This is a genomic window from Halopseudomonas sp., assembly GCF_047631575.1.
GTDB lineage: Bacteria > Pseudomonadota > Gammaproteobacteria > Pseudomonadales > Pseudomonadaceae > Halopseudomonas.
The window spans coordinates 57,672-173,014 of the sequence record NZ_JBLIAB010000002.1; the positions used below are offsets into that span (position 1 = coordinate 57,672).

At 52.6% G+C, this 115,343-nt stretch carries 96 protein-coding genes, 4 tRNA genes, 3 pseudogenes and 1 riboswitch (2 of these 104 cut by a window edge); of the genes and pseudogenes, 53 read left to right on the forward strand and 50 right to left on the reverse strand.

Features of this window, described 5'->3' with window-relative positions; all coding sequences use genetic code 11:
* The 3 genes from cysG to corA form a co-directional block, all read left to right on the forward strand.
* Window positions 1–620: the 3' end of a siroheme synthase CysG gene (gene cysG, locus ACJAXR_RS04335; protein WP_415057032.1), read on the forward strand. 829 nt of this gene lie to the left of the window's left edge; only the last 620 of its 1,449 coding nucleotides appear in the window; the start codon falls outside the window, past its left edge; it ends in the stop codon at window positions 618–620.
* A gap of 136 nt (window positions 621–756) precedes the next feature.
* A complete protein-coding gene (locus tag ACJAXR_RS04340; protein ID WP_415057033.1) occupies window positions 757–2,601 on the forward strand; it encodes a diguanylate cyclase domain-containing protein in 1,845 nt (614 codons plus the stop codon).
* 48 nt (window positions 2,602–2,649) lie between these two features.
* Complete coding sequence (corA, locus tag ACJAXR_RS04345) at window positions 2,650–3,714, forward strand: magnesium/cobalt transporter CorA (RefSeq protein ID WP_415057034.1); 1,065 nt, start codon at window positions 2,650–2,652, stop codon at window positions 3,712–3,714.
* 15 nt (window positions 3,715–3,729) lie between these two features.
* Here corA and ACJAXR_RS04350 read toward each other — a convergent pair whose 3' ends face one another.
* Window positions 3,730–4,524 carry an SDR family NAD(P)-dependent oxidoreductase gene (locus ACJAXR_RS04350; RefSeq protein WP_415057035.1) on the reverse strand — a complete coding sequence of 265 codons (795 nt, stop codon included), beginning with the start codon at window positions 4,522–4,524 and terminating at the stop codon, window positions 3,730–3,732.
* 445 nt (window positions 4,525–4,969) lie between these two features.
* On the opposite strand from ACJAXR_RS04350, the gene ACJAXR_RS04355 reads away from it, so the two are divergent.
* The 3 genes from ACJAXR_RS04355 to ACJAXR_RS04365 all read left to right on the forward strand — a co-directional run bounded on the left by ACJAXR_RS04355 (window position 4,970) and on the right by ACJAXR_RS04365 (window position 7,434).
* Window positions 4,970–6,622, forward strand: coding sequence for a sodium:solute symporter family protein (locus ACJAXR_RS04355; protein WP_415057036.1), 1,653 nt, complete (start codon window positions 4,970–4,972; stop codon window positions 6,620–6,622).
* 60 nt (window positions 6,623–6,682) lie between these two features.
* On the forward strand, window positions 6,683–6,814 hold the full coding sequence (locus ACJAXR_RS04360; RefSeq protein ID WP_415057037.1) for a putative transporter small subunit: 132 nt from the start codon (window positions 6,683–6,685) through the stop codon (window positions 6,812–6,814).
* A gap of 101 nt (window positions 6,815–6,915) precedes the next feature.
* Entirely contained in the window at window positions 6,916–7,434 is a 519-nt protein-coding gene (locus ACJAXR_RS04365) for a lipocalin family protein (protein WP_415057038.1), read from the forward strand.
* A 9-nt stretch (window positions 7,435–7,443) separates the two neighbouring features.
* On the opposite strand, the gene ACJAXR_RS04370 is transcribed toward ACJAXR_RS04365, so the two are convergent.
* Entirely contained in the window at window positions 7,444–8,109 is a 666-nt protein-coding gene (locus tag ACJAXR_RS04370; RefSeq protein WP_415057039.1) for a TetR/AcrR family transcriptional regulator, read from the reverse strand.
* 166 nt (window positions 8,110–8,275) lie between these two features.
* Between ACJAXR_RS04370 and ACJAXR_RS04375 the strand changes: the two genes are divergently transcribed.
* The 4 genes from ACJAXR_RS04375 (at window position 8,276) to ACJAXR_RS04390 (ending at window position 14,534) form a co-directional block, all read left to right on the forward strand.
* Window positions 8,276–9,337, forward strand: a complete 1,062-nt coding sequence (locus ACJAXR_RS04375) for an efflux RND transporter periplasmic adaptor subunit (protein ID WP_415057040.1) — start codon at window positions 8,276–8,278, stop codon at window positions 9,335–9,337.
* On the forward strand, window positions 9,334–12,390 hold the full coding sequence (locus tag ACJAXR_RS04380; protein ID WP_415057041.1) for an efflux RND transporter permease subunit: 3,057 nt from the start codon (window positions 9,334–9,336) through the stop codon (window positions 12,388–12,390). Before ACJAXR_RS04375 ends, ACJAXR_RS04380 begins: the two co-directional genes overlap by 4 nt.
* A 137-nt stretch (window positions 12,391–12,527) precedes the next feature.
* Window positions 12,528–13,709, forward strand: coding sequence for a GGDEF domain-containing protein (locus tag ACJAXR_RS04385; protein ID WP_415057042.1), 1,182 nt, complete (start codon window positions 12,528–12,530; stop codon window positions 13,707–13,709).
* 285 nt (window positions 13,710–13,994) lie between these two features.
* A complete protein-coding gene (locus ACJAXR_RS04390) occupies window positions 13,995–14,534 on the forward strand; it encodes a DUF3087 domain-containing protein (RefSeq protein ID WP_415057043.1) in 540 nt (179 codons plus the stop codon).
* Window positions 14,535–14,590: 56 nt separating this feature from the next.
* On the opposite strand, the gene ACJAXR_RS04395 is transcribed toward ACJAXR_RS04390, so the two are convergent.
* The 4 genes from ACJAXR_RS04395 to ACJAXR_RS04410 form a co-directional block, all read right to left on the reverse strand.
* On the reverse strand, window positions 14,591–15,310 hold the full coding sequence (locus ACJAXR_RS04395; protein WP_415057044.1) for a ZIP family metal transporter: 720 nt from the start codon (window positions 15,308–15,310) through the stop codon (window positions 14,591–14,593).
* Between the two features lie 147 nt (window positions 15,311–15,457).
* On the reverse strand, window positions 15,458–16,507 hold the full coding sequence (locus tag ACJAXR_RS04400; RefSeq protein ID WP_415057045.1) for a mechanosensitive ion channel family protein: 1,050 nt from the start codon (window positions 16,505–16,507) through the stop codon (window positions 15,458–15,460).
* A 198-nt stretch (window positions 16,508–16,705) separates the two neighbouring features.
* Complete coding sequence (locus tag ACJAXR_RS04405; protein ID WP_415057046.1) at window positions 16,706–18,031, reverse strand: Na+/H+ antiporter NhaC family protein; 1,326 nt, start codon at window positions 18,029–18,031, stop codon at window positions 16,706–16,708.
* Complete coding sequence (locus ACJAXR_RS04410) at window positions 18,024–18,467, reverse strand: hypothetical protein (protein ID WP_415057047.1); 444 nt, start codon at window positions 18,465–18,467, stop codon at window positions 18,024–18,026. Before ACJAXR_RS04410 ends, ACJAXR_RS04405 begins: the two co-directional genes overlap by 8 nt.
* 139 nt (window positions 18,468–18,606) lie before the next feature.
* On the opposite strand from ACJAXR_RS04410, the gene ACJAXR_RS04415 reads away from it, so the two are divergent.
* The 7 genes from ACJAXR_RS04415 to ACJAXR_RS04445 all read left to right on the forward strand — a co-directional run bounded on the left by ACJAXR_RS04415 (window position 18,607) and on the right by ACJAXR_RS04445 (window position 24,950).
* Window positions 18,607–19,278, forward strand: a complete 672-nt coding sequence (locus ACJAXR_RS04415; RefSeq protein ID WP_415057048.1) for a glutathione S-transferase — start codon at window positions 18,607–18,609, stop codon at window positions 19,276–19,278.
* 79 nt (window positions 19,279–19,357) lie between these two features.
* Entirely contained in the window at window positions 19,358–19,906 is a 549-nt protein-coding gene (locus ACJAXR_RS04420) for a hypothetical protein (protein WP_415057049.1), read from the forward strand.
* Window positions 19,906–20,250, forward strand: coding sequence for a winged helix-turn-helix domain-containing protein (locus ACJAXR_RS04425; RefSeq protein ID WP_415057050.1), 345 nt, complete (start codon window positions 19,906–19,908; stop codon window positions 20,248–20,250). Before ACJAXR_RS04420 ends, ACJAXR_RS04425 begins: the two co-directional genes overlap by 1 nt.
* Before the next feature lie 11 nt (window positions 20,251–20,261).
* Entirely contained in the window at window positions 20,262–21,170 is a 909-nt protein-coding gene (locus tag ACJAXR_RS04430; protein ID WP_415057051.1) for a MotA/TolQ/ExbB proton channel family protein, read from the forward strand.
* 2 nt (window positions 21,171–21,172) lie between these two features.
* Window positions 21,173–21,607 (forward strand): TonB system transport protein ExbD, encoded by a 435-nt coding sequence (gene exbD / locus ACJAXR_RS04435; protein WP_415057052.1) that lies wholly within the window; start codon window positions 21,173–21,175, stop codon window positions 21,605–21,607.
* Window positions 21,607–22,323: a TonB C-terminal domain-containing protein gene (locus tag ACJAXR_RS04440; protein ID WP_415057053.1), complete on the forward strand. Its 717-nt coding sequence runs from the start codon at window positions 21,607–21,609 to the stop codon at window positions 22,321–22,323. The genes exbD and ACJAXR_RS04440 overlap by 1 nt, the downstream gene beginning before the upstream one ends.
* A gap of 14 nt (window positions 22,324–22,337) precedes the next feature.
* Window positions 22,338–24,950, forward strand: a complete 2,613-nt coding sequence (locus ACJAXR_RS04445) for an ankyrin repeat domain-containing protein (protein WP_415057054.1) — start codon at window positions 22,338–22,340, stop codon at window positions 24,948–24,950.
* Between the two features lie 38 nt (window positions 24,951–24,988).
* Here ACJAXR_RS04445 and ACJAXR_RS04450 read toward each other — a convergent pair whose 3' ends face one another.
* Window positions 24,989–25,357, reverse strand: a complete 369-nt coding sequence (locus ACJAXR_RS04450; protein ID WP_415057055.1) for a DUF6746 family protein — start codon at window positions 25,355–25,357, stop codon at window positions 24,989–24,991.
* 117 nt (window positions 25,358–25,474) lie between these two features.
* Entirely contained in the window at window positions 25,475–26,917 is a 1,443-nt protein-coding gene (cls, locus tag ACJAXR_RS04455) for a cardiolipin synthase (protein ID WP_415057056.1), read from the reverse strand.
* Between the two features lie 96 nt (window positions 26,918–27,013).
* On the opposite strand from cls, the gene ACJAXR_RS04460 reads away from it, so the two are divergent.
* Window positions 27,014–27,544: a hypothetical protein gene (locus tag ACJAXR_RS04460; protein WP_415057057.1), complete on the forward strand. Its 531-nt coding sequence runs from the start codon at window positions 27,014–27,016 to the stop codon at window positions 27,542–27,544.
* Between the two features lie 111 nt (window positions 27,545–27,655).
* Window positions 27,656–28,990, forward strand: a complete 1,335-nt coding sequence (locus ACJAXR_RS04465; protein ID WP_415057058.1) for a CASTOR/POLLUX-related putative ion channel — start codon at window positions 27,656–27,658, stop codon at window positions 28,988–28,990.
* Here the strand turns inward: ACJAXR_RS04465 and ACJAXR_RS04470 are convergent.
* From ACJAXR_RS04470 to ACJAXR_RS04490, 5 genes are all read right to left on the reverse strand, one after another.
* Window positions 28,987–29,325 (reverse strand): TusE/DsrC/DsvC family sulfur relay protein, encoded by a 339-nt coding sequence (locus ACJAXR_RS04470; RefSeq protein ID WP_415057059.1) that lies wholly within the window; start codon window positions 29,323–29,325, stop codon window positions 28,987–28,989. The genes ACJAXR_RS04465 and ACJAXR_RS04470 overlap by 4 nt on opposite strands.
* A complete protein-coding gene (gene tusB / locus ACJAXR_RS04475; RefSeq protein WP_415057060.1) occupies window positions 29,322–29,633 on the reverse strand; it encodes a sulfurtransferase complex subunit TusB in 312 nt (103 codons plus the stop codon). Before tusB ends, ACJAXR_RS04470 begins: the two co-directional genes overlap by 4 nt.
* A complete protein-coding gene (gene tusC, locus ACJAXR_RS04480) occupies window positions 29,630–29,983 on the reverse strand; it encodes a sulfurtransferase complex subunit TusC (protein WP_415057061.1) in 354 nt (117 codons plus the stop codon). Before tusC ends, tusB begins: the two co-directional genes overlap by 4 nt.
* A gap of 1 nt (window position 29,984) precedes the next feature.
* Window positions 29,985–30,374 carry a sulfurtransferase complex subunit TusD gene (tusD, locus tag ACJAXR_RS04485; RefSeq protein ID WP_415057062.1) on the reverse strand — a complete coding sequence of 130 codons (390 nt, stop codon included), beginning with the start codon at window positions 30,372–30,374 and terminating at the stop codon, window positions 29,985–29,987.
* Window positions 30,375–30,438: 64 nt separating this feature from the next.
* The gene (locus ACJAXR_RS04490) at window positions 30,439–31,104 is read right to left on the reverse strand and encodes a Bax inhibitor-1/YccA family protein (protein ID WP_415057063.1); all 666 of its coding nucleotides are present in this window, start codon (window positions 31,102–31,104) and stop codon (window positions 30,439–30,441) included.
* Window positions 31,105–31,257: 153 nt separating this feature from the next.
* Here ACJAXR_RS04490 and ACJAXR_RS04495 point away from each other — a divergent pair.
* Window positions 31,258–31,348: transfer RNA gene (locus ACJAXR_RS04495), tRNA-Ser, on the forward strand.
* 196 nt (window positions 31,349–31,544) lie between these two features.
* Here the strand turns inward: ACJAXR_RS04495 and ACJAXR_RS04500 are convergent.
* From ACJAXR_RS04500 to ACJAXR_RS04510, 3 genes are all read right to left on the reverse strand, one after another.
* Window positions 31,545–31,898 (reverse strand): hypothetical protein, encoded by a 354-nt coding sequence (locus ACJAXR_RS04500; RefSeq protein ID WP_415057064.1) that lies wholly within the window; start codon window positions 31,896–31,898, stop codon window positions 31,545–31,547.
* 22 nt (window positions 31,899–31,920) lie between these two features.
* The gene (locus ACJAXR_RS04505) at window positions 31,921–32,568 is read right to left on the reverse strand and encodes a cysteine hydrolase family protein (RefSeq protein ID WP_415057065.1); all 648 of its coding nucleotides are present in this window, start codon (window positions 32,566–32,568) and stop codon (window positions 31,921–31,923) included.
* 89 nt (window positions 32,569–32,657) lie between these two features.
* On the reverse strand, window positions 32,658–33,539 hold the full coding sequence (locus tag ACJAXR_RS04510) for an alpha/beta fold hydrolase (RefSeq protein WP_415057066.1): 882 nt from the start codon (window positions 33,537–33,539) through the stop codon (window positions 32,658–32,660).
* A 302-nt stretch (window positions 33,540–33,841) separates the two neighbouring features.
* Here ACJAXR_RS04510 and ACJAXR_RS04515 point away from each other — a divergent pair, with 302 nt between their 5' ends.
* From ACJAXR_RS04515 to ACJAXR_RS04530, 4 genes are all read left to right on the forward strand, one after another.
* Window positions 33,842–35,116, forward strand: a complete 1,275-nt coding sequence (locus ACJAXR_RS04515) for an ATP-binding protein (RefSeq protein ID WP_415057067.1) — start codon at window positions 33,842–33,844, stop codon at window positions 35,114–35,116.
* Entirely contained in the window at window positions 35,106–36,428 is a 1,323-nt protein-coding gene (locus tag ACJAXR_RS04520) for an HD domain-containing phosphohydrolase (RefSeq protein WP_415057068.1), read from the forward strand. The genes ACJAXR_RS04515 and ACJAXR_RS04520 overlap by 11 nt, the downstream gene beginning before the upstream one ends.
* Before the next feature lie 26 nt (window positions 36,429–36,454).
* A complete protein-coding gene (locus tag ACJAXR_RS04525) occupies window positions 36,455–36,970 on the forward strand; it encodes a response regulator (protein ID WP_415057069.1) in 516 nt (171 codons plus the stop codon).
* A gap of 565 nt (window positions 36,971–37,535) precedes the next feature.
* Window positions 37,536–43,607, forward strand: coding sequence for an EAL domain-containing protein (locus tag ACJAXR_RS04530; protein WP_415057070.1), 6,072 nt, complete (start codon window positions 37,536–37,538; stop codon window positions 43,605–43,607).
* A gap of 906 nt (window positions 43,608–44,513) precedes the next feature.
* On the opposite strand, the gene ACJAXR_RS04535 is transcribed toward ACJAXR_RS04530, so the two are convergent.
* The 5 genes from ACJAXR_RS04535 to ACJAXR_RS04555 all read right to left on the reverse strand — a co-directional run bounded on the left by ACJAXR_RS04535 (window position 44,514) and on the right by ACJAXR_RS04555 (window position 51,040).
* Complete coding sequence (locus ACJAXR_RS04535; RefSeq protein ID WP_415057071.1) at window positions 44,514–47,006, reverse strand: hypothetical protein; 2,493 nt, start codon at window positions 47,004–47,006, stop codon at window positions 44,514–44,516.
* Between the two features lie 67 nt (window positions 47,007–47,073).
* Window positions 47,074–47,310: a hypothetical protein gene (locus tag ACJAXR_RS04540; protein WP_415057072.1), complete on the reverse strand. Its 237-nt coding sequence runs from the start codon at window positions 47,308–47,310 to the stop codon at window positions 47,074–47,076.
* Between the two features lie 453 nt (window positions 47,311–47,763).
* Window positions 47,764–48,384 carry a hypothetical protein gene (locus ACJAXR_RS04545; protein WP_415057073.1) on the reverse strand — a complete coding sequence of 207 codons (621 nt, stop codon included), beginning with the start codon at window positions 48,382–48,384 and terminating at the stop codon, window positions 47,764–47,766.
* Window positions 48,384–49,676: a tyrosine-type recombinase/integrase gene (locus ACJAXR_RS04550; protein ID WP_415057074.1), complete on the reverse strand. Its 1,293-nt coding sequence runs from the start codon at window positions 49,674–49,676 to the stop codon at window positions 48,384–48,386. The genes ACJAXR_RS04545 and ACJAXR_RS04550 overlap by 1 nt, the downstream gene beginning before the upstream one ends.
* A gap of 1,067 nt (window positions 49,677–50,743) precedes the next feature.
* Window positions 50,744–51,040 carry a DUF1330 domain-containing protein gene (locus ACJAXR_RS04555; protein WP_415057075.1) on the reverse strand — a complete coding sequence of 99 codons (297 nt, stop codon included), beginning with the start codon at window positions 51,038–51,040 and terminating at the stop codon, window positions 50,744–50,746.
* A gap of 204 nt (window positions 51,041–51,244) precedes the next feature.
* Here ACJAXR_RS04555 and ACJAXR_RS04560 point away from each other — a divergent pair, with 204 nt between their 5' ends.
* The gene (locus tag ACJAXR_RS04560) at window positions 51,245–51,406 is read left to right on the forward strand and encodes a hypothetical protein (RefSeq protein ID WP_415057076.1); all 162 of its coding nucleotides are present in this window, start codon (window positions 51,245–51,247) and stop codon (window positions 51,404–51,406) included.
* 1,022 nt (window positions 51,407–52,428) lie between these two features.
* On the opposite strand, the gene eat is transcribed toward ACJAXR_RS04560, so the two are convergent.
* The 3 genes from eat to ACJAXR_RS04575 are packed head-to-tail and all read right to left on the reverse strand — an operon-like array spanning window position 52,429 to window position 56,147.
* The gene (gene eat, locus ACJAXR_RS04565; protein WP_415057077.1) at window positions 52,429–53,832 is read right to left on the reverse strand and encodes an ethanolamine permease; all 1,404 of its coding nucleotides are present in this window, start codon (window positions 53,830–53,832) and stop codon (window positions 52,429–52,431) included.
* Between the two features lie 25 nt (window positions 53,833–53,857).
* Window positions 53,858–54,742, reverse strand: a complete 885-nt coding sequence (gene eutC, locus ACJAXR_RS04570; RefSeq protein ID WP_415057078.1) for an ethanolamine ammonia-lyase subunit EutC — start codon at window positions 54,740–54,742, stop codon at window positions 53,858–53,860.
* A complete protein-coding gene (locus tag ACJAXR_RS04575; RefSeq protein WP_415057079.1) occupies window positions 54,735–56,147 on the reverse strand; it encodes an ethanolamine ammonia-lyase subunit EutB in 1,413 nt (470 codons plus the stop codon). Before ACJAXR_RS04575 ends, eutC begins: the two co-directional genes overlap by 8 nt.
* A gap of 220 nt (window positions 56,148–56,367) precedes the next feature.
* Between ACJAXR_RS04575 and ACJAXR_RS04580 the strand changes: the two genes are divergently transcribed.
* On the forward strand, window positions 56,368–57,387 hold the full coding sequence (locus ACJAXR_RS04580) for a helix-turn-helix domain-containing protein (RefSeq protein ID WP_415057080.1): 1,020 nt from the start codon (window positions 56,368–56,370) through the stop codon (window positions 57,385–57,387).
* A 508-nt stretch (window positions 57,388–57,895) separates the two neighbouring features.
* Complete coding sequence (locus ACJAXR_RS04585) at window positions 57,896–59,200, forward strand: PQQ-dependent sugar dehydrogenase (RefSeq protein ID WP_415057081.1); 1,305 nt, start codon at window positions 57,896–57,898, stop codon at window positions 59,198–59,200.
* A gap of 273 nt (window positions 59,201–59,473) precedes the next feature.
* Here ACJAXR_RS04585 and ACJAXR_RS04590 read toward each other — a convergent pair whose 3' ends face one another.
* Window positions 59,474–59,830: a c-type cytochrome gene (locus ACJAXR_RS04590; protein WP_415057082.1), complete on the reverse strand. Its 357-nt coding sequence runs from the start codon at window positions 59,828–59,830 to the stop codon at window positions 59,474–59,476.
* A 776-nt stretch (window positions 59,831–60,606) separates the two neighbouring features.
* Between ACJAXR_RS04590 and ACJAXR_RS04595 the strand changes: the two genes are divergently transcribed.
* Both ACJAXR_RS04595 and ACJAXR_RS04600 read left to right on the forward strand, forming a co-directional pair.
* The gene (locus ACJAXR_RS04595) at window positions 60,607–61,896 is read left to right on the forward strand and encodes a dicarboxylate/amino acid:cation symporter (protein ID WP_415057083.1); all 1,290 of its coding nucleotides are present in this window, start codon (window positions 60,607–60,609) and stop codon (window positions 61,894–61,896) included.
* 612 nt (window positions 61,897–62,508) lie between these two features.
* Complete coding sequence (locus ACJAXR_RS04600; RefSeq protein WP_415057084.1) at window positions 62,509–62,757, forward strand: YdcH family protein; 249 nt, start codon at window positions 62,509–62,511, stop codon at window positions 62,755–62,757.
* Window positions 62,758–62,761: 4 nt separating this feature from the next.
* Here ACJAXR_RS04600 and ACJAXR_RS04605 read toward each other — a convergent pair whose 3' ends face one another.
* Window positions 62,762–63,442: a hypothetical protein gene (locus tag ACJAXR_RS04605; RefSeq protein ID WP_415057085.1), complete on the reverse strand. Its 681-nt coding sequence runs from the start codon at window positions 63,440–63,442 to the stop codon at window positions 62,762–62,764.
* Window positions 63,443–63,690: 248 nt separating this feature from the next.
* Here ACJAXR_RS04605 and ACJAXR_RS04610 point away from each other — a divergent pair, with 248 nt between their 5' ends.
* From ACJAXR_RS04610 to ACJAXR_RS04630, 5 genes and pseudogenes are all read left to right on the forward strand, one after another.
* Complete coding sequence (locus ACJAXR_RS04610) at window positions 63,691–64,461, forward strand: Crp/Fnr family transcriptional regulator (protein WP_415057086.1); 771 nt, start codon at window positions 63,691–63,693, stop codon at window positions 64,459–64,461.
* A gap of 360 nt (window positions 64,462–64,821) precedes the next feature.
* Window positions 64,822–65,541, forward strand: coding sequence for a Crp/Fnr family transcriptional regulator (locus tag ACJAXR_RS04615; RefSeq protein ID WP_415057087.1), 720 nt, complete (start codon window positions 64,822–64,824; stop codon window positions 65,539–65,541).
* A 222-nt stretch (window positions 65,542–65,763) separates the two neighbouring features.
* Complete coding sequence (locus ACJAXR_RS04620; protein WP_415057088.1) at window positions 65,764–66,030, forward strand: DUF4212 domain-containing protein; 267 nt, start codon at window positions 65,764–65,766, stop codon at window positions 66,028–66,030.
* A 16-nt stretch (window positions 66,031–66,046) separates the two neighbouring features.
* Window positions 66,047–67,816, forward strand: a complete 1,770-nt coding sequence (locus ACJAXR_RS04625; protein WP_415057089.1) for a sodium:solute symporter family protein — start codon at window positions 66,047–66,049, stop codon at window positions 67,814–67,816.
* 505 nt (window positions 67,817–68,321) lie between these two features.
* A pseudogene (locus tag ACJAXR_RS04630) lies at window positions 68,322–68,582 on the forward strand (YebG family protein); the annotation flags it as partial.
* Between the two features lie 17 nt (window positions 68,583–68,599).
* On the opposite strand, the gene ACJAXR_RS04635 reads toward ACJAXR_RS04630, so the two are convergent.
* Together ACJAXR_RS04635 and ACJAXR_RS04640 are read right to left on the reverse strand one after the other, a co-directional pair.
* Window positions 68,600–69,316 (reverse strand): PolC-type DNA polymerase III, encoded by a 717-nt coding sequence (locus tag ACJAXR_RS04635; RefSeq protein WP_415057090.1) that lies wholly within the window; start codon window positions 69,314–69,316, stop codon window positions 68,600–68,602.
* Window positions 69,313–71,247, reverse strand: a complete 1,935-nt coding sequence (locus ACJAXR_RS04640) for a putative nucleotidyltransferase substrate binding domain-containing protein (RefSeq protein ID WP_415057091.1) — start codon at window positions 71,245–71,247, stop codon at window positions 69,313–69,315. Before ACJAXR_RS04640 ends, ACJAXR_RS04635 begins: the two co-directional genes overlap by 4 nt.
* Before the next feature lie 155 nt (window positions 71,248–71,402).
* Between ACJAXR_RS04640 and ACJAXR_RS04645 the strand changes: the two genes are divergently transcribed.
* The 7 genes from ACJAXR_RS04645 to ACJAXR_RS04675 all read left to right on the forward strand — a co-directional run bounded on the left by ACJAXR_RS04645 (window position 71,403) and on the right by ACJAXR_RS04675 (window position 77,013).
* Window positions 71,403–73,298: a propionyl-CoA synthetase gene (locus tag ACJAXR_RS04645; RefSeq protein WP_415057092.1), complete on the forward strand. Its 1,896-nt coding sequence runs from the start codon at window positions 71,403–71,405 to the stop codon at window positions 73,296–73,298.
* A gap of 138 nt (window positions 73,299–73,436) precedes the next feature.
* Window positions 73,437–74,081: a UvrY/SirA/GacA family response regulator transcription factor gene (uvrY, locus tag ACJAXR_RS04650; RefSeq protein WP_415057093.1), complete on the forward strand. Its 645-nt coding sequence runs from the start codon at window positions 73,437–73,439 to the stop codon at window positions 74,079–74,081.
* A gap of 1 nt (window position 74,082) precedes the next feature.
* Window positions 74,083–75,912: an excinuclease ABC subunit UvrC gene (gene uvrC / locus ACJAXR_RS04655; protein WP_415057094.1), complete on the forward strand. Its 1,830-nt coding sequence runs from the start codon at window positions 74,083–74,085 to the stop codon at window positions 75,910–75,912.
* Between the two features lie 33 nt (window positions 75,913–75,945).
* Window positions 75,946–76,515, forward strand: a complete 570-nt coding sequence (gene pgsA, locus ACJAXR_RS04660) for a CDP-diacylglycerol--glycerol-3-phosphate 3-phosphatidyltransferase (protein WP_415057095.1) — start codon at window positions 75,946–75,948, stop codon at window positions 76,513–76,515.
* A 62-nt stretch (window positions 76,516–76,577) separates the two neighbouring features.
* Window positions 76,578–76,653: transfer RNA gene (locus tag ACJAXR_RS04665), tRNA-Gly, on the forward strand.
* A gap of 48 nt (window positions 76,654–76,701) precedes the next feature.
* Window positions 76,702–76,775 (forward strand) — tRNA-Cys (locus ACJAXR_RS04670).
* 151 nt (window positions 76,776–76,926) lie between these two features.
* A tRNA-Leu gene (locus tag ACJAXR_RS04675) sits at window positions 76,927–77,013 on the forward strand.
* A 120-nt stretch (window positions 77,014–77,133) separates the two neighbouring features.
* Here the strand turns inward: ACJAXR_RS04675 and ACJAXR_RS04680 are convergent.
* The 5 genes and pseudogenes from ACJAXR_RS04680 to ACJAXR_RS04700 form a co-directional block, all read right to left on the reverse strand.
* Window positions 77,134–77,487: a hypothetical protein gene (locus tag ACJAXR_RS04680; protein ID WP_415057064.1), complete on the reverse strand. Its 354-nt coding sequence runs from the start codon at window positions 77,485–77,487 to the stop codon at window positions 77,134–77,136.
* Window positions 77,488–77,509: 22 nt separating this feature from the next.
* Window positions 77,510–78,157 carry a cysteine hydrolase family protein gene (locus ACJAXR_RS04685; protein WP_415057065.1) on the reverse strand — a complete coding sequence of 216 codons (648 nt, stop codon included), beginning with the start codon at window positions 78,155–78,157 and terminating at the stop codon, window positions 77,510–77,512.
* 89 nt (window positions 78,158–78,246) lie between these two features.
* Window positions 78,247–79,128, reverse strand: a complete 882-nt coding sequence (locus ACJAXR_RS04690) for an alpha/beta fold hydrolase (RefSeq protein ID WP_415057096.1) — start codon at window positions 79,126–79,128, stop codon at window positions 78,247–78,249.
* 383 nt (window positions 79,129–79,511) lie between these two features.
* Window positions 79,512–80,011, reverse strand: a pseudogene (locus tag ACJAXR_RS04695) (YqaJ viral recombinase family protein); the annotation flags it as partial.
* Window positions 80,012–80,078: 67 nt separating this feature from the next.
* Window positions 80,079–80,237 (reverse strand): hypothetical protein, encoded by a 159-nt coding sequence (locus ACJAXR_RS04700; protein ID WP_415057097.1) that lies wholly within the window; start codon window positions 80,235–80,237, stop codon window positions 80,079–80,081.
* A 378-nt stretch (window positions 80,238–80,615) separates the two neighbouring features.
* On the opposite strand from ACJAXR_RS04700, the gene ACJAXR_RS04705 reads away from it, so the two are divergent.
* From ACJAXR_RS04705 to ACJAXR_RS04715, 3 genes are all read left to right on the forward strand, one after another.
* Window positions 80,616–81,491, forward strand: coding sequence for a YihY/virulence factor BrkB family protein (locus tag ACJAXR_RS04705; RefSeq protein WP_415057098.1), 876 nt, complete (start codon window positions 80,616–80,618; stop codon window positions 81,489–81,491).
* A gap of 97 nt (window positions 81,492–81,588) precedes the next feature.
* Window positions 81,589–82,953 carry a glutathione-disulfide reductase gene (gorA, locus tag ACJAXR_RS04710; protein WP_415057099.1) on the forward strand — a complete coding sequence of 455 codons (1,365 nt, stop codon included), beginning with the start codon at window positions 81,589–81,591 and terminating at the stop codon, window positions 82,951–82,953.
* A 26-nt stretch (window positions 82,954–82,979) separates the two neighbouring features.
* Complete coding sequence (locus ACJAXR_RS04715; RefSeq protein WP_415057100.1) at window positions 82,980–83,624, forward strand: trimeric intracellular cation channel family protein; 645 nt, start codon at window positions 82,980–82,982, stop codon at window positions 83,622–83,624.
* Here the strand turns inward: ACJAXR_RS04715 and ACJAXR_RS04720 are convergent.
* The gene (locus ACJAXR_RS04720) at window positions 83,618–84,142 is read right to left on the reverse strand and encodes a copper chaperone PCu(A)C (protein ID WP_415057101.1); all 525 of its coding nucleotides are present in this window, start codon (window positions 84,140–84,142) and stop codon (window positions 83,618–83,620) included. The two genes, ACJAXR_RS04715 and ACJAXR_RS04720, sit on opposite strands and share 7 nt — an antisense overlap.
* Before the next feature lie 256 nt (window positions 84,143–84,398).
* Between ACJAXR_RS04720 and ACJAXR_RS04725 the strand changes: the two genes are divergently transcribed.
* Entirely contained in the window at window positions 84,399–84,731 is a 333-nt protein-coding gene (locus tag ACJAXR_RS04725) for a PilZ domain-containing protein (RefSeq protein WP_415057102.1), read from the forward strand.
* A 32-nt stretch (window positions 84,732–84,763) separates the two neighbouring features.
* Here ACJAXR_RS04725 and ACJAXR_RS04730 read toward each other — a convergent pair whose 3' ends face one another.
* The 4 genes from ACJAXR_RS04730 to ACJAXR_RS04745 all read right to left on the reverse strand — a co-directional run bounded on the left by ACJAXR_RS04730 (window position 84,764) and on the right by ACJAXR_RS04745 (window position 89,887).
* Entirely contained in the window at window positions 84,764–85,867 is a 1,104-nt protein-coding gene (locus ACJAXR_RS04730; RefSeq protein WP_415057471.1) for a DUF1513 domain-containing protein, read from the reverse strand.
* Between the two features lie 6 nt (window positions 85,868–85,873).
* On the reverse strand, window positions 85,874–86,944 hold the full coding sequence (locus ACJAXR_RS04735; protein WP_415057103.1) for an imelysin family protein: 1,071 nt from the start codon (window positions 86,942–86,944) through the stop codon (window positions 85,874–85,876).
* Between the two features lie 23 nt (window positions 86,945–86,967).
* Window positions 86,968–88,410, reverse strand: coding sequence for a di-heme oxidoredictase family protein (locus ACJAXR_RS04740; protein ID WP_415057104.1), 1,443 nt, complete (start codon window positions 88,408–88,410; stop codon window positions 86,968–86,970).
* A 112-nt stretch (window positions 88,411–88,522) separates the two neighbouring features.
* On the reverse strand, window positions 88,523–89,887 hold the full coding sequence (locus tag ACJAXR_RS04745; protein WP_415057105.1) for an imelysin family protein: 1,365 nt from the start codon (window positions 89,885–89,887) through the stop codon (window positions 88,523–88,525).
* A gap of 197 nt (window positions 89,888–90,084) precedes the next feature.
* On the opposite strand from ACJAXR_RS04745, the gene ACJAXR_RS04750 reads away from it, so the two are divergent.
* Window positions 90,085–90,300 (forward strand): dodecin, encoded by a 216-nt coding sequence (locus tag ACJAXR_RS04750; protein WP_415057106.1) that lies wholly within the window; start codon window positions 90,085–90,087, stop codon window positions 90,298–90,300.
* A 71-nt stretch (window positions 90,301–90,371) separates the two neighbouring features.
* Here the strand turns inward: ACJAXR_RS04750 and mltF are convergent, their stop codons facing one another.
* Entirely contained in the window at window positions 90,372–91,727 is a 1,356-nt protein-coding gene (mltF, locus tag ACJAXR_RS04755; protein WP_415057107.1) for a membrane-bound lytic murein transglycosylase MltF, read from the reverse strand.
* A gap of 188 nt (window positions 91,728–91,915) precedes the next feature.
* On the opposite strand from mltF, the gene ACJAXR_RS04760 reads away from it, so the two are divergent.
* The gene (locus ACJAXR_RS04760) at window positions 91,916–92,800 is read left to right on the forward strand and encodes a D-hexose-6-phosphate mutarotase (RefSeq protein ID WP_415057108.1); all 885 of its coding nucleotides are present in this window, start codon (window positions 91,916–91,918) and stop codon (window positions 92,798–92,800) included.
* On the opposite strand, the gene ACJAXR_RS04765 is transcribed toward ACJAXR_RS04760, so the two are convergent.
* From ACJAXR_RS04765 to ACJAXR_RS04775, 3 genes are all read right to left on the reverse strand, one after another.
* Window positions 92,797–94,185, reverse strand: a complete 1,389-nt coding sequence (locus ACJAXR_RS04765) for a sodium:solute symporter (RefSeq protein WP_415057109.1) — start codon at window positions 94,183–94,185, stop codon at window positions 92,797–92,799. The genes ACJAXR_RS04760 and ACJAXR_RS04765 overlap by 4 nt on opposite strands.
* Window positions 94,175–94,301: riboswitch (TPP riboswitch) on the reverse strand. It overlaps the preceding gene by 11 nt.
* 59 nt (window positions 94,302–94,360) lie before the next feature.
* Complete coding sequence (locus tag ACJAXR_RS04770; RefSeq protein ID WP_415057110.1) at window positions 94,361–95,335, reverse strand: 3-hydroxyacyl-CoA dehydrogenase; 975 nt, start codon at window positions 95,333–95,335, stop codon at window positions 94,361–94,363.
* Window positions 95,336–95,384: 49 nt separating this feature from the next.
* A complete protein-coding gene (locus ACJAXR_RS04775) occupies window positions 95,385–96,872 on the reverse strand; it encodes a flavin-containing monooxygenase (protein ID WP_415057111.1) in 1,488 nt (495 codons plus the stop codon).
* 205 nt (window positions 96,873–97,077) lie between these two features.
* On the opposite strand from ACJAXR_RS04775, the gene ACJAXR_RS04780 reads away from it, so the two are divergent.
* Window positions 97,078–98,226 carry an ABC transporter substrate-binding protein gene (locus ACJAXR_RS04780; RefSeq protein ID WP_415057112.1) on the forward strand — a complete coding sequence of 383 codons (1,149 nt, stop codon included), beginning with the start codon at window positions 97,078–97,080 and terminating at the stop codon, window positions 98,224–98,226.
* A 315-nt stretch (window positions 98,227–98,541) separates the two neighbouring features.
* Here the strand turns inward: ACJAXR_RS04780 and katG are convergent, their stop codons facing one another.
* Window positions 98,542–100,797 (reverse strand): catalase/peroxidase HPI, encoded by a 2,256-nt coding sequence (gene katG, locus ACJAXR_RS04785; protein ID WP_415057113.1) that lies wholly within the window; start codon window positions 100,795–100,797, stop codon window positions 98,542–98,544.
* 141 nt (window positions 100,798–100,938) lie between these two features.
* Here katG and ACJAXR_RS04790 point away from each other — a divergent pair.
* Window positions 100,939–101,136: pseudogene (locus ACJAXR_RS04790) on the forward strand (transposase); the annotation flags it as partial.
* A 518-nt stretch (window positions 101,137–101,654) separates the two neighbouring features.
* Here ACJAXR_RS04790 and ACJAXR_RS04795 read toward each other — a convergent pair.
* The 4 genes from ACJAXR_RS04795 to ACJAXR_RS04810 all read right to left on the reverse strand — a co-directional run bounded on the left by ACJAXR_RS04795 (window position 101,655) and on the right by ACJAXR_RS04810 (window position 108,412).
* On the reverse strand, window positions 101,655–102,167 hold the full coding sequence (locus tag ACJAXR_RS04795; RefSeq protein ID WP_415057114.1) for a TlpA family protein disulfide reductase: 513 nt from the start codon (window positions 102,165–102,167) through the stop codon (window positions 101,655–101,657).
* Between the two features lie 268 nt (window positions 102,168–102,435).
* Entirely contained in the window at window positions 102,436–102,936 is a 501-nt protein-coding gene (gene tpx / locus ACJAXR_RS04800; RefSeq protein ID WP_415057115.1) for a thiol peroxidase, read from the reverse strand.
* A 62-nt stretch (window positions 102,937–102,998) separates the two neighbouring features.
* Window positions 102,999–106,706: a translocation/assembly module TamB domain-containing protein gene (locus tag ACJAXR_RS04805; protein WP_415057116.1), complete on the reverse strand. Its 3,708-nt coding sequence runs from the start codon at window positions 106,704–106,706 to the stop codon at window positions 102,999–103,001.
* Entirely contained in the window at window positions 106,703–108,412 is a 1,710-nt protein-coding gene (locus ACJAXR_RS04810; RefSeq protein WP_415057117.1) for an autotransporter assembly complex protein TamA, read from the reverse strand. The genes ACJAXR_RS04805 and ACJAXR_RS04810 overlap by 4 nt, the downstream gene beginning before the upstream one ends.
* A 119-nt stretch (window positions 108,413–108,531) precedes the next feature.
* Between ACJAXR_RS04810 and xthA the strand changes: the two genes are divergently transcribed.
* Window positions 108,532–109,347, forward strand: a complete 816-nt coding sequence (gene xthA / locus ACJAXR_RS04815) for an exodeoxyribonuclease III (protein WP_415057118.1) — start codon at window positions 108,532–108,534, stop codon at window positions 109,345–109,347.
* A 63-nt stretch (window positions 109,348–109,410) separates the two neighbouring features.
* Here xthA and clpA read toward each other — a convergent pair whose 3' ends face one another.
* Entirely contained in the window at window positions 109,411–111,678 is a 2,268-nt protein-coding gene (gene clpA, locus ACJAXR_RS04820) for an ATP-dependent Clp protease ATP-binding subunit ClpA (RefSeq protein WP_415057119.1), read from the reverse strand.
* 34 nt (window positions 111,679–111,712) lie between these two features.
* The gene (gene clpS / locus ACJAXR_RS04825; protein WP_415057120.1) at window positions 111,713–112,075 is read right to left on the reverse strand and encodes an ATP-dependent Clp protease adapter ClpS; all 363 of its coding nucleotides are present in this window, start codon (window positions 112,073–112,075) and stop codon (window positions 111,713–111,715) included.
* Window positions 112,076–112,283: 208 nt separating this feature from the next.
* On the opposite strand from clpS, the gene cspD reads away from it, so the two are divergent.
* Window positions 112,284–112,547: a cold shock domain-containing protein CspD gene (gene cspD / locus ACJAXR_RS04830; RefSeq protein ID WP_415057121.1), complete on the forward strand. Its 264-nt coding sequence runs from the start codon at window positions 112,284–112,286 to the stop codon at window positions 112,545–112,547.
* Window positions 112,548–112,621: 74 nt separating this feature from the next.
* On the opposite strand, the gene icd is transcribed toward cspD, so the two are convergent.
* Window positions 112,622–113,881, reverse strand: coding sequence for an NADP-dependent isocitrate dehydrogenase (gene icd, locus ACJAXR_RS04835; protein WP_415057122.1), 1,260 nt, complete (start codon window positions 113,879–113,881; stop codon window positions 112,622–112,624).
* Window positions 113,882–114,230: 349 nt separating this feature from the next.
* Between icd and ACJAXR_RS04840 the strand changes: the two genes are divergently transcribed.
* Both ACJAXR_RS04840 and mnmA read left to right on the forward strand, forming a co-directional pair.
* Complete coding sequence (locus ACJAXR_RS04840) at window positions 114,231–114,665, forward strand: NUDIX hydrolase (RefSeq protein WP_415057123.1); 435 nt, start codon at window positions 114,231–114,233, stop codon at window positions 114,663–114,665.
* Between the two features lies 1 nt (window position 114,666).
* Window positions 114,667–115,343: the 5' portion of a tRNA 2-thiouridine(34) synthase MnmA gene (gene mnmA / locus ACJAXR_RS04845; RefSeq protein ID WP_415057124.1), read on the forward strand. 454 nt of this gene lie beyond the right edge of the window; the window shows 677 of its 1,131 coding nt (coding positions 1–677); its start codon is at window positions 114,667–114,669; its stop codon lies beyond the right edge, outside the window.

Genomic DNA, 115,343 nt, shown 5'->3' on the forward strand with positions numbered 1-115,343 from the left:
CTGTACCTCAGGAACAAATCAATCAGTTACTCGTGCGGCTGGCTGGCGAGGGCAAGCGTGTGCTGCGTCTTAAGGGCGGTGATCCGTTCATTTTCGGCCGTGGTGGAGAAGAAATAGAAGAGCTGGCAGCTCACGGAGTGCCATTTCAGGTGGTGCCGGGCATTACGGCAGCTAATGGTTGTTCAGCCTATGCCGGTATCCCGCTGACCCACCGTGACTACGCGCAATCCGTGCGCTTTGTCACCGGTCACCTCAAGGATGGCACCAGTAATCTGGAGTGGCAGGGGCTGGTCGCTCCAGGGCAGACGCTGGTGTTTTATATGGGGCTGGTTGGTCTGCCGGAGATATGCCAAAAGCTGATTCAGCACGGACGGGGTGCGGATACACCTATGGCACTGGTTCAGCAAGGCACGACTGCAAATCAGAAAGTACTGATCGGGACGCTGAGCACTATGCCCGATCTGGTTGCAAACACAGCCATCACACCGCCCACGCTGCTAATTGTGGGTGAGGTAGTGAATCTGCATGGCAAGCTAAAATGGTTTGCTCCAGAAAGCGTCGAAACAGACACCAAAGGCGTACTGCGTTCCACGCAGAATTCGGGTAACGTCGGAACATAGACTAAATTCTTACCACTATAGCGGTAACGCATTGATAACATTTGCGCCCCGCAGGAATGACCTTCAGCAGTACCGATGAAACGGAGTTCGTGTGCAGACGATAGACGTAATTCGACGACGCAGATCGCGGCATGGAATGACGCTGCTAATAGTATTCTGTTTCTTTACCAGTCTGTTTCTGCTGGCTCAACACGCAGACGCTGCTTCGACTGATCTACAGATTAGTAATGAGCCCAGCTATGCCTTGTCCAGGTATTTTTCTGCTCTGAAATATGACGGTTCAGATCTGACGCTGGAGGAGGTTCGTCGAAAGCGCGAAGCGGGCGAGTTCAGCAGTGTGGACCCCAGGTCGACATCAGCGACCAATTTCGGCCTCACGCGATCCAAGATCTGGTTGCATCAGAACTTCACGACAGATGCCATACTGCCCGAACGTTGGCTTCTCGAAGTCGCGCATTCCTCCCTCGACAGCGTCGATGTTTTTATTGCCGAGGAGGGCGGGGATTATCTCCGGCAACATGCTGGAGACCAGTTACCCTTTGCCGCTAAAGCGTTACCCCATCGACATCATCTTTTCGAGCTCAACCTCAAGCCGAGCACAGGCTATAGCCTGTATGTACGAGCAGAATCGAGCGGAACACTGTCGGTCCCGGTCAATCTTTGGCAACCCGATGCATTGTGGGCGGACGATCAGGTCAGTTATGCCTTGCTCAGCTGCTACTTCGGGTTGTTGGCTGGCTTGATGGTTTATAACCTTTTCCTGTTCCTCTCGCTGCGCGATAAACTGTATTTGTTCTATGTTGCCTTCATCGGCTTTCTGGCACTCGGCCAAGCCGGACTGGCTGGCCTGACGGGTCAATTTATGTGGCCGAATAATGCGCTGCTTACGCACCTGTCGCCGACGGGCGGAGTTTCCTTGGCGGGGATCTTTGGCGTTTACTTTGCGCACAGATTTCTCGGCTCCACGCCGCGCGACCTGAAGATGCAATGGGTTATGCCGTTGCTGGGTATAATGTTTGCGACCAGTTTCACTATCACATTGTTCGTCTCTTACTTTGTGGCTGCGGTGTTGATCAATATCACATCGCTGCTCTTTGCTCTTAGTGCCTTTTTAATGGGCGGTGTGAGCTTGTATCGCGGACAACCCGGGGCACGTTTCTTTGTACTTGCATGGGTCTCGTTGTTGCTAAGTATTCTTGTTATTGCCCTCCATAATTTGGGAATATTGCCCTCCAATGGATTTACTGCCAATGCGCTGATGTTCGGTTCGGCCGCGGAGATGCTGCTGCTGTCACTGGCTCTCGCTGATCGAATCAACAGCCTGCAGCGGTTGCAGGACCAGGCGCAGCAGGATGCCCTGAAGGTCAATCGGGAGATGGTTGATGCATTGCGTGAAAGTGAGCGTCAGTTGGAGAGTAGGGTCACCGCACGCACTGCGGAGCTGGAGCAGACTAACGACGAGCTGACACGCAACAAGGAGTTATTGGAAAAGCAGGCCAACCATGACGCGCTGACCGGGCTAGCCAACCGCAAGCTTCTCAAGGATCGCCTGCTCGGAGCTCAGCTGCGATCGCAGCGTAATCAAAAAAACTTTGCGTTGCTGGTAATCGATCTTGACAGATTCAAACAAGTCAATGATCGCTTTGGTCACATAGCGGGCGACGAAGTGCTGATTCAAGTGGCGAGGCGTCTGCAATCGCACTTGCGTGAAGTTGATACGGTTGCGCGCATCGGTGGCGACGAGTTCGTCGTGATTCTCGAGTCGGTCAGAAGCCGTGACGCAATCTTGATTCTCCAGGGTCATCTACTGGCAGATGTGGCCAGGCCTATCCTGGTGAGAGAACAACAGGAGGTCTCAATAGGCATGAGCATCGGTATGGCGATCTACCCCGAAGATACCACCGACATAGAGAGTCTGTTTCATATCGCCGATCGACAGATGTACGCCGCCAAGCCGAGCGACGCGGTGGAAGCAGACTGACTCCGCCATCTCCGGCGTTGCAGTAGACCATACACAGGGGTAAACGCCATGGCGCGAAGGCTGGTAGTCAAGCGCGGTAAAAAGATCGGTGCAGCGCCTGGAACCCTTGTGCATATTGGGGACCACGGCGCGTTCGAAAGCGTTCTATCGCTGATGGTTTATGACGAAAACCAATTGCAGAGTCATGAGGGTATTACCACAGCTCAATGTCAGGCTTTGATTGGTCAACATGGTGTCAAATGGCTGAACATGTATGGGGTCCACCAAGCCTGCAGTGTTCAGGCGTTGGGCGAGATCTTTGGACTTCATCCGTTGGTGCTCGAGGATATTCTCAACACCGATCAGCGACCGAAAGTGGAGGACTATGAAGGCTATCTGTACATTGTGCTGCGCATGCTACGCTTCGACGAATCGCGCCAGCAGATCCATTCTGAACAGGTCAGTCTGATTCTTGGCCAGGATTACGTCTTATCCATGCAGGAAAAACCAGGAGATGTATTCCAGGGATTGCGCGAGCGAATTCAGAGCGGGCGGCGAATACGATTTATGCAGGCTGATTATCTGGCCTACGCGATTCTCGATTCAGTTGTAGATCATTACTTCGTGCTGCTGGAAAAACTCGGCGACGAAATCGAAGCGCTGGAAGACGAGTTGCTGATTAAGCCCGAACCCGGGACATTGCAACGAATACATCATTTCAAGCGTGAAATGCTCATGCTGCGCAAAGCGGTCTGGCCGTTGAGGGAGGTGCTCAGTCAACTCGCGCGTGACGATCATCCGCTCATCAGCAAGGAAACCCGGCTGTTCATGCGCGATGTCTATGACCACAGTATTCATGTGATTGACACGATTGATACTCTGCGCGATTTGCTGGCGAGCATGCTGGAATTGTATCTGTCGAGCATCAACAACAAGATGAACGAGGTAATGAAGGTGCTCACCATCATTGCCACACTCTTTATGCCTCTCACGTTTATCGCGGGTATCTACGGCATGAATTTCGAGTACATGCCGGAGCTTGTATGGCGCTGGGGTTACCCCTCTGTATGGCTTGTTATGCTTTTGGTCGCCAGCGGATTATTGCTGCTGTTCCGCCGGCGGGGTTGGCTCTGACCGAACCAGATTCAATCAGGTAAGCGTATCGACAATGCCGCCCTCGACGCGAAGCGCTGCGCCAGTGGTAGCGGAGGCTTGTTTCGAGCACACATAAACGACCATGTTGGCCACTTCTTCGGGTGTAGTGGCGCGCTGAATTATAGAAGAAGGACGCTTGGCTTTGACGAACTCGCGGGCAGTATCTTCAACGCTCATGCCGTTTTTCTCAGCAGAAGGCTCGAGCATCGCCATGACACCTTCGGATAGCGTCGGTCCTGGCAATACCGCATTAACGGTCACGCCTGTACCCGCCAGACGTTTAGCGAGGCCGCGAGACACAGACAGATTGGCCGACTTGGTAAAGCCATAATGAATCATCTCAGGCGGTATATTGATACCTGACTCTGACGACAAGAAAACCACTCGGCCCCAGCCTTTCTTCACCATGCCCGGCGCGTAAGCCCGTGAAATTCTGACACCAGACAGCACGTTCACTTCAAAGAAGCGTTGCCAATCTGCATCTGGAATCTCAAAAAAATCGGTTGCCTCGAATATGCCCATATTATTGACCAGTATGTCGGTGTGGGGTTCGGCGTTGACCAGCTTCTCGCAACCCTCGGCAGTGGCCAGGTCTGCCGCTACGCCGCGCACATTGGCATCGGGGCAGGCCAAACGGATGTACTCAATCGCGGCATGTACGCGCTCTTCGGTGCGCCCATTAACGACCACACTGGCACCGGCATGCGCCAACCCATGGGCGATGGCCAGTCCAATACCTGCGGTGGAACCTGTAATAACCGCAGTTTTGCCAGATAAATCGATCAGCATTACTTGTACTCCTTCAATTGAGGGTGGCGAATCCGGCCACCTATCTTGGTGGATAGTGTAGACGCTGCATTCAGTCAGAAAGCGTACAACGATGCACGCTGGCGATTGACACATAAAGTTACGGCGTCGCTGAGCTCCCGTGTTTAGGGCCTATTCGGGGAATCATGGCTGGACGAGTCGTGCCCAAGGGGGTAGGGTGTGAGCTACCGGATCGAACCTTTCAGCGCTTTTTGCGCCTGATTGCGTGTGTTTATCTGGCCGCTTTATCACGGCATTTTCACCGCCGGACTCTTGCACTATCAGGCTGCTAAGTGCGGTCTTTATCTCGCTACAGACATACCTAGAAAGATGTTCTGTTTTTGCTTACGTCCTCTGGCGACCGCTCCTTAAATGGAATTCTGGTTGCTGCGAAGGATGATAGGGCTGCATAGCCTATGGGTATTTAATGAACGAAGAAAGTTTCTATCAGTTCTCGACACTGACCGTCCTTGCTTTGCTTGCCGCTTTTTACGGCGGCACTTACCTGCTGACATTGCTCATCAAGAAAAAAAAGGAAAATACCGACGCCTTCATGGTGTCTAACCATCAGATTGGCTTTGGTCTGGGAGCTGCGAGTATGACCGCGACCTGGATCTGGGCTGCCTCGTTCTATGGCGCCGCCACCTCAGGTTATACCTACGGTATTTCTGGCCCCCTGCATTACGGCTTATGGGGTGCGCTGATGATTCTTTTCATCTACCCCTTTGGTAAGCGCTTCCGTGAACTCGCACCCAACGCTCATACCCTGGGTGAGCTGATACACGCCCGGCATGGTTCTTCCAGCCAGTTGATTCTTGCATCCTCCAATATCCTGGGCAGTATCATCAGCCTGATGGTTAACTTCACGGCTTCAGGCGCTCTAGTCTCAGTGCTGTCGCCGCTGTCGTTTCAGGCCGGTGTGGTGATCGCAGGGGTCGGGGTTCTGTCCTACACGCTGTGGTCAGGCTTTCGCGCCTCGGTCCTTACTGACTTTGCCCAGCTGATGGCGATGATGGCAGTGGCAATCCTGATCATCCCTGCGGTGCTATTTGCCCTTGGCGGCCCAAGTACGTTGTCGGACGGTATGAGTCTGCTGACACCAGAACAAGCAAATCTGTTTTCGATGGACGCTATTCTCAAACAGGGCGCACCCTTCTTTGTGGCTGTTCTGGCTTACGCCATCGGTAACCAGACCATCTCACAACGGCTGTTCGCCGTGCGTGAAGATCACATCAAGCCAACCTTCATTACGGCCACTATCGGCTATGGTGCGATCGTCATCGGGCTGGGTATGATCGGTCTGATGGCGCTGATGACGGGCATGGAGCCGATTGACGGCGACATGAACAACCTGATTCCGCAAATGGTCTCGATGTACCTTTCTCCGGTATTTATCGGGCTGTTCTTCATCCTGGTTATCGGCTCGCTGTCGTCGACTGCTGATTCGGACCTCTCCGCCATGTCAGCGATCGTTATGGCAGATGTATATGGCAAGAACATTGCCAAAAACAAGCCCGACCCCACCAAAATGCTGCTGATCGGTAGGCTGACCATGATTGTTGCGACGCTGATCGGGGTGATTCTTGCCAGCTTCTCCATGGATATCCTGATCATGCTGGTCTTCGTTGGTGCACTTTGGGGAGCGATTGTCTTTCCGGTGATCGCCAGTTGCTTCTGGAACCGGGTCACCAATATGGCTTTCACTTCCGCGGTGGTTGCCGGCTTGCTAATGTTCTGTATCGCTCGTTTTGAAATGCTTCCAATGGTCAGTGCGGTCGCCGTCTTATTCGAATTGCTCGCAGCCGTGGGCGGCGGTGTGGTGCTAGGACTGATGGCCTTTGGTTTCTGCGGACGCCGAGTGGGTTTGATTGTCGCTGCCATCGGCGCTGTAGGACTGGCTTTCCTGTGCGTTGGCTTCCTGCGCGACTATACGGTGCTGCTGGCATCGCTAATGGCTTACGGCGTTAGCACAATCGTTTGTGTCGTTATCAGTCTGCTGAGTTCGAGCGAGTTCGACTTCGCACAGATCGATCAGAACGTTATTAATTATGATCCGGCTAAGCCTGTTGCTGAAGCCTGAATTGTATAAGCTCCATCAACTAGTGCGCAGTAGCGCACCAGCCAGAAACTGGGAATAAACATGCAAACATTTATATTGGCGTTTTATGTATTGATCTGGCCGTTGGTGTCACTCGCCGTACTGGCGGTCATTGGCGTGGCCACGGTGAGAGATATTCGTCTCGCCCGGCGCGAGAAGCGCGAATTGGTGTAACGATCGGCGAACAAATCGATCAGCCTTGCTACACTCTATGACGAAGGGCCTTATGGGCCCTTTTTCTGTGTACTCATGACGACTGACTTTATAGGTGACATATGAATTTCCGACAGATGATGGCTGTGCTTTTTACGCTTGTATTGAGCGGCTGCGTCAAGCTGCCGGACAACGTTCAGCCGGTCACGGGTTTTGAGCCCGATCGCTATCTAGGTACGTGGTATGAAGTTGCGCGGCTGGATCACTCTTTCGAGAAAGGTCTTAGTAAGGTCACTGCTGAGTACAGCCTGCGTGTAGACGGTGGGCTACGCGTAATCAACCGGGGCTTCTCAGCCGATGAAAGCGAGTGGCAGGAGGCCGAAGGCAAAGCCTTTTTTGTCGAGGATCAGAATACGGGATACTTGAAAGTATCATTCTTCGGTCCTTTTTACGGCGCCTATGGGATCTTTGGCCTGGACAAAGAAGACTATAGTTACTCTTGGGTATCAGGCCCGGATACCGGATACCTCTGGTTACTCGCACGCAGCCCGGAGGTGAGTAATGAGCTTAAACAAGCGTTTGTCAGCCGTGCAGACGAGCTAGGTTTTGATACCAAAGAACTCATATGGGTTGAGCATTGAGCAATGTATTTAGCTGCTGCATTTATTGCAAACCTGATCTGAGGCTGCCTCTAACGCAGTCAGTAGCAGGTTGACTGCAGATTCGACCCGATAGCGCAGCTGCTCAGCGTTGGGTGCTGGGCACCCATTCATCAGCAGGCCGTGAACCAGACTGCCTTTCCACATCCCGATCAACTGCTCGGCTCTATGCAGAGGGTCATCTACCTGTAGTTGTCCCCGTTCAGCCGCGCGTTCAAGGCATCCAGCAGCACGCTCAACGAATGCACGCGGGCCGTCGCGGTAAATCAGCTTCCCATGTTCGCAATGACGCGCGCCGTGCGTGATGACTGTGCGCATGATGCGTACGCCCTGGTCACTGGTAAGAAAGGCTAGTAGTTGAGTGCCCAGTGCAATCAGTTGTTCACGCAGATCGTCGATCGAGTTGACCGGGGCAGGGCCCATGCCTGCCATTTCATGGTGCTGTCGTGCAAGTACACCGCGCAGTAGTGCTTCGGCATTATCGAAATGGCGGTAAATGGTGCCTTTGGATACACCCGCGCGCCGGGCAATACCCTCGATGGTGAAATGCATGTCGCCGTCTGCAAAGCTATCCAGAACTGCGTCTAGAATGCGGTCGAGCTTTTCCATGTCAACCGGCCGGCCGGGGCTGGGCGGCTGCAGATCTTTGTCATTCATCGAACCACTACTCCGGTCTCGTACTTTTGGCGGTAAAGGAGGCAGTTGTCGAGCCGTCATCGTTTGCAACTACAGTCACAAGATTAACGCACATCAGTCATTTACGGAACGGGTTCGTTCTGTAACTATACGGCTCACACGAATTTGCCCATAAGGTTGCTAGTGTATGCGCGCGCTATTGTTTTCGATGTTGACGATTACACTGCTAGCTGGCTGTGGTGCAGAGCAAGATAGCGTCGACAAAACTGCACCTAACGTCAAAGTACGCATTGCCCATCTCGAGAACGCCCAGAGTCAGCATTGGACGCTCAGTGGTACGGTCCAGTCGCGCCATGATGCGACACTCAGCTTTCTAATCTCCGGCCAGATCAGCGAACGTCTCGCTCAGGCAGGCCAGCAGGTTGAGGCCGGCGATGTGCTGCTACGTCTGGACCCCAGGGATATTCGCCAGCAGCTTGCTGCTGCGCAAGCCAACGTGGCAGCTGCCCGAGCCCAGGCCGAGAATGCAGAAGCCAATCGGGACCGACTTGAGTCGCTTAGTCAGCAGGGCATGGTTCCTGCCCAGGCATTTGAAGATGCCCGCGCTCAGGCGCGAGCCGCACGCCAGAGCACGAAGGCTGCCGAGGCAGCACTCGCCCAAGCACGTAGCGCTAACGAATACGGAGAGCTCAAAGCGCCGGCAGATGGCGTGCTGCTAGAGGTCTCGGGTGAAGTGGGGCAAGTGGTCACTGCAGGTATCGCGGTGGCAACGCTTGCGTATGATGGCAGGCGTGACATAGAAGTATTTGTGCCTGAGCGTCGGCGTGCGGATTTGCCCGAGCGGGCGCGCGTAGAGCTCTACGGCAGAGATATGGATGCTGACGCAACTCTGCGCGAAGTGGCTGGGTCTGCCGACCCCCTGTCACGCAGCTGGCGAACTCGTTACAGCATTGATGGCGCATCCGAATCATGGCCACTGGGTAGCAGCGCGACTCTGATATTGCCGGTTAGCTCCAATAGTGCGTCTGCCACTATGCAGACCGTTCCGGTCGGCGCCATGGTAGATCGTGGTGAGGGTATGGGGGTCTGGGTTGTTGACGAAGGCAGTGTCCATTGGCGGGCGGTTGAACTGGTAAGGATGGATACCGAGCAGGCTTATATTCGCAGCGATCTCGATCCTGGAACAACCATCGTTGCGCTAGGCGCACACTTGTTGCAGCCGGATCAGAAGGTCGAGGCGCTGCCATGAGTCTGGATCCGTTACGCTTCAATTTGTCTGCGATTGCGGTACGTGAGCGCTCAGTTACCTTGTTTTTTTTGCTGCTCATCGCCCTGGCCGGAGCCTATGCTTTTATGGCGCTAGGCCGGGCCGAGGATCCGGCGTTCTCCGTGCGCGCCATGGTGGTATCAGCCTCGTGGCCCGGCGCGACGGCACAGCAGATGCAAGATCAGGTAGCCGACCCGCTAGAAAAACGCATTCAGGAAGTGGAATGGTTCGAGAAGGTCCAGACCACCTCACGTCCGGGGCGGGTCGATATGCTGGTTACTTTCCAGGATTTCACACCGTCCAAGGTTCTGCCTGAGGTGTTCTATCAAATACGCAAACGAATGCAGGATGAGGCCCCCTTGCTTCCGCCCGGTGTTCAGGGACCTTTCGTTAATGACGATTTCTCGGATGTCTATTTCTCGCTCTACGCCCTGACGGCACCTGGTTTGCCCCCGCGTCATCTGGTGGAAAAAGGCGAAAGCCTCAGAGATACCTTCAACCGAATTGAAGGCGTGCAGAAAGTAAGACTGATTGGGGAGCAACAGCAACGGGTTTATGTTGATCTCGATTCCTACCGCATGGCGCAGTTGGATATCAGTGCGCAGCAGATTGGTAATGCGCTGGACGCCTACAATCGTTTGATGCCGTCGGGTCTGATCGAAACCGAAGGGTCCCGTCTGTATTGGCGGGTGGATGCCGAGTTGGCTGACCTTGACGCGATTGCCGATGTGCCGCTGCGATTAGGCGATCGCCTGATTCGCCTGGGTGATGTTGCCAACGTAGCCCGTGGTTACGAGAACCCACCCAGCTACCTGATACGCGCCTTCGGCGAGGATGCTCTGCTGCTGGGTGTGGTGCTTAACAAGGGAGAGGACGGTCTGGAGGTGGCTGATCGTCTGGCCGCACAATACGAAAAGCTATCGACTCAGATGCCCCTGGGTATGCAACTGCGTCAAGTGACCAATCAGGGTGAAGCGATTAGCCGAGCAGTGGAGCTGTTTCAGGTCAAGTTTTTGATCGCTGTACTGGTGGTGATGGCAGTGAGCTTTATCAGCCTGGGATTGCGTCCAGGGCTCGTGGTGGGCATCGCCGTGCCATTGACGCTGGGCCTGACATTTCTGTTAATGCTGATCCGTGGGATGAATCTGGATCGTATCACTCTGGGCGCGCTGATTATCGCCTTGGGCTTGCTGGTGGATGACGCGATCATCGCCATTGAAATGATGTTGGTAAAAATGGAGGAGGGCTGGGAGAAAACCCGCGCCGCTGCCCATGCCTGGACGGCCACAGCGGCTCCTATGCTGTCTGGCACACTGGTCACCGTCATCGGTTTTGTACCCATCGGCTTTGCGCGTTCGGGTGTCGGCGAATATACCGGCAATATTTTCTGGGTTCTGGCCTTTGCTTTGCTCTCATCCTGGCTGGTGGCCGTCGTGTTTACACCCTTTCTGGGTGTGGCACTGTTGAAGTCCAGCACCAAGCCGGGCCACAGCCATATCAAGCATTACCAGACACGCGGTTACCAGCGGTTTCGCGATTTGATCGAAGGCTGTATGCGCTATCGCATAACTATCGTAGCCAGTACGGTTGCATTGTTTATCCTGTCGCTGGTCGGGATGAGCGGGCTGGTTCAAAAGCAGTTCTTTCCGTCGTCGGACCGTCCCGAGGTTCTGGTCGAAATATTCATGCCTGAAGGCAGCAGCATCGCCGCTACCGATAAAGTCGCCAAGCGGCTGGAAGCTGTGCTGGTTGAGCACGAAGACGTGCTCTCACTGGCTGCCTATATTGGTGCGGGCGCGCCACGCTTTTTTATCTCACTGAACCCCGAACTGCCTAACCCTGCCTTTGCCAAGGTGATCGCCATTGCGGATGACGATACTGGGCGTAACCGCATCATCGCCGACCTGCAGGCACGCGTGGACGCGGGTCAATTCCCAGAGGCAAGAGTTCGCGTTCATCAACTATTATTCGGGCCACCCGTCGCCTGGCCGGTCAGTTTTCGTGTCATGGGCCCCGACCCCGATGTATTGCGTGTTACCGCCAGCAAGGTTCGTGACCTGATGGCGGCTCATCCCCATATCACCAATGCGAATTTGGATTGGGGCGATCGGGTGCCTGCTGCGAGGCTGCGTGTGAATAACGAACGTCTGCTCGGAATGGGTCTGACACCACTGGAATTAGCCGAACAGTTGCAGGTGCAGTGGGGTGGCCGGCCGGTGAGTGTGTTGCGAGAAAACAACCGTAGCGTGCAATTGATGGTCCGGGGCGCGCCGGAGGGTCTGGACAACTTTGCTGATCTGCCCCTGCGCACCGCAGATGGGCGCACCATCACGCTGCAGCAGGCTGGTCTTATTGAATTTGTCAGCGAAGACCCCGTACTCAAATATTACAATCGCGAGCCCTACATTATGGTGCAGGCTGACGTGCACGACGCTCAACCGCCGGATGTAACTATGGCGCTGTGGGAGCAACTCGAGCCTCTGCGTAATACCTTGCCGCTGGGGTACCATCTAGAGATCGGCGGTTCGGTGGAGCAGTCAGCGAAGGGTCAGGAGTCTATTCGCAAGGTTCAGCCCATCATGCTGGCATTGATGATGATCGTCATCATGGTGCAGATGCGTAGCTTCTCCGGTACGTTTATGGTGCTGGCTACTGCACCCCTAGGCGTCATTGGCGCCACGCTGGCACTGCTCATCGGCAATCAGCCATTTGGTTTTGTCGCGTTACTCGGTCTGATTGGACTCGCTGGCATTCTAATGCGTAATACACTGATCTTGACCAAACAGATAGACGACAACCTGGCTGGCGGCATGGATCAGTTCACCTCTGTTGTCGAAGCGACGGTGCAGCGCACGCGGCCAGTACTGTTGACTGCGTTGGCGGCCGTATTTGCCTTTGTACCGCTGACCTTCGACGCATTCTGGGGACCGCTGGCATACGTGCTTATTGGCGGCACACTGGTCGGCACACTGATCACTCTGATGTTCCTGCCTGCCTTGTACTCATTGTGGTTTCGCGTACAGCGTCCTGTCTGAGGGTGATGGCATCATGCTATGCTTCCTACGTGGGCCATGGTGCCCTGTATTTGTGTTAGCCTCACAGTAGTCAATCGGCCGCGGCCCGACTATCCTGTCGCTCTTTAAAAGGGCATCGCTTTCAGGAAGAAAACCGAATGCTTGATATAAACACGTTGATGCTGGTCCTAGCGGTGACCACCATCGTGTCGGTAGCTGGATTGCTAGCCGCAAGCATGCTCAATCGTCAGGTTCGTGCCATCCGCTACTGGGGTGCAGGCCTCTGCCTCTTTGCTGTCGGTCTTGTATTGCAGGTCTCCAGTCCGCCCATTCCGCTCTGGATCAGTGCCGTCGTCATTACTCAGGCATACTTTGTGCTTTGGTGGGGCACTCGGTGTTACCGCAAGCCGGAGCAGACCCATTTCACCCGATTTATGTTGGGTATTTTCATTGTTCAAGCAGTGGTCTTTTATTATTTTCAGGAAACGCTGAGTTACAGCATTATGTGGCACAGCGCGCTGGTGGTGCTGGTTTGCCTCATTACGATTATCGAACTGTGGCTAACATCTTGGCTGCACCGCGCAATGACAGTAGTCTGGGCATCTCTCTGGACGGTTCACGCATTGGTATATCTGCGCCGATTTGGTCTGTATCTGACAGATGAAACCTACATCAATGCCACGGACTTGCAGATGGCAGTGAGTATCGAGTCACTGAATTACCTTGAAGGCATCGCGTTCATTTACGGATTTTCATTATTGTGTGTGATTCTGACTACCGTCAGCTTGCAGCATGCGCTAAAAGAGCAGGCTAGCCGTGACCCGCTCACAGACCTGTTTAACCGACGCGCAATGGAAGAAGCAGCAGTCAAGTTACTTTCGCTATCACGTCGCAGCAGCCATCCACTGGCATTGCTAATGCTGGATCTCGATCGCTTCAAGGCGATTAACGATAAGTACGGACATAAGGTCGGTGACCAGGTGCTGTTAGCCTTTGCCGAGCATCTACGTGATTATTCAAGGGTGCCTGATTTCATTTGCCGCTTCGGGGGGGAGGAATTTCTTCTTTTGCTACCTGACACCAGTGTCGCCGAAGCGCAAAACATCGCCGAAAGAATTCGTCACCGTTGGCAGAAGTCACCGCTTCCCACTACCGCTGGCGGCGTCAGCGTTACCGTGTCCATCGGTGTGGTTGAATTTACACAGGCGGAAAACGAAAACTTTTTCGATCTCGTAGAACGGGCCGACTTGGCCTTGTATCAGGCTAAAAAAATGGGTCGTAACCGTGTGGAAAGTTGGCATCGAGGGCTAACCATGGCTCAGGTGAACGGGGTGTATTGACCCCAACCTTGACTTCTCAAACCCGAAAGGGGATCCCCGCATTCGCGAGTATGAAGTGGGTTGAGCGCGATGTGTATTTCTCCGTCGGTCAGCATGAATGCATAAGTTCAACGCTTAGCGTCTATCACCCTGCCGACAAGATTTGACTACAGCAGTGCGCATTGGCTGATAATATTCGTTTAGTCGCTCCGGCATTCATTACCTATCAGCATTATGCGATTGCCGCAGAGCACAAGCGTGAAAGCCTTTTCTGTACCTCGCATCAGATTCCTGGAAGGAGATAAGATGTTCGAAATACGGCATATGGACCCGGAAAAGTACCGCAAGCAGACACGTCGAAGTACGCTAATCGTTGTCGCGGCGTTTGCGGTGTTGGCGATGTTGCTATCGACCCTGGCCGTTTCAACGTTCGGCAATGTGGAAGGTAGTAACTTACGCTGGAATCTGGCGGGTGTGCTGCTGGGATTGATTATTACTATAGTGCTGGTGCGCAATGTCTTCTGGACCCAGCCCTGGATGGAATCGGCTGTTTATGGCTGGCAACTCAAACGGAGCCTAATGCGTATCACTAATGCAATGCACCATGTGGAAGCGGGTATAAAAACCGGCTCGCCGGAGGCCATGAAGCTGCTGTGCTTCTATCATTTGGGTCTGGGTGAAATGCACTATTTGGATGGTAATTCGCAGGCATTGGACGAACTTGGCGCGCAGATCGACAATCATAGACAGGCGATGCTTGAGATGGGCCTGTCTATTGACCAGTACCAACTGGATCCTGCTTGGCTGGATACGTTGCCGCGCAGTGGGCGTGACTCCGCAGGCTGAGCCACCGAGGATGCTGATTGACATCGGCCAGAGTTGCTTCCATCGCTCTGTTAGACCTAGTCGCCCATAATCAACATATTGCCTACTAACCCAAGCATGAACCCGGAGACTGCGCCGAGCGCTGGCATCCCGTGATTTTTGAGCTTTGCTTCAGGCGCAATATCTTGAAAAATCAGATACAAAATTCCAGCACTGGCGAATAACATTAATGCGCCCATTAATTCATCGTGCTGAGACAATAGGTAATATCCTATTGCTGCAGAAATAGGCCCTGCGAGAGCTAAGCTGCTGAAGGCCAAAACAATTTTATTCGGGCTCAGCTTGGAGCTTTCACTCAGTTCTTCGTATGCATTGAATCCTTCAGGTAGGTTTTGTAACACCATAAGCACCGCGAGCAATAACCCGGCACTTCCTCCAGATGCAAATGCCGCACCAAGAGCAATAGCTTCTGGAATGAAATCAGATAGCATTGCGACCAACTGTCCGACTGAACTCTTGAGCTTGTTTAAATAACTGTCAAGCAAATAAAAGAATGCACCGCCAGCAGCAAAGCACAACGTAGCAGGGATTGTAGACAGCTTGCTTGTACCCTCGGGAATCAATACCAAAGCAACTGCGGAAATAAGAGCGCCGCCACCGAAAGCGACAATAAAATGCCTCCATGAGGCTCCAAGGACCGATGGCCAAACAAGGTCCAGTCTGGCGAGCAATGCGCCAGCGGGCATTGCGGCGCCAGCAAGTAGCGACAAAAGCAGTACGTAAACAATTTCAGGCATAAAATCTTGGATATATTACATCTTAGGTAGTTAAGCTTCGGGGATATCGTGCAGCTGAGATTCGATGCCGTGAACGATAACCGCTGATTTACTGTGGCGCCACCCACGCTTCGACAATAAGCTCATTCGACAGCGGCAGCGCCACAATCACTCCTCCATTAACTGAGCACGAAAGCGTGGCAGGTATTGCGGAAACTGCTGTTGAGTATAAAGGATCATGTTTTCACGCACATAGCATCTCAGGTCCCAAAGCGTGTTTGAGTTTTTAGCGCTCATCAGAAATCGAATCTGAATCGCCTTTTCACCTGAATCGACTATCTGAACCGTTCCGGTAATACCGTCCCAGTCGGGCGTTGCTTTCAACAGGCGTGCAAATTCCTCACGTAACGGCTCTATAGGTATGCCGTAATCGACCCAGATCAGAGCACTGCCCAGCAGTTCCGTGCTATTTCTAGACCAGTTCTGGAATGGATTTTCGATAAACCACTGCAATGGTACAACCAAGCGACGAAGATCCCATACCCGCAGGACGACATAGGTAGCAGTCACTTCTTCCACCCAGCACCACTGATCCTCAACAAACAGGACATCATCGATTCGAAATGGCTGAGTGAGCGCAATCTGCATACCCGCTAGCAGGTTGCTCAGCACCGGGCGGGCGGCGAAACCAAGGATAATGCCGCCAACACCCGCTGAGGCAAGCAGGCTGGTGCCAATCTGGTTGACGGTATCAAATGTCATCAGGGCGGAACCCGTCCCGACCAGCACAATCACTACATTCAGGCACCGGACGAGAAACTTGGTCTGAGTTTCAATCTTGCGAGCATGCTTCCACTTGTCATCGAAAGCGGGGTTCAGTTTGACGATGACCTCGCCAATAGCGGAAGTGCACCCCACTGCTGCCCAGGTTATAGACAGGATCAACAGTAGTGTTGTGATCTGTTGAATGGGTGCCAGCAGCGGAAGCTCCTGAGGCACCGCATGTAGAACACCGTTCAAGGCTAATAGGCATAATGAGACGCAGAGTGCGCCAGCTGCAGCGTCAAAAAATATACGGCTGACCGATGCAGGTTTGGAAAAACGGCCAACCAGAAAAACCAGCGCTTTGTAAAAAGCAAAGCCAAAGAGTATGGAAAGAAGTGCGAGTCCCGCAGGACCTGCCCACGCAATCAGTCCTTCCTCAATCATCTGCTGCATAGTGTCCTCATCAATATACTATCGGTCCCCTGACACGCTAACAGGATAGAGGGGTAAGGCACACTATGGGTTGGCGAAGAGCAGTAAAAATGTGGACGTTCTACCCGCCTTTTGGGGTCGCACCTTAGGTTGTGGGATGTTTTTGGCCGAGGCAGCACTCGGCCTTTTCGGAATGAGGTGGGTGGTCGATTTATAGGCTTAATTTGGAATTAATTTGACTTTGGGAAAGCCAAAAACAATGGCGGCTACAGCCATAGTACCGAGGATCCAGCAGTAGTAGACCTGACTGATCAGTGCCAGCGGCGAGATCGAAGCGAGAGAACCAGCGAGTAATATCTGCGCGCCGTAAGGGATGAGCCCTTGGATGACACAGGAGAAGATATCCAGCAGGCTTGCGCTGCGGCGCCGATCGACTGCGTAATCCTCAGCCAGTTCTCTGGCGACACTGCCACTAATAATGATAGCGACGGTGTTGTTGGCGACGAACAAGTTGGTCACGCTGACCAGTGCAGCGATGGCGGCTTCACCCGTGCGTTTGCCGGTATTGCCAATGGCCCCAGCGATGCGCTGGATCCTGTCGCGGACCCAGTCCAGGCCTCCTTCGCGTTTCATGATGGCAGACAGGCCACCGATGAACATGGATAACACCATGATCTCGAGCATGCCTTCGAAGCCACGATAGATATCACCCCCCCAGGTCGCGACACTGTATTCGGGAGCCATAAAAAGCCCTGTGAGGCCGGACAATACGATCCCGGTCATGAGAACGGCGAGCACGTTCAAACCGCTGAGTGCAAGCACCAGTACCGCGACATAAGGCAATACCAGTATGAGCTGATAGTCAGCAACCACGGGCTCTACGGTGGTGTCCCCAAGAATGAACAGCAGTACCAGCGTCATCAACATGGCGGGCAGGGCGATGATCAGGTTAAGTTTGAACTTGTCGCGCATGGAAACACCCTGAGTGCGGGTTGCGGCAATCGTGGTGTCGGAGATAATCGAGAGATTGTCACCCGCCATGGCGCCCCCGATGACAGCTCCCATGGCTAACGGAATGGATAGACCGGTAACCTGTGCGAAGCCCAGCGCAACGGGCACGAGTGCCCCTATGGTGCCCATTGAGGTACCCATGGCGGTGGATATGAACGCGCCAATCAGGAAAAGTCCCGGCAGCACCATGGAGGTGGGGATGAAGCTCAGACCCATATTGACGGTGGCAGCCACGCCACCTATGGCTTCGGTCACGGTGGCAAATGCGCCTGCGAGCAGAAATACCAGCGCCATGGTGATGATGTTGCTGTCGCCCACACCGGCAACAAAAGCCTCCAGGGTGCGGTTCAACGTATCTCGGGTCAGGAGCACCGCTAGAATAATCGCCGGCAGGATCGCAACGGGGGCCTTGATCTGATAAAACGCGAACTCGGCACCCATCACAGTGTAATAGATGCCGCTGCCCAAGAAGATCAACAGGAACAGAAGCAGTGGGAGCAGCGCGACAGCACGCGGTGGTAGGCGATCAGTCATGGCTGGAGGTTTCCGGTATGGCCTGAGAAAGCAACGCTTCTACATCGGGGTAGGATTGCGGTAAGATAGGGCCAGCGAGAATGTCGCCCGTTGCATCAAGCAATACCAGATCCCCATCACGGGACTTATGTTCGCTGGAGAACGCGAGTCCGTCTGCCTGCCCCTGATGGGCTATGCGCAGGTACACGCGCTCGCCATGTTCAGTCTGCGCTTTCCTGAGAAAATCGAGTACTTCGCCGCCGCCGACAAAGTTGGTGTCCCGCGTGAGCACCAACGTGGGTTTACCTGTACCAATGACTGACAGGTCAGTGGATACGCCTGTGCGTGGCAGTTGTTGCCAGGCGGCTATGCTCACTCCGCTTAGCAGCAGTACGATAAACACAGTCTTGATCCAAACGGGAATGAACTTGGCGCCCTTGCCCTTAGTGGTCGTCATATAGCTTCCTCCTGAAATATGCGATCAATTCTCCCATGACTGGACGGGGCCATGTGCAGAATCCTGCTACAAAGACTTTCACCGGATTATCGTGGCATAGTCTGTTTCACTATTAGCCACTTATAAGGAAGATAAACCGATGATTATTGTTCACCACCTGGCCAATTCCCGATCGCAACGTATTCTCTGGCTTTTGGAGGAACTGGGCCTGGAGTACGAAGTAAAACGCTACGAGCGCGATCCTGAAACCATGCTGGCGCCGCCTGTACTGAAAGCGATACACCCACTAGGCAAGTCACCGGTGATTACCGATGGCGATTTGGTGGTGGCCGAGTCCGGTGCAATCGTTGAATACCTGGTGGATACCTATGGCAAAGGTAGACTTGCCCCCGAACGCGGAACGCCAGAGAGTCTGCGCTATACCTATTGGCTGCATTACTCCGAAGGCTCAGCCATGCTCCCGCTATTGCTCAAGCTGGTATTTAATCGGGTTGAAACAGCGAAAATGCCATTCTTTGCCAAGCCTTTCGCCAAGGGTATCGCTCGCAATGTACGCGGCAATTTTATTGAACCGCAAATACGTCAGCACTTGGACTATATGGAAGCAGAAGTGGCCAAGACTGGCTACTTCGTGGGCGAGCAGTTCAGTGCTGCTGATATCCAGTTGAGTTTTCCGCTAGAGGCAGCAGCGGCTCGCGGTGGGCTGGATCAGACATGGCCCAACCTGATGGCCTTTCTGGAGCGTATTCATGCGATGCCCGGGTACAAGCGCGCGCTGGAAAGGGGGGGTGAGTACGACATAATCAGCTGATTTATTTTTTGGGTCACCTCTTGTTTTTGTCTACTCTGTTCAATAGAGTGCTTTGCAAAGAATAAAACAAGAGATAGCCATGCCTCCTTCCGCCGAAGAAGCAGCACAGGCGTTGCGCGAAATTGCCAACATCAAGGCGCGCGCAGCCGGGTTTCAGGATTATCGGGCAGAGTCTGATCAGCTGCTACTATGGGGCGTTGCCCATGTGATTGGTTTCATGCTGTCGGGCCTGTTTCCAGCGCTTATTCTGTTGATCTGGATTGTTGTGGTTCCTGTGTCAATGGGGGCCGGCATGTTGCTGGCTCGCCGTGCGGGAGCTGAAATCCCTGGTATCGGTTGGCGCTATTTGATTCTGATCGGCGCCATATTCGTATTCACCATCCTCATTCATATCGTCATGTGGCCATTGGCCCCCGAACAGGGCGCGATGGTTGCTCCTCTGTTTGTTTCCGCTCTGTATGTAATGCGTGGTGTGCAATTGCGCCCCCGGTATCTGTTTATCGGCTGCTGGCTGGTCATGCTGCTAATGCTTGGCTTCCTATTTTTCAAGCCCGTGTTCTGGTGGTGGATGGCCGTGGTTTACGGCGGGAGCTTCATTGCGTTCGGCTGTTGGCTGAGGCGACTGTGATGGAGACGCCCAATGAAATTATTCACCAACCCATTCGGCTCAAGATCATGGCGGCACTTAACACGCTCGCCACGGGTCAATGGCTCGAATTCGTATCCCTCAAGTCGATTGTCGACACCACTGACGGCAATCTCGGTGCACATCTCAGTACGCTGGAAAGCGCTGAATATGTCCTTATAAAGAAAGATTTTGCTGGCAAAAAACCACGCACACGGGTGTGTCTCAGTCCTCGAGGGCGTGAGGCATTTGCCGGCTACGTTGCTGCGTTACACGCCATTCTTGCGCTTGAAACCCTCGGACCTGATGTGTCCAGCACCCATGCCACTTCCAATAACAATAGATAATGGAGCTTTCTATGCAGACAACTCATCTTCACGTCACAGCCAGCCCTTGGCAGACCCGCCTGCGTCTTGGTGCACTTGTCATCCTGATGGGCTTGACAGGCCTGACAGCCAATCTGGTTCTGGCACAGACTGAACAGCCCGTTAGTGAACAAACCACTTCTGCCACACCTGCTGCACCAACAGGTGTGGCAGGGCCGGCGGTCCAGAGCGTGCAGCCTGCAGCCATGCCTTCTCAGGAATTGATCACTCCCGCCGAGCGCTTTGGTGTGAGGGAGATGTTTTTTCAGGCCGATGTGGTGGTCAAGGCGGTTATGATCTTCCTGGTGCTCTGTTCGCTGGCGACCTGGGCGATTCTGTTCGAGAAACTGGTGGTCTTTGGTCGTGCCAAACGTGCCAATCAGCGTTTTCTCAAGGCATTTCGCGATGATGACAAGACAGTGATGCTTGAACAATCAGATTCCAGCGCTATGGCCCGGATGTGGCAAGTGGCACAGGGTGAGTTGCGGCGTTTTGGCAAAGACCGTCAATCCGATGCCGATCAGATCAATAGACTGCTTCAGCGGATGTCGCTGATGGCCAGTATTCCCCAAGAGCGTGATATGGCACGTCTGGGCAGCATGATGGGAGTGCTTGCGACCATCGGCGCAACGGCTCCCTTCATTGGGCTGTTCGGTACGGTGTGGGGCATTCTAAACAGCTTTGCGAGTATAGCTACGATGAAGTCTGCTAGCTTGGCAATCGTTGCACCCGGTATCGCTGAGGCTTTGCTGGCCACGGCGCTGGGTCTGTTTGCAGCGATCCCAGCGGTGATGATCTTCAACAAATTTGCCCGCGATATTAACCACTTCGTTGGTAGCCTGGATAACTTCTCTGCCGAGATGCTGGCTACTACGTCTCGGCAGCTGGATGAGGTGCGCTGATCATGTCGATTCAGTTCAATTCCGGGCCCACGGTCAAAAGGCACAACTACCAGCAGAATGCCGAGATGAACATCACGCCCTTTGTTGACGTAATGCTGGTACTGCTGATCATTTTTATGGTAGCCGCGCCCTTGGCGACTGTCGAGGTACCAGTGGACTTGCCGAGCAATGCAGCAGCGCCCAGTGCGCCGCCAGCCGACCCGGTATACGTTAGTGTGCAGGCTGACGGCTTGCTATTCGTGCAGGAACAGGAAGTGGTGCTCGCGGATCTGCCGGCGCTGATACAGGGTGTAACCTCAGGGCAGCAGGACACCCGCCTGTTCCTGCGGGGCGACCAGGCTGTTGATTACGGAACGCTTATGCGCGTCATGAACACGTTGCAGAAGGCCGGATACACCCGTATCAGCCTGGTTGCGTCGGAAGAGCTTGAGCCCTGATGAGTCGCTCAACGACAACACTGGGCTGGTCCGCACGGATTCTGGTGATAGCCATCTCACTGGCCTTGCATGCGTCACTGGTGGCTTGGTTGGCAAGTGGGCGTTTTTCCCAGCCTATCGTTAGCGAGCCTGAAGCGGTAGCGATTGAGCTGGTTCAAATGCCGCCGGAACCCGAACCCGAACCCGAACCAATACCCGAGCCGGAACCCGAACCAATACCGGAACCGTTGCCTGAACCAAAACCCGAGCGCAAACCCGAGCTGATCAAGCCTCGGCCAGAGCCGGTAGCTAAGCCAGCGCCACCCAAGACGGCTGGCCCGCCGGTGCATTCTTTTGGCGCCAATACCGAATGGAGCGCTCCCCCGGCACCCCCGGCCGACGCGCCGACACGGGCACGGATGGCACCTTCGGGCTACGCGGAAACCGTCAAGAACAAGGTAATAGCCAACCTTAAGCGTCCTGCGGGATCTTCCTATAAACCGCCACCAGGCTACAAGGGTGACCCGGAGGACTTCAAACGGCAGTGCTATATACCCTATGAAATCATTGTGGATGCTCAGGGCAAGCTGGTGTCCTACACGATTGATCGTTGCGGGGACGCCGTGCTGGACCAGGCTGCAGAACAGGCGATTGTTCAATCAGGACCGTTCCCGCCGCCGCCAAATGCAGGCGCGAGCCAATACACCATTTATGGCACAGCCATATTCATCAAGTAACCGGAGGTCGCTCGATGTTATCCAGATCACGTTTTAACCTTGCATTACTGACGACAGCCGTTGCATTGCTTAGTGGTTGTACTTCAACCCCGGTCGCTGGTCCGGTAGACAACACACCACCGCCCCCAAGCATCCCGTCCCAGAGTATCTCAACCTTAGCCAGTTTCGAGTGTGGTGGTGCATTACCGGAAGTTCACCGGCAGATCTGCGCCAATGATGAACTGTCCCGGGCTGATCGACAGCTACGTGACCAACACCGAGCGCGGGTGCAATCGAGTGACATAGCCGGTGCGTTGCTGCTTGAAGCAAATCACCGTCAATGGCTACTAGGCCGCTCCGGGCATTGTGGGTTGGGCGAGGAGAGCGGCATCGAGATAAGAGGCAACAGCCAGGCGATCGGGTGTTTGCAGGCTCTTTATCAACAACGCTCCCGCGAGTTGGCTGCGTGGCCGGAGGCGCAACCTCGGGCACAGAGCAGCAGCAACGCCTATTCTGCCTATGTTGACTATCGCCTAGCTGATAGCCGTGATCCGGTTTTATGCACTGCCATGACCGCTGAACTGAACGCCGATCTAGACCGTAACGGCATGCCATCAGCGGGTCGTTTGCCCGGCACTACACTACTGGCTGGTACCTATGCACCGAGAAAGTCGGTTAACGTCAACGGCAGCGAAGTACAGGTTGACGTATACAACGCCGGACCCTATGCGGGTTTTGAGCAGCGCTCTCGTGTGTTGATTATCAACGGTCAGGCAGTACTCGGCCCGCGCACGATGCCACAATGGATCGCCCAACAGCCCAATTACGGCGGCCGCGCTCACGCGTCATCTTCACAAACAGGTGATTACGGTTCTATCGACTTTTTCACCCGTAACGGGCGTAATCTGGTGATGGTGAACGAGACCTGGGGCTTCTACTCGCCCGCAGCACGGGGCGAGTCGGCGTTCAGCGGCCTGTATGAGTTGCAAGGGCAGGGCGTCCAACCATTGTGCCTGTTCCAGACTTATCTGACGCCGCCGCGCACCAATACACTTGCCGGCATGCCGGCCTACGCGCAACTGCAAACCGAGCTCGATACCCTGGCTGGCGATCCGCTGCCGGGGTATGCACAACAGGAACGACGTAATAACTTTCAAACCTGGAAAGAGCAGCAGTGGACGTTGCTTAACCTACCCTTGCTGGGTGCCGACGCACTCACTCGTTTTGGTCGTGAAGCGGCAGTTCGCCAGCGCAACGATGCAGCGATGGATGATTTCTTCAGCTGGTCGGAGCGGAGTCTGGGAAACAAGGCGCTGTACCGCAGGGTGATGCCCATGCTGCAACCGGCGCACAATGAGCTGGTACAGATGTTCAATGCCCAAGGTCTGACAACTACCGAGGCACGCGCGGCAGCGGACCTGTTATTTGTGGAGTCGGTTGCACGCACGATGGAAAACATGACTGCGCCGAGCCAGGCACCGGTCATGCCGTTGGTGGCCAATGCCAGCTACCAGCCGCGGTTTGCCATTGCGCCAGCCGCGGGTGAGCTGGAGCGGGATCGCAATTTTGCTACGCTATACAGCGTGTTGCTCAATGATGCGCCGCAGAACGTAGTGCGCGATTTCATTGCCTATGAAACCGACACCCTTGGACGTCAGCGCGGAATGGGGCCTGACTCTAGCCCGGCACTGATGGCTGCCTTGCGAACACCTGCCAACGTACGAATACTGCTTGATGTCGGCTTCAACGTGAATCAGGCTAACGCCTGGGGCAAGACACCGTTAATGGCGGCGGCTCAACTCAATGCACTTGAGAGCGCAAAACTGCTGCTAGCCAACGGCGCTGACGTCCATTTGCAGACGACTCAGTCGCCGAACCTGGGTGTGGGTGGGCCCGATCGTGCTGAAGCAGCAAAAGGCCGGCAAACAGCTCTTCTGCTCGCAGCCCTGGAAGCTGATGCGGGGATGATTACAAGCTTACTCGACGCCGGCGCTGCGCGTCAGCTCTGGAAGGGTTACCACGAGCAGGTCTGCAATGCCCTGGATGCTAACCAGAGTTTGATCGAAAGCGAGCGGTCAACATTCAAGGAGCCCCTGTGTAAAAAGGTCTACAAGCCTTTGCCGGTGAGCCAGCAAAAGCCGGTGGATATTCGCGCTGGAGATATACTGCCGCTCCGTGATGATGGCGTCATATACGAGATCAGCCTGATTGAGCGTCCAGCCATGGATCTTTTTGGTCGAGCCTATGAACTTTCACCAGCCCGTCTTCGTGATGACATAGCTTCGTTTGCCCGTGCCGTGGGTGTGGCGGCAACCCGTCGTGGCAAGGTAAAGATTGATGGTCCTCTTACCCTTGTTTTTGCGGACTTGTCGGCCGTTACTCCAGACCGTTTGCCTGTCACGGTCAGCTTCCCGGTGCAAGCCGCTGGCGTGCCCTCGGTAAGCGGTTTTTTGATGGAGAATGTTGAAGCGCAGCAAGTGCTTCGCGTTGAATTCGATGCGCAGCGTAACGATGTCGAGGGTACTTGGCGAGCCCTCTACAGCGCTGCTCTGACCCAAGGATTCACCCCTGCTAATCGGGGTTACGTGGTAATCGATACGCGGGGCGGTTTGCGCACCGAGTACCAACTACAGGTTATCGACCGATAATGATGGCGCCGCGGCATGTGATCATGCCGCGCAGCTGCTTAGTTAAGCATATTCCTTGCCGCGCCAAGATAGGCAATTCCATGTTGTCGCACTGCTTGGGCGTCACTGCGTTCAGACGCCTGATGCACTGCTTCCAGAGATTCGGCAATGGATCCCGACTCGAGCTGGATCTGTGCCAGCGCATTTTCCAATGTATAGGTCAGTTCGTGAATCTGAGCCAGGTTAGCGTTATCCAGATCACCGGCCAATAACGCCTCCAGTCGACCATTGGAATCATTGAAATTGATCACGGCCTGTTCCAGGGTGTCAGACGATTTTGCCTGGTAATGTTGTATATCTTCGGCCAAGGCCATAGTAGGAGACATCAGCGCAGCAGTCAGAGTCAGGGGCAGCAGGTAGATTCGCATTGAGACCTCTCGATATTAATGATAAACACTCGCATTTGGAATCTAGCAGCAGATTCAAATGATAACAAGTCTCATTATCGAAATTATTTGGAATCTTTGTTAAAAGGCCACAAAAGGTTATAGCAGAGGGCTCATGAAAAACATGGACCGCTCCAGAACACGTGCTCCTCTGCTACGTTCACGCCAGCAGGGAAGGGTGAGCATTTCGCTCTGACGCAGATAAGAGTTGAGCAATCGCCCAATTCGAGTCGAACTATCGCCGTCAAACAAGGCGATGGTCAATTCGAAATTTAATTGCAGGCTACGGATGTCCAGGTTTACGCTGCCGACCAGGGCCACTTCTTCGTCGATCAACATGACTTTGCTGTGAAGTAGGCCGCCATCGAAACGATGGATTTTGGCGCCTGATTCGAGCAAAAGCTCGAAGTATGAACGGCTGGCCCACCCGACCATCATTGAGTCGTTATGCTTGGGCAGTAGCACATTGACATCGACCCCGCGCTTGGCAGCCTGACATAACGCTTCGAATATCGCCTCGGAGGGCACGAAGTAGGGCGTGCAGATGGTAATGCTTTTGTTGGCCCGGTAGATAACAGAGAGTACCGCCTGGCCGATAAGGTCCTCACCAACACCGGGGCCCGAGGGAATGACCGATACCCAGTTCGCCCACTGGGTATCAGCAGGATAATATTCAGGCAACTCGCGCTGGCTAGTCTCGACTTCCCAGTCCCAGGCAAACACCTTCGATAGACCCGGTGCAGCCTGACCGTCGAGCCGCAGCATGATATCGATCCATTGACCGACGCCAGCTCCCCGCTTGAAGCTCACCGGATCGGCCATATTCATCGAGCCCGTGTAGGCAATACGATCATCAAAAATAAGTAACTTGCGGTGCAAACGTAGGTCGATGCGCTGGGCCAGGGCGCGCATTAACTTGACTGGCAACGCCGGGACCACCTGAATACCAGCAGTAACCATCTTCTTGCGCCAGTGGGAGCGAAAGAAACGGCGGCTACCCGCATGATCGATCAAGAGGGAGACCTTGACCCCGCGATGACTGGCCGCGATCAAAGCTTCAGTGATGTCATCTACTCGGCCACCGGGGTGCCAGATATATGTTTCTATCCGGATACTATCGGTCGCTTGTTCAATGTCACGCAGCCACTGTTCAAAGATTGCCTCGGGAGTATCCAGCAACTGCATTGCTGAATAGCCAAGTGCGCTTACGCCGTTGCGCGCGATCAGCAGCTGATGAATGCCCTGGGCAAGAGGCCCACCGGGCAAAGCTGCTTCGGACCCGCCAAACCGGTGACTAATGGTGTGTAAATAGGGGTCGATCATTGCCCGTGTACGTTTGGCATGCCTGCGCCCCAGATTCAGCTCGCCAATCATCAGATACAACACTGCGCCGATCAAAGGAATTACATAAATGACCATCAACCACGCGAGTGTGCCACTCACCGGCCTGCGGCGAGTAATAACACGAATCGTGACCGCCGCCGAAAAGAGCCAGTAGAAAACGACCGCCAAGAGGGCAGCAATGTTTTGCAGATTATCCATCGTTTTCCATTTTGGTCGTCGGCCAACCTATGCGCGGATGGTTAATCTAGCAGGCTTTAGGTACGCTTGTAAGTCATCGACGGACTCGGAAAATCTATGCTTCCTTTCACTCTGGTAGATCGCCTGCGTTACATTCTCGAACGGCAGCTGATCAAGGGCGTGCATTACCAGTTGCTCGTTGTTGCGCTGTTCATTGGCCTGATTTCGCTGATCGGCGGCTGGTTGGCTTGGCCCTCGGCGGAGGCCGATGCTCCCTTGTCTGACTCTGTCTGGTGGGCTTTCCTGCGGCTGACCGATCCTGGGTACTTAGGCGACGACGAAGGTACCTGGCGAAGGGTAGTTTCTACCGCGCTAACCATCATGGGTTACGTTGTCTTCATGGGCACGTTGGTCGCTATCATGACACGTTGGCTCATCAGTAAGATGGGCGTTCTGGAGCAGGGCCTCACTCCGGTCACCATCAGCAATCATGTGGTGATTCTAGGCTGGACTAATCGCACTATCCCTCTGGTTCAGGAAATAATGGATACTAGTGGAGGCATCCAGCGATTACTCAAGTCTCTGGATACGCGTCGACTGCGTCTAGTGATTCTATCCGATACGGTGAACACTGAGCGCACTCAGTAGTTGCGCGATACGCCTGGTATCGGTCGGGGTAGTAAGGACATCATACTTCGCTCGGGAACGCCTCTGCAGCCTGAAGCTTTGCATCGAGTTGCCTGTCTTCAGGCGGCGGTGGTGCTGATCCCAGGTCGCTCTCAGGGAGGCAGTACGCTGGTCACTGGCGACATGGAGACCATCAAGGCCTTGCTGACGCTACAGGCTCAAGGACATCAAAGCGCCCAGCCTTTGCCTTATGTCGTCGCCGAAATTGAGGATGTACGCAAGTTGAATGTCATGCGCCGTGCGTATCCTGGTCCCATGGAGATCATAGCCAGCGATGCTATCGTCAGCCGGCTCATGGCTCAGGCGATTCTACATCCAGGCCTTCCCGAGTTTTATGGCGAGGTCATGTCGGTTCACGATGGCAACGAGATCTACCTGCGCTCTACAGACATCTGTGTAGGTCAGACATTGGCGCAAATCGCAGCCAATTGCCCGCGCGCGGTGCTCTGTGGGTTGGTTCGACAGGAGGGCGATGTATGGGCTGCACACCTGAACGCAGCGACCAGCGAAACAGTTCAACTGGGCGACAAGCTGGTCATGCTGGCCAGACAATACGAAGACGCTGATCCAGCTCAGAAGAGCGATAAGCCAGCGAGTGCATGGCACCGCAGCAGGGTAGTCAATGCGGGCTTGAGGGCTGGAGATCAGACTTCGAAGTCTGTGTTGATTCTGGGCTGGAATCGCCGCTTGCCTGCCTTGGTTCACGAGCTGGCTACCTACAGTGCTCAGTGCTTTAATCTTATGATGGTATCCACTCTGGAAACCGATGCCCAGCGTGAAGCACTGGTGCAATACAGCGAATTGGCCCAGCAGGTACCCTGTGAACACCTGCAGGCCGATTTCATGGCAGAGACCACGCTTAGAAAGATACTGCAAGCAGACTGGGATAGCATTCTACTGGTATCCAGTGATCGCCTTGATTCTGGAGAAGAAGCTGACGCGCGCGCGATGGTGGGCTATATGGCCGTCGATGAGTTGCTCAAGGAACGCACACGCCGACCACAACTACTGCTTGAGTTGAGTGATCCAGCGAATGAAGAACTGGTGGTACGTAATCGCAGCGAAAGCATCATAAGTCCCATGATACTCAGCCACTTAATGGCTCAAATTGCGCAGCGTCGCGAGCTCGGACTGGTCTTTGAGGAGTTGTTCACTGTCGGTGGTGCCGAAATCCTCTATCGAAATATCAGCGAGTATCCAATGCAAAGCGTAGCGACCTTTGCTGATCTGGAAGCCGTAGCCGGCCTACAAGGTGAAACTGCCCTGGGTGTCTACCGGTTCACCCCCGACGCTGAAGGCAGACGCCTACAACTTAATCCTGCTCGAGACGCCCCGCTCAAGCTGCAGGTGGGCGACCAACTAGTGATACTGACCACGTTACCGCTAGAGCTTAAAGCGAGAAGCTAAAGACAATTATCAGGCTTGGGTAGCCCGGCAATTTTGCTCGCCAGCTTTGCCGGGCTACCGGGGAATAGCGACAGCAAATAGAGGCTGTTACCTTTTTCGACGCCAAGCTCCTGGCCAATGAACTTGACCAGAGGACGCATTGCAGGGGAGAGCTGATACCGCTGATGGAACCGGCGCAGGGCTAGCACAATATCAAGATGTGCGGCAGAGAACTCAATACCTTCTCTAAGCGCAAGCTCTGCAGCCAGCGCTTCTGACCAGTCGTCCAGATCAACCAGAAAGCCCTCCTTATCCAAGGGCACATCCCGAAGATTGATTTGAATTGACTGGCTCACCAGCTGAGCACCTTGCTACTTTGGGCGCAAATCTCGACCATGCGGTCATAGTTTATAGGCTCAATATGCTTGGGTAAGTCATCTAGCGCCAGCCCGCGCGCCTGCATATCGGCATCCAATACGTACATCCGAACCTCATCAGGCAACAGGCTGATATTACTCAACGCGATAGATTCGGGTAATAACGCGTAAACCGCATCTTCGATCAGAAGCACACTCTGCTTGCTCGCCAACACGCGCAGGCAACTGGCCATTGATGTATTGCTGGTCGGAGAATGACGCAGAATATGAATTATGGGTGCGCTCACAACGAGATCACCTCTGAGTAGTCTTCCAGCAAAGTAGCAATCTGTGCGCTGTCGACGCAATTGACCGCCAGAAGGCATTGATTGATGTTCAACCCGCGCTCGCAGAGCGAATGGCGACAGACCATTACATCTTCGATCCCATACATATCCAGCGCTTCGAGATTGGCTGTCAGAGATTTTTGCTTGAGCACGCCAGCATCCTGGTCCTTGCTTAACTGGAGCACTCCGTCATCCATGAACAACAAGCCGGTTGGCACCCCGAAGGCAGCTGCAGCTAACGCCATATCAAGCGCTTCACGGGCAGCAAGGTGAGCAGGTGGGCGGCGGGTTATAATCAGCAGACTTTTCATGTCAAGTACCAAAGGTCACGGTGCGATCAGCAGTTTGCAGACTGTCCACCCATTGGCCCAGGCCTGACAGCTCCCACGGAGCACCCGTGTTGGCTACAGGACGCTGCCAGCGATTGGCTTCTGCGTCATTTAATACGCCACGACGTAGAGCGGCTGCAATACAAATCACCCCGTCAAGCTGATTATCACTGATAAAGGTGCGCCAGTCGGCATATACATCGGCCTCATCCTGAGGTTGGATACCGAGCGCTGTCGCCAAATGAACCGCATCGCGATAAAAGAACAAACGACTTATCTGGTGTCCAGCATTCAGCACAGCGCTGGCGAAGTTAAGCGCGCTGCGTGCTGCGGGATCCTGAGGGCCGGCAAGGAGGACAATCGCAAAATTCATATTAAGCTGGCGCCTGAAAAAAAAGGCCCGCAGTTGTGCGGGCCCCAGATTATAGTATGTTTACTCAGTCCTGATTGAAGATACCCAGCAAATGCAGCAGGCTCAGGAACAGATTGTAGATGGATACAAACAGCGTAATGGTGGCCATTATGTAGTTTTCTTCGCCACCGTGAATGATCGAACTGGTCTGGTACAGGATCACAGCTGAGGAAAACAGCACGAAGCCGGCGGAGATAGCCAGTGACAGGCCACTGATCTGCAGGAACATGCTGGCAACCACAGCGCAGAGCAGAACAACAAACCCAGCCATGATGAAGCCTGACAGGAAGCTGAAGTCCTTGCGGGTGATGATGGCGTAAGCCGACAAGGAAAAGAACACAACAGCAGTCATACCAAGAGCCATAGCTACTAGAGCGCCTCCATTGGGCAAGCCCAAATACATATTCAATACAGGCCCTAGGGTGTAACCCAGAAAGCCAGTGAACGCGAAGGTGCTGACCAAACCCCAGCCTGAGTTGCGCAGTTTGGTGGTCAGGAAGAGCAGGCCATAAAAACCTGCCAACATCAGGATGATGCCAGGGCGTGGCAGATTCAGGCTCATCGAGATAAAGGCTACTAGCCCACTAAATGCGAGAGTGATGGCCAGCAGGGAATAGGTATTGCGAAACAGCTTGCTTACTTCCGCCTCGTTTACACCCGAATGTTGCAGGGCGCCTTGATGATTGTTCATGGACTAATACTCCAGTAGGATAAATCGATTTACAGCTTACCAAGATCATACCTGTTCAATACCCCAAATCAAGCGTTTACGACGGTTAAAATATTGCTCTGTGCTACGCGAGCCATTGACTAAGCAGAAGTTTCCGGTAGTATTGCCGGCCGTGGAGGGATGGCAGAGCGGTTGAATGCACCGGTCTTGAAAACCGGCGTAGGTTAATAGCCTACCCAGGGTTCGAATCCCTGTCCCTCCGCCACTATTCCTTATTTTTCAATGACTTAGCACACTGAAAAATATCTAAGTATCAACGTACGTATCATGTAGAAAGTGCTGGATTTGGTTGCTTTACGACGCCTTCCAGCATCACCCCAGCTACTTAATAAATCTCTCTGATACCCATCGCGGATAATGCCCGGTCATCCTGCACAGGTGCCTCGTCATCGGCCCGACCTTCAGCACATCATCAAAAGCCTGCTCTGATTCATATCCAGCCACGTTGTACAGCTTGCTGCCGTTCCAGTAGATACGGGCATCTTCCAGCAGAAACGCCAGCGCAGCGCACCATAGATGATACTCTTGCGTCGCGTGACGGTCATTCTCAGGATCTTCTTCAAGCGGAACGCCTCGGCAGGCTCGAGAAAGTCTTCTAGGCGCTCGTTAAGCCGCATGATCTTGACGGATGCGCCCATCAGCAAGACGATGTGCGACGATTTATCGGGGTGCTGCAGGGTACAATTGACGTAAATGGCCCTAAGATCTGAAAAAATCGGTCTCATTCTGGTCACAAAGCGAGGTTTGTCTTTCATACGATTCCATCGGTATTCCTCCTCAACCCATTGAATCGACGGCTTCCCGGGTTGTCAGGGCCTCACTGGCGATGAAGTTGAAGTTGACCAAGGCGGCCTGATACCCATCTCCAAGCTCCGGATCGATGGCAGCTGCGGTGGCGTCGGTGACGACGAACACTTCGAATCCCTGTTCAATCAAATCACGCATGTGCGACTCAACGCACAGGTTCGCCGACATGCCTGCGAGGATGACCTTGCTGATCCCGTGTTTACGAAGATTGAGTGTCAGGTCGTTATTCTGAGGGCCGTAGACCTTGTGCGGGCTGACTACGATAGTGTTGCTATGGTTCAGCAGCGGCTTGAGCCGTTCCAGCCAGTCAGCGCCGGATCCTTCAAAATCGGTCAGATCCAGCGGCCCGCGGCGGGCGAACATACCGATCTCGTGCATTTTTTTCTCGAGGGTACCGCCGAATTGCCACTCTTTGTCAGCTGGATAATAGTAGTGCGGCGACACAAAAGTCCGGTATCCGCCATCACGCGCGGCGGTCAACAAGGCCTCCAGATTGGCGATGGTGTTATTTTCGCGAACACTGTCGCTAACCAAGCCCCAAGCGGCACCGTCTTCGCTGAGGAAATCGTTCTGGGGATCAGTCACGACCAATGCAGTAGTTTTGTTGTCGATGTTCATTGTTGAATCCTCGAATTAGTAAAATTATCAATAGAGCTGCTTTTGTAGACAAGCCTGTCCCCTTGGTGCTGAAGTTACTGCCCTCGTGCCTAACGTCGTATCAGAAAATTCAGAATTAGTTCGCTGATTTCCGTGGGTTTCTCCTCCAGAAGAAAGTGGCCTACATCGTCAATGACGGTAAGTTTGGAGTTAGGTATCGCTTTTTCCAGGCGAGGGCCATACTCCGGTTTCTGGAACGTGTCCTTCTCTCCCCAGATAATTAACGTGGAATGCGGTAACTGTGAGAGCGTATCGGATATAGCAAGGGTGTATTCGCTGTTCAGCCGCCGCAGGTTCCGGAAAAAAGCCTTCTTTCCTTTTTCTGTGGACCAGGGTTTCGTGTAGAGCTCAATGACTGACTTGGTCATGACCTGCGGGTCGACAACGCCCTTTGGCAGGAAGCCGCGAATCATCTCAACGAAATCATCGAGTCCCATGTCAGCCTCGGCTCCGTGTTTCTGTAAAGGCTCGAACTCCGGAATTGGCCATGAGTCGAAGCAAACGCTATCGATTAGCACCAATTGGTCGATGCGCTCGGGTTTTTCGACCGCCATGAGCTGTGCCACGCCACCGCCGATATCGTGGGCAACCACATTGGCACGACGGATACCCAGTGAATCCAAGAGTCCGAACAGAATGCGTTGTTGGGCGTTGATTGAAACATCGGCGCTTTCGGGCATTTCCGATTGGCCATAATTGAGAAGGTCCGGTGCAATGACGCGAAAATTTTTCGACAGCTCCGGAATGACTTCGCGCCACATTAATCCATTGCTCGGGATACCATGGATCAGCAGGAGGGGTGGCCCCTCGCCTTCATCAATGTAGGCAATTCGATGCCCATCAACTCGGGTGAACTGCTGGGTGTATCTCAAGCTTGTTGACGCAATTTCGGGCGCATTACCCGCACTGTTTTCGGTCTGATTACTATTCATAAACTGATCTCCCGGCATTGGAAGGAGTTCCAAAGCACTGTCTCAGCTCTCAGCCCCAAGGATGGCGATAGCCACGTCTGTGCGTCATCGAACAGACGTTGGAGTGCCTTGCAGCCTGCTAGCGCAATAAATAGCTCGCCTTCGATGGTCAAAAATTGAGCACAAAGATAAAGTGACAATATTTATTGCTTGGTGTCGATTCAGTACAAAAACTAAAGTGCCTGCATGATGGCTTAGTGATATCATTTTGCTGTTATCGATTGATTCGCCCAAGTTCACCCTATCTTGCCCAGGAGCCAATAATGGAATTCCTTCCTGCTCATCTATTATCGCTTGCTTGGGATCAAGTCAGATTAGGGTTGATATTTTTTGATGAGTCTTTCCATATTCAGGGCTGGAATCGCTTTCTGGCGGATCGCAGCGTGATGTTTACGGAGCAATTACATGGCCGTCCGTTTCTGGAGGCTTTTCCGGAAGCAGATACACCGTGCTGGCATGGAATGACTAAGAGCGCAGCAGAAAGTGGTACCCAGGTTTTTGTGCCGTGGGGTGAAAATCCCTACCTGATTGCGTTGCCTGCACCTGAAGGTAAAGGGTCTCTCATGCTACAAAATACATTACTGCTGCCATTTACCGACCTCCAAAAAAAATTGTCTTATGCCCTTTTCATTATAGATGCCACAGGTGCAGTCAAGCACGACACAGACCTTGAGAAAACACTCGAAGGAATGAGTGGTAAACAGCAAGAGCTGGCGCAGTTAAAAGAGGCCTTAGGAGCCGTTAACAGCCAATTGCTGCAGTCAGAAAAACTGGCTGGTATCGGTCAATTGGCAGCAGGTGTTGCACACGAGATCAACAACCCCATTGGATACGTGTCTTCTAATCTTAAGACTTTGACGGGCTATGTCGAGAGCCTTTTGCAGATTATAGATGCGATTGAGTCTGATCAATCTCTGAACGCTCTACACCAGCTCAAGCGTGATCTTGAATACGATTACATTAAAAGTGACATACGATCGTTGATGGCCGAATCAGAGGACGGCATTGACCGAGTGAAGCGTATTGTCAGTGCCTTAAAGGATTTTTCTCACATTAGTGAAGAAAGTTTTGTTGCCGCTGACTTGCACCAAGGTATTGAAACCACGCTGAATGTCGTTAATAACGAGATTAAATACAAAGCTGAAGTGGTTTGTGAATTTGAAGAATTACCGAACGTAGAGTGCATCGTGTCGCAGATTAATCAGGTGGTAATGAATCTGCTATTGAACGCATCGCATGCAATTGATGGCTTTGGTCGTATTGTTTTGCGCAGTGGCAGCGAAGGCGATCAGGTCTGGTTTGAGGTAGAGGATAATGGCTCCGGGATTGATGCGGTCACGATGCCTCGCATTTTTGATCCGTTTTTCACTACCAAACCAGTGGGTACTGGTACAGGGCTAGGATTAGCCCTTTCCTACAATATCATCAAGAAACACCACGGTCGTATTGACGTCGACAGTCAGCCGGGACATGGCACGCGGTTCCGAGTATGGCTGCCCGCACGACAGCCCCAGGCCGAGGTCGCTCATGAGCAATGAAGGTTCTAAGATTAAGGTACTGTTGGTAGATGATGATGTCGGTATTCTGAATAGCCTGCGTCGACTACTGCGCAAAGAATCATGGACTTTATTGACGGCAGAGAATGGCGAGCTAGCACTAGCACTAGCTGAGCAACATGAGCTTGATATGGTCGTTTCTGATGCGCGCATGCCGGGGATGGACGGAGCCCAGGTGCTGGCTTCAATCCAACAAAGCCAGCCCGACTGTGTTCGTGTTCTCATGACCGGGTACGCTGATCTCGCCACTACGGTGCGGGCTATTAATGAAGGGAGTATCTCCCGCTACGTCAGTAAACCCTGGGATGATGATGAGCTGCTGTTAACGCTACGCCAAAGCCTAGCATTACGCATATCAGAGCGTGAGCGTAAAAGGCTGGAAAAATTGATGCGTCAGCAAAACCGTGAGCTATGTGAACTTAATAACAGTTTAGAACATAAGGTGCTTGCCCGTACTTCAGAGCTACAGCAAACGGCGAATACACTTGAGCTGGCTAACGCTGAACTCAAACGTAGTTATGTCTTAAGCACTCAAGTATTCGCTGCGATGTTGCAGCAAAGACTGCCCCGAGAGCGGCAAACTAATGAAGCCGTCATTGCCATCAGCCGTGCTTGGGCAAAGCAGCGAGAGCTTGATACGCGAGCGAAAGACAATCTGGCAATAGCAGCTGCACTTTACAATATTGGCAAGGTCACTTGGGAAGACAGACTACTGGCCAAGTCCGCTGACACGATCCACAAGCAGGATCGCAATGTTTATCGGGCGTATCCCCAAGTGGGTGAGGGGTTCCTCATGGCTCTGGAGCCCATGCAAAGCGCTGGTCGGATTATCCGTCATCACATGGAATGTTGGGATGGCACCGGATTTCCGGATCAACTCAAAGCTGGTCAGACCCCCCTAGAGGCCAGGATGCTGCGCCTGGTTGTCGACTATGTTGAGCTGCAAGCAGGTATGTTACTGGACCACAAGGTGAAACGTAATGACGCACTGGCATGGATCAATTTTTACTCGGGCAAACTGTATCAGCCTGAACTAGCTGAGGATTTTATTGCCTTTAGCGATTCCCTAGATGCAGAGGTGGGCGCCTTGGGTGAAGGTGCAATGCAGATAGATACCCGTCGGGCGGAGCCGGGTATGACACTGGTACAGGACCTTTATGCGGCCAACGGATTGCTGTTGCTGAATACGGGAAAGCAATTAACACGAAAGCTGATAGACCGTCTTGTGACGTTTGAGCTGGCCGAAAACGTAAGCTACGTACTCACTATCCGCTTGAGTAACAGAACGGCGTAGTCAAGCTCGAGCAAGGAAGCGAACGCATGATCCGTATTCAAATAGTGGACGACGAACCTAATATTTTGAAGAGTCTGGCACGGTTACTGCGCTCAGATGAATGGGAGCTGGAATGCTCTAGCGATCCACATGAGGCGCTTGAAGCGCTCAAGTACAATGAGTACGGCTTGATTATTTCCGACTTTCAAATGCCAGGCTTAGACGGTTTAACGTACTTGCGCTTTGCTCGCCAACGACAGCCCGATGCCTTGCGCATGGTGTTAACAGGCCAGGCTGACTGTACTTCTATGATGAAGGCCATTAATCAGGCCGAGGTTCATCGTTTTCTAGTCAAACCTTGGGATGAGTGCGAGCTACTGGTAGCTGTCCGCTCTGCGTTATCAATCTATCGCATGCGCAAGGACAATCAACGCTTGATCGAAAAGGTGCGTTACCAGCAGCAAATTATGAATGCACAGGGGCAAGAATTGCGAAGGCTAGAGTCTGAACATCCAGGGCTGATTCATCTAAGTAGGGATGGCGATGGTGTCATTCATCATTGATGAGCACGGTGAATCAAACCATGCAGCTGCATGATAGGTTACAACCGCATCGCAAGGGTGACCTGATGGTATTGGAAACACGTGATGATCCCACACTTTTTTTGACATGTTGCCCATTGGGTTGCGCCAAATCGAGGGGCTGGAGTTACGTTTAAAATTCTATACCGTACCAGGGCAGGTCCTGTATATAGTACTCGCAAGGCAGTTTTGTCCCGCTCCGATGGGATCGTGTTTGACGCGGATTCGGACGCGGCGCAGCAGGATATCTGGGGAAGAATACGCTTGACACTATTGTGTATGGCCACGGCCCTATCAGCCTGAGTAACAGAACAGTGGAGTCGAGCGTGAACAAAAAAACGCGCGCATGAACTTCAGTCAAATAATACGAGGAGTCCAGAAGAAGTACTCTGGTTTCTTGGGCCGTAAGTGTGGAGCGTTGAAATACAAAACTGCTAACAGTGGCTGTGTAGACAGATTTTTTCTGTCCGCTTTCATCCTGTTTATATCTGCGACGTATTGGTAATGTGCGTCGCTTTATTTATTGCCAAAGTGCAGCTGGATTGATATGAAAACCCAAGACCTGATCGTTGAAAGCTATCTGCTAGTCACTGCCTTTGCCCTGTTTGGCATCGGCATGTTTGGTCTTTTTGGCTACGCGGTGGGCCATCAGGATGACCCGTTATTGCTGGTGCTGCTGCCAGACGCTGCAATGTGCGCTGTGCTGCTGGGCGGCCTGGTGCTCGGTACTCTTCGTCAGGCGCGATCATTCATACTCTTGTGCGCTGTGCTTCTGACGACTATCTGCTTGTATACCTTAATCCATAATTATTGGGCTGGTGACTCCGAAACAGGGCAATCTTGGCTCAGTGGCTCAGTGCGCATGCGCAGTGAGTTGGCGCTAGTAGGTATCGCCGCCACCCTTGGCACAGGTCTTAGTTTATGGGGGAGGCTGGCCCGATACACGGCCCAAGCCATCGGCATCGTTATAGTCCTGTTAGGCATTATTTTGCTGTTAGCCGATTTTTCCACCGAGCTAAATGTCTTCAGGCTGAGTTTCAAGCCCTCCTCAAAAAACCTCATGAATTCCTTCATCATTACACTGGGTATTTCAGTCATTTTGCTCGCGCAGGAAAGTATGCGAGCACGACAGAAAGGGACTACCCAATTTCCTATCGCCGGATTTATTGTTGTGCTTTTCACCTGTTTTGGCTGGTATTTAACAAGTTCGCAAAACATTGACAGCATGAACCGCGAGAGTAATCTGCTGTTAGCTAAAACCAAAGTGATCATTGAACGTACGAAAACTGACCATCTGAGCTTAATTCAGCGAATGAGCGAGCGTTTGCAGACGCTCGGCGACCTGCCCCCAGTTGTTCTGCGACAGCAAGAGTTTTACAGCTATCTGCGTGACTTCCCCGAATTGGGTTTGATCGCCATCCTCGATCAAGACTTTACCCCCCTGTACCAACAATCGCGTAATCAACAGCAACTAATGTGGTTGAGTAGCTTTTTGGCCGATAACGACAATCTAGTCTGGCTTGAAAATGTATTCAAAGAGGACGGGGCACATTTCAGCCAGGTTCACGCACGAGCGGGTGAAGTTGCTTCAGCCATGATTGCGAGCAGGATTATTTTACCAGGTCGGGCACCGTTGTTGTTGGTGGCGAGCCTGGATATCAGAGAAACAATGTGGTCGTTAAAAGATCAACGTTCAACCGATTTTGACTTACGCTTATATGAAGAAGGCATAGAGATTTTTAGCTCTGTTACAGAGCAATCGCCTCGATCCTTTAATGATGTGGGTGCAATAGACATTCCCATGAATGAAAATAAGGCATGGGTCCTAGTTAGCTCTGTGAGACGTGCTCACTTCGCAACGCGATCAGCGTTTGTACCTATGCTAACGCTTCTGTTCGGTTTGTTTCTCAGCGGTCTATTCTTGATGAGCAGGCGTCTTCTTGAAGTCGATGCCAAACGTGCAGACGCTATTCAAGCCCTCAACGTGGAGCTGCAGGCCGCGCTGCTCCAAAAGAACAATCTACAGACGCTGAACCGTCGTATTATGGACGTTTCCAAGGATGTGCTTTGCTCTATTGATAAACAGGGCTGCTTTGTCGAGCTCAGCCCATCATGCGAGCAGATGTTTGGTTACACTACCGAAGAGCTGATGGGTCGGCCTTATGCAGAATTGCTGCTCCCAGAAGATCGTACAAGCACTGAGGCAGAAGCTGCTGAAGCATTCCTAGGTAAGACAACGCACAACTTTCGCAACCGCTACCGTCATCGAGATGGTCGCATAATTCACTTGGCTTGGGCCGCATATACCTCGGCTGATGATGAAACTTTGCTTTGCGTTATTCATGACATTACCTCTCTGGTGCGCATCGAAACGTATGTCGAAGCTCAGCGCGATATACTCAGCTTAATTGTTGAGGATCGTCCCGAGACAGACATTCTTGAAGCTGTTTGTTTTATGGTCGAAAACCTAGAGCCAGAAACATTGTGCTCCATTTTGCTACTTGATGATGCCGGAATTCATTTGCACACCGCCGCAGCGCCGGGCTTGTCAGATGCATACAAGCACGCTATTGACGGCATGGCCATTGGTGCCAATGCGGGCAGTTGCGGCACTGCGGCTTATCGACGTCAACTGGTGGTAGTCGAGGATATTACAACAGATCCTCTCTGGGATGATTATCGCGAACTAGCACTTGCTGACAACTTGCAAGCTTGTTGGTCATATCCGCTGTTGACACCAGACGGTAATGTATTGGGTACGTTTGCTCTCTACAGTAATCTGCCTAGTACCCCTAGTCAGGAGCAGATAAATAGCCTCGAGACAGCTGCAAAACTGGCGACCATCGCCATCATCCGTACTCGTGACCGTCAAACGCTACAGACTAGCGAACAGCGCTTTCGCTCACTCTTCATCTTCAATCCTGATGCAGTGTATTCCTTTGATTTCGACGGCAACGTACAACTGGCCAATGACGCTACGCAAACACTTATTGGGCTGCATGACGCGCCGATAATCAACCGAAATATTTCTGATTTTATTTTTGCTGAAGACCTTAAACTTACTCAGCATTTTTTCGCAGACGCTTGTAAAGGCATCCCTCAGCGCTACGAAACACGCATCATCGATAGTCGAGGCAAGCTTTATTATCTAGATGTATCCAACCTGCCCATTATCATCGAGGGTCAAGTAGTGGGGGTTTTCGGTATTGCTAAAGACATTACTCAAAGCAAAGAGACAACTCTGGCCCTGCTTCATGAGCTAACGAAAGCGGAACGTAGGGCAGCTCAATTGCAGGGTCTCAGTGAAGCAGCTATCGCCTGTGGCCGATGCTTAAGCCGTGCCGATCTGATCGAGTACGTACTCAACCAGATAGGCGATGTGATCCTGGTTGATCAGGTCGTGTTCATTACTCAGGAGGACATGTCAGATCAGCCAAAAACCAACATGTGGTTATCCAGCGATTTTAGTGCCACCTATGGTCATCTCTCGCAGACGGTAGACGTCAATCTTCTCAGGTTTCTCACCGGCATCGGGAAACCAATTTGTTTGACCCAAAGTGAGATTGAAACCGATCCTCATTGGGCGGCCATCGTCAGCGGATTGAGCAAAAGCGGACATCCTCCTTTACGTGGTTTGATTCTAGTGCCCTTGCTAGAACCCGATAGCAGTCATTTGAATGTGTTAGTGCTATCAAACAAGCAGCAGGCAGACTTCGACCAAGACGATCTCGCTATTGTAGTACAGTTTGCCCAGATGGCTGTGTCGTCATTGGCCCATATTCGCCTGCTCGAGGAGATTTTTACCAATAAAAACCTGCTCAAATCCCAGCTCGCTTTTACATCAGCCATCACCGAAAGTTTGTCAGAAGGTGTAATCGCGGTAGACACTGCTGGGCATATTACTTTCGTTAACCCCGCGGCTGAAGTGCTTCTTGGCGAAGAGACGCAGTTGTTAGTTGGGCAGCCGCTGGGGGCGGTTCTCCCGCTTGATCCTATTTTTTGGCATTCGCAGAACGAGCAAGCTGTTGAAGGAGAGTTCATTCTCACGAAGGGTGACAATCGTATCTTGCTCTATAATGCTAGACCGCTTCGTGTCGATATATATAGCAGTGGCTGGGTAGTTGCCCTTAAAGACATTACCGCTCAGCGTCTTGGCGATGTAGCGCTGCATGAACGAAATCAGGTCTTTGATGTATCTCTTGACATGCTGTGCATGTTGAGCATTGAAGGAGACTTGATAGACGTAAACCCGGCACTTATCAATATGCTGCATTATCCTAGGGACCAGATAATCGGCATGCCCTATACATCTCTAGTTCATGCGGAGGATCGCCTTCTGGCGGGGAATGCAATCGCGCAGCTGCGGCTCGGACACGCTATACGTGAGTTGGTTGTGCGGGTTTGGGACAGCCAGCGGGCTATGCACTGGCTACAAGTAAGCGCTGTGATTGGTGAAAATAAAGTCATTTATGGTGCAGCCCAAGATATCACTCTGCGTCGGGAGTCCGATAATCAATTACGCCTGTTCAAACGTAGTGTCGAGTCGAGTCACAACGGCGTTGTGATTGTAGACGCACTGAGTGAGGACATGCCAATTATCTATATTAATGCAGGGTGCGAACGGATAACAGGGTATAGCAGTAATGAAGTCGTTGGCCGCAATTGCCGGTTCCTTCAGGGCAATGACCGCGATCAGCCGGGCCTACATATAATACGTGAAGGCCTTGTTAAAAAAATCGAGACGAACACGGTCCTTCGTAACTTCCGTAAGGACGGTAAGCCGTTTTGGAACGACCTCTCTCTTTCCCCCATTCATAATGACAAGGGTGTGATCACTCACTATGTTGGCATCCAGAACGATATCAGTGAAGAAAGACGCGTTCAGGAAGAGCTCAGATTTAACGCAAGTCATGATCTACTGACTGGCTTGGCCAATCGTCGCCTGTTAATGGACCGCATGAGCCAGGCTTGTGATGTTTCCAAGCGTTATGGGCGCTATATTGCGGTTATGTTCATTGATCTTGACGGCTTTAAACAAATCAACGATGCATTCGGCCACTTTTCTGGCGACGAAGTGCTTAAGGAAGCCGCATCTCGCCTTATGGAGCAAGTCCGGGCTGGCGATTCGGTAGCAAGAATCGGTGGTGATGAATTTGTCGTGCTACTGCCAGATCTGGCTCAAGGAGATGATGTTTTGCCTGTGGTTGAGCGCATACTGCTCACCCTGGCAAAACCCTACCAAATCGATGGAGCCCTGTTCCAGACCAGTGCCAGTATTGGCATCACGCTGAGCGATGGAAATGTAGAGCGTCCGATGGATCTCATACAGCAAGCTGACATCGCCATGTATAAAGCCAAGCAAGAAGGCCGTAACAACTACCAATGGTTTACTAACGATCTAAGCCAGAGCATTCTCGAGCGCGTAGATTTACGCAGAGAGCTGCAACAGGCAATTGAGAACCAAGATTTCGAGCTCTACTACCAACCGCAAATAGACAGTCGTAATGGCATGGTAGTCGGTATGGAGGCTCTGATACGCTGGAACCACGCAGTAAAAGGTTTTATTTCTCCAATAAAATTTATCTCTGTAGCCGAGGAAACCGGGCAAATTGTCCCACTCAGCTTATGGATATTCGAAACCGCCTGCCGTCACATTCGGCTGCTTGCCGACCAGGGCATGAGCAAATTATCAGTGGCGGTTAACGTCTCCCCCATCCATTTTCGGCGCAAAGACTTTCTGGAAAATATAGTGACCGTTTTGACCCGCAATAAAGTCAATCCGGAGCAATTAGAGCTAGAAATCACCGAGTCAGTGCTCTTAAAAGATACCGAACAGACTATTGAGACGTTTCATAAGCTTAAATTGCTTGGTATCAGAATAGCACTTGACGACTTTGGAACAGGCTATTCCAGCCTGAGTTATCTAAAGCGCTTACCGCTCAATAAAGTCAAAATTGACCGCTCGTTCATAATGGATATTGTCAGTAACAGCGATGATGCTGCCATTACCAAAGGCATCATTTCCATGGCTCACCATCTACGCATGAAGGTGATTGCGGAAGGTGTAGAAAATGAGTTCCAGTGCGCCTTCCTGAGAAAAGCAAACTGCGATGTATTCCAAGGCTATTACTTCGCCAGACCTATGCCGTTTGCCGAGCTACAGATTTTTCTACGTGAGCGCATGCTCACTTGGGTGCCTGATCTGCTACCCATAAAAGATAATGAGTATCAGCAGACATTGCTGCTACTTGATGATGAAGAAAACATCTTGCGCGCCCTGACGCGGGTACTGCGACGGGATGGTTATAAAGTGCTTATGGCAACCCGTGCCCAAGACGCGTTCGAGCTGTTGGCTAAGCATGACGTACAAGTGATTATTTCGGATCAACGTATGCCTGAAATGAATGGAACCGAATTTTTTAGGCGAGTCAAAGCCATGTATCCGAAAACTATCCGCATTGTTTTGTCTGGATATACGGATTTGAACTCAGTGACCGAAGCAATTAATGAGGGAGCTATTTACAAGTTTCTCACGAAGCCTTGGGACGATGAGCAATTACGGCGGGTTGTTGCCGAAGGATTCAAAGCATCCAAAGCTGATCTGCCTTACGTATCTTAGACGGACTTGATCGATATCAGTAGCCCTGGTTTTTTTCTTCGGCGTTTAGATGGCTGGGCTCTATCGAGCTAGCCAAACGCAGCGCGAGTTATAAAGACGTTGGATACGACCTATGAGCTGCGAGGTTGCACCCTGAATGCCTGCCGGGAATTTAGGCAGTGGCTATGGCGCAACTGTATGAGCCAAAGCATGAGCCAACGAAGAAACTGTTAGCTGATGGTGTGTTTCAGCGGGCTAAGACCAGATCAATTTAATGCGGGTTTGACACCTGCCAAGGTAGAGGAAACTGTACCCCACTGTATGGAATCAGTGACCTCTGCCGTCGGGTCATGGTCGGCCTATAAATCCTGCTCATCCATACAGTAATGACATCAGGATTTATGTTTTTTTGGTACGTTTATTGATACGTAAATATTCAATCCAGGCCGTAAGATACGCGGTTTGAGGAGGTATGGCGGCTGATGGAACCGCCACATATTCAGTCGGGCAGGGTATAGGGTCGAAAAGTGGTATTTTATCGGGGCAGCATTATGCAATATGCGTGCAACTAACAGGTGCGCGCGTAAGGTGTAGAATAGGCAGCGTTTGTAATATTTGTAAGCGTTGTAATTGCCCGTTTTCAAATTCAATTACATGCTGAAAGGCCCGTTCTAGAAGCTCGCAATGGTGATTTGTAATTGTAATTACGGTTTTTGGCCTAACTGCCTGTTTATTTTATATTCACCCTATTTTTTTGACTATTGAAAAATTAAGAAAATGGCAATTACATCATTACAAATATGGCTCCAGCCCCTCTAGGACGGTGCTTTCGGCGTGTAATTGATCTGCGTTTTTTGCCAATTACGTTCAATTACAGCAATTACAAAAAAGCCCCGCATCAGCAGGGCTAGTTTGTCACCTTTGATTCTATGCGAGGCGCACAGCCCTAGTGGGGCCAGGTATGCGGCAAGTATTAACGCCTTTACCGTCAAAACTGATCAGGTCAATGATCTCGGTCTTTTTCCTTCTCATGGCTCCAGCCTCAGACTGGGTCAAGTTGTTGTTAATGAACTCGTCAATTATCAGGTTCGGCTTTGGCAAATAGATCCCGCCTCTGAAATTGACGGTGTTGAGTGGGTTTTTATCAATCCATGCCTTGAGCTGCCCCACCAGATCCGGTAGTGACTCCGAGAACCGTTCATAAACAGTATCTAGTCCGTGGGTGCGGTGAAACTTGGTGACAGCCTCATCAGCCCATCTGGTCGCCTCTTCACGTCCCATCGGTCGGAGTCGAGCCACTGCCTGGTTAATTTTCTCAGCGATATAAGAGGCCATTGCATTCCGGTAAGCGTCTTTTCCGACCTTGATGAACAATGGCCGATCTTCAATGCTGCCATGCTCTCGAAAGATGCTCATCCGATTGGCAAACTGATCCTCTACGCCATTTTCACCCACAAGGCTTGCCACGCTTTCTGCGGATAAAAACAGCTTTGTGAAAACTTCGACGCTAGAGGTCAATTGATTTTTGGGCGCTAGCTCAATGATTGATTGCAATTGCTTTAGCTCGGCTTTGACTGTTTTGAACTCGTCGATTGCCAGAACGAATGCCCGCTTGAAGTCTAGCGGCGAACGTCCTACCGGCTTGCCTTCAAACATGGCCTCTACTTCCTTGACGTGCAGATTTACCACCAGCCCGAGCTGCGACAATGCGCCCAGTAATATGCCTTTGCCCCAATCGGTAGTAGCGAACAGCCACAAATAAGCTTTTTTGCGATCCCCTGCAAAGCGGGCTGCAACAAGCAAATCGATAAAGGCGTCTAGCCTCGGAAAGTGCTCAAGATAGTCAGCGATTATTGCCGCATAGTCAGAACGTCGCCGGGGCAGGGGGAACGGCTTGTGGGTGAGTACAATTCGCGCCTTGTCCTCTTGCAGTTCTAGGCGGCTGAACTTGGCGAACATATCCACGCGCCACTCCACGCTCTCGCGCTGGTTTGCATATTTCAGGTGATCGAGAATTGCGGTTAAGGCAATAGCCATGCACCCGCTTATAAACTTGGATCTGGCGCTTTCTTCGGCAACAGGTGAGGGGCATCCAAACACCAGCGACTTAGCCAGATCTGTGACAGCCTTTTTATCAATAATTGCGCCAAAGGTTCGGCACAGGAACTTATAAGCATCAGGCTCTTTGAACTGCACCAATGACTCGTCATGGTTGAGCAAAAAAATCTTGCTCTTGGTGCCAGACCAGAACGCGCCATTGATCATCCTGGTGATGTTCTCGCCGTTGGGTAAAAGGCTTTCGGCTGCGTCTGGGTCATCGGCGGGGTTAATGCCCATGCGCTCCAGTAGTTGCTGGTGGATGTGATCGGCAATTTTTTGTGCTTCTGGCGTAACCGCTGCGCCGAACTGTTCAATGGTTTCGTGTCGCGCCTTCTCCTGCGCGTACTCTTGTCGCCTGCGCTTCTGTCCGTCTGGATCTAGATCATCAGCCAGCGCACGAACAGCCCGGCTAAAATCTCCGCTGTACTTGAGGGCTACCAGAACATCAAACACATCAAGCGCATGGCCGTTGTGATTCAGGCTCGATAACGGGTCTGATTCTCCGTGGTGGCTGTACAGTCGCTTTTTGCCGTCTGGGCCTGTCAGGATATGAACGCCAGCACTCCCGGTTGTGCTGTTTGGTGACAGCCAGGCGCGACCGATACGGCGATAACCTTCGGCCTCGATTACGCTGTCGATGTCATAGGCGGCAATAGCTTTATCAATCACGCCAGCATCCTCTGCGCTAACGCTGCGGGGTTTTGGTATCGCTGGCCTTGCATTGGCCTTGGCTGTCGCTTGTGCGTCCTCCAGCGCCATTAGGGCCGCTTTGACAAGGGGTGTGTTGTCATCGCCTGCATCAAGCAAAGAGCTGTCAGTACGGTCTATATATTCATATGCCGCGCCAGCCTCTACCACGTTGGGCGCATAAAAAACCTGCTGCACTCTTGCCTGGGCCTTGTCGGCATTCCAGAGCATCGCCAGCCCGTTGCAGATTGCGCCGTACCTGGTTGAGTCGACGGATGCCAGCAACGGAATGACCACCTTCCAGCGATTCGCTGTGACGCCTTTTTTGTCTTGCTGGTGACTGCTTGTGGTGAAGGCCAGCCACGCACAGCCATAGCTGTCATATATCGCGCTGATTTCTTCGCTGTCTCGATTGTCGTCGTCATGGTCGCAGACTAGCGCCCAATACGAGGATCCGACGGCATGGCGCTTGGCCTTGCCTTCTGCATCATACGGCGTCAAGCAGTCGGCCTTGTCCTTTGGCCTGGTGGTGGGGTTCATCGCCATTGTGAGAAGTGCAGTCAGGCTAATGTGTTTAGCCGGGCTGGTTTCTTTGTGCGAAGCGTAAAGGGGTAAACGGAACGAGGCGTTCATAATTTCACCTCGGCACGAATGCGGCACACGCAATAGGCGAACAGGAAAAGAGCAAGCGTCAGAGTGTTCATAATTTCACCCCATCTGCCACATAACGCATAAGCGCGTTTCTATACCCGAAAGTTCCAGTTAGTGTTTGGAGTTCTTTTTGCGTTGGTATATTCGGCGACCACTGGCATTGAACACTGTTGTCATCTTTCATGCGGAAGCTGACATAGAAACCGCCTCCGATATAGACGGGGGTGGTATAATCAAAGCGTGAACTTTTCGGGCTGGCCTTTTGGTCGGCCTTATTTTTTTTCATGTTATGCAACCCCCTGCAATTGCTCGATCTGATCCAAGCGCCAGCGGGTGCAGCCGGGTGACAATTTGATTGGTTGGGTTAGGTGTCCGGCAGCCGTCCAGCGCCATATAGTTTGACGAGAAACGCTAAACATTGCGGCCAGTTGAACGTCTGAAACGTATAGGGCGACCATATCGGTTGTGATTCTCATGACATTACTCCAGTGCGACGAGGTGTAAAGTCAACTTGTGTTTGGGCACATCCTTGGCCTTGTCCATCGGCGCGACTAATTCCGCTTGCCTTATTCATGCTGAACCGTCCTGCAATTGATTGCGACGATTCATAATTAAACGCATGTCCGCATCCATTTCGCACATTCTGCGGAAAATTCTTACTTGCTGATTCATTTTGAGTCATCCTGTACTTAATTGGGAAGACTCAAGTCTGAATAGGCGCATATCTGGTTAAGGGGGGTTACTCGGGGCTATTCCGCGCAGGACTAAGGTATTTTTCCCTAAACTGCTTAAACGTAATTTTTGGGGGGCTTTTTGCACTTGGCGTAACAACAACAATTTCCCCTCCGTCGCGATAAACTTGCCATACAGTGTCGTCGTGCTCGACTGTTACCGGCGCGAATGATTCGGGTAACTTTTCTATGTACTCGGCCAGCGCAAGATCACGGCCATAGCTGTCTATTAAATAGTTTGCGGCTGCCTCAGCCCAAAGCCTTCTTTTTGGCTGCCTTCCTCCCGTTGCTCCTCCTGTTTTGGCAGCGTCTTCCTTTCGCTCCTGGTTCAATGCCCACAGATCCGCGTGGTAGTTGCCCGCTATCTTGACAATCAATAGAAACTCGGTTTTTAGCTGATCCTCGTCATGATCCTGCAACGCCTTGCGCGCCATTCTTACGAGTTTTAATGCGCGTTCTTTCTGAGGTAGGCTCGGGTGGTCTGTCCACTCTTTTACGTTGCGCTCCCACTCGTCCAGTGCGGCGCTGGGGTCGTCGGGCAGTCTTACCCTTACCTTGGCTTCAAGCTGGGCGGCGCGTGCAGTGGCGGTGTGTGCGTGCAGCATGGATTTGACTTGTGATCTGTCCATTACCGCCCCCCGCCAATGTTGACCACGTTGTCACCATCCGATTCTGCCTCGCCGTGATAACAAAAGTATTCCCAGTCGTTCATCAGCAGGCGGCGCTTGTCGATCAATTCGGAACGCGCATACGCGGCATGGGTGGCATCGCTATTGACGTGCGCCAAGGCAAGCTCTGATACCTCGTCAGCGTAGGCGGTCTTTTCTCTCGCCCAGTCCTTGAACGTGGATCTGAAACCGTGAGTAGTAACCGGCGTTTCCATTCGTTTGAGTAACGCGGATAGGAAATTGTTAGACGGAATAGCGCCGTTCGGGCCAGGAAACACCATTTTTTCTGGAGCGCCCGGTTGCATCTGTTCAAGCAGGTCGATTGCAGAATCGGTGAGCGGGACACGATGGATCTTGCCGCTTTTCATACGCGCAGCCGGAACCGTCCAAACCCGCTTATTGAAGTCGATCTCCTGCCATGTAATGCCGTGCTTCCCAATGCGCTTGTCACCTATAACCTCGTTGGTGCGGGAAGAGGTCAGAATAAGGAACTCCAGCGCCCTCGACGCTGTACCTGTGCGCTTTTTCAGAGACTTCATAAACTCTGGTATATCTTCAAGGCCCAGTGCTTCGTGGTGTTTCTTTTTGGTTATCTTTGAGGGTGACGGGTAAACCTCGTCTAGGTAGCCTTTCCATCGAGCGGGGTTCTCTGCCGATCTATAACCATGAATAGCCGCCCAGCCCAGAATTTTCTCTAGCCTGCCTTGCACGCGCTTTGCAGTTTCGGTGGTGCTTTCCCATATCGGATCAAGTACAGCCTTGATATGCGGCAACTGAATGTCGCTTACTGGTACTTTCCCAACATGGGGCAGGGCATAGGTCGAAAGGCTGTTCGTCCATTGCTGCGCCTGTCGTGGGTTCTTGAACTCCTTTGACTTCATCGCGATATATTGCGTCATGGCATCGGAGAAGGTTAGCGACGAAAGGCGAGCCGTCATCAGCGCTTGCCTAGCGGCCTTTCTCTCTTCGACAGGGTCAATGCCTTGCGCTATTTTCTCTTTGACCTCTTGCGCCTTCTTACGAGCATCAGCCAGGCTAACGTCAGGATACCCGCCGAGACCGATAGGGCGACGCTTGCCGCCTACCAGCGTTCGCAATATCCACGACTTTGCGCCGCTGGGGGTGACTTGCAGTAGCAGGCCAGAAACGCCACCAACGGCGTGCAGAGTATTGTAGGGTTTCCCATCTTTGCCCGTAGCGCAGGTAAGGCGTTTTACATCCAATGCGGCCATCGGTTGAACTTTTTTGGGCATGTCTACGATCCAATATACGTATCATAAATAATGTTATTGGATGGTAGCGTATTGTTCCGCATTGTTACAAGTATTCTAGGTTGTTCAATGACTTACGCGGGATTTATGGAAATAAAGCGTTATAATTCAATAGCTTGGGCTGGGTTGTGGCGGCCTGTCCCTCCGCCACTATTTGCACTCAAAGCCCCGTATATCGGGGCTTTGTTGTTTCTGGGTCTTGCTGTTCCCTCACTTGATCCCCCACAAGGTTTTGTTTTTGAGTGAATCGCCATTGATGGGCGAGCGCCATTCTTTGGCGGCGGGGTAGCGCCAGGCGACAAAGGTGTGTTTTCCCCGCATTAAAGCGCTAATTACATGAGGTGTTCCCCCAAAAGCCCAAAGTGCGAATTTTGTGGAGGTAAAAAGATGGTTCCCCCCGTCGTTCGGGTCACTGCCATCGAAAGTTTTACCCCCCCTCCATCTCCGCGCTTAACTATGGCGCTCTTATTACCAGCGAAATTGTTGCGGTTAGTGTAGTAAGAATTTCGGAAGCGATTTCCTGCTCGTAAAGGTTGGCGTTTTAACACACCCCTCCTGCTCACGGTGTCGGGCAGAAGAGTCAATCCGAACTCTAAAGTAGCTTATATGCAAGATTTTAATTAACGCATCTTCTTACCAATTCCCCCCAAAATACCCCTGAATCGCTCCGCGTTTTCTAAATGCTTTACGACTTCTTTTGGCCGGCTTTTGCCAGTCACTCCGGGCTGCAGTCGCACCGTTTTTGCCTGTCAGGACTGGCGGCAACTGGTACGTTTCAGTCTCTTGTTATGGGCAGCACCCGACCCGAGGTGGCCATCACCAAGCGCTTGGTCCTATTGATCGGAACGGACGGCTTGAGTTGTTAGGCCGCACTCCGTCTTACGGCAAGGGCCCAATCTTGGAAATCCAAGAACGCTTGTGAGTGCGTGCGCAATAGATGGCGTTTATTCCAAGTGCACAAAGAACACTGCCGCCCAAATCTTGCCAGGCTAGAGAAGCGGTACTCAGCGCTAACGCAGGGCACTAAAGCATTAGCATCAGAGGCTATTCTAAGAGCCGCCAAAACCTTTAACCAATAGTGATGTCACTGTGCTCCCGGCATTGCGATGCACGGCTATAGCTTGATAGTCATCCGATCTCATCCAGCTCAGAGCGCTTTCCTTTGAGGGAAACTCAATAATCACCGACCTAGTAGCCTGCCAATCACCCGATAACACCATTGGCTCTTCGTCAACACTGAGCATCTTGCCATCAAACTTTGCGAAGACCTCCGAAAAACCACTCTCATACTTATCATATTGGCTACGGTCGTGAATGGTAAATGCGGCAATGATGTAAACAGTCATATCGGTTCCCCTGTTGTTTGAAAGTTAATTAAATTGATTCTAGGCCTTGGCCATATTTCTCATAGGTTGCTTTACGCTTTGAGGTTAGGGTTATTTTGATATCATTCGTGGCTAGCAGGTACAAGCGCTTTGGTATTCATTGGCCCAATGGACGTAATACAAATTGCCTGGCTTTGGAATGCTGGGCAGGACAGGGAGAAAGTCATGAGAGCCGATTGGGATGATGGGCCGCGCCTAGGTAAATGGAGCGGTAAAAACGATAGTATATTGCGTGTTGTGGGTATGATGGCAATCTTTTCTGGCGCCTTGATTCTGGTTTTTATCAATAAATACTGGGAGCCGGGCAAACGTATTCAGTGGGTGTAGTAGGGTTTCTCGGATGGCGCTACTGAGGGCGCAGCTAGTCAGAATTTGCCGCCAACTTTGCTGGAGCCGCAGCTTGAGGTGCCGCAGCGCACCGCTGAAATGGAGTTCTGGGAGGACCTGGAACGCGACCGAGAAGCGCCTAGGCAGACCAACTTCAATGATACTAATTATGCGCCCTCTAAGCAGATCAATATTATCCAGTCATTGCCGTTCAATTCATCACAACCGGCCACTAGAAAACAGCCGCAGGGACTCCGGGGCTCGGCCCCTGCGTCGATACATTGGCAGGATGCCTGGGGCAGAATAACTAGCTGGCAGACGTATTTCGAGTTCCAGAACAGCCGCATAGATAACCGAACCTTCTGCCTAAACTTGCGCAAGGGCTAGCTGGAATATCGGGAGTGTCGCAAGGGTGCGCGGGAGTGGTTGAAAGGCCAGTGCCGTACTTCAGCTATCCTACCTGCCGAATGGCGGCGCATGTATTAGCAGCTACCGCACCTGATTTGGGTTGACCTGTGACGGGTAAGACGCATGACGTAAGTGCCGAGGGTAAGAGATGCGTTGCTATGCGGTCTCACTTCTTATTTTAATTACCGTGGATGCCGAGCGGTAGCTGCACTTATCGACATCACATTCACAACCCAATCTATAAACACGCGCAGCTTCGCGCTCACATGCCGATTCGGTTGAAATGCTAGGTACAGCCGTATTGAATTGAGTTGCCAATCTTGGAATAAGGGCGCCCGTTTTCCGCCCGACACGTGCTCTCGAGTCATGAGGAAAAGGGGGCAGAATGATTTTCTGCTGACCGGCCGCTTTTGGCCGAAAGCGGCGGGGTGGGTCCCCGTCGCCGATCTTAGCGCACACTTCAGTCTGCTCGGCTATCTCAAGCGCGTCACCCACTTTACAGTCTCGATCTGTTGCCAACAAAACACCTCACTTTAGGCCAAGGCTTGAGTGGGGTGTTTCTATTTGGCTGATCCATTTCCAAATACCTGACAGAAGCTTTATGGCATACCATGTTAGCCGTTTAACGTGGACGCCGCATTAGCAAGCATATCGAACTCCTCCTCGGCGGTTTTTGCGACCAGATGGTGCTTGCTGTAAAAAAAGTAATATGCTCCGCCGGCCACGAACAGTAACAGCGTGTAGTTAAACGCGCGGGGATCAAAGGCGTACACTCCGGTGAGCGCAACGAGTGACAGCGTCAGGGCGATGCCAGAAGTAATGATGCCGCCCGGTGTTTTATAGGGTCGTAGCATGGCGGGCTGTCGAACGCGGAGCAATATATGACTGAGCGCCATCAAGGCGTAGGAGACGGTCGCACCCACTACCGCCATTGCGAGAATCAAGTCACCTTCACCACTTAGCGATACCAAAAAACCGAATACGCCAGGCACAATGAGTGCGCGCGCAGGCACTTTGCGGCTGGTAGTTAGCGACAGGGAACGCGGCAAATAGCCGGCTCGTGACAATGCAAATACTAATCGGCTATAGCCGTATATTATGGAAAAGAACGAAGCCACTAGACCCGCCAGACCCAATACATTGACAACAGTGGCCAGCATACTATTACCGTTGGCGTTCAACGCATCGACCAAAGGAACAGCGCTTTTTCCGATGGCATCAGCACCAGCGGAGCCTGCGGTCAGCACCACGACCAATAGAGCAGTGAACAATAGAAAAATCATTGCAGCGATAATACCTTTGGGTACGTCTTTAGCTGGATTCTTGGCTTCCTCAGCAGCAAGCGGCACACCTTCTACTGCGAGAAAAAGCCACATAGCAAATGGTAAAGCGGCCCAAACGCCGTACCAGCCAAGCGGTAAAACGGTAGAAGCACCAGCGGCATCAGTTACGGCCATGTCGAACAAGTTGTTAACATCAAAGCTACCAATCAGCGCCACTCCAGTGGCGATGATTGCGAAGACCGCCAGCCCGCTGATGACCATCATGACTTTCAATGCCTCGCCTACACCGGCCAGATGAACTCCAATGAATACAAGGTAAAAAGCGGCATACACCCAAGGTCCATTGAAACCGAGTAATTCCTCTACAGCCGAGCCGATGAATATGACAATGGCCGCAGGCGCCAGTGCATATTCGATCAGTACGGCCAGACCGGTTAAGTAGCCGGCCGTCGGTCCCATAGCCTGACGGGCGAAGCTGTAGCCACCGCCAGCGGCTGGAATCGCCGCAGACATTTCCGCCAGTGACAACACCAGAGTGAAGTACATGATGGCCATTAATACTGCGGCAATCGCAAAACCACCCCAGCCAGCCTGAGCAATACCAAAATTCCAGCCGGCAAAATCGCCGGAGATAACATAGGACACCCCCAGCCCCGCAAGTAATAGCCAGCCTGCGGTACCTTTCTTTAACTGGCGCTTGGCCAAGTAATCACTATCAATTTGCGTTTTTTGCATAGTCCTGTCTCTTTTATAAGCGGTTTTAGTTGGTTAGAAAGTTACTGCTATTGTGCTGCTGGTGATCAATAACCTTGCTTTCACTCCGGTCTTTCAGCTTGACGCCGGATAGTCCCAGGCGCTGGGCCTCCTGCAGCAGGTAGAGCGTGCGCTGAGCCGCCTCGCTATAACTCTGGCCAGCGGGGCGAATATTCGAGATGCAGTTGCGGGCAGCATCATTCATACCTTTGCGTGGACCCCAAGTGAGGTACAGCCCCAGGCTGTCTGGTGAACTGAGGCCGGGTCGTTCGCCGATCAGTACTAAAACTGCATCAGCACCCATGCGCTCACCGATATCGTCGGCGATTGCAACGCGGCCCTGTTCAACGATGCACACCGAGTTCAACTGCCAATCGGTCTGGCTGTCTTCTATGAGCTCTCCGCACAGCGCTTGCAGAAAAGGTGCGGTATTAAGTTGCACGGCTTGGGCTGAAAGACCATCTATGATGACGATGGCCAGGTGTCGGCTGTTGTGGCTGGTAGCTGGGTTATGGACCAGAATGTGCAGCGAGAGGGGATCCAACTGCCGACCTAGATCAGGTCGCTGTAGGTAAACTGCGCGGTTGTTAGCTTGACTCTTTAAATGATAGGGCGCGATAGCATGAGGCAGACCTTGAACTCCTCGCAGCTGATTGCGCAATGTGCAGATATCCAGCGACATATGCACTGCATCCTTGGCTCGAGCGTGAGCCAGTTGAAATGCCAGAAGCTCATTTGTTGGCAGACTGATGCCGGTGCGACCTAAGCCAATCCTCGCGTCGGTAAATTCACGCAGGCGTCGCCAGGGATTCTGTATAACACCGGTGTATTGTGATTCTCTTGCATCATCCGGTGTCTCAGGCAACTCGTGAGAGTCGTCGAGTCTATGCATGATGGTTCCCCCTAGGCAGCCTTGCCAATAAGTTACTAAAGGCGGGCGGTAACTGGTCATTAAGGATGTGTCCCGGGCCATCGGTGAAAATGGCCATCTTGCGCAACCAGCCCTCGAACTCTGGCGCGGCGGCTAGTCCCAGTACCCTGCGGGCATACAGTGCATCGTGGAAAGAAGTGGTCTGGTAGTTGAGCATGATGTCGTCTGAGCCGGGAATACCCATGATGAACGAGCAACCAGCCACGCCGAGCAGGGTCAGCAGATTGTCCATATCGTTTTGGTCAGCTTCAGCATGGTTGGTGTAGCAAACGTCGCAGCCCATTGGGAGACCAAGTAGTTTGCCGCAGAAGTGGTCTTCCAGCCCGGCGCGAATGATCTCTTTACCGTCAAACAAATACTCCGGCCCGATAAAACCGACTACTGTGTTGATTAGCAACGGATCGAAACGCCGGGCCACAGCATAAGCCCGAGCTTCACAGGTTTGCTGATCCAGCCCGTGATGAGCATTCGCCGAAAGTGCGCTGCCCTGACCGGTTTCAAAATACATGACGTTACTGCCAACCGTGCCCCGTTTGAGCGACAGTGCCGCTTCCTGGGCTTCTGCCAGTATTGACAGGTCGAAACCAAAGGAGCTGTTGGTGGCTTCAGTCCCGCCGATCGACTGAAACACCAGGTCGACAGGAGCCCCCAGTTCGATCGCTTCCAACGTATTGGTCACATGGGTCAGTACGCAAGACTGAGTTGGTATGGCGTACTTCTGAATCACCTCGTCCATCAACTTTAATAGTTTGACGGTTTGCGCGACGTTGTCCGTCGCAGGGTTGATACCGATTACGGCATCGCCGCTGCCATAAAGCAGGCCATCGAGCATGCTTGCGGCAATACCATTAACATCATCGGTCGGATGGTTAGGTTGTAGTCGGGTGGATAGATGGCCCGGCAGGCCTATGGTGTTGCGAAACGCACTGGAGACGTGACATTTCTTGGCGACCAGAATCAGGTCTTGATTCCGCATCAGCTTGCTCACTGCAGCCGCCATCTCCGGCGTCACCCCATCACGAATACTCGCTAGCATCCCAGGTGTGGCATGGTCACTCAGCAGCCAGTTACGAAAATCCCCTACGGTGAGATGTGCAATAGGTGCAAAGGCGCTGAGGTCATGACTGTCAATAATCAGTCGAGTGATTTCATCCTTTTCATACGGGACTAACGCCTCGTTCAAAAAGGTCTTGAGCGGCAATTCAGCCAGTGCCATTTGCGCGACTGTACGTTCTTCAGCGCTATCGGCGATCACCCCCGCTAATCGGTCACCGGATCGCGCTGGTGTGGCTTTGGCCATCAGGTTTACAAGATCACGAAAATGATAAATGGTATTGCCCAGCATGTAACGGTACTGCGTGCTCATCCTGTGTTTGCTCCGGCCACAAATATTTGATTGGACTAGATAACAGTAAGGCACGGGCTGCTGTTGTCGCTATCAAGTTTCGGCAAATCGCACTTCATCTCCAGATGTTATGGATCGCGAATTGCATGGATAAAAACGCTAAAAACGAGGTTTTCAACGATGCAGTACCTCAGTCGCCAAAGAGTGGCTGCTGATTACCCATTTCGCTCCGGAGGAGAAGATGCTTTGCGCACACTCTGATGCACTGCTGCATCGCAGCCGCCCCCGCGCTGCACCGGACAAGTGCATTACCGAATCAACCGACGCGCACGAGCATGCGGCAAGTCTGACCAACTGGTTGCAGGAATACGATCAGTTGGGTGACGGGAGATTCTATGGGCGATTGGAAGAACTGAGATTTGATCGGTTGCAGGTGTTCAAGGAACACACCAGCAAAGCCCTGCGTCAGCAATGCAATGTGTGGCCCAATGCAATCTGGGTTGGTATTCCCGCTAACAATCAGGATTGCCGAATTAACGGTCTTTCAGTGATAGACAACACCATTATGTGTCGCCCAGGCAACAGTGACTTTGAGCTGGTAACTCCACAGTCATTTGATATTCTCGGAATTGTCATTGATCTTGATTTACTTCATCAGGCGGCTGATATTCAAGGTATTGCTCTTAATGAACAGCAGTTAGAGCAGCCGCGAATGGTGCTACCCCAACGTACTTTATCGCATCTGCGTTATGTGCTTCAGCGGTTAATAGGGTCAGAAATACCGGTAGCGGCTAAACAGTATTCACAGGATCTTGTCATTATGGCCTTGCTCGAGGTGTTTCAACAGGCACGCGCAGCGCGTCATCAGTTACCCAGTTATGTGCATCGTAAAATGGTGGTAGACCGAGTTAAAGGATATCTCTTCGAAAGGAGCGAGGTACCGGTGACGATGGCTGAGCTCTGTGAGCTGGCACATGTCAGTCGTCGCACGTTGCAGTACAGTTTCGAGACCATTCTGGGCGTGAGCCCACTGCGGTTTTTGCGGGTGACTCGTTTGAATCAGGTTCGCCGCGCTCTTTCCGAAGCCGGCGAATGCGGTATCGGACGCACGGTTACCGCTGTCTCCGCAGAATGGGGCTTTTGGCACGCAGGGCAATTCGCCAAGGACTACAAAAAATTATTTGGCGAAAGTCCTTCAGGCACCCTTAAACGAGTTAATTGCTCCAATTCAGGATTTAAATCGAGCATTAGCGCACAGTAAATCCAGCGTTTTCACCTGCTTGCAACGAGCCTTAAGTTTCTAGATTTTATACTGCTCAGGTGTCATGACGTTGCCCTTCGGCATGACATCGCCAAGCTCCTTTTCTATCAGCTTAATCCAACGGCAAAGAGCGCTTTCTTCGAGCCATACCTTTGATTGAGCATCAGCGCTATCTACTCATGTGATCACCACGTCAATCTGCGCTATCCGGACTCTGTCCTGAATTAGCACGATTGGAATGGGTTGATCGCTGCGATTGGTGCTGGACCTATTGACGATGTGGAATCATGCAGGGAATGCCTCGCAATTCGCGCAACAGAGCCATTTTATACATTGTTTCACAGTCAAGTATTGGACTCGGCGTTTGACTAGCCGGGCTCAGACGCTTTGGAATTGGTTGATAAGTGTATTTCAGACTAAGCTGACTTTGTCAGATGCGGCATTTACGCACCGAAAAGTCAGTGCATTGCTCCCTGGCGTTACAGTGTCAAATACCTAGGAGAATATTATGAATTTGCATGTAATTACTGTGAGCAATCGACGGCTTTTGTCGACTGTTGCGGCTGGGCTTCTGGCTGCGACTTCGACGATAGTTGCTGCTCAAAGCGGCATGAACACCACCAGCCTCAAGTCGACTGTCGTATTGGAAAATTTAGAAAACCCGTGGGATATGGCCTTCCTTGACGACAACACGATGTTTTTCACTGAAAAATGCAAGGGCCTGTCTGTATTAATGCCCAATGGTGAAGTGAATGCGCTACTTGGGATGGGCGAAAGTGAAGGTTACCCCAGCACCATGAGCGATCTATTCTGCGAAGGCCAGGCCGGTATGATGGGGGTCGCTATCGACCCGGCCTTTGGAGACAATCGCCGAATTTATGTATATTCAACATCTAACATGTCCAATCCGCATACCAATCGCCTTATGAGGCTGGTCGTAAACGATGATTTCACTGCGGTCTCGGACAGAACCGATATCGTCGATGATGTGCCGTACAAGATGAAAGCATCGGCTCACCCGTTCGGCGGTCCTGGGGCACACAACGGAGGTCGTGTGCGGTTCGGTCCAGACGGTAATCTGTATCTGACAACGGGCGACAACCACAACGAAGAGATTCCGCAAAGCCCAACATTAATGGGCTCGAAGGTTTTGCGTATAGACACCGATGGTAATGGCGCTGCGGGTAATACCCCGCCCAAGGGATTCGATCCCCGCACTTATACCTACGGCCACCGCAACGTGCAGGGTATCGCGTTTCATCCCGAGACCGGCACGCCGATCGTCGCCGAACACGGCCCATGGCATTCCGACGAGATCACTGTTCTTGAGAACGGTGGAAACGGCGGCTGGGATCCGCGCCAGAATATGGCCGGTCGGGGAGAATGCCCTGACGAATACTGCGGTTATACGCCGAACCAGATGAGTGGTATGGATCGCCACGAAAGGGCAGCCCATATGCCGATGACCGACATGATTACCTATCCCAATGCCATGCCACCGATATGGACTAATAACGGATGGTCCCAAGGTACATCGTCTGCTGCCTTTCTGGAAGGCGAGCAGTGGGGTGACTGGAACGGCGCGATGGTGGTCGGTAGCATGGGTATCGGTTTTGGTGGTACGTCACTCGGCCAGCGTATAGACGTTATCCAAATGACTACCGACGATGGCCAAATCGCGTTAGAGGATGTGACTGAAATGACGCTTCCCATGGAGGCAAAACGCTTCAGGTCGGTTGTTTTGGGTCCGGACGGAAACCTCTACACCGCTGTGGATGAGGGCATGATTTACAAGCTAGCCCCCGGCGATTGATTAGAGTTAGCCGCATCGCCTTTGGGCGGTGTGGCATGTTCGATGAATACATCATTATTTGAAACAAACAGTTGAACATCAGATGGTTTTAGTCGCTAACGCTGGTAACGCCCAGTAGTGTTGGGATTCCAGCAAAGCATTCGTCCAGCGAGCACGTCAACGTTTCAGTGAAATCGTTGGTGCTCACCCCGGTTGACAAGTTGATCAGCTGATGCAATGCCTGTTAGTGAATGCGCAATTAAGCCAAAAGCGAGCATGACTGTAAGAAAGCAATTACTTGAATTCGGTTACGATGTAGGAGGCGATGCTATTGATGTCCGAGTCAGTCAATTCTTCGGCTACTGGCCACATTAGTGGAGAATTGGGACCAATCATGTCCCCGGCCCGGTATGCCGCTAGACGCTCTACTAGATAGTCGGCCTTTTTGCCTGCAAGCCTGGGAAAGCTCGCCATGCCTTTGCCAGTTGAGCCATGACAATTTGTACAAACTTTCTTGTATATTCCCTCACCTACCAAAGTATCCGTTACAACAACATTCAGTCTTTCCGTTGTCGGACTTTCTTGGCCGCCGGCCTGCAGGGGCCCGATAAATCCGATAGCCATTACAGCTAGTAGCAGTGCTTTCCTCATATCAATCTACTCCCATAAACGGCTGATTATTTATTGCGCTAAACAATCTGCGCAATCTCTGCGCGTTGCCGAAATTGTACACAGGCTCTAATCTCAACTATTTCACCCTTGTGATCAAGTGGCTTGGTAAAACCGCTGCACGGTCTTGGACGAATGATCTCCTATATTATGTTCCGAATAAGGCCTGTAATCGTACTGTAATCATAGATTTATACTTCTCCATATGAGGACAGTATGTCCAAGAATGAGAGCAGGCTAATTTTATAGATTACGAGGGCTGCTTGTAGACGAAAGCCGCCTGACATCAATTGCCGCGATTGACTCAGATGTATTTTGGACAAATCAAAAGCGCTTCGCGCAGCGCGCCACAGACTACATATCGTTTGCGTGATGTACCTATGATGTCTTAGGTTGCTGGAACTTGAGTGGGTACGCCGCTACGGCCTTCACTCCGTATTGTCCAGAAGACAATACCCAACACCATTATCATGCCCAATGTTTCCGCCATGCTCGGAACCGTCCAAGCTCGCATATAGCCGAATAGTAGCGTGCAGAGGGTCTCGAAGATGATCAATTGACCTCCTATGGCAACTGGTAGGCCTTGCGCTGCTGAATTCCAAAGGGCGTTGGCTATTAAAGACCCGCCTAAGGCCATATACAAAACGATGACCTCAACCGATGTGCCAGCAGCGCGTGCATCCATCATCTGAGCTAGTATGCATTACCCAAAGGAATGGGCTTGTCGGCGCATTAACAGCACGCGAAAGGTGCCGTTCTTGTTACTGGCCCACAGTCAATCCAGAGTAAAAGCCATGTACGTATTATACAAAAGGTATGCAGAGTCATCTCTGATACTACGCATAACCATCGCGTTGATCCTGGGTATTGTCGTCGGGTTGTTTGCCGGGCAATCAGTGGTTGACTGGTTTTCTCCCCTCGGCGAGCTTCTATTGAGGCTGCTGAAATTCCTGATCGTCCCTATTGTGTTATTTACCTTGATTGTGGGTATCAACCAAGGGAGTGCCAGTGGTGTAGGGGGGTTGGCTAAGAAAACGATCGCCTGGTATCTGCTGACGACAGCGATTGCCATGATTGTGGGTATTGCCGTAGCGTCAGCGCTGTCTCCAGGCAATGGAATGCAGATTGATACCCAGGCCGTGGTGGATGTGAAGAGTCAGGCGAGTATCGTTCAGGTTCTGCTCAACATGGTTCCGGATAATCTGTTCGCCGCCTTTGCTCAGATGAATATGCTTGGCATCATATTTACAGCTGTGACCTTTGGCCTTGCGCTCCTAAAACTGCGCCAATCGACTGCTCATGGCGATGCCGCCAGACAGGTGCTTAAGGTTGTCGAAGGGCTCAACGAGGCTACGATGATGATCATGCGTGGCGTCCTTCAATACCTGCCAATCGGAATATTCGCTATTGTGGCCGGAGCTGTTGCGAAGCAAGGGACCGCTACTATTTCATCATTGGCAAGTATGGTGCTGGTGTTATACATAGCCTTGTTCGTGCACGCAGGTCTCTACGGTGTGGCCATGCTGGTATCAGGCGTTAAAGTGCGCAAATTTATTCGGTACGCAAGAACCCCCATCATTACAGCCTTCGCTACTCAGAGTAGCTCTGGCACATTGCCTATCACAATGAATGCTGCCCGCAACATGGGACTATCCCATAGGGTCTTTAGTTTTGTTCTGCCCCTCGGGGCAACGATCAATATGGATGGAGCGGCAATCAGGATAGCGATATCGGCTGTGTTCGCAGCCAATGTGATGGGTGTACCACTGGATCTGATGCAGATGGTTCAAATCGTGATAGTTGGAACTTTGGCAACGATAGGGACGGCTGGTGTGCCTGGGGCAGGGCTTATAATGATCGCGACCGTGTTTGCTCAAGTCGGCCTGCCGATCGAGACGGTTGCTCTTCTTGCAGCGATTGACGCACTTGTCGGAATGGGGGCGACCGCGTTGAACGTCACGGGTGACTTGGTGGGCGCCTCGATCATTAGTCGCCGTGAAAATGATGAAGCCATTGATTCAGTAGCTGACATGAAAGAACAGCAGTGACGTTGCAGGGGCTATAATCATATGGGCACGAGTGGTGACGGGGCATCGGTCGAGCACCAAAACTTGTTTACTATAAGGCCCCGCTTTTCAGGGTCTTCAGGTTTTACTGTTTGCTTGCTCTGCTGCGGTAACAAGACCGCTTGGCTATGGTGTGCCTTCGGTATCGGCTTGCAGGGCCTGGACAGCATCGTCGAGCAGCTTTGCAGTCGCAGCAGGGCTAAACCGATTGACGAAATAGCCTACGGCAAACGACTTGCCGTCATGCAATTGGTAATCGACGCGCTTACTCTCTACCTTGCCATTACGTCATTTTTCCAACGGTGTTCATCGTTTTGGATCTGCCTAGAATCGAGATATTGAAGCAATTTCAGATGAGTCGGAAGCTGCGTAGGCCTTTACTCTTGAGGGGGAAAGCCACTTAAGAATCGCGAATTGGTGGTGTGAAATAAGGACAGGCAGGAACGAATGGCTATTGGTGTCCTCCAATGTTGAGACTGGGACCTTGTATTTCTGAGCTTTGGGCGGTTTGAGCCATTTGGCTCCTGTTCATCAGCCCAAGACTTTGCAAAGGTACTCAGCTTAATAAATCAGCATTAACAAGGAGACATTTAGATGGGCGTTTCGAACCACGAGCTTCATCATGACTTTCCACAATACAGCGACCTGATCGACCACCTGAGCGAGCACGATGGACACTTCAAGAAACAGTTGAAGGAATATGCCGCGCTGGACAAGGAAATTCAGACGCTTGAGAAGCAGAACCTGCCGGTGTCCGACGAGAATTTCATACAGATGAAGACTGATCGGGCGCATCTCAAGGATCAGCTACACAACTCTTTAGTGAAAGCCGCTGAGAAGTGAGCCCCTACTCCGGCGACAGGGCGTCGAAGCCGGCGATGACATCAAATAATTCTTCATCAATGCCAGCCTGACGCAACCTGTGAAAACGAGCATGGAGCTCCTGCAGTAGTTCGCCGATGCCACAGAAAATGCTGACGCCTTCCTGATGACCAATCATGTTGTGGATCATTTCAGTCAGCAGCACCGTCTTGCCAACGCCAGCACCGCCAAACAGACCCGCCTTGCCACCGCGCTCCAGTGGAGTGAGCACATCTATGGCTTTAATACCGGTCTCGAATATCTGGGAATGGGTCGACCGATTGACCAGTGGCGGCGGTGCGCTATGCACAGAGCGCCATTGCACCTCTTTCAGGGGTGGTCCTCGGTCAACGGTATTACCGAACACATCGAACATGCGTGACAGAATCTGCTTGCCTACCGGCGCTTGTAACGGCCCACCGGTATCCTGTACAGGCATGCCGCGGGCTAGACCTTGCGTAGGTGTCAGAGCGATACCGCGAATATGATTTGCGTCACGCTGGGCTAGTACTTCGATTGCGACCCGGTCGTCATCACCAGCACGCAGCAGGGTGTGAACAGGGGGCAGTGCAGTGTCAAAGCGTATGTCGATGACGCTGCCGCGGACCGAAGTGATGATTCCAACGTTGGCCACACCTGCTTTGGCTCTGACTCGACGCTCCGTCATCTCGAGCTCTCTCATCTGTTGTTCGATTTGCTCATAAACAGGTCATGAGCTTTCAGAACCCTGCAACACCACCTTACGTTATTGCATCAGGAAAAGGGTAAATATTGCAAATTAGATCTAGACTTTATCAGTAAAGCACATGCGCTTTAGGATGCCCCCTGTAACACCTCTGTGCGGTACCGAACAGAGTATTGGCAATAATGGCGTATGATGAGAAGCTATAAGAGCTACGAATAATGGAGCGATAAATGCCTAAACTACCAGCGCCGCAAGACAATAATCTGCTGGGCATGCTGTCTGAAGAGGTTCAAGAACGACTCTTCTCACATCTTGAGTGTGTGCAACTACCGCTGGGCAAAGTGCTCTACGAGTCCGGTGACACCATGCGTTATGTGTATTTCCCGATCGACTCTATCGTTTCATTGTTGTACGTGATGGAAAGCGGTGCCTCTGCGGAAATATCAGTGGTAGGCAATGAGGGACTGGTTGGTATATCCCTTTTTATGGGCGGAGGAAGCACTCCCAGCCGCGCGGTTGTACAAAGTGGTGGCCGCGCCTACCGTTTAACAGCCCAGCTTCTGAAGGAGGAGTTCAGCCGTCATGGTGACCTGCTGGTGCTGATGTTGCGCTATACCCAGTCGCTCATTACTCAGATGGCACAAACAGCGGTATGCAACCGTCATCACTCTATTGACCAACAGTTGTGTCGCTGGCTTCTGCTATCCCTCGATCGCCTACCGAGTAATAAGCTGACCATGACTCAAGAGCTGATTGCCAACATGCTCGGCGTTCGTCGCGAGGGCGTGACGGAGGCAGCTGGCAAATTGCAGCGTCAAGGCGTAATCGAATATAGCCGTGGACATATCACGGTTCTGGATCGTACAAAACTTGAGCAGTTAAGCTGTGAATGTTACGCAGTAGTGAAAAAAGAGACTGATCGCCTGCTGTCCTATCCGCAGCCCTTCAGTCCGAATAGCGACCGGATGCTTAAAACTGAAAAGAACGGCCCTGTGAATTAATCCATAGAACCTTGGTATTGGTCCGAGCTATAGCGTACAACTAAATCTACATAGCTCATGATCTAGTCATGCACACGCTCTAAAGCGCACCAATCCGGATCGCAAACTATGCATCTATTAGTAAGTAGCTCGGGCCTTGCATTCATGTCCTCAAAGACATTTTCCTCGCAGTATTCTAAGCACCAGCACCAGCACCAGCACCAGCACCAGCACCAGCACCAAGATCACTGATACGACGACCAGCACCTTGGTGCTGCAGCGAACAGATCAAGACCAGTTTGTCCGACAGATTTATCAAGCGAGATCGTCAAGCACCGTTCACGCCTCAATCGGATATCTTTGTGCTGCTGGAGACGCTTTATGTCTGTTGCAATCCCTATTCCATTAACCAATCAGTTGCTCGACTGTCTTCCGCGTGAGGAACAAAACAGATTTCTGGATCAATGCGAAACGGTTCAGCTGGAGTTCGGAATTATTCTGTGTGAACGCGATCGTCCTTTTTTGCATCTGTACTTTCCGACGACCTGTATTGTTTCCTTGGTTGCCACAATGAGTGGGCACCCCCCATTGAAGCTGGGGTTGATTGGTAATGAGGGTATGCTCGGTGCCACGCTGGCCTTAGGCGTCAATAGCGCTCCTAGCCGCGCGGTAGTGCAGGGGCCAGGCACTGCTCTTCGGATCAGTGCACCTAAACTCAAGCGCGCGCTACGCGACCTCCCATTGTTAAAAAAAGCCCTCAAGCGCTATCTCTACGTACTCATGACACAACTATCGAAAAATGCCGCTTGCGTTCACTTTCACGAGATTGAGCCGCGCTTGGCGCGCTGGCTTCTGATGACTCAGGATCGTGCCCATGCGGATCATTTCTATCTGACCCATGAGTTTCTCGCTGATATGCTCGGAGTGCGTAGAAGTGGTGTGACTGTTGCTGCGGGCGCCCTGCAGACGCGGGGACTTATCCATTACAGCCGTGGGAATATAATCATTCTCGACAGGCAAGGGCTGGAAATGGCGGCCTGTGAATGCTATGACGCATTGCTCAATGAGCATGCGCGTTTATTCCCACCCACGCTCGGCTAGTGCTGCACGAAAGTTGACGCGACGCTGGCGATATTGGCTCGTGGTCTGGGCTGGCGGCCGGCCAGACCGTCTGCAATAAGCTCTCTTTACATTTCTTACCTCGCTCGGGGTGTCTCACCTTGAGACTTCGTTGTGTCTGCTTGTCAGACCAATGTCTAGTCACGCGCGGCGTAACGCAGTGCTAACGTGACCGTGCGATAAAAACAACAATCGGAGATGGTCATGTCCTTATCTAAAGAAGAGGCAGCTCGAAGCTACTGGAGGGAAAACCTTCAGTTCATGCTGATCTTGCTGGTCATATGGTTTTCGGTGTCTTTTGGCGCCGGCATTCTGTTCGTCGACTTTCTGGATCAGTTCAGGTTCTTTGGGTTTCCGCTTGGGTTCTGGTTTGCCCAGCAAGGCTCTATTTATACGTTCGTCGTTCTCATCTTTGTGTATGTCTGGAAGATGAACCGCCTCGATCGCAAATACGATGTTCACGAAGAATAATAACAGGAGCCAGTAAATGGAAACCCAAACCCTGATCTATCTCTTTGTAGGTGCGACTTTCGCGCTCTACATTGGGATTGCGATATGGACCCGTGCAGGCAGCACCAGTGAGTACTACGTAGCAAGCAAAGGTGTTCACCCGATTGCGAATGGCATGGCCACCGGTGCGGACTGGATGTCAGCTGCATCGTTTATCTCAATGGCGGGCATCATCTCTTTTACCGGTTACGATGGCAGTGTGTACCTCATGGGCTGGACCGGTGGTTACGTGCTCTTGGCCATGTGTTTGGCGCCTTACCTGCGCAAGTTTGGCAAGTTCACCGTGCCGGAGTTCGTGGGCGAGCGATATTACTCGCAAACGGCTCGAGTAGTGGCGGTCATCTGCGTGATTTTCATCTCCTTTACCTATGTTGCCGGACAGATGCGCGGTGTGGGCATTGTGTTCTCGCGTTATCTGCAAGTAGATATCAACCTCGGCGTGCTCATAGGCATGGCGATCGTGTTCTTCTACGCGGTACTCGGCGGAATGAAAGGCATTACCTATACGCAGGTAGCGCAGTATTGCGTCATGATATTCGCTTACATGGTGCCGGCAATTTATATCTCATTGTTGATCACCGGAAATCCGATCCCCCAACTGGGCTTCGGTAGCACCGTGTCGGGTACGGACACCTATGTGTTGGACGCGCTAAACGGGCTCGGCGCCGAATTGGGGTTTGCCGAATATACCGATGGCAGCAAGTCGACCATCGATGTATTTTTCATCACCATGGCACTGATGGTGGGTACTGCCGGCTTGCCGCATGTTATTGTACGATTCTTCACAACCCCTACTGTTCGTGATGCAAGAAAATCAGCAGGTTACGCGCTTCTCTTCATAGCAATTCTATATACTACCGCCCCTGCAGTAGCCGCATTTGCCCGCACCAATCTGTTGACCAGTATTCCGAATGTGTCCTACGAGAGCATTCCTGAATGGTTCACAACCTGGGAAACAGCCGGTCTGGTTGCTTGGCAGGATAAGAATGGCGACGGTGTAGTCCAGTACAGTCCGGGTGCACCTTTCAAAGGTGCTCCGACCTTTGCCGGCGAGCCGGGCGAGTACGGTCAGCGTGTGGTAACCAATGCACCGACCGACAATGCAAACGAGCTGTATGTTGATCGCGACATTATAGTGCTGGCCAACCCTGAAATTGCCAATCTACCTGGCTGGGTTGTTGCGTTGATCGCTGCCGGCGGCCTAGCTGCGGCGCTCTCGACAGCCGCTGGCCTGCTACTGGTGATATCGACATCTGTGTCACACGATTTGCTCAAGAGCAACATGATGCCCAACATCACCGAGAAGAAAGAGCTGCTCGCAGCTCGGATCGCGGCGGGGGTGGCAATCCTGATTGCCGGCATATTCGGGATCTATCCGCCGGCCTTTGTTGCTCAGGTAGTCGCCTTTGCCTTCGGTCTGGCGGCAGCGTCCTTCTTCCCGGTTATCGTGATGGGGATTTTCTCCAAGAAGATGAACAAAGAAGGCGCGATTGCGGGCATGATCGTGGGTCTCACGTTTACCTTCAGCTATATCGTGTTCTTCAAGTTCATTAGCCCGGAGATGGATAATGCCGCATACTGGTGGTTTGGTGTCTCGCCAGAAGGCATCGGTACGCTGGGCATGATCTTTAATTTCGTTGCTGCTATCGCGGTTGCGTCTTTTACCAAAGCCCCGCCAGAACGTATTCAGCTTCTTATTGAAGACATTCGGGTTCCCCGGGGTGCTGGTGAAGCAGTTGATCACTAAATAACCAGTCGTAAGTAAAACGCCCCGACTGGTTCGGGGCGTTTTACTGTATATCACTTTAGTATTTTACACGCCCGAATCAAGTCAATCCACGCCTTGAACCAGAAGTGTGCCGGAGTAGTTTGGGTGTCTCGACTGCGTCGATCTCCACCAGGTTTGGTCAGTGCCTGCAGGGACAGTCCGATACCCTCCATGCAACTATTAGTGATCAGCAATGTGTTCTGATCGATCGGCACCCGATAGTTACCCTGATGGATATGACAGCGCAATCGCTTGCTAACACTTTCGTACTGATACGGGTGTTGATCCGTGGCTTTCTATTTTGAAACCGGTTTTTTGGATTATTTTTTGAGCAGTTTCTTTCGAGTGTAAAAGCCAAAAGTAAATGCGCCAAAAAGAGGTATGACAAAAGACGTGTTAGCTGTACGAATATACAGTAGACTAGTCTTGCCGGTCTGCGCAGATATTCAGTGCCGGGAATCACCATCAAGCCAGAGGTATGAGTATGGCCGTTGAAGTTGTTTATCGCAGTAGCAGAGACCCGGAGCAGCTGTTCATGGATAAAGCCGAAGCTGATCGTCACGACAAGATGTTGGAGCTGGCAGAGGTTCTCGGTGAGGTCCTGCAGTGTGCCGTCCCGTCCCTCACGGAAAAGACCGCAGAAGACGTCAGTCTGTTCATGGCGCAAAATCGCGACGTATTTGCCAAGGCATTCAAGAACAACCTGGACGCGTTGTCCGACCTTATTCCGAGCAACTCAGCTGTTTAAGGTAAGTCGAGCTGTCAGAGTGTGCCACGGCGGGCTTGACGCAGGCGGCGCCAATGCCCGAGCCGGGCATTCAATTCTTCCAGTGTAGTAATACCCTGAACCCGTGCCTTGCTTAACAGGATCAGTGCAATTTCGGCGGTCGCCAGTGCGTCGGCGGAGGCGTTGTGGCGCTGGCTGTTGTTCAGGTGGAAATGCTTCTGCCATTCATCCAGGCCGCCACGGCCAACAGAAGCATCGGGGCACAACATGGGTGCCATTTCGGCGATGTCGATAAACGGATGTTGCAAGCGTTGACCCATGTCTTCACGTAAACCGCGGCGCAACATGCGCTGATCGAATCCGGCGTGGAACGCAAGGAAAACACACATGCCGGAAAACTCCATGAAATCGAGCAGTGCATCCGCAGCGCCCATACCCTCGGCAATTTCGCTAGGCGGGATGCCGTGTATGAGGATCGATTCGGTGACTTTGTGATTGGCTCGATAAAGCGTGCACTCGTACTGGGTACCCATGTCGATAGCACCCTGTTCGATGACAACTGCACCGATCGATAGCACCTTGTCGCGACGGGTATCCAGACCGCTGGTCTCAAGATCCATAACGACCAGGCGCGTCTGCGCAAGCGGCGTTTTATCTAGCGCCTGGGGCGGCGGAAGATTCGTCTTGCGAGTTTGCTGCGCCTCGGTAAGGATGGTATCGCTTCGCCGGGTAAACCAATCGAAGGGATTCATAGCTGGTAACGCAGGGCCAAGCTCGCCTGCAGTCGCTTGGCCTGTCGGAATGACTCGCGCAGAATGCGTCGATCGAGATGATTCAGGTTGTCGGGGTCAATACGATTACTGAAGGGTCGGCCCTCTCGATCCTGACGTTGATGCTGTTGCATGCGTATCAATTGTATAAAGTGGTATGCCTCTTCGTACGCATCCGCATCCTTGGCCTCGATTACGCCCTGAGCTTTCAGGCGGCTGAAGCGCTCGAGGGTATTGCACTCGGCAATCCCATGGGACAGTGCCAGCAGACGTGCGCCATCGACAAAGGGCATGAGGCCCTGCCTTTTCAGATCCAGGGTATCTTTCTCTGAGCCGCTGCGTGCGACAACAAAATCACGAAAACGCCCGATAGGTGGCCGCAGTACCAACGCATTCTGGGCCAGCATGCGCTGGAAAAGGGTGTTGGTACTGACCTTGTGCAGTACGCAGTCGAACAGCTTTTCAGCCTGAGTAGGCTCGCCCCATATCACCCGAAAATCGAAATAAATCGATGAAGACAGCAAGTTTTCTGGCGTGGCGGAACGGATAAAGCGATTAAACCGCGACTCCCACTCTAGCTGTGAAAGGCATAGCTCGGGATTGCTGGCCATGATATTGCCTTTACACAGGGTAAATCCGCACTCGGCCAGCGCTTCGTTGATCTTGCGGGCCAGGGGTAATAATTTGGCGCGTATACTTGCTGCATGGGCTGCATCTTCAGCCTCGAAAAGAATGCCGTTATCCTGGTCGGTATGCAGCGTCTGTTCGCGTCGCCCCTCGCTGCCAAAGCACAGCCAGGTAAAGGGAATACCGACATCGCCGTGCTCGGCCATGCACAGCTCAATCACGCGGCATACCGTATGGTCGTTTAGCAGAGTGATGATATGGGTTATCTGGGTAGAAGAAGCACCGTGGGCGAGCATACTCTCGACCAGTTGCCGGATATCAGTACGCAGTGAGGTTAGGATGCTGACGCGACTTGCCTGGCGAATGGTGCGGGCCAAGTGCACTAGATCAACCTTTTGCAAAGAAAACAGGTCTCTCTCGGATACCACACCGACCAGTCGTTCACGGTCGACCACACATATATGCGCTATATGTTGACCGGTCATTGCTATGGCGGCATCAAACGCACTGGCGGAGGAGGGTAGACTGAATGGTGAGGCCGTCATTACCTTGCCGATGGCTTCGTCCATATCCGTATCTGCAGTCGCAATAATACGGCGCAGGTCGCGCAGTGTAAAAATGCCCACTGGCTTCTGCCGTTCATCCACGATGACGATACTGCCCACACTGGCTTCATACATCAGTCTGACTGCTGCCCGCACCGACAGATGAGGGTCGCAACTTACCGGGCTGCGCACAGCCAGTTCGGCCAGTCGGGTATCAAGGGAATATTGTGCACCCAGATTCTCTGCCGCGCGCATTTGCGCTTGTTGATTAACCTGATCAAGCAGACTGCTGACGCCGCGCAGAGCAAAGTCCCGGAAACAGGCGGAGAGACCGAACAATTTGACGAACTCGGTACGGGGCAGGATTAGACAAAAAGTATCCTCACCCGCGAGGTGTTCTGTCCGTGTTTCCCTTTCACCTATCAGCGCCGCCAACGGGAAGCACTCGCCCACACTGATCTCGAAAGTGGTTTCTGGCATCTCCTGACCAGCAAGCAAACGCTCGCCGCGAACCAGCCCCTGTTTAACGATATGAAAATGCTCAACCCGTCCTTGATGCGGACTGATGATCGAATCGCCCTGAGCAAAAAAACGTAGCTGGCAATGCTCAACGAGGTACGCCAGATGGTTGGTTTCCATCTGATTGAAGGGCGGGTAAGCGAGCAGGAATGTCATGGTGCCATGGACGTTTTGCATGACCGCGGTTTTTCCAGCCTCGGCGAAAATTATGTCTTTTGTCATAGGCGGTTAGTCACGGATGGTCGGCCTTGGGTAAAACCCTATTATGTGTGTGTTAATTATGCGATGACGGGCAATTCACTCCCACCCGACGTATGTCTAGTTCCCCTCGGCACTTGAAGGGCTACTCTTGGGAACAAACAAGAGGAATAATTGTTATGTCTGTGCAAAGTTATCAGCAAGCCTATCGCCAAGCCAGTGAAGAACCGGAAACATTCTGGGCCAAGCAGGTTGCTAGGCTGGATTGGCACACCACACCTGTATCGATCATTGCGCAGGACGCAGAGGGTAATCATCAATGGTTTCCTGATGGACGCTTGAATACAGCATGGCTGGCTCTGGATGCTCACGTGCTAGCAGGCAGGGGCGATCAGCCGGCATTGATCTACGACTCGCCTGTAACGTCGACCAAGTCGACGATCACCTATGCCGATCTGACCCGTCGGGTGGCCCAATGTGCAGGGATGCTGCGCGATCTCGGGGTGGCACGCGGGGATAGAGTCATCATATATATGCCGATGATTCCAGAGACCGTGATTGCGATGCTGGCCTGCGCCCGTCTGGGTGCAGTGCACTGCGTAGTATTCGGAGGCTCCGCAGCGCCTGAGCTCGCCGTACGAATCGATGACGCGCAGGCCGATATCGTATTGACGGCTTCTTGCGGTATTGAAGTAGATCGAATTATTGCCTACAAACCGCTGGTTGACGCCGCGATCGAGCAGGCGCGGCATCCCGTGCGCCACTGCGTGGTTTTCCAGCGCCCACAGTGTATTGCCGATCTGTTCGTCGACCGCGATCTGAACTGGCAGCAGGCCCTGGCAAATGCCGAGCCCGCGGATGCCGTGGCGGTATGTGCTACCGACCCCCTGTATATACTCTATACATCCGGCACGACCGGTAAGCCAAAGGGTGTCATGCGTGACCATGGTGGACATGCGGTAGCCATGCTTTACAGCATGCAGTCGGTCTATAACGTGGGTATTGGTGATGTGTTCTGGGCCGCTTCAGATGTCGGCTGGGTAGTCGGCCACTCCTATATTGTTTACGGCCCTCTGCTTGCTGGCTGCACCACAGTGATTTATGAAGGCAAACCGATTCGCACCCCTGATGCGGGTAGCTTCTGGCGGATATGCAGTGAATACGGCGTTAAAGCACTGTTTGCTGCGCCCACTGCTTTTCGCGCTATTCGCAAAGAGGATCCCGACGCCAGACTGGCCAGCCAATATGATCTGACTCGTCTGGAGCGCTTGTATCTGGCGGGCGAGCGGCTTGATCCACCCACTTGGGCATGGCTCCAGGAGCACTTTAATCGTCCGATTATCGACCATTGGTGGCAAACTGAAACAGGCTGGGCTATCGCTGCAAACCCAGCTGGCTATGAGTTGCAAGCTCCCAAGATGGGCTCCGCGACCTGGCCCATGCCGGGCTATTTATTGAGTATTCTCGATGATGAGGGATTGCCCGTAGCCGCCGGCGTGCAGGGTAATATCGCTATTCGACTGCCATTACCGCCAGGTTGCCTCACGGGTATCTGGGGTAATGCGGCCCGGTACCGAGAAGGTTACCTGAACACATTCCCTGGATTTTATCTGTCAGGCGATGCTGGATACATCGACAAGGACGGTTATGTGTTCGTAATGGGTCGCACCGACGATATTATTAACGTAGCGGGCCACCGGCTCTCCACGGGCGAGATGGAGGAGGTGCTCGGTGCACACCCTGCAGTGGCCGAGTGTACGGTGATCGGTATTCCCGACGAGCTCAAAGGCGAACTGCCACTGGGACTTGTGGTTCTCAAGAATGGGATTGCAATAAGCCAGAAGCAGCTTGATGGTGAATTGACGGCTCTAGTGCGCCGGGACATAGGCGCGCTGGCCTGTTTTCAGCGTAGCGTCATCGTACAGCGTCTGCCGAAAACACGGTCGGGCAAGATCCTGCGCCGCATCTTGAGGCAAATCGCCAGCGGTGAGGATTTCGCGGTGCCTTCCACCATCGAAGATCCGGCTTGCCTGGATGAGCTGAAAGAGCAGCTGAACACGCCCTCGATCCGCTGAGAAGCGTTCCACTCGCGCAAACGATTTGCTATGGTAACGGCTATTGAATAGCGGCAGGGGAAACACTGCCAAGGCTGCCCGGAGCAGGATAACCGGCAGGCACAATACGCCGACCGTAAATTGCGAAAGGGGTGGGATTTGATCAAGGTACTCGTGGTTGACGACCATGATCTCGTACGTATGGGCATCAGTCGTATGCTCAGCGATGTTCCAGGTCTCAGCGTGGTGGGCGAGGCCGACTCCGGTGAAACCGCCGTGACTCAGGCGCGCGCCCTCAAGCCGGACGTTGTGCTAATGGATGTACGCATGCCGGGTATCGGCGGCCTGGAAGCGACCCGCAAGTTGCTCTTGCATGACAAGAGCGTGCGCATTATCGCGGTGACTGTTTGTAACGAAGAACCCTTTCCTACACGCCTCATGCAAGCCGGCGCAGCCGGTTATGTAACCAAAGGCGCTGCACTGGACGAGATGGTTGCAGCTATTCGTCAGGTCGCCAGCGGACAACGCTACATCAGTCCCCAAATTGCACAGCAATTGGCGTTGAAATCATTTGCACCTTCTAGCGAGTCACCCTTTGATAGTCTGTCTGAGCGTGAAATGCAAATCGCCTTCATGATTGTCAGTTGCGAGAAGGTTCTGGCCATTGCTGACAAGCTGTGTCTGAGCCCCAAAACCGTCAACACCTACCGTTATCGGCTATTCGAGAAGCTCGCCATCACCAGCGATGTAGAGCTCACGCTATTGGCGGTTCGCCACGGCATTATTGACGCAATACCCCGTTAGCATGCAGCCACCAGAATTCGATCCCAGCGCCTTTCTTGCCACCGTCGGTAACAAGCCCGGTGTGTATCGTATGTTCGATGCCAAGGGCGAGTTACTGTATGTGGGCAAGGCTAAAAGTCTGAAAAAAAGACTCTGCAGCTATTTCCGCAAGACGGGTCTGAGCCCCAAGACGGCCGCATTAGTGGCCCGCATTCAGCAGATAGACACCACCATTACCGCCAACGAGACAGAGGCCCTGCTGCTCGAGCAAAGTCTGATAAAGGCGTCCCGACCACCGTATAACATCTTACTGCGGGACGACAAATCCTATCCTTATGTGTTTCTCTCCAGCCAAGACAGCTTCCCTCGGCTAGGACTGCACCGGGGCACTAAAAAGGTCAAAGGCCGCTATTTTGGGCCCTATCCCAGCGCTGGCGCGATTCGTGAAAGCCTGAGTCTGTTGCAGAAGACCTTCAAGATTCGCCAGTGCGAAGACAGCTATTACCGCAACCGCAGCCGGCCGTGTCTGCAACATCAGATCAATCGCTGCAAGGCGCCCTGCGTTGGGCTGGTGAGTGAGGAAGAGTACGCCGAGGACGTCCGTCATTCAGTCATGTTTCTGGACGGTCGCAGCAACGCCCTCACGGACGAGCTCAATCGCGCCATGGAGCAGGCTGCTCAGGACCTAGATTTCGAGCGTGCTGCTGAACTGCGTGACCAGGTTGGGTTGCTGCGTCGCGTGCAGGACCAGCAAAGCATGGACACCGAACAGGGCAATGTTGATGTTGTTGCTGCCGCAGTGTCACCTGGTGGCGCCTGCGTACACGTCATCATGGTGCGCCAGGGTCGGGTGCTAGGCAGCAAGAACCATTTTCCGCGGGTACCCATCGAGCAGACTCCCGCCGAGGTACTGGCTGCTTTCTTGCCGCAGTATTATCTGGGCGGTGCAGAACGCGAACTGCCTGGGGAGATCATTGTCAACGCGGTGCACGAGGACCTTCCGGTCGTTACTGAAGCGCTGGCGCAGGCACGTGGACACAACCTGAGCATCACTCATCGCGTGCGAGGGACTCGCAGCCGCTGGCAAATAATGGCCGTGAATAACGCCGAGCTGGCTCTGACTGGCATGTTGGCGAATCGGCAGAATGTACAGGTACGTTTTGAGGCCTTGCAGGAGGCATTGCATCTGGATGAGATGCCCACGCGTCTTGAGTGCTATGACATCAGTCACTCCAGCGGTGAGGCGACAGTGGCTTCCTGTGTCGTATTTGGGCCCCAGGGTCCTTTGAAAAGTGATTATCGACGATTCAATATCGAAGGCGTTACCGCCGGCGATGACTACGCCGCCATGCGTCAGGCACTGATGCGCCGCTTCAGCCGAATCCAACAAGGCGAGGGCAAGATGCCTGATATTCTTCTGGTCGACGGCGGCAAGGGCCAGATGTCGATGGCACTGGAGGTTCTGCAAGAGCTGGCCATACACGATCTCACCCTACTGGGCGTTGCCAAGGGTGTTACCCGTAAAGCCGGCATGGAAACACTGTATCTCAATGACCCCAAGGTAGAACTGGTGCTGCCGGGGCATTCGCCGGCCCTGCACCTGATCCAGCATATTCGCGATGAAGCACACCGGTTTGCCATCACTGGCCACCGTGCGAGGCGTGCCAAGACACGTAATACATCGCCGCTTGAGGGTATCGAGGGGGTAGGCCCCAAGCGCCGCAGGGAGCTTTTACGCCATTTTGGTGGCTTGCAAGAACTGCAGCGCGCCAGCGCTGTCGAAATGGCTAAGGTGTCGGGCATTAGTAAAAAACTTGCTGAACAGATTTATGCATCACTGCATAGCGACTAGAATGCATTACCAATTGAGGGTCGCCGAGAGTTTATGAACATTCCCAACATTCTTACGTTAATGCGGGTCGGGCTGATCCCCATCTTCATCTTGCTCTACTATTTGCCCTTTTATTGGAGCTATCTGGCAGCTGCGGTCATTTTTACTGTGGCCAGCCTCACCGACTGGCTTGACGGGTATCTAGCTCGCAAATGGGAGCAGAGTACTGCCTTCGGCGCTTTTCTCGACCCTGTAGCAGACAAGCTAATGGTGGCTGTCGCCCTTGTTTTGCTGGTGCAGAGCCATGCCAACTTCTGGATCACTGCTCCGGCCATGGTCATTATAGGCAGAGAGATTGTCATTTCAGCCTTGCGTGAATGGATGGCAGAACTGGGCGCGCGGGCCCATGTGGCAGTATCCAACTTGGGCAAATACAAGACTGCGGCGCAAATGGTTGCGCTGATCGTGCTGCTAGCTCACCCACCGACGTTTTCCATCTGGGTTATCCTCGGCTACGTGTTGCTGATGGTCTCTGCCGTGCTCACACTGTGGTCCATGTGCCTTTATCTCAAGGCGGCTTGGCCTTATATGAGTATGCATTCTGATCAAAAAAGCGACAAATAAGTTTTTCTGAATCAATGACTTGACAGAGCGGCGCAGAACGATAGAATGAGCGCCGTTCCAAAGCGGGAATAGCTCAGTTGGTAGAGCACGACCTTGCCAAGGTCGGGGTCGCGAGTTCGAGTCTCGTTTCCCGCTCCAGTTTTAATGTTGCATTGTAGAATGTCGCAATGTGGCAGCCCCCTTAGAGGCCGGGTGGCAGAGTGGTCATGCAGCGGATTGCAAATCCGTGTACGCCGGTTCGATTCCGACCTCGGCCTCCATTATTCAGTACCTGCTAGCCCGGATGGCGAAACTGGTAGACGCAAGGGACTTAAAATAAGCCCGATAGGCTTAAAAAATCCTTGTAAATCATCGGGTTGCTAAGTTTGAAAATTTTTATTTAGCGAATATGTAACAAGGCATTAAATATCTGCCCCGGTGGTGAAATTGGTATACACAGCAGACTTAAAATCTGCCGCCCTCACGGGCTTGCCGGTTCAAGTCCGGCTCGGGGCACCATCCGCCTTCTTGTGCTTTTCGCTCCAACTTCCCGCTCCAATCCCTTTATAAACTTCTCGCTTAGCTAAACAGGATCGTGCCCGGTCATCCTGCACAGGTGCCTCGTCATCGGCCCGACCTTCAGCACATCATCAAAAGCCTGCTCTGATTCATATCCAGCCACGTTGTACAGCTTGCTGCCGTTCCAGTAGATACGGGCATCTTCCAGCAGAAACGCCAGCGCAGCGCACCATAGATGATACTCTTGCGTCGCGTGACGGTCATTCTCAGGATCTTCTTCAAGCGGAACGCCTCGGCAGGCTCGAGAAAGTCTTCTAGGCGCTCGTTAAGCCGCATGATCTTGACGGATGCGCCCATCAGCAAGACGATGTGCGACGATTTATCGGGGTGCTGCAGGGTACAATTGACGTAAATGGCCCTAAGATCTGAAAAAATCGGTCTCATTCTGGTCACAAAGCGAGGTTTGTCTTTCATACGATTCCATCGGTATTCCTCCTCAACCCATTGAATCGACGGCTTCCCGGGTTGTCAGGGCCTCACTGGCGATGAAGTTGAAGTTGACCAAGGCGGCCTGATACCCATCTCCAAGCTCCGGATCGATGGCAGCTGCGGTGGCGTCGGTGACGACGAACACTTCGAATCCCTGTTCAATCAAATCACGCATGTGCGACTCAACGCACAGGTTCGCCGACATGCCTGCGAGGATGACCTTGCTGATCCCGTGTTTACGAAGATTGAGTGTCAGGTCGTTATTCTGAGGGCCGTAGACCTTGTGCGGGCTGACTACGATAGTGTTGCTATGGTTCAGCAGCGGCTTGAGCCGTTCCAGCCAGTCAGCGCCGGATCCTTCAAAATCGGTCAGATCCAGCGGCCCGCGGCGGGCGAACATACCGATCTCGTGCATTTTTTTCTCGAGGGTACCGCCGAATTGCCACTCTTTGTCAGCTGGATAATAGTAGTGCGGCGACACAAAAGTCCGGTATCCGCCATCACGCGCGGCGGTCAACAAGGCCTCCAGATTGGCGATGGTGTTATTTTCGCGAACACTGTCGCTAACCAAGCCCCAAGCGGCACCGTCTTCGCTGAGGAAATCGTTCTGGGGATCAGTCACGACCAATGCAGTAGTTTTGTTGTCGATGTTCATTGTTGAATCCTCGAATTAGTAAAATTATCAATAGAGCTGCTTTTGTAGACAAGCCTGTCCCCTTGGTGCTGAAGTTACTGCCCTCGTGCCTAACGTCGTATCAGAAAATTCAGAATTAGTTCGCTGATTTCCGTGGGTTTCTCCTCCAGAAGAAAGTGGCCTACATCGTCAATGACGGTAAGTTTGGAGTTAGGTATCGCTTTTTCCAGGCGAGGGCCATACTCCGGTTTCTGGAACGTGTCCTTCTCTCCCCAGATAATTAACGTGGAATGCGGTAACTGTGAGAGCGTATCGGATATAGCAAGGGTGTATTCGCTGTTCAGCCGCCGCAGGTTCCGGAAAAAAGCCTTCTTTCCTTTTTCTGTGGACCAGGGTTTCGTGTAGAGCTCAATGACTGACTTGGTCATGACCTGCGGGTCGACAACGCCCTTTGGCAGGAAGCCGCGAATCATCTCAACGAAATCATCGAGTCCCATGTCAGCCTCGGCTCCGTGTTTCTGTAAAGGCTCGAACTCCGGAATTGGCCATGAGTCGAAGCAAACGCTATCGATTAGCACCAATTGGTCGATGCGCTCGGGTTTTTCGACCGCCATGAGCTGTGCCACGCCACCGCCGATATCGTGGGCAACCACATTGGCACGACGGATACCCAGTGAATCCAAGAGTCCGAACAGAATGCGTTGTTGGGCGTTGATTGAAACATCGGCGCTTTCGGGCATTTCCGATTGGCCATAATTGAGAAGGTCCGGTGCAATGACGCGAAAATGTTTCGACAGCTCCGGAATGACTTCGCGCCACATTAATCCATTGCTCGGGATACCATGGATGAGCAGGAGGGGTGGCCCCTCGCCTTCATCAATGTAGGCAATTCGATGCCCATCAACTCGGGTGAACTGCTGGGTGTATCTCAAGCTTGTTGACGCAATTTCCGGCGCATTACCCGCACTGTTTTCGGTCTGATTCCTATTCATAAACTGATCTCCCGGCATTGGAAGGAGTTCCAAAGCGCTGCCTCAAATCTCAGTCTCAAGGATGGCGATAGCCACGTCTGTGCGTCATCGAACAGACGTTGGAGTGCCTTGCAGCCTGGTGCTTGACTCTCGTAACTCATAATCGTTGGCCTTGGCTATCTTCTGCTGAATCACGTACAGATACCCGACACGCACATTGTCAAAGCGCATGTTCAGGATCTCCGCTTTGCGCTGGGAAGTGATTAGAGCCAAGTCGATAGGGTTCTGCGGCCAGCCCGGGGAGTGTGAGCGAATCGCTTTCAGTTGTGCGACCGTGTTGCGCTTGCGGGTCTTGTTCTCGATGCGGTTGATTGGGCTGTCCTTGGCTTTTCCCGTGCGACCTAGCCATTGGTAAATTGTGCACAGGTGGCATCGTTCATTGCTTGCTGCAAGGTTTGCTTAAGCTGGGATTCCTTCGTTTTCTGTTGGGCAATACACTGGCACACCACTTTGAGTTCCACGCACGCAATCGATAGAGCAGGATTAGCGCTGAAATTCAACACTTGGTCGCTATCCTCAGGGAGCAGGCAACGCAATGCTTGATCAGCCGAATCTCAGCCGCTGGCTGGTGGTGGCGTAACGGTGACGAAGTATTCCCAGAACTTGCACTCCAACTCAATCAGGCAATCATTGACTCATCCTGATCAATGAAATGGATCTCCAAATGCTGACCACCCAGCAATACAGCTACATCGGCAGCCTGCTTGCCGGTAACGGCCAGCTGGTGCATCGCCTGGGACTGCACATATTCCGGTACGCAGTGTTCTCAGAGGCGTGCGCCTTTTATGCCGGCTGTTTTGCATTCGAGAATCTGCACGTCGTTGGCGTCGGTGTACCCACGATCCTGAATCTCGCTAAACAACAAATTGGCTGGTATCTAATGCTGCTTGGCTGTCGCGATCCGTGGGTTTTTAGGTCTTCAACTTCGTTGCCCGCGTTACCCGGTCCGGATAGCTAGGCACCGCCGTCAGGTCGCGTAAGTAGAGGCGCACCGTATGGCGAGATACGCCCAATCGATTTGCGATAGCACGCATATTGTTACCTTGGTTATCTAATATACGATTCACCACGAGTCTTTCCTGAATCAACTTCGATCGCCGCTTTGTAGTGGTCTACTAATCTCGGACACCTTGGGAGGGGTGGGTCACTCCTAAAAGCCTCTCCAGTGGAAACCGCTTCCATAACTTCCTCTTATCACTAACTCAGTTTTTAGGTAAGTTGGTTACGATTTTAGGGGTACGGCAGGGGATATGAGCAAACACGTCATCTTTTGATACCAATAAATATATGGCCTGCAGATCGATGTTCGATTCCGGCTCCGGGCACCACTGATTTATCGTCTTGCACTCTGTTTCCTGTTATTGCACCTATCCCTTATTAGCTGTCCATAAGAACACGACCCTGATCTAATCGTTAAAGTAGAATCGATTTATGTATCGAGGGACGATATGGCTTTTCTGGACCTTCAGGTAACAAGCGCTTTTACGATCCTTAAGTGCACTATAAAAAATTTCATCGCCGACGATATGCCCACTTATGCTGCGGCACTGTCCTATCGAGCTCTATTTGCGCTTTTTCCGTTTCTGCTTTTTTTGATTGCGATGCTGAGCTTTCTCAACCTGCAGGATTTTTTTGGTTGGTTAAGACAGCAGGCGGCTCTGGTCCTGCCATCAGCTGCGCTGGAGATGATTAATCCGGTTATCACCGATCTGCAGAGCGGCGATAACAGTATCTTCTCGGTGGCCATTGTGGTCGCAATCTGGGTCGCCTCAAATGGACTGCGTTCGCTGATGAACGCGATGAACAGGGCCTACAACGTGCCCGAGAGTCGGCCCGCCTGGAAGCGCTATGTGCTCTCGGTGCTCTATACCATTGGTATCGCAATATTCCTGCTGGCCGCGGCAGCGCTGATGGTGATAGGTCCCGATGTGCTTGAGTGGGTAGGTAGCTGGGTGGGGCTAGGTGATCTTGCAGTCACGTTGTGGGCAGTGCTGCGCTGGCCCGTGGCAATAATGCTACTGATGTTGGTAGTAGCGCTCTTGTATTACTTCACTCCCGACGTAGAGCAAAAGTTTCGCTACATCACACCAGGGTCGATAATAGCTGTTTTCATCTGGATCGCCGCGTCCCTGGGTTTTGGCTTCTATGTCAGCAATTTCGGCAACTACAACGCGATGTATGGCGGAATTGGCGCAATGATTGTTTTGCTTGTGTTCTTCTACATTTCATCTGCAGTCTTGTTGCTGGGCGCCGAGCTGAATGCAACGATCGAACACGCCTCTACAGAAGGCAAGGCCCGGGGCGAGAAACAGATCGAATCATGATTTTTGCCCGTGCATACCCCGTCATCACCTTCGATACCCAAGGAGCGCTATCGATGCGCTATGATATCGCCTCTTTTTCAGCAGTTAGGCAGATAATATGAGCGACTTTGATTTTGATCTTTTCGTCATTGGCGCCGGCTCCGGCGGTGTCAGGGCTAGCCGTCTTGCTGCCAGTTATGGTGCAAAGGTAGCTGTGGCAGAGGACCTTTATCTAGGCGGGACCTGCGTTAACGTGGGATGCGTACCGAAAAAACTCTTTGCTTACGCTGCTCACTTTGCCGAAGACATTGAAGACGCCCATGGCTACGGATGGAATATCGGAGAGACCGATTTCACCTGGAGCCGCCTGCTGGAAAACAAAAATCGAGAGATCACTCGGCTCAACGGTATCTATCGCAACCTGCTTTCGAGCGCAGGGGTTACGCTGTTTGATGGTCGCGCGCGCTTCGTTGACTCACACACCGTTGCCGTCGGCGACAAGACTTATACCGCGGAGCGGATTCTCATCGCTACCGGTGGCTGGCCGCATATTCCTCCATTCCCGGGTAGTGAGCATGTCATCAGCTCCAATGAGGTCTTCTTCCTCGAGACGCTGCCAAAACGTGTCCTGGTCGTAGGGGGAGGGTACATAGCCATCGAGTTTGCCAGCATATTCCATGGTCTCGGCTGTGATGTGACACAGGCTTATAGAGGAAATCTATTCCTACGTGGATTTGACTTGAGCATCCGCGAGCACATTGCAACAACAATGAAAGCCAAGCAGCTGGACCTTCGCTTCAATACCAATGTCCGTTCCATCGAACGCAACGCAGATGGCGTGCTGACAGTAACGCTGACCGATGACGCTATACTTGAAACCGACTTGGTGCTCTACGCCACCGGCCGACGTCCAAACATTAAAGGGCTGGGGTTGGAGACTACTCAGGTATCTCTGGATTCTCAGGGTTTTGTTGAAGTCGACAAGGACTATCAAACCACCGATCCTTCTATTTTCGCCATTGGCGATGTCACCGATACGATGCAACTGACGCCCGTTGCCCTTGCCGAGGGCATGGCGTTGGCGCGTCGTCTGTTCAAACCGGAAGAATACCGGCCTGTGGACTATCGCGATATTGCCACCGCCGTATTTTGCATTCCCAATGTTGCCGCACTCGGTTTGACCGAAGAGCAAGCTAGGAAGGAGGGATATAGTCTGGCAATTTATGAGAGTCGCTTTAGACCGATGCGCAATACCCTAGCAGGCCGTGGCGAAGAAAGCCTGATGAAGATGGTCGTCGACAAACAGACGGACCGCGTACTGGGTGTGCACATGATTGGACCCGAAGCAGGGGAAATCATACAAGGCATGGCCATTGCTTTGAAAGCTGGAGCAACCAAGGCGATGTTCGACGCCACCCTGGGTATCCATCCCACAGCTGCTGAAGAGTTTGTGACGATGCGTGTTCCTACGCGCACTGACTGAACCTTGGTCATACAGGAGTTGCTGGCATGAGCTGGTTGTACGCGTTCGATCTATTCGGCGTTGCTGTGTTCGCTATTTCCGGCGCACTGATGGCGGGCCGCAAGTCCATGGACCTGTTTGGTGTGCTGGTCATTGCGCTCATCACCTCGCTGGGTGGCGGCACGCTCAGGGATACCATCCTGGATAACCATCCGGTGGTCTGGATTCGTGACGACCTCTACATTCTGGTAGCTGTGCTGGCTGCTCTCGGGACCATAGTCTGGGTTCGGCTCACCAGGCCGATATCGGAATTGGGTCTGCTGGTGGCAGACGCATTCGGTCTGGCAATTTTTACCGTGATAGGCACTCAGGTTGCCCTGGCGCAATCGGCTCCTGTTAGCGCAGCGGTAATCATGGGGGTTATGACCGGCGTGGCAGGTGGTGTAATACGCGATATCATCTGCAATGAAATCCCGTTGATTTTCCACCGGGAAATCTACGCTACAGCCTGCATCGCAGGCTCCCTGGTTTACATAGCACTTTACCGGCTTGATACGCCGCGAGACCTCGATGTAGCTATCTCTGTCGCTACGGTGTTAGCGATCCGCCTCGCAGCGATACACTGGCATCTGCGTCTGCCCCAGTTCCATCTACTTGAGAGTAAAACCGGGGACAATGAGCGCGATCAGTGATGTTGATGCTGCATTGGCTCCTGTGCCACATGCTCACTGGCCGACGGTGCGTTTTCATCAATAGTAACGTCAACTGTAATACTGCCGGCGTTCTTGAAATCCAGCGTCAGTGGGAAACGCTCTCCAGCGACAAGGGGCTGTTTCAGACCAAACAACATGAAATGGTAACCACCGGGCTGAAATTCGACACTAACACCCGGTGCGAGTCGAACCTGATCGACGCGGCGCATTTTCATCAGTCCGTCGACATGGCTATTTTCATGAACCTCGACCTTTTCGGCGATGGGCGAGTGCGCGGAGATCAGAATTTCTTGCTTACCCCCTCGATTCTTTAGGCGCAGATAGGCCGCACCGGCGGGTGCATTCGGTGGCAAGGCGCGCGCCCATGGATGATCAATATACAAATCGTTAAGTTGGTACTCGTGGGCAGAAGCCGGCGAAGTAAACAATGCAACGCATAAAATGGCCGGCAAGGCAGCAGCAGAGCGGATCAAGGTAGAAATATTCTTGCGTAACATGCACTGGTTCCTTGTTATTTTAAGGGGTCAGGTTAACCTTTGAGCATTATAATACTTACTGCCGCGTAAGACAGGTTATGGTGCTGAGCAGGCATAAGACAGCACTGTGGCATCATTTGTTAATTGACGAAAATGTGTTTAGTAAACGTAATGCATCCGGCGCATGGCTTTTAGCCGGCATTGGATTAGCGCAGACTGTCTACGATCACAACTCACTCAGGTAATTAGGAAATTTATCTTGGCCATTGAGTCAAATATGCATGAAAAAAGAAGACTGGACCGTCACAAGGTGAGCATGAGTCTCGAAGTCTATGACCTGGATACCGGCGACCACTTGGGCAGGGTAGTCGATCTGCACGCCGAAGGTCTCATGCTGCTGAGCGACCACCCGATTGATCTGTTCAAGCAGTTCGCCCTACAGGTCAGTTTGCCGATGACACTAAACGGATTAACTGAATTCTTTCTGGATGCGCAAAGCCTGTGGAACCGCGAGAGCATCGCTGGCGGACAGTATTGGACGGGGCTGCACTTCACCCAATTGCCCGAAGCTTCGCGAATCTGTATCGAGAAAATGGTCGCCAGCCGCTAAATCGATGTCAGTTTGAGCCAAGTCAGGTGTAGTCATGTTGAAGTCAGGTGATTATCCCAAAGCATGTCACTGTTTTCTATACGAACTGCATTGCTCTGCTGGCTGCGATATATCCCGCCTAAACCTGACGTAAAGATAAATCCCTGCTGCTGATCAGTTAATGCTCCTGCAACGTCTGCTATCTCGACCGTATCAATATGCTGACCACTCAAGTAGTTGAGTAATATTGCGCGGTTGCCCCGTGGAGCCGTCAGGGCCGCGATATGGCTTGTAGAGTCGAGTGCCACGCTGGCGATGTAGTTGTGCAGACTCTCCTGTTGCTTGTCGGGCAAGACTATCTCGGCAAATGTTGCCGTGCGGGTATCCAGTCGGGCAATCAGTGGCGGCGTTTCCCATTCGGGCCCTTCGAACTGATAACCGGCCACGACAATTCCTTCCTTACTGACATCCAGATGCCGACAGCTAAGCTGATGATGAGATGGCTCATGACGCTGCAAGATCCGTCCGCTTTCGCGGTCGATCAATAGCAGTGCAGGCTGCATATCCGCGATGTTGAGCTTCAAACGGTCGTAATCCGGGTGTGTCAGGATACCGCCCAAAGCGACCACAAGCGCATTACCGTCCGGGTGAAGGCGGATTTCATGGGGTCCAATACCATCCAACTCAAAGTTTCCGACTCTTTGATAATCCCGGCTTGCGTCGTACACCAAAATCCGGCCGCCACCGCTGGGATAATGGTTGGCAGTGACGTACAGCAAATCGCCATTGGGACTAAAACTACCATGGCCGTAAAAGTGATGATCTTTTACAGTGTCGACCTGCCGGATTATTCTCCCTGCGCGAAAATCAATCACCTGAAAGCTATGACCCGGACGCTTGCTGAACATGACCACTTCGTAAGCAAAAGGCCGACGGCAGCCCCCATGGCCTTGTTCGGGTACGGGTAAGCGGTAAACGATGGCACCTTGGCGATTTATACCGGCAATGAAGTGTCGTCCTTGGGCATCGTCCATTGCACTGAGACTAACAACACTACTTCGTGAGGCGGCAAAGGCGGGCAGTCCAATCGAGGAGAGGACGGTAGCCGTGCCTATCCCAACGATACTCGCACGAAGAAAAGCCCGACGATTCATCATCAACCTTTAATCTCCATCGCTTGAGTTAAAGCCCCTGATGATACCCAACTCATTGGCGATAGTGCCGTTAAGCAACGTGGCAAGACGATCGACATCGATGTAAAGCAGCTGCAGTGAACGATATCCCTCATCGGTCTCTAGCAGCGGAGCCATTGCTGCAGGCATACCATCCAGGCGTTCCACCGTAGCGCTCAGTTGTGCCCGAAATTGCGCGGCCAGTGGCTCAAGTTCGCGCTCCTGCATGAGCTCTGCGAAAGCAGGGAGAAAATACAATTGCAAGCCAGTCAATGTCGCCTTGATTGCTGCCAGTGAGCTTTCGCTGCGCCATGCATCGGTAATATAGGGATTTCGACGGCCGTTGTCATCGAGACCCATGGGTGCAGCCAGGCGCTTTTGCTGAATTATGTCCAGCGCGTGCATGGCTGCCTTAACCGTAGTCTGTGCATATTCGGGACGGCTCAGAAAATGTTGCTCGAAATGGACCCAGTCTGTTTGCAGACTGACTGCGTTGCTATGTAAGTGAGAGCTGATTGCCTGCAGTAGCATGCAGCTACGATCAGCTGGCAAAGCTCTTTTGCTTTCGGTTACCCGTGGGTCGAAGAGAATGTATTCCAGTGCCGGGAAGCCCTTGACGGCAACGCCGTCAGCGGCAATGGACACCCCATCGATAGACTGCTCACCCTTCAACCAGATATCGGTCTTGCGCGCGATCAAGTTCTTGGAGTCTGGCCAAAATTGCATCTGCCACGCCATATTGTCCTTTTCGATGGGTCCAAAATCCACGAAGCGCACTCGCTGCCAGGCCTGAAAAGCCTGCAGCCATGCCTGCTGCAAAGCCACATCGTCAGCCCCCCCTGCGTTGCCATTATCTCCAGCCGGGCAAAACCTGTTGGCCTGTTGTTGCAAAGCGCCGCTGTCGCTCACCAGCTCCGCGTAGCCCGTTGCAATGTCAGCGTGCCATTTCAACTTTGAGACGGCGTCAGTCTGGTCCTGGGCGTAAGTCATATGACTCAGGGTTGCCATCATTAGCATCCCGCAAAGGGTCACTAGGTGGTTGGCCGAGAACGGCTTAAACATGACAATGCTCCTGTGAGAAAGGGTCACAACGATTCAAGAAAACGAACAAGACTTGTGCGCTCTGCTATAGACATCGCCCGGAAGCTGTCTGTTGATTCTTCGGCTTCGCCGCCATGCCAGAGAATTGCCTGCTCAAGGGTTTCGGCACGACCATCATGTAGGAATCCGGCTCGTGGGTTGACTTGCTGGGCTAGTCCGAGCCCCCATAAAGGAGACGTCCTCCATTCATTGCCGTCGGCTAAAAATTCGCCTCGACCATCAGCCAAACCCGGTCCCATGTCATGCAACAACAAATCGGTGTAAGGCCATATCGTTTGATTGCTCAAATCGGGACGACCGGGGGCGTCGCCCGTCACGTGGCGTGGGGTGTGGCAGGCAGCGCAATCGCTCTGATTAAACAGTTTCGCTCCAGCCATAACCTCTGGATCTGTCATGTTGCGCCTCGCCGGTACCGCCAGACTGCTTGCATAAAAGTCGATAAAACCGGCAATTTCGTCGCTTACCTCAGGTTCGCCGCCATGAGGAGCATCGTCACAGCCCTGGGTCGGGGTGCAGTCGGTGATCGACACCAGCGTCGAAGTCAGACCCATATCACCCGCGAAGGCACCCATACTTTGCTGCATGATCGAAGGCTCGCTGGCTTTCAGCCCAAAACGACCTAGTGCAGAGGTTTCCTTAGCGCGGTCCCATACCCGGTTCGCTTTACCGGAAATACCATCGTTATTTGCGTCATCCTGATCGGCGTTAGCGAGAATATCCCCTTCGGGGATGTGTGCCAACAGACCCAAACCGATCATTGGTGGAGCGACCCGTGGCGAGATCAACAGGTCGACGGGGAGGGCACCATACTGCGGATTGTCTATTCTGTAGTCCGGTTCGCGGAGTATCACACGGGTGCCATCATCCAGCGTATCTACGCGCTCCTTCCAGTCGATAACCAGTTCAGCCTCGGGTTTGAACCCGGGGATGGCAGCGGTTTGCAGCTGACTGCCGTATACCGGATGCGGAACAAAGCCGTGCTTTTTGAGCATATCCGCATCCTTGACAGAATCCGCAGGCATTGCCAGGCGCAGGAATAGAGAAATACTTGACTCACCGGGCTGTGGGGGGTGGCCCCGGCCATCTTTAATATGACAGCCCTGGCAGGAGTTGGTGTTGAACAATGAGCCCAGCCCGTCACGGGCATCGGTGCTCGAAGGAGCAATAACCCATGGGTTGCGGAAAAAACTGTTGCCTACGCTGAAGTCGAGTCGCTTGCTCATGGACAAATTGCCTTGAGGTAACGAAAAGGCATTGTGATCCGATTTTTCAACGGAGCCTTCACCGCCACTGTCAGGCGTGCCCTGGAGCGGGTACTGTTTAGACTCGCTGCACCCAGCCAATACACCAAGCAACAGTAACGGCACAAGAAGTTGTGTTAGCCGTCCAGATACCCCGGTGGCGTTATCAATACATGGTGATTTCATGAAAGCATGTCTATTTTGTCGCCGAACGGAGGAAAGTCTGACGCAACGCACAAGACTTTCGATGGACACAGGGATAACAACCCCCTGGGCCGGTTAGTTGCTTGCTCTTAGATCAGAACGCGAGACCACCGTCATCTGGCTCAAGGGACGCCAGGCCCAGTCCAACGGCGATTTGCTCGATGCTGCCCGTCTGCTCGACCAGCGCCGAGATAGCCTTATTGATGATGATGGCACCTTTGTGACTGTCTGGTGCAATCATCATATCAAAACGCATGGGCTCATCACTGGCTTCAGCCGCATCTTTCATCTCTTGCAAGGCGACCACAGTCAATTCGAGATCCGAACGCAGCTTGTTGTCTAACTCTGCGTTAGTGTTCTGCACAAGGTCGGCAAGGGAGGGGCCACTCATCTTATCGCCACCCGTAGATGTGTAGATACCAAGATAGACATTCTGGATACCAATGGCGTTGTAGTAGTGAGAGTTATGCGTATTATCGCTGAAGCAATCCTGTTCGTCCTCGTAGGAATTAGCCTCAAGCGCTACCTTCATGCGCTGGCCAGCCAGCTCCCCCAAAGACAGAGACCCCATTCCGAATAACATTTTTTGAAAAACCTGCTGCGGCGCTTCAGACAACAGCTGGGCACGGTAGTTATCGCTGACGTTCGGAGACCACTGAGCCACCATCCACTCAAGGTCAGTAACCAGCAAATCAGTCGCGGCACTCAGGTAATCAGCACGTCGATCACAATTGCCATTGGTACATTTTTCACCTTTGGCATAATCGCTAACAGGACGATCTCCCGCACCAGGACCGAAACCATTCAGGTCCTGGCCCCAGAGCAGAAATTCGATGGCGTGATAACCCGTCGCGACGTTCGCCTCGGACCCGCCAGCCTCATTCAGATTTGCCAGAAGATCAGGGGTGATGACGTTGGCGTCGATTGTTTTACCACCGATGTTTATTTCCCTGTTGGCTATGATATTAGCCGTGGCACCGTCATTGCCCATCTCATATTGGTAATCATCCGTTGCGATATAGTCGATCATGCCTTCGTCCAGGGGCCATGCATTCAATTGACCCTCCCATTCGTCGACAACAGGATTGCCAAAGCGGAAGGCTTCTGACTGCTGGTAGGCTACACGGGATTGCAACCAGGCACTCTTCGCTGTCTCAAGGCTCTCTTTATTGGGGTCGGTGATCAGAGTGTCGATGGCTACGTTCAAGGCGCGAGCCGTCTCAAGTGCGTCCGCATAATTAGCATGGGCCATAGCCGCGTACTGCTCGACGACAGCGTGTGGATCTGTGCCACCGGGTTTAGAAGAGGCGTCGGAATCATCGGAGCTAATTTCTATAGCGGGTTCGGCACGGGCGGCAGCGGCAGGCTCATATTCATTGTCACTGTTGTTGCACGCGGCCAGCATAAAAGTGGTGGAAACCGCCAAGAATAGGGCCTTGAGTGGAATATGAACTGCCATGAAATAACTCCCCGAGCCAACTATTATGAATGAGATTGATTTGCGTTACTCATTATATTCAGTGCCTGCGGATTTGCAATGCACAAGGTGTTAAAAAAGAATCAGCAATCGTCTGCAACATACTGTGGGGAGAGTTTTTGAACTAAGTCGGACATCCTTTGCCATACTGAGTACACACGCAATGTTAGGAGTACCCCATGTCAAGTCATCATGTTTACAAGAAAGTGGAAGTCGTAGGTTCGTCAACCACGAGCATCGAAGAAGCCATTGAGCATGCCATTAGCGAAACCAGCAAGTCGGTCAAGAACATCGAATGGTTCGAAGTGCAGGAAACCCGAGGTCATGTAGTGGACGGTAAGGTCGCCCACTATCAGGTTGTGATTAAAGTCGGCTTTCGCACTGAGAACAGCTGATCTAACAACATCCATGAACCTCGCCTGGCTACAGCCTTAAAGTTGTATGCAGGCAGGGTTTTTAGTGTGCTCTACTGAAATGCCACGCTGATCACGTCTCGATAGTTGCGCACCCGTTGAACGAAGTGGACGGGTTCATAGCCACGCGCATAGCCATAACGCAACTGAGGATAGTAGCGTTTGTCTGCCAGCAGCGGTAGAATTTCGCGCATGTCAGACCAGGAATCGGGGTTTTTTCCCAGTTCCAGGGCAAGTTTTTGCGCATCGAGCAAATGGCCGCGGCCGACGTTGTAACTGGCTAGCGCCAGAAAAACCCGATCGGGATCAGGAATCTTCTCGGAGAGCAGCTCGTAACGTCTTGCCAGATAGCGAGCGCCGCCATCGATACTTTGTTCGGGGTCCAGTCTGTCGGTCACGCCCAGTGACTTGGCCGTATTCTGCGTGAGCATCATCAGTCCCCGAACACCCGTCGCACTGCGCGCGTGAGGATCCCAGTGGGACTCCTGGTAGGACAGCGCTGCCAGCAAGTCCGCAGGCATGCCAGTCAGCACCTCGGCCTGCTCAAATTCGTCTCTATATCGAGGAAGACGATTTTCAATACGATTGACAAGCGTGTTCAGGTCGACAAAATCAAACTCGCTAATATAAGCATAATAGTGCGCATCTACTCGGGCTATAGCGCTTATGCCTACAGCACTAGACATCCATTCATGGGCACTAGCAGCCAAGCGATCGCTGCCTTTTGGCAAATACCAACCGATTTCCTGATCCGGCGAGAGCTCCATAACAACGGCCAGGGATGGCATGGAGCGACGATTTATATCGACAATATTCGAGTCAGCAACAGTGCACTCAAGCTTCTGTTCGAATACTGCTACGAGAAGTTGCTCGGTACCTTTTTTATCTGTCTGGGTAAAAGTGATCGCAGGGTTTTCATTGGCCAGTTGTTTCAGCGTTTCCACGTAACTAGAGTCGGATACGACTTTAATCTCGACGCCCTCAAGTTTTGCCAGGGTTGTCGGTAGCGGCACCATGTGTCGATTGCATATCAATTGTTCGCGGACCCGGTTGTGAACTGGCCCTGGTGTGAATCGCTCGTCACGTGAGGCGAGCCGAGTCAGCCCGGCTGCGCCAATGTGCGCCCGGCCCTTAGCAAGCTGTTGCAGTACCGCTGCAGTCGAAAACTGTACGTCCCAGTCCACTGCCCAGCCCCGCGCCTCAGCGAACTGGTTGACCAAATCATATTCCGGACCACTGGGCTGTTCATCTCGATCAGTGTAAAAGGTGGTGGACCCGTTTCGTGTTGAAACTGTCAATACCCCGGTCTCATCCGGATGGGGCAGGGCGCCGAGGCGGTCATCACTGGAACAATTTACTAGCAGCAGCGACAACGCTAATAGAATACCGATTCGAGTTGCTTCTCGCATGTGATTCCTCCAGCTCCCGATGAGTTTTAAGTGTTTTCGGAGCAAAAAAGGCTTGGTGCGACACGGATAACCATAGCCACTTTAACCTTAGACCAGCAGCCCATCACTGTAAAATAGGCATTGTTACCTTATGCTCAGCGTCTGGTGTCATGTAACTCAGGGCGCTTAAACCACCGGAGAAAAAGATAGTGTACGAACAGAATCAGCCACACTATCTAGCCCAAGGGGTAGCACTAGTTTGTAATGCTCACGGCCGCGAATTTATTGAGATATCGCACTCGCTTCTCTGCGCCCGGATCTCCATTGAGGGTGCGCAGATAATCAGTCATGTTCCAGTCGGCCAAGAGCCTCTGTTGTGGTTGAGTCCTGAAGAACCTGAGTTACCCGGTATTCCGCTGCGCGGTGGCATTCCTCTATGCTGGCCCTGGTTTGGTGATGATCGGCAAGGCCCTGCCCACGGGATCGCACGTATCAGCAAATGGGAAATCGAAGACGTAGCAGTTAGCGAGAGCAGCGTTAGAATTATTCTGGTTTTACCGCAGGCGGAGATCACCCGTCAGCTACCCGCAGAGCAATGGAATTTGAAGGTTGAATTGCTGCTCAGCGACGAGCTGGAAGTCAGGCTGACCAGCACCAACTGCGGTACCCAACCACAACCGTTAAGCCAGGCATTGCACACCTACTTACCTGTGTCGGATATACATCACAGCAGGGTCGTTGGACTGAACGGCCTTTCATACGTTGACCAGCTGACCGGCAAAGTCACTGAGCAGCAAGGCGACGTCCAAATAACCGAAGAAGTAGACCGTATCTACTTCGGCGACATCGGCACGCTGCGGCTTCTGGATGGCGATAAAGGGCGCATTGATGTCGAGTGTGCAGGCAGTTGTTCATCGGTTATATGGAATCCATGGCAAGACAAAGCCCGCAGACTCAAGCACTTTCCCTCTGAGGGATACCGGCAGATGCTGTGCATCGAAACAGCAAATGCCGGGACTGATACGCGACATTTGCAGCCAGGTGAGACTCAGGTACTGACCACCCGGATAAGTCGCTGCCTTCATATTGACTAAGCAGGTTCAATGACTTCCCTGCGAGGCCGCGATAGCGCAATCACCAGACTGACCAGAGTCGATCCTATCAATGCGCCAAGAAAGGGTGCCAATGTAGGTATCGCCCCTGGAAAGCTCGCCGCCCACAATCCTGCGGACAGTGACCCGCTACTGACCCAGCCAGGCAACACAGCTCCCAGCAGCCCCGCAAGGCAACCGGCTATGGCAGCGCTGCTGCCCATGCGTGACCACAGCCCCAACAAGACTGGAACCACAGCAGTTGCGCAAAGCAGGTCGGCAATCAAGAATAAGCGCAGTACCGATATACCCTGTAGCGCGACTAGCACTACTGGCAGCATCAGGATGACAGTTATCCAGCGTGCAGAGGTCAGCGACAAACCGCTTTTTTCTGTGACGGCCAAAGAAGCAATCGCGTTTTGCAGGGTATCAACCGATGACGCCACTAGAGTCAAGGCCAGAACCAGCGCCGGGATCGTCAACCATGGCGGCGCGTCCATCAATAGCGCGAAGAAAGGAATTGGCGGGCTACCCAGGTCAGTGCCGCTCATAGCTGCGGCAATACCAAGCCCACCGACGACGATGACAACGATCACTGTAATTACACCGCCCAGCAAAGCGCCCTGACCCAATGCGGCTCCGTCCCGCGCAGACCAGACCCGTTGCCAATAGCCCTGATGAAACAGATTGGCGGCGGTGACCGCGATCACCAGTGTGAGTGCTACGCCCAGAGCGCTGCCTACAGGGATGCCGGGCATGTTGATTGCTGCGGTGTCAATATGTGGTAGCCGTTGCATGGCTACCGTGCCCACTACGACCAACAGCGCCAACAGCAACCAGGCCTGCCAGCGATCAGTCATCAGGCTTGCGCGCAGACCGCCACCAGCGGTGTAGATCAGCGTCGCAACGGCGACGCCGATGATTACCAATGCTGGATTTACATCAGACAGCATCGAGGTAATAGCGCCAATAGCCGTTAACTCGGCAATCAGAAAGCACAACATGTAAAGCAGTGATATCAATGCCACCCAGCGTCTGACCAAATTGCCATAACAGGCCTGGGCAAATTCACCAATGCTGCTGCCTCGGGGTAGATAGCGGCGGATGGCAGGGCCACAAAATGCAAATACGATGAAGGGCAGGGCAGCACCTATGGCATAGCCAGCTAGTGCCACAGGGCCAGCCAGTGCGCCGACTTCAGGGGGAGCAAATAGAATCCAGCCGCCCATTCCAGAGGCAAGAAATGATAAGCCCAGCGCTTGGGCGCCTTGGCTATTGCGTGCGGTTAAAAAATCATCGAGTTCGCCGTGGCTACGACGGGCTCGCAAGCCCAGCCAGATGAACAGAAGCAACGCAGCGCCCAGCACGGCAAGGGTCAGATAAAGCATGTCGCACTTCCTCCGCCGGTATTATCCGGATCAGGTTCCAGGGTTTAGGCAGGCTACAAGCAGCCCGCTGGTTCTCAGCCTGTCCGTTGGACGAACAGGCTCCCCTGGCGACTAAGTGGGTTAATTATTCAAGCGCGACAATATTGCCATAGAAAGGTCGATCAGACGACTACTGTCAGCTTGCGGCGGCGAGCGCCTTTGGGCAAACCAGGGCCACGAGCTCGTCCACGGCATCCAGCCCCGGCACATCCAGAAAGCCCGGTTGTTGATACGCTGGATTGGGGTAGGAATAATAGCCTTCGCCGGTTTGCAGGCCCAGTTTGCCCTTGTCAACAAAATGCTTCTTGATATAGGCCGCGTTACTTAGAAGCTGTGCATCCTGTTTTTCGTTGCCCCAGTAATTCATCACGTCGTAGCAGGTTTTCATGCCAATGATATCCATAAGACCGCAGGGACCCGAGGCACACCCGCGATTGGCAATAAGGTATGTGCGATCGATATATTCGGGCGTTGATACGCCGTTGGTGATCAGCGACTGAGTGGCACTCAACAGAGGAACCAGCCAGGTGTTGAGCACATAACCATTTTGTTCCTTTTGAATGGGGATCGGGACCATGCCGATCTCGATCGCAAAGCGGACCACCTCGCGCAGCGTTGCCTCAGCAGTGCTTGCATGGGCCATGACTTCGGCCAGATTCATGCTCCAAATCATGTTGGCAAAATGCAAGGCACAATACTTTTCAGGTCTACCGGTGGCAGTGGCGAACTGGGCCGGAAGCAGCGTAGATGAGTTGGTCGCCACTAGGGTATGGGCGGGAAGCAACGGAGCCATCTGCTCGTAGACTGCAGTTTTGGTCTCCGGTATCTCTGGTACGGCCTCGATCACTAGGTCAGCTGCGGAAACAGCCTCACCCAGTTTGCTGGTGTATGTCAGGCGACTCTGTGTTTCGCTGATCATATCAACGCTCGCGCCCAAATCTGCCTGATAAATAGCAGCGTACTGACGGTGTGCCATCTTGCAACGCTCAAGAGCTTCCTCGAACAAATCGAAAACCACTACCTGTTTGCCCTTGAACGCGCTGTGCCAGGCTATCTGGCCACCCAGCACACCCGCGCCGAGTACCGTCACATTGTTCAATGAGTGTGTCATGTTATATCTCCGGGTGGACCCGACGGGCCCGCCACAAAATGGAAAAAGATCAAGCCGCCTGATCTGCGTGGCGGGCTGCTGCTGGCGGGTCGAATGTCAGGATGCCATCCTCCAATGATTCCTTGAGCAGGAGCACCGAGTCCAGTTCGTAATTGTTGAGAATGCGCCAGGGCAGGGCGCTACCCTGACGCGGCAGGACGCTGTTGCCCCGCTGCACGTAACCTGAGCGGAGCGACCCCATGATTGAATCTGTTTCGACATGGCCATGATGGTCCAGCGGAATGGCAACACTCTTGCCCTGTTCGCTCATATGCTTGAGTAGACGGCAAATATACAACGAAGCCATGTCAGCCTTTAGCGTCCAGGGCGCATTGGTATAACCTAAAATCCACGCCATGTTGGGGACGTTTTGCATCATCACTGCTTTGTAGGTCATCTGTTCATTAAGAGGGCAGTGTTCGCCGTCCAGGCTCAACTGCATACCGCCAAGAAGCTGCATCTGCAGCCCGGTAGCGGTAATGATGATGTCCGCTTCCAGTTCCTGGCCTGACTTGAGACGAATGCCTGTTTCGGTAAATGTATCGATATGATCGGTGACGACAGATGCCTTGCCGTTATTGATCGCCTCGAATAGATCCGCGTCAGGCACTGCGCACAGGCGTTCATCCCAAGGATTATAGCTGGGGGTGAAGTGCTTCATGTTGCTCTGGTCATCAAGCTTTTTACTCACACCCTTGAGCAGAATTTTCCGGGTGGCATCAGGCCAACGCATCGCTGCCTTGTATATCCAGCGCTGCATCAGAATATTGCGCCGCCTGGCCATGTGATAGACCCACTTTTGCGGCAGGACCTTGCCTAGCGTCTCCGAAATCTTGTCATAACCAGGCACGGAAAAGACGTAGGAGGGCGAACGTTGCAACATCGTCACGTGTTCCGCAGTATCAGCCATGGCCGGAACGAGTGTTACTGCTGTGGCGCCACTGCCGATGACAACTACCTTCTTGCCTCGATAGTCAAGATCCGCAGGCCATTGCTGGGGATGGATACAGGTACCGCGGAACGTTTCTACACCTGGGAATTCGGGCAGATATCCTGACTCGTAATTGTAATAACCGGTACACCCGACAAGAAAATCGCAGGTGTATAGCTTTTGCTCTCCACTGACTGTGTCGGATGTGGTCAGGGTCCAGCGCTTGTCCTCGCTGGACCAGTTGGCACTTTCGGTGGCAGTGTTAAAACGAATCTTGCTGGTGATATCAAATTCTTCAGCCGTGTCACGGATGTACTGACGAATTGAATCGCCACCGGCCAACACCTGCAAATCGTTCCAGGGGCGAAATTTGTAGCCGAAGGTGAACATGTCCGAATCAGAGCGTATGCCTGGGTAACGAAATAGATCCCAGGTACCGCCTACAGCAGCCCGCTTCTCAAGCACGGCAAAGTGTTTGTCAGAGCACGTTTCTGATAGGTGACAGGCCATACCTATACCGGATAGACCTGCTCCAACGATAATGACGTCAAGGTGTTCAGCAGCCATATTATTTTTCTCTCGAGGTGAGCTTTCTGTACCCCTATAGACTGCCTGTTTAAGTCTGCACTGCGACTACCAGATCACGCCAATTAGTGATCAATTGATGCCATTTATCCAAAAACAATAGACGAAAGAGCTTTAGTCAACACCACCCATTCAGCACAATCAGGCATGTTATCCTGCCGACTTATTGATTTTCACCTGGATTTCTATGCTGTCACTGCGTCTTTATCTACCACTTCTATTGCTCCTCTGTCTTGCACCAAAGACTCTCTATGCTGATGACTTGGAAGTAATTTTCCTCTCGCCAGACAATTCCAGGTACTGGCAAATGGTCAGTGGTTTTATGCAAGCAGTTGCTAGTGATCTAGACATCAATTTGACGGTTTATACAGACCAGCAGAAAAACCGATACAGCTACCGGGATCTCTTGGGCGAAGCATTAGATAAAAAACGGCAACCCGACTTTGTCATGCTTATGCTCAAAGAGAACGTGACAGCTGAAATGTTAAAAAGAACCGAAAAGGTCGGTGTGAAAACCTTTACTTTTAATACCAATGTCCCTGAATTTAACGGACAAACGGTCGGTGTACCCAGGCAATACCTCAAGAACTGGATCGGACACCTTGCACCGGACAACATCGCTGCAGGAAAGCAGCTTGCCGAAACGTTGATCGCCGCAGCACGCCAGAAACCCGATACTAGTCCGCTGGAAATCCTGGCGCTCTCTGGAACCCGAGATTCGTCAGCTGCCACTGATCGAGACAAGGGCTTGAAAGAATCAGTGGAACGTGAATCAGCAACACTCAATCAGTTGCTCTACGCCGGGTGGAGCCAGTCTGAAGCGCAAGACAAGACCCAGTTATTGCTTGAACGCTACCCCGGTACTGATGTGATCTGGTCTGCTAGTGATGGTATGGCCCTCGGCGCCATACAGGCTCTTGAAAGCAAGGGACTCAAGCCAGGTGTGGATATCATGGTAGGCGGTGTTGATTGGGAAAGACGTGTCCTTGATGCCATCCGGGAAGGTCGATTGACTGCCAGCATGGGTCGGCATTTTATGGACGGTGGTGTGGCTTTGTTATTAATACATGACTTTAATGCCGGATACGACTTTGCAAACGAAGCGTCAGGTACAACGTTGTCGTACAATTTGGAAGCGGCCAATCGCGAAAACATCGGCGTCATCGAACAGGTAATGCAGCCTGATAACTGGCACAGCTTAGATTTCACAGACTTCAGTCGTGCACATAATCCGATACTAAGATCTAAAGATCTTAGCGCCGATGAACTTATGGACACGCTGATGGCCGAGCTCAACACGATTGGACAACGCAATATGATTACTGAGAGTAAGTAAGATGAAGAGGTAAAAGAGTAAGTGTGGTTGCAGAATGTATCGGGTAAAGCCTTTGTTACCATTTACTGTATTTAACATAATATAGATTATACGTAGTACAGTAATTGGGTTATTTATAAGATAAAAGATAAACGTTGCGCTGCTGCGTCCGATTCTCGAGCAGCTGTGACGGCGCCGCGATATCTGCGACCGGCACTAGACACACCAGCTATCTATCTCTATCGAGAATGGAAAAGCCAAGGCACACTGTTCATGTGCATTGGCCGTTTAATTGGTTCCGCCGGTGCAAGGTGTCCGACGGAATGTTATGAGAGCCTAGGCCTTATACAGATCGTTTTGCAGTTCAAAACGGTCCGACATCATGACCTTATGCCAAGCACTGACAAAGGTTTTGACGAAACGGTCTTGACCGCCAGGCCCCGCACCGAAGACTTCCGCTGCCGCGCGCAGTTGAAGATTGGAACCGAAAACGAGATCGCAACGGGTGGCCGTCCACTTTCGTTCACCCGTCTTGGAGTCCTTGCCCTCAAATGTTTGAGCCGCTTTATCAAGAGGCGACCATTCTGTGTAAACGTCCAGCAGATTGACAAAGAAGTCATTGCTGAGCACACCCGGACGACTTGTCAGGACACCGTGCTTGGACCCGTCATAATTTGTGCCCAGCACGCGCAGGCCGCCGATAAGCGCCGTCAGTTCAGGCGAGCTGAGATCCAACAAATGCGCCCGGTCGATCAGCATGCGTTCGGGTTGAACATCATAATCGCCCTTCACATAATTACGGAATCCGTCTGCATAGGGCTCGAGGAAGGAGATGTTGTGCGCGTCTGTCTGTTCCTGAGTCGCGTCCATACGTCCGGGCACGAAAGGGATTTCAACATCAACGCCCGCATCGCTGGCGGCTTTTTCAACAGCGGCGCAGCCCGCCAGGACGATCAGGTCAGCCATGGAAACTTTTACATTCCCAGATTGCTTGCGGTTGAAATCGCTTTGAATAGACTCGAGCGAAGTCAGCACCTTTTTCAATTCACTCGGACGGTTGACCTCCCAATTGACCATCGGCTCCAGACGAATTCTGGAGCCATTGGCCCCGCCGCGCAGATCCGTCTTGCGATAGGTCGAGGCCGAGCCCCACGCTACGCCGACAAGCGCCGAGACGTCATGACCAGAACCTAAAATATCTGCCTTCAAAGCTTTAATATCCGCGTCGCCAATCACTTCGTGATCAAGCGCTGGAACGGGATCCTGCCAAATGAATGCTTCCGCAGGGACGTCCTTACCCAGTAACCTGTTTTTCGGACCCATATCGCGGTGGATCAGCTTGTACCAGGCTTTTGCAAAGGCATCGTCCAACGCCGCGGGGTCGGCCATGAATTCTTCACAAACCGCGCGGTAAGCGTCATCGACGCGCAGGGCTATGTCAGAGGTCATCATCATTGGAGGATGACGTAATCCTTCGATGTGGGCATCCGGCACCATTTTATGCGTGGAGGGGTCTTTGGGATGCCAAGCTTTCCCGCCCGCAACTGATTCATACTGTTCCCATTCGTTATTGAACAGGGTTTGAAGGTATTCGTGATCCCATCGGGTTGGGTTTGATGTCCAGGCGCCCTCGATACCGTTGGTTGTTGTGTATTCGGCCTTGCCCGTGCCGTTGCTGTTCAACCAGCCAAGGGCTTGATTTTCGATAGGCGCGCCACTTGGCTCCGGGCCGAGATGTTCTTTGGGGGAGCCGCCATGACTCTTGCCGAAGGCGTGGCCCCCGATGATCAGTGCAGCGGTTTCGCGGTCATCCATGCCCATACGGCCAAAGGTGATACGGATTTCCTGTGCCGAGGCGGCGGGATCCATATTGCCGAAGGGACCTTCGGGATGGACATAGATCAGGGATTGGCGGGACGCTGCCAATGGATTTTCCAGATCATACTCGTCTGTGCCGGGCTCCCCGACCCAACGCTTATCCTGTGTCGCCATGACGGTTTCGGGACCCCAATAGGTCGCGTCATCCGCTTCAAAGGCATCAATGCGGCCAAAGCCGAATCCCAGCGTTTTGAAGCCCATCTGCTCCATGGCTAGATTTCCAGTTAGAATAATGAGATCGGCCCAAGACAGGTTCTCGCCATATTTCAGTTTGATCGGCTGGAGCAGGCGAATGGACTTATCGATATTGCCATTGTCTTCCCATGAATAGAGCGGGGCAAAGCGCTGAAGACCCTTCGCCGCACCGCCGCGACCGTCAAAGACTCGATAGGATCCGGCTGAGTGCCACGCCATGCGGATCATTTGAGGTCCGTAATTGCCGTAGTCTGCTGGCCAGAAATCCTGAGATGTTGTCAAAAACTCCATAATGTCGGCTTTGACGGCGTCGACATCGAGCTTCGCAACAGCCGCAGGGTAGTCAAAATCTTCGCCGAGCGGATTTGCCATAGGCGATTGGCTGTGAAGTAATTCAATCGGAAGTCGCCCGGGCCACCAGTCGGCATTCATGGGCGGTGTTCCAATCGCCCCGCCAATACGGTCACTTTCAATGGATTTATATCCGCCTGCAATTGGGCATTTCGATTGTTTTGTCATAGCGTTCTCACTTTTGGGAGTTATACCACCATATCTTCGAAGACTCATTTTTACTAGCCCCATGGCACCCCCCGGTGTCAGGGTAGTTTTCACCTGATCGGTTTCCCCAAATCCAATCCCGGGGACGGTATGAGTCAGGCAATGCCGAGTTACCCACCAGAGCGCAAAGAAGCGTTATTGAGAAAGTTGTTACCTCCTCAGAACCTGTCGGTGGCCGAGGTGGCCCGGCAGGAAGGCATGTCCGAGCAGACGCTATATAATTGGCGCAAACAAGCCAAGACCGGAAGAGCTGCTGTGCCCGGAGATCAAAAGCTGACTGACAATTGGTCGGCAGAGGCCGCAGCCTGAATCGCCCCTTGTTTCGTAGACACCTCTAGGCTCTATATGGACTGCTCCCGGTCCGATATCTGGTGGCCATTCGGGGCATTACTCAGAGCTATTGATGAGTAGGCAGCGGATGAGCGAAGCACGTCGAAACGTTCCCTCTTGCGCGTTTGAGTTGCGTAAATGGCGTGGGCCTCGTCATCTTCTTTCCTTGCGTGGGGGCGAGGCCGACCAAGTTATTGTGCGCGTCCATTCCCGGGTCAGCTGGGTTTCCCCGCGATATTTTGACCCACCTACTGAAACAGCCATACGCTAGCTCGCGGGCCTGCCCCGCCGCGTTATCGCTTAATTTGATTGCCTACAAGAAGTCCAGCGCCACTCTGGCGCCCTCCTTCAAACATTAAGTGACGCCTTTATGTTCGCCGAATTTAGCGTTTTGTGTGGAATAAACCATATAAGTCCTTGATTTTTTCCAGACAGGATCTAGTGCTTTATTTGGGAATCCAACTGGACGTCCACACAAAACGCTAGCACTACTTGGTCATGCGGACCGCCATTTCCACCTCGCTGAGCTTGACCTTGCTCGGCGCTCCTTCGACACGCGCGATGACCTTACCCTGCGTGTCCAGCACGAAAACGAATGCACTAGCGCTGTCGCGCGGGATTTGCAAAGCGCTCTCCAAACTCGATTCGCTAAGGATCCAAGTCTGGTCATGGTAGCGCGCAGGAATTTTTTCCTTGGCCCGGCCGATCGCGTCTTCTTCGCTCATGAAAAACGGCAGATCGATCGCTAACACGTCGCGGATACGCACCGCGCTCTGGTCAATATTCAGACGCAGCGCTTCAGCCCACATGCGGGTGTGCTTGGCGGCATCCTTGCTCGGGGTGACGATCAGTATCGTCGGTTGACCGATCAACTGAGCAGCGCTGACTTTTTCCCCAGTCAGCACGGTCGCTGTGAAGTCGGGGATTGGGCTGTTCGAGAGCTGCGCCCAAGCGCCAACGGGCGCCAGCAGCGCAAACGCAAGCGTGATAACTGTTTTCAAGGGATTTTCCTTTTTGCTTTGTGGCGAAATGGCAACTGCACTGCGCAGTCTTTGACCAAGCTTCATCCTAAGCGGAACCTGCGTGGGTTGTCGGTGCGACAACACGCACAGTGGCTAGCAAAATTGAAGATTAAAACCCGCCCCGGACAACGCCAACTCAGCGTGGCATCACCCTAGAAACAGTAGTAACTGGATGAAAAAAAGGCGCCTATTAGCGGCGCCTTGTTGAACGTAAAGAACTTAAGTAACGAACTTTGTACCGGCTGACTCAGGTCAGCGCCGCTAAGGCCTGATCGTAATTGGGCTCATCCTTGATATCACCGACCAACTCGCTATGCAGCACTTGATCATTTTCATCCAGCACAACAACAGCACGCGCTGTTACACCTGCCAACGGACCACTTTCAATAGCGACACCGTAATTCTTGAGGAACTCACTGCCGCGCATGGTGGATAGGTTAATCACGTCATCAAGACCTTCAGCGCCACAAAAACGAGCCTGGGCAAATGGCAGATCCGCAGAGATGCAAAGCACAACCGTGTTGTCCATTGCACTGGCTTTACCATTGAACGTCCGCACCGACATCGCACAGGTGGGCGTGTCCACGCTGGGGAAGATATTCAGAACCTTGCGTTTGCCGCTGAAAGTCGCAAGGGTCGCATCCGACAGATCCTTGGCTACCAGTGTGAAAGCCGGTGCTTTGCTGCCTTTTTGCGGAAATTCACCACCGATTGTAATCGGGTTACCGCCTAGTTTAACGCTGGACATGGAAACTCCTTAGATCATTACAGGTAACGCGCAATCTGTGCGCGAGTTAAAAACAGTGCTGTTCAAAAATCAATACGGTAAAAGAAATCCAGCGAACTGGCAAAGCCGCTGACAGCTTCGAGATATAGCCTGCGAGTCAAATCATAACGAACTGCCAGCTGATTGGCCTGGCCGAATACACCCACACCATAGCGCAGACTGATCTTTTCGGTAATGTAACCAGCAGCAACGACCTGAGTTGAAACACCCGTCCCTTCGGTTTCAAGCTGGAAGTCCTGAATACCTAATGTACTGGCAATATTTTTCGCCAACGGTGCACCACCCGCCATGCCTAGTGCAAGAGCTGCCTGGCCGACCAGATTGTTGTCACCGCCATCGGCACCCAACGGACGACCAAGGACGAGATAGGCAAGCGCCTGTTCCTGAGGCATACCCGGCTCCGAGAAGACTTCACTTTGCGGCGCTTCAGCACGACCAGTCAAGCGTAATCCTGCAACCACATCGTCTACCTTGCGGATGGCCTCGATATTCAGAAAAGGCTGGGATATAGGGCCGGCAAAGAGAATTCGCGCTCGACGCAAGGTAAGGCGCTGCCCATAACGGCGGAATCGGCCGTCAAGAATATTCAAGTCGCCTGTAGCGCTCATATTTTCTTCGACCATAATGCGACCGCTGAGCCGCCCGGTAAGTCCGAACGCTGAGAGGTTTAGCTGATCACCGATGACTAACTGTACTCGTGCATCGATGTCCAGTGGTGGCGCCTCTTCTTCGAGTTCTTCCCCCACGATCACCACATCGGGTGATTGTCTCACCGCTTGCTCAGGCAATTCGCGTACAGTGATATTGCCCTCTGGTACGGCAATCAGACCTCTTATTCTAAGTTGATTGTTTGCAAGCGCGATCTGCAGGTCCGGGCTGACGAGCAGATCGGCGTAGGGCTGGACGATGACAGGAAGCTGTCTGCCCTTGAGAGCAAGGTTCAGATTGAGCTCCGGTGCCCAGACCAAGGTACCCGTAAGGCTGCTCTCACCCTCCTCTCCGCTGGTCCATTGACCGTCAACTACGGCACTTTGACCATTAATATCGATATTAACCTGTAAATCTTCCAGACTTACCGGCAGCTCAGGCCCGCTGACGAACCCTTCGGTCAATCGCAGGGTGCCAACTACCTCCGGTTGCCGTAGTGTGCCGGCCAGGCGACCATTGCCTCTCAGTCCACCGTTCAGAGTGTCTACCTGAGGCAGGAAAGGTCGCAGAATATTCAATTTCAAGTCCTTGATGCTGTACTGGCCGCTCAGTTGTTGAGCGCCTGCTGGGTCATCAATATTTGCTTGAATATCGAAAGTGCCGAAGCCATCGCTGGTTAACTGGATCCGGCTTTGCGCGGTTCCGGACTGCATTTTGGTTGTGATTTCCAGTAACTCGTAGGGGAACGCAAGGGTCTGATCGGTTTCAGTAAGAGAAACCATACCATCCACACTACGCACTACAAGATCAACAACCGGCGCCTCCCCTGCCGCCTGCTGAAATTGTACAGAGGCATTCATGTCAGCATTCCAAGCCAGGTTGTCCGGCATTAAATCTGCCAGCGACGACAGGGAAAAATTGCTCAGTGCCAGGTCCAGCTGGCGATCGGGCAGCAGCCGCTGCTCACCCTGAAAACACAGACGAGCGCCCTCATGTCGCCAGCAGTGTTCGGCTATACGCAGTTGCGCGGGACTCAGTCTATAGTTGATGCGTGCTGGTTCAGCCAGTTGCCATTCCAGTTGTCCATACGCAATTGCTGCTTCATCCAGCTGGCCTTGCCAACGATCTGCAAGGAGGCTCCCCTGGAGTTGCGCATCCACCTCGCCAATGCCGTCATCGACCTGTATAGCCAATCGGTGAATTTGGCGGTTGCCACGCAAGGTCAATAGTAGATCGCCAATGACGGTGTCCCCACTGCGCACCTGTTGTGCAGTCAACATGACGTTTCCAGGCGTTTCATCGGAGAGGGTGACATTACCCTGCACGCTTAGCTCTGCAATACTGGATTGTTCAAAGACTAACCGCTCACCCCGAAGGTCCGTTCTAACCACGGGCGCGGAACGAGGACCGCTGGTATTGAGGGTGCCCTTGAGCGCACCGCCGAGGCCTGGCCATAAGGTCTCCAGCATCGGCACTTGCAGATCAAACTGAGCTTTCACTTGGTCGCTTAGCGTTCCGGTACCGGTCACACGATTCTGACCCTGACGCAACAGCAAGTCATCCAGTTGCCAGGTATCTGCCGTCTTGTCCAGTGAACCGGCAAGTTCAAGGGGCTGAGACCGCAGGGTTCCTTCCAACGCCCAGATGGCTTCGAGCTCAAGCTGCTCGCCAATCAGACTACCTTTGCTGGTCAAAGGCCCGTTGAGATCTCCCGGCAGCTCCGCGATAAAGGCGCTCGGATCGAGGCCATCGAGCAACAGAGCGGAATCCCATGCAAGTCCCTCGACCCAGTGCAAGGCCACCTCGCCGGTGGCTGATCCAGCGTCGGTGATGACTTCAAAAGGCGTAATATTGATCTGTTCCTGATCGCCTGCGACATTCATACTCACGTTGACAATCTGGCCAGCTACCCCTGCAAGACGCGCCTTCAGACTGCCGATAACCTGCATGTTATCGTGCAGACTGGCGGATAATGACAATTGTTCGAGCTCGATATCGCCAATATCCTGCGGGTACAGCCATTGCCAAGGAAATTGCTCCAGCTCCAGCTGAACATTAGCTGCCAACTCACTCTTCCAGGAAGCGTCACCCGTCAGCGTCAGGCGTCGGGTGGGCTCTTTCACTACAAACAAAGCAAGGTCCAGTTTATCCATTGCCCTTGTACTGGCGCGTGCAGAGAGATCGAGCTCTATATCGCCGCCCTGCCCCGGAAATACTGCATTTCCTTCGATATCAAACCCCTCTTCAAGGTTTCCTCGGGCGTTGAGCGAAGACTGTATTAGTACAAGCGTTTCGGGGAGCTCTTCGGACGGAACAAAACGGTCGCCTCGCCATTTGAATATGCCGGGTACTTTAGGGTCCAGGGGTTGTAGTTCTGCATTTAACTGCCCGTCCAGATAGCCCTTGCTAATGACTTCAAGATCGAGCTCGACTGCGCTGCCTCTCAGGCGCATAGCAAGGGTCCATGGCTTTTCATCGACGGCAGGCAAGTTGACCCGTGCATCAATTTTCAATGGCCAACCATTCTCTAGGCGAATATCACCAGTCAGTTGCCAGTCCACATCGGGACCTATGCCGGTAAAACGCTGGATGACTAATTCCGAGTCACGCAAGTGTGCAGCTAACTCGATATCGGTAAGCAACGGCTCAGGCGAGTTGATTCGCAAACTGCTAATACGCAGTTTATCTACCTGAACACCCAATGGCAGGCGGATAGCCGGAAGATTGATTGTTACCCGCTTGCCACTCTCCTGCACCGATTCACTCGTGACCTGAATGCTCTCGACGTCAACCTCATCGATACACAGGCGCGCACCGAACAGACAGTTCGGGGACCAGGCAAAGCGGATGTCATCGGCGATGACTTCAATACCTTCATCGCGCCAGACAATGCGGTCAAAATCCCAGCCACGCCATAGGTGACCGCTTTCCAAACCCAGTTCCAATCGTGGCTCGATACCCTGGACTTGTTCGAACACCCAGCGATTGACCGTTTCGCTAAGTAATAGCAGCGCCAGTATCAATGGGATCAGCAGTAGAATGAATAACCCGCGCACAATGACTTTCAATACAAAAAAAATCATAGCTCCGGGCCCATAGAGAAATGAATACGGAAACCTTCCTCAGGATCGCTAAGAGAGCGGGCAAGATCAACCCGGATAGGGCCAACCGGTGAAACCCAGCGCACCCCTAAGCCGACGCTTGTTTTGCGAGCGGCCGCGAGAGAGTCCATGGCGTTACCGTGATCGACAAAACTCGCGGCTCGCCAGTTATTGATAAATTCGTATTGATACTCAACGCTGCTAGCCAGCAGATAACGGCCCCCGACCCGCTCGCCGGTGCTGTCTACTGGCGACAGTGTGCGGTAATCGTAACCCCGGACCGTTTGATCACCACCAGCAAAAAAGCGCAAGGACGGTGGGATCTGCTCAAAATCGTTGGTATACACCGCACCCAATCCGAGTCGTGCCAGTAGACGATGTTTCTCTTCGACCGTGTATAACCCCTTGGCCGTGGCAAATACATGTGCGAAGTCGACATCCGAGACGACGCCTTCCTTCGCGCCCTGAAGATCCAGCATGAGGCTATAGCCTCGGCTTGGGTCTATCCCCCCCACGCTTTTGGTTCGCTGAAAAGACACACCGGGGATCAGCAGTGTGCTTTGTCCGGAATCATTGCCCAGGGAGAAGCGTTCGTGTTCCAGACGCAGACCGGCCACCCGTTCCCAGCCGTTTTCCAGTAATTTTTCATGTTGCGCACCTACAGTCAGACTCTGGCTTTCTATATCGTCAATATCCTCGTTCTGCCAGCCACCGAAAAATCGAATCGAGTTGGTTTGTGGTGGAGTCAATGGTATTTGATAGTAGCCAGTCAGCTCCTGCCGAGGAAGCGACAACTCCAGCTCGGCACCACGTTTGTGTCCCTGGGGATTAACCCAGTGCTCAGTCCAACTCATCCGGGCACGGGCCCCTACATCGGTTGAAAATCCTGCCCCAAAACCCAGTGAGTGAGGTTCGCGCTCGGTGATCTGGACTTCAATTGGAGTTTCACCATTGTTCGCTTTTGAGGCAGGAGCGGATACCTGCACGTTTGCAAAATAACCGCTGGCTAAAAGATCACGGTTTAATTTGGCGAGAATATCAGCATCGTAAGGCACGCCTGTTTTGAACGTCACCATGCGTTGCAGCAGGTTATCGGTAAAAGGTGTGTCTGAAAAAATAACGTCGCCCAAACGAAAACGATCACCTGTCTGATAGACCAGCGAGATATCTGCCTGATTATCATCCACGTTTACCAATAGACGTTGTTGGCTGAACTCGCCAGAGAAATACCCGTAACGCAAAGCCTGATTGGCCAGGTAACTCTTGATTGTCTCGTAATGACCGTGATGAAGGATTTTCCCCGGCTGTATTCGGCCTCGCTGAGAAGTAGGCAAATTAAAGGCTTCGGTTCCTTCTCCGGCACCCTCTATACGAATATCCACCACATTCAGCCTGACCGGTTCGCCAAGGTGCACATCCAGTACCAATGCCGGATCGTTCATGCCGCTTACACGGTGGCTGATTTCGGTCCGATAATATCCCAGTGCCCGAGCAGCATTGGTAGCCTGTTCCTTGCTGTAGCCTGCCAGCGCTTCAACTTCGCGCGGATTGGACGCCTCGATTTCGCCGACAAAGGCTTCGATATTGGCTTTCACTTGCGCGTTTTTTGGCTTCACGTTTACTACGAGCTCAGCATACGCTGTCATCGTAAAAAAGATCAGGAAAATCAGCAGTGAAGGACGAGCCATGGATTTTTTCCAGCGACAAAAATGGCAGCGAAGATGCTAACATGACGAACCAATCTGGCCGGCAAATGATACATCTTCTTACAGACCGGCAGCCAATCTGATCTGAGACAGGAAGAGTGATGAAATTCGTTTCTTTCAATATCAACGGCCTTAGAGCAAGACCTCATCAACTCAAGGAAATTGTGACGCGACATGCCCCTGATGTCATAGGACTTCAGGAAACCAAGGTCGACGATTCCATGTTTCCTCTAGCTGACGTTGAGTCTCTTGGTTATCACGTCCATTTTCACGGCCAGAAAGGTCACTATGGCGTTGCGCTGCTGACCCGTGAGAAGCCCCTTTGGGTACACAAGGGCTTTCCCAATGATACCGAGGATGCTCAAAAGCGCATGATCAGCGCTGCAATATCAGGGCCGAACGACACACAAACCATCGTATTCAACGGTTACTTCCCTCAGGGTGAGAGCCGCAATCACCCATCAAAGTTCCCCGCGAAGACCCGTTTTTATGCCGATTTGCAGGCGCATCTGGAACAGGAATTCGACTCAGCTCAGCGCGTGGTAGTCATGGGCGACGTCAATATATCGGCTGAGGATATCGATATAGGTATCGGTGCGGACAACGCTAAGCGCTGGCTGCGCACTGGCAAATGCAGCTTCTTGCCTGAGGAGCGCGAATGGATGCAGACGCTAAAGAACTGGGGTCTGACGGACACTTTCCGACATCTTTATCCCAAAGTAGATGACCGCTTTAGCTGGTTCGACTACCGCAGCCGTGGCTTTGAGGCGGAGCCTCGGCGCGGCCTACGCATTGATTTGATCATGGCCAGCAACGGGCTAATCGACCAGTGTATTGGCGCCGGTGTTGATTACGACATCAGAGCCATGGAGAAACCGTCCGATCATGCGCCCGTGTGGGCCGAATTCAGCGATTGAACTTCCAGACAAAAAAAGCTCCGCCGTAGCGGAGCCTTTTTCTAGCCGAGTACTCCTAGGGGCTCAAGCCATCTCTTCTTCCAGAACGTCCAGCACCAGTTCATCGTCACGCAAACTGATACTCACCGTTCCGCCATGATCAGCCAACTCGCCGAAAAGAATCGCTTCGGCCAGGGGACGCTTGATCTTGTCCTGGATCAGCCGGGCCATAGGGCGGGCGCCCATCAGAGGGTCATAGCCATGATCGGCCAGCCAGTTACGGGCGCCTTCATCGACATCCAGTAGCACATGTTTGTCTTCCAGCTGAGCTTGTAGTTCAGTAAGGAACTTGTCGACTACAAACTTGATGCTGTCGTGACTCAAGCGACCAAACTGAATAATGGTATCCAGGCGGTTACGGAACTCCGGAGTAAAGGCCTTCTTGATCACTTCGGATGCATCCGTGCTGTGATCCTGCTGAGTGAAACCGATGGAGGCACGCGCCATCGACTCCGCACCAGCATTAGTAGTCAACACAATGATTACATTACGGAAGTCCGCCTTGCGGCCATTGTTATCGGTCAGCGTACCGTGGTCCATTACCTGCAAGAGCAGATTGAACACCTCAGGGTGCGCCTTCTCGATCTCGTCGAGCAACAACACACAATGTGGATTCTTGGTAACTGCCTCGGTCAAAAGACCACCCTGATCAAAGCCAACATAGCCGGGAGGTGCACCAATCAATCGTGAAACGGTATGCCTCTCCATATATTCGGACATATCAAAACGAAGCAGCTCAACGCCCAGGCTTTTGGCCAACTGACGCGTGACTTCGGTCTTGCCCACGCCAGTAGGTCCTGAGAACAGGAAAGAACCAACTGGTTTTTCCGCTGACTTAAGGCCTGCACGCGACAGCTTGATAGCAGAAGCGAGGGCATCGATCGCATCGTCCTGGCCGAATACTACCAACTTGAGGTCACGCTCCAGATTCTTCAACAACTCTTTGTCACTCGAAGAGACATGCTTGGGCGGAATGCGCGCGATTTTAGCGACAATAGCCTCAACCTCTGCTACACCGATAACCTCAGGCCTTTCGGAGGCGGGCTTCAGGCGCTGATAGGCTCCAGCTTCGTCGATGACATCGATCGCCTTATCTGGCATGTGCCTGTCGTTGATGTAACGTGCGGCCAATTCGGCGGCTGTTCGTAAAGCCTCATCGGTGTAACCGATACCATGGTGGTCTTCGAAACGGCTTTTGAGGCCCCTGAGGATCTGAATGGTATCTTCCACCGAGGGCTCGACCACGTCGACCTTCTGGAAGCGTCGTGCCAGGGCACGATCCTTCTCGAAAATCCCACGGAACTCCTGATAGGTCGTGGATCCAATGCAGCGCATCTCGCCAGAGGTAAGTAGAGGCTTGAGTAAATTCGAAGCATCCATCACGCCACCCGACGCGGCTCCAGCGCCGATAATCGTATGGATCTCATCGATGAACAAAATCGCATGCGGACGTTTTTTCAACGCCTTTAGAAGCGCCTTGAAACGCTTCTCGAAGTCGCCACGATATTTGGTTCCCGCAAGCAAGGCACCCAAATCCAAGGAGTAGACCACAGCCTCGGAGAGGATTTCCGGCACTTCACCGTCGACAATACGCTTTGCCAGACCTTCGGCAATCGCTGTCTTACCAACCCCAGCTTCACCTACCAGCAATGGATTATTCTTGCGCCGACGCACCAGAATCTGGGCAACGCGCTCCACCTCATCGGATCGTCCTACCAAGGGATCAATGCGGCCAAGACGCGCCTGCTCGTTAAGATTTGTGGCATAGGCGTCCAGCGGATTGGCTGTGCTTGCTGCTTCGCCCGCCTCCTCATCCATGCTTTCGGTGTCGGGCTGTACCTGGTCTGCTTCACCCCCTAACTTAGAAATACCGTGGGAAATAAAGTTGACGATATCGATTCGGGCGATCTGTTGTTGCTTAAGGAAAAATACCGATTGGCTTTCCTGTTCGCTGAAAATCGCGACCAACACGTTCGCACCGCTTACCTCGCCCTTGCCTGAGCTTTGCACGTGAAATACCGCCCGTTGCAGGACGCGCTGAAATCCCAGGGTCGGCTGGGTCTCGCGCTCTTGGTCCTGCTTAGGAATAAGTGGCGTCGTGGAGTCGATGAACTCGACCAGCTCCCGCCGCAAACGCTCGATATCGGCGGCGCAGGCGCTCAGCACATCGATTGCGGCCTGGTTATCCAGCAGCGCCAGCAACAGGTGTTCAACGGTCATAAACTCGTGCCGTTTGTTGCGCGCTTCCTTGAACGCCAGATTCAGGGTGATCTCGAGATCTCTATTGAGCATGGTGCCACCTCGTCATGCGGCCTTGGCCGCTTTGTTACGCTTCCCGTTCAATCTGACATATCAACGGGTGCTGGCATTCCCTGGCATATTCGCTGACCTGAGCCGCTTTGGTCTCCGCGATATCGCGGGTAAAGACGCCACAGACCGCTTTTCCTTCAGTATGGACCCTCAGCATAATCTGTGTAGCGGCCTCGCGATTTAAAGCGAAAAAGGTCTCGAGCACCTCTACAACAAAATCCATCGGGGTGTAGTCGTCATTCAGCATAACCACTTTGTAACGTGAGGGCGGCTTAAGCTCGGGCTTGCTGGTTTCAACCGCCAGACCGGATTCATCCTCGTGCTCTGGATTGTCCGGCCCCTGATTCAAGGTTAGTTTAGAACGGGTTATTGCAAACATGAGAAACATCGCTGATTACAGGCTGTTGGATAAAACCTCGGACAAAATGTGAGGTAGTGCTCAGCTTGCCAGAGGCTGACTTGACTTACTTTGATTCGATGTTAAAAAGTGTAAACGAGCATTGCATGGTGGTCATCTGTTTCAGTCGCAGCGCTATGCAGCACACCGTCAATACGTTCCCCATCAGGGGCTGCAAGAGGAATGTGGCATGCAAAACGGCAAGGTCAAATGGTTCAATAACGCCAAAGGATTTGGTTTCATTATAGCCGAAGGCCGTGATGAAGACCTATTTGCACATTATTCAGCGATTCAAATGGACGGCTATCGTACGCTCAAGGCCGGACAGCCCGTAGAGTTCGATATTATTCAGGGTCCGAAAGGCTTGCATGCAATCAACATTAAATCACACGCGACTGTTGATACAACCGATTACTCAGTAGCCGGAGCGGAAGAAGCACAGGTTACTCACTAATTTTTAAGTCAGCTAAACGCTACCCAAACAACAAGGCCGGCGTTAGCCGGCCCTGTCTTTACTGCACTTACATCTCAACCCATGCTGGCGATCATATCGTCGCCAAACTCCGAGCATTTGCGCAGCGATGCGCCTTCCATTAGACGTTCAAAGTCATAGGTGACTGTCTTGTTAGCAATGGCGCCTTCGGTGCCTTTGATAATCAAGTCAGCCGCTTCAATCCAGCCCATGTGACGCAACATCATTTCCGCTGACAGAATCAGCGAACCAGGGTTCACCTTATCCTGACCAGCATACTTGGGTGCTGTGCCATGCGTAGCTTCGAACATGGCGATTGAATCGGACAGGTTTGCACCAGGCGCAATACCAATACCGCCGACTTCAGCAGCCAGCGCGTCAGACAGATAGTCGCCATTGAGGTTCAGGGTAGCAATCACATCATAATCGGCTGGACGCAACAGAATCTGTTGCAACATTGCATCAGCGATAACGTCCTTAACGACGATATTACGTCCTGTCTTTGGATTCTTGAACTGCATCCAAGGACCACCATCAAGCAGCTCGGCACCAAACTCGTTCTGTGCCACTTCGTAGGCCCATTCCTTGAATGCACCTTCGGTGAACTTCATGATGTTGCCCTTGTGCACGATCGTGACTGACTTGCGATCGTTATCGACTGCATACTGCAGAGCCTTTTGAACCAGGCGCTTGGTACCTTCTTCCGAGACAGGCTTCACACCAATACCGCACATATCTGAAAAGCGGATCTTGGTAACACCCATTTCTTCCTGAAGAAACTTAATGACTTTCTTCGCTTCAGGAGTGCCTGCTTTAAACTCAACTCCGGCATAGATATCTTCGGAGTTCTCGCGGAAGATGATCATATCCACGTCCTCAGGCTTCTTCACTGGGCTGGGCACACCGGTGAACCAGCGGACCGGACGTTGGCAGACGTACAAGTCCAATTGCTGGCGCAGCGCAACGTTCAATGAGCGAATGCCACCGCCCACTGGAGTGGTCAGAGGGCCCTTGATGGAAACAACATATTCCTTAACCGCGTGTAGGGTTTCCTCAGGTAACCAGGTGTCCTGATCGTAGACCTGAGTCGCCTTTTCACCGGCGAAAACTTCCATCCAGGAGATCTTGCGCTTTCCGCCATATGCTTTTTCTACAGAGGCATCCACCACTTTCATCATTACCGGGGAAATATCAATACCGATTCCATCGCCCTCGATATAAGGAATGACCGGATTGTCTGGCACATTCAGGGTCAGGTCGGCATTGACGGTAATTTTGTCGCCGCTAGCCGGCACTTGGATCTTTTGGTATCCCATTTTTGACTCCGTTAAGTTGTCATGAATGGCCCCATGGGTTATTTGAGGCCAGAGAATACGGTGTTACTAATGGAGGTCATTGTTGTAGTTTTCCTACAAAAAGTCACGCCTTTTTCCGTTTCCGCGCCCTACCGTCACTATGACATACAGTGCCTATAACTCGCGCAGCGGCGCATAACCTAACACCATTGAATTATGTAGTATCACTACATATACACTACCTAGACGCTTTTCAGCATCCTAGTCTTTTTTACCAGCAAATCCAGCCAGGTAATACTGCCACGCTTAGCTGAAGGTTCACCCTGCCACAGGATTTAGGCTAACCTATGCACCTGAATCAGGAGCCCTCATGCGTTTTATACCCCACGTGACCGTTGCCACCATCGTTGAAGAGCAAGGCCGCTTTTTGATGGTTGAAGAATACCGCGACGGGCGGTTAGTTTTAAATCAGCCAGCTGGTCACCTGGAAAAAGACGAAAGTCTTATTCATGCGGCCAGCCGGGAAACGCTGGAAGAAACGGCCTGCTCTGTAGACATCACAGGAGTGGTCGGGGTCTACCTGTTCAAGGCTGATAACGGGATCAGTTATCAACGCAACTGCTTTGTTGGCACCCTCCTGAAGCAGCACCCGGAAAGAAATCTGGACGAAGGAATCGTACGCACACTCTGGATGACTCTTGAAGAGATTCGTGCCCGTAACGACGATCTGCGCAGTTACCTGGTACTCGACTGCATCGTGGACTACCTAACAAAGCCTCACTATTCACTGGACCTGTTTCGCTAATATGATAATGCCTATTGCCAAAGACCCCAGCCAGACCCGCGTCATCGTTGGCATGTCTGGCGGGGTCGACTCATCAGTATCAGCGGCGCTGCTGCTCGAACAGGGCTATCAGGTCGAAGGCCTGTTCATGAAGAACTGGGACGAGGACGACGGAACTGAATACTGCACCGCTCGCGAGGACCTCGCCGATGCACAAGCCGTCAGCGATCGCCTTGGTATCAAGCTGCATACCGCTAACTTTGCGGCTGAGTACTGGGATTATGTATTCGAGCATTTTCTTGAGGAGTACAAGGCAGGTAGAACGCCCAACCCTGACATCCTGTGCAACCGCGAAATCAAATTCAAGGCGTTTCTTGAGTATGCGCTTATGCTCGGTGCTGATCTGATCGCCACCGGTCACTATGTGCGCCGCGATGAACGCAATGGCCAGACTCAGCTCTTGCGCGGTATCGACAACAACAAGGATCAAAGTTACTTCCTGCATGCGGTCGGTGCCGAACAGATCGCTCGGACACTATTCCCGGTTGGGGAGCTGATCAAGCCAGAGGTCCGCCGCATTGCTGAAAAGTACGAATTGGCCACTGCTCGCAAAAAAGACTCGACTGGCATCTGCTTTATCGGCGAGCGCCGATTCAGTGACTTTCTCAAGCAGTATCTGCCGGCCCAGCCCGGAGACAT

Coding starts and splice junctions, on each gene's coding strand:
- ACJAXR_RS04340 (WP_415057033.1), top strand. CDS start 757: ATGACGCTGCTAATAGTATTCTGTTTCTTTACCAGTCTGTTTCTGCTG.
- corA (WP_415057034.1), top strand. CDS start 2,650: ATGGCGCGAAGGCTGGTAGTCAAGCGCGGTAAAAAGATCGGTGCAGCG.
- ACJAXR_RS04350 (WP_415057035.1), bottom strand. CDS start 4,524: ATGCTGATCGATTTATCTGGCAAAACTGCGGTTATTACAGGTTCCACC.
- ACJAXR_RS04355 (WP_415057036.1), top strand. CDS start 4,970: ATGAACGAAGAAAGTTTCTATCAGTTCTCGACACTGACCGTCCTTGCT.
- ACJAXR_RS04360 (WP_415057037.1), top strand. CDS start 6,683: ATGCAAACATTTATATTGGCGTTTTATGTATTGATCTGGCCGTTGGTG.
- ACJAXR_RS04365 (WP_415057038.1), top strand. CDS start 6,916: ATGAATTTCCGACAGATGATGGCTGTGCTTTTTACGCTTGTATTGAGC.
- ACJAXR_RS04370 (WP_415057039.1), bottom strand. CDS start 8,109: ATGAATGACAAAGATCTGCAGCCGCCCAGCCCCGGCCGGCCGGTTGAC.
- ACJAXR_RS04375 (WP_415057040.1), top strand. CDS start 8,276: ATGCGCGCGCTATTGTTTTCGATGTTGACGATTACACTGCTAGCTGGC.
- ACJAXR_RS04380 (WP_415057041.1), top strand. CDS start 9,334: ATGAGTCTGGATCCGTTACGCTTCAATTTGTCTGCGATTGCGGTACGT.
- ACJAXR_RS04385 (WP_415057042.1), top strand. CDS start 12,528: ATGCTTGATATAAACACGTTGATGCTGGTCCTAGCGGTGACCACCATC.
- ACJAXR_RS04390 (WP_415057043.1), top strand. CDS start 13,995: ATGTTCGAAATACGGCATATGGACCCGGAAAAGTACCGCAAGCAGACA.
- ACJAXR_RS04395 (WP_415057044.1), bottom strand. CDS start 15,310: ATGCCTGAAATTGTTTACGTACTGCTTTTGTCGCTACTTGCTGGCGCC.
- ACJAXR_RS04400 (WP_415057045.1), bottom strand. CDS start 16,507: ATGCAGCAGATGATTGAGGAAGGACTGATTGCGTGGGCAGGTCCTGCG.
- ACJAXR_RS04405 (WP_415057046.1), bottom strand. CDS start 18,031: ATGACTGATCGCCTACCACCGCGTGCTGTCGCGCTGCTCCCACTGCTT.
- ACJAXR_RS04410 (WP_415057047.1), bottom strand. CDS start 18,467: ATGACGACCACTAAGGGCAAGGGCGCCAAGTTCATTCCCGTTTGGATC.
- ACJAXR_RS04415 (WP_415057048.1), top strand. CDS start 18,607: ATGATTATTGTTCACCACCTGGCCAATTCCCGATCGCAACGTATTCTC.
- ACJAXR_RS04420 (WP_415057049.1), top strand. CDS start 19,358: ATGCCTCCTTCCGCCGAAGAAGCAGCACAGGCGTTGCGCGAAATTGCC.
- ACJAXR_RS04425 (WP_415057050.1), top strand. CDS start 19,906: ATGGAGACGCCCAATGAAATTATTCACCAACCCATTCGGCTCAAGATC.
- ACJAXR_RS04430 (WP_415057051.1), top strand. CDS start 20,262: ATGCAGACAACTCATCTTCACGTCACAGCCAGCCCTTGGCAGACCCGC.
- exbD (WP_415057052.1), top strand. CDS start 21,173: ATGTCGATTCAGTTCAATTCCGGGCCCACGGTCAAAAGGCACAACTAC.
- ACJAXR_RS04440 (WP_415057053.1), top strand. CDS start 21,607: ATGAGTCGCTCAACGACAACACTGGGCTGGTCCGCACGGATTCTGGTG.
- ACJAXR_RS04445 (WP_415057054.1), top strand. CDS start 22,338: ATGTTATCCAGATCACGTTTTAACCTTGCATTACTGACGACAGCCGTT.
- ACJAXR_RS04450 (WP_415057055.1), bottom strand. CDS start 25,357: ATGCGAATCTACCTGCTGCCCCTGACTCTGACTGCTGCGCTGATGTCT.
- cls (WP_415057056.1), bottom strand. CDS start 26,917: ATGGATAATCTGCAAAACATTGCTGCCCTCTTGGCGGTCGTTTTCTAC.
- ACJAXR_RS04460 (WP_415057057.1), top strand. CDS start 27,014: ATGCTTCCTTTCACTCTGGTAGATCGCCTGCGTTACATTCTCGAACGG.
- tusC (WP_415057061.1), bottom strand. CDS start 29,983: ATGAAAAGTCTGCTGATTATAACCCGCCGCCCACCTGCTCACCTTGCT.
- tusD (WP_415057062.1), bottom strand. CDS start 30,374: ATGAATTTTGCGATTGTCCTCCTTGCCGGCCCTCAGGATCCCGCAGCA.
- ACJAXR_RS04490 (WP_415057063.1), bottom strand. CDS start 31,104: ATGAACAATCATCAAGGCGCCCTGCAACATTCGGGTGTAAACGAGGCG.
- ACJAXR_RS04500 (WP_415057064.1), bottom strand. CDS start 31,898: ATGAAAGACAAACCTCGCTTTGTGACCAGAATGAGACCGATTTTTTCA.
- ACJAXR_RS04505 (WP_415057065.1), bottom strand. CDS start 32,568: ATGAACATCGACAACAAAACTACTGCATTGGTCGTGACTGATCCCCAG.
- ACJAXR_RS04510 (WP_415057066.1), bottom strand. CDS start 33,539: ATGAATAGTAATCAGACCGAAAACAGTGCGGGTAATGCGCCCGAAATT.
- ACJAXR_RS04515 (WP_415057067.1), top strand. CDS start 33,842: ATGGAATTCCTTCCTGCTCATCTATTATCGCTTGCTTGGGATCAAGTC.
- ACJAXR_RS04520 (WP_415057068.1), top strand. CDS start 35,106: ATGAGCAATGAAGGTTCTAAGATTAAGGTACTGTTGGTAGATGATGAT.
- ACJAXR_RS04525 (WP_415057069.1), top strand. CDS start 36,455: ATGATCCGTATTCAAATAGTGGACGACGAACCTAATATTTTGAAGAGT.
- ACJAXR_RS04530 (WP_415057070.1), top strand. CDS start 37,536: ATGAAAACCCAAGACCTGATCGTTGAAAGCTATCTGCTAGTCACTGCC.
- ACJAXR_RS04535 (WP_415057071.1), bottom strand. CDS start 47,006: ATGAACGCCTCGTTCCGTTTACCCCTTTACGCTTCGCACAAAGAAACC.
- ACJAXR_RS04540 (WP_415057072.1), bottom strand. CDS start 47,310: ATGAAAAAAAATAAGGCCGACCAAAAGGCCAGCCCGAAAAGTTCACGC.
- ACJAXR_RS04545 (WP_415057073.1), bottom strand. CDS start 48,384: ATGGACAGATCACAAGTCAAATCCATGCTGCACGCACACACCGCCACT.
- ACJAXR_RS04550 (WP_415057074.1), bottom strand. CDS start 49,676: ATGCCCAAAAAAGTTCAACCGATGGCCGCATTGGATGTAAAACGCCTT.
- ACJAXR_RS04555 (WP_415057075.1), bottom strand. CDS start 51,040: ATGACTGTTTACATCATTGCCGCATTTACCATTCACGACCGTAGCCAA.
- ACJAXR_RS04560 (WP_415057076.1), top strand. CDS start 51,245: ATGAGAGCCGATTGGGATGATGGGCCGCGCCTAGGTAAATGGAGCGGT.
- eat (WP_415057077.1), bottom strand. CDS start 53,832: ATGCAAAAAACGCAAATTGATAGTGATTACTTGGCCAAGCGCCAGTTA.
- eutC (WP_415057078.1), bottom strand. CDS start 54,742: ATGCATAGACTCGACGACTCTCACGAGTTGCCTGAGACACCGGATGAT.
- ACJAXR_RS04575 (WP_415057079.1), bottom strand. CDS start 56,147: ATGAGCACGCAGTACCGTTACATGCTGGGCAATACCATTTATCATTTT.
- ACJAXR_RS04580 (WP_415057080.1), top strand. CDS start 56,368: ATGCTTTGCGCACACTCTGATGCACTGCTGCATCGCAGCCGCCCCCGC.
- ACJAXR_RS04585 (WP_415057081.1), top strand. CDS start 57,896: ATGAATTTGCATGTAATTACTGTGAGCAATCGACGGCTTTTGTCGACT.
- ACJAXR_RS04590 (WP_415057082.1), bottom strand. CDS start 59,830: ATGAGGAAAGCACTGCTACTAGCTGTAATGGCTATCGGATTTATCGGG.
- ACJAXR_RS04600 (WP_415057084.1), top strand. CDS start 62,509: ATGGGCGTTTCGAACCACGAGCTTCATCATGACTTTCCACAATACAGC.
- ACJAXR_RS04605 (WP_415057085.1), bottom strand. CDS start 63,442: ATGACGGAGCGTCGAGTCAGAGCCAAAGCAGGTGTGGCCAACGTTGGA.
- ACJAXR_RS04610 (WP_415057086.1), top strand. CDS start 63,691: ATGCCTAAACTACCAGCGCCGCAAGACAATAATCTGCTGGGCATGCTG.
- ACJAXR_RS04615 (WP_415057087.1), top strand. CDS start 64,822: ATGTCTGTTGCAATCCCTATTCCATTAACCAATCAGTTGCTCGACTGT.
- ACJAXR_RS04620 (WP_415057088.1), top strand. CDS start 65,764: ATGTCCTTATCTAAAGAAGAGGCAGCTCGAAGCTACTGGAGGGAAAAC.
- ACJAXR_RS04625 (WP_415057089.1), top strand. CDS start 66,047: ATGGAAACCCAAACCCTGATCTATCTCTTTGTAGGTGCGACTTTCGCG.
- ACJAXR_RS04635 (WP_415057090.1), bottom strand. CDS start 69,316: ATGAATCCCTTCGATTGGTTTACCCGGCGAAGCGATACCATCCTTACC.
- ACJAXR_RS04640 (WP_415057091.1), bottom strand. CDS start 71,247: ATGACAAAAGACATAATTTTCGCCGAGGCTGGAAAAACCGCGGTCATG.
- ACJAXR_RS04645 (WP_415057092.1), top strand. CDS start 71,403: ATGTCTGTGCAAAGTTATCAGCAAGCCTATCGCCAAGCCAGTGAAGAA.
- uvrC (WP_415057094.1), top strand. CDS start 74,083: ATGCAGCCACCAGAATTCGATCCCAGCGCCTTTCTTGCCACCGTCGGT.
- pgsA (WP_415057095.1), top strand. CDS start 75,946: ATGAACATTCCCAACATTCTTACGTTAATGCGGGTCGGGCTGATCCCC.
- ACJAXR_RS04680 (WP_415057064.1), bottom strand. CDS start 77,487: ATGAAAGACAAACCTCGCTTTGTGACCAGAATGAGACCGATTTTTTCA.
- ACJAXR_RS04685 (WP_415057065.1), bottom strand. CDS start 78,157: ATGAACATCGACAACAAAACTACTGCATTGGTCGTGACTGATCCCCAG.
- ACJAXR_RS04690 (WP_415057096.1), bottom strand. CDS start 79,128: ATGAATAGGAATCAGACCGAAAACAGTGCGGGTAATGCGCCGGAAATT.
- ACJAXR_RS04705 (WP_415057098.1), top strand. CDS start 80,616: ATGGCTTTTCTGGACCTTCAGGTAACAAGCGCTTTTACGATCCTTAAG.
- gorA (WP_415057099.1), top strand. CDS start 81,589: ATGAGCGACTTTGATTTTGATCTTTTCGTCATTGGCGCCGGCTCCGGC.
- ACJAXR_RS04715 (WP_415057100.1), top strand. CDS start 82,980: ATGAGCTGGTTGTACGCGTTCGATCTATTCGGCGTTGCTGTGTTCGCT.
- ACJAXR_RS04720 (WP_415057101.1), bottom strand. CDS start 84,142: ATGTTACGCAAGAATATTTCTACCTTGATCCGCTCTGCTGCTGCCTTG.
- ACJAXR_RS04725 (WP_415057102.1), top strand. CDS start 84,399: ATGCATGAAAAAAGAAGACTGGACCGTCACAAGGTGAGCATGAGTCTC.
- ACJAXR_RS04730 (WP_415057471.1), bottom strand. CDS start 85,867: ATGATGAATCGTCGGGCTTTTCTTCGTGCGAGTATCGTTGGGATAGGC.
- ACJAXR_RS04735 (WP_415057103.1), bottom strand. CDS start 86,944: ATGTTTAAGCCGTTCTCGGCCAACCACCTAGTGACCCTTTGCGGGATG.
- ACJAXR_RS04740 (WP_415057104.1), bottom strand. CDS start 88,410: ATGAAATCACCATGTATTGATAACGCCACCGGGGTATCTGGACGGCTA.
- ACJAXR_RS04745 (WP_415057105.1), bottom strand. CDS start 89,887: ATGGCAGTTCATATTCCACTCAAGGCCCTATTCTTGGCGGTTTCCACC.
- ACJAXR_RS04750 (WP_415057106.1), top strand. CDS start 90,085: ATGTCAAGTCATCATGTTTACAAGAAAGTGGAAGTCGTAGGTTCGTCA.
- mltF (WP_415057107.1), bottom strand. CDS start 91,727: ATGCGAGAAGCAACTCGAATCGGTATTCTATTAGCGTTGTCGCTGCTG.
- ACJAXR_RS04765 (WP_415057109.1), bottom strand. CDS start 94,185: ATGCTTTATCTGACCCTTGCCGTGCTGGGCGCTGCGTTGCTTCTGTTC.
- ACJAXR_RS04770 (WP_415057110.1), bottom strand. CDS start 95,335: ATGACACACTCATTGAACAATGTGACGGTACTCGGCGCGGGTGTGCTG.
- ACJAXR_RS04775 (WP_415057111.1), bottom strand. CDS start 96,872: ATGGCTGCTGAACACCTTGACGTCATTATCGTTGGAGCAGGTCTATCC.
- ACJAXR_RS04780 (WP_415057112.1), top strand. CDS start 97,078: ATGCTGTCACTGCGTCTTTATCTACCACTTCTATTGCTCCTCTGTCTT.
- katG (WP_415057113.1), bottom strand. CDS start 100,797: ATGACAAAACAATCGAAATGCCCAATTGCAGGCGGATATAAATCCATT.
- tpx (WP_415057115.1), bottom strand. CDS start 102,936: ATGTCCAGCGTTAAACTAGGCGGTAACCCGATTACAATCGGTGGTGAA.
- ACJAXR_RS04805 (WP_415057116.1), bottom strand. CDS start 106,706: ATGATTTTTTTTGTATTGAAAGTCATTGTGCGCGGGTTATTCATTCTA.
- ACJAXR_RS04810 (WP_415057117.1), bottom strand. CDS start 108,412: ATGGCTCGTCCTTCACTGCTGATTTTCCTGATCTTTTTTACGATGACA.
- xthA (WP_415057118.1), top strand. CDS start 108,532: ATGAAATTCGTTTCTTTCAATATCAACGGCCTTAGAGCAAGACCTCAT.
- clpA (WP_415057119.1), bottom strand. CDS start 111,678: ATGCTCAATAGAGATCTCGAGATCACCCTGAATCTGGCGTTCAAGGAA.
- clpS (WP_415057120.1), bottom strand. CDS start 112,075: ATGTTTGCAATAACCCGTTCTAAACTAACCTTGAATCAGGGGCCGGAC.
- cspD (WP_415057121.1), top strand. CDS start 112,284: ATGCAAAACGGCAAGGTCAAATGGTTCAATAACGCCAAAGGATTTGGT.
- icd (WP_415057122.1), bottom strand. CDS start 113,881: ATGGGATACCAAAAGATCCAAGTGCCGGCTAGCGGCGACAAAATTACC.
- ACJAXR_RS04840 (WP_415057123.1), top strand. CDS start 114,231: ATGCGTTTTATACCCCACGTGACCGTTGCCACCATCGTTGAAGAGCAA.